This window comes from Vibrio sp. TBV020 (assembly GCF_046056895.1).
Classification (GTDB): Bacteria; Pseudomonadota; Gammaproteobacteria; order Enterobacterales; family Vibrionaceae; genus Vibrio.
Genome location: NZ_JBEEAQ010000004.1, coordinates 57,672 through 148,249, shown reverse-complemented (window position 1 = coordinate 148,249; position 90,578 = coordinate 57,672). Strand labels below are relative to the sequence as shown.

Genomic DNA, 90,578 nt, shown 5'->3' with positions numbered 1-90,578 from the left:
TTCAAAGGTCGCCACTTTTCTTGTCAAGCCATTCTTTGGGCTGTGCATTGGTACTGTAAGTACGGTATCAGTTATCGGGCACTCGCCGAAATGCTCAAAGAGGGGTCACACGACGATTCGGAAAATATTGTACGCTAAGAGCTTAATGCTTTGATTTATCGAGCTGTGGGATTTGGTTGGCCAAATGTAGTCTCCCGTTAAATTGATGTGTTCCATAGAATGATTGCAATGACAACCAAATTGAGCCCACTTGCACGGTAACGTTGATTCTCGAAGCTTCTGTCCCTCAGTTCTCCTAGTCTGTTGAATAATACAGCACGGGAAAGTGCATTCTTAGCCTCGCCCTTATTCAATCTAGCTTGGACTAGGCGTCGCAGATTAATATCCATCATCCACTCTAGGGTGAAAAGTGTTAGCTCTATACGTCCCAGCTCCCGGAGTGCCAACGCAAGTCCATTCTGACGTGGGTAACTGCGCACTGTGTTTTCATGAACTTTTTTTGACCAGAATCAATTACTATTTCTTTTAGTCTTTGATCAAATGCGTTCTCCATTTCACTTACTAACCTTGCTTTTCGAGATTAAAGATTTTCTAGAAGACTTGCTGACCTAAGAGAAGAGAACAAAGTCATTTATCCTTTTTCGTCATTGACATTCATTTTACCAAGAGGTTTCCGGTTCCAAAAATCGAGGGGGTATCATAAACACTTATAACTATGTATTGATGAAAGCAACTGTTAAGAGAGACTCAATAATGCTAAGTTGGTGAAGCTTACACCATACTAGCTTACAAGGTATACTTCAAACTCAGTATATTATATAAGAATCATTCAATTTAAGGCGGATTGGCTTTTTGTCCGAATTGCGCATCAAAGCCCAGTTAGCCCCCCTTCCTATTCCTTTCCATGACTATCCCAATCGCTATTTAAAATAGAGAATTTATAATAAAATTATAAATAATAGTTTTTTTACTGTTTAGATGTCATCGTTGAATATACCATGAGAGTTGAGAATAAGTAGTCTCAATGCATGAAATTATTCACATATTTCCAACATGAATTAAGAGGAAAAACTATGATAAATGGTTCAGAAAGTTCATGTGCTATTAAAGCAACCTTACATGACAGTTTGACTTTCAACAAGGATAATGCACACGAACCACAAAAAGAGAGATTAGAACTACATCAACATGTTGAATCAATAAGAAATAGTAGCAATAGTTTGAATAGCCCCTTTGTAAATTCGGTATATCACATAAATGAAAACTTAATATCTAATGGACATGTTGGTTTACCTGCAGAGAAATCTGAACAATACATAGATTTAACTACAAAAGTAAGTAACGGCGAAAGTTCAAATAGTTTGGCGTTTTTTTCCTCTTCTTGTGGTTGGTTAAAGGAAATACCAAAATCCAATACAATTAATGAAGGAGTGGAAAGAGCAGTTGGGGCTGGTATGAACTTTCTTGGAGCAATTTCTATTGGTCCTGGAAGTGATGCTGTAAACAGGACACTAGGAAAAAATTAAATCTATGTATGACAATCCATTATCATTTTTAAGTGACTCACATAAAAGCTTAGCTTATTTGGTAAAAGAAGCTCTAAGTTCATTAGGGTGTGAAGACTCCTACCTTAAGAAATTAGACAGTTTTTCAACTATAACATTAGACTTTACTAATGCTAATAGTATCAATCTGTCAATTGAGGAAGAAAGACTTTGTATTTGGTCACATTTCAATCAAGACTTATCGTCGTTAACGCTAAATTCTAAAAGAGTATTAGAGTTAATCTCTAACCCTATAGACGGAATAGAAATGAATCTTCCTGTTTTAGGAACGTCTGATAATAGAGTTTATATCAAAGCATTAATAAATGTTGACATTTTAGAAGATCGACATCGTTTTGCAAAAACAATTGATAACTTTTACACTTTAATTAAACATATATCTGAAATGATTAACTAATAATTATATATTTAAGTTGACATTTATTTGTTAAGAAGCAACTTTATAATAATGATACATTAAGTGTTTAACTGTAGACGACTTAAATAGAGACTATTTAAGTATAATTACATTTCTAGCCATTAACTTTAATTATATATATTAGATTGAAATTAAGATGATTAGATAAGTTATTTGTCACGTTAACCCTATAGTTTTTTATTTACTTCTAGTTGCTTCTTCCTTTCTCAACCAAAAGTCCAACTGAGCTTTACTAAGCAAAACATTCGAAATGACCCAAAACGTTGACATAGCCCATTGGTAGCTAGCAATTAGAACTTTTAAGATCCAAAGTTAATTGCTCGGCTTCAAGATGCGTTAGAACGATGGACTTAATAATATCAAAATCTAGACAGAGTACATATTTCTGAAGGAAAGTAAGAGTTGAATATCTTAATCACCTATCAGATTGAGTAAATAATTCAGAAAAGGAAATCAGACTAATAATGCACTGTTCGCTCAAGGGCAACAGAGTGACAACTTAAGCAAAACCAATAAAATTTTGCCCTTTAGAATAATAGCGTGTCAACAATACTGAGCGTTGCGTACAACAGATAGCCTGTCGAGATACATTTTTATAAGGAGCTCTTACTGGGTGAAACCTGTTCATTACCAACATTTTTATTGTATCTGTATACATCATAATGCCCTTGCCTGTTTATATGAATTTCTTTTAGTTAATAACACCACTTTTGCTTTTGATATAGTTGTTAAGGAACAAAGAGGGTTTGGAGTTTTCTTTGTACTTTCGGGCTTGAGCTTCCCAAAGTTGTTGTAATAATATTAAGAAATAATGACGTTATTTCTGTTTCAAAACCTGGAGCATCGCTTGCTCGAAAGTGTATTCGTGTCGGTTCACTTGATTACGAACCTCACGTGTGTCTCTTGGGCTTAATAAATAGATTTCTACCTCAATAATTTTTCTTGCTTCAGACTCGTTAAATCCCTGCTCCTTAAGTAGTTTAATGCTCATATGATGTAACATATTATTTGGAATTAACTGTGCTTCAATGGAGTTTTTAGGTAATTGCATCGTCAATTTCTCTCAATGTAGATAGTGAGAAGCAGTTCCTCTTCCTCAAGTACAGCCAATCGCCGCTCACACCTTAATACGGTGTGAGCTTTCGCAAGGAGTTACAAAAGGTGTTATGAAAAAGAGAAATTACGCAAACGAAATTCTGGAAAAGAAAAAGCATCTAAAATCATCCGTAGATGCTATAAACCGTGTATATGAAAGGGTTTATGACATTAGCTTACTTGAAAACTTTTACGAAGAAGCCCTACTTAGAGAGTTTTTGGATAATGAAGAATTAGCTTCTGAGTTAGATGTATATTCACCAGCATTTATGGAAGGGGTTAAGTATATACCAGTTAGCCTTGTTGCATGCATTGAAAGCTTTTTTTCGGCTAATCTATGCGAGACTAATCGATTCCGATTCATCATTCAAAGACAATGCATCTAAGTTTGATATCAAATTTAATCTAAAAACTGCAATAGATCTTGAAGCTAACAAGCTCACTTTAGGAGAATTTATATATCATCTACTGAGGGTAAATAATCTTGATGATATTAGTTCAAATATGACTCAGATATTGGGTGTTGACTTTTTAAAAGGTTTTAAGCAGTGGCGCAAAGATCTAGATGTTGAAGTTAATTTATTCCCTTTGAGTGATGATTAAAAAGAATCGCTATTATTTAATAAGCTGAGCAAACTCTTTGAGTTGAGGCATTGTATTTGTCATGAAGCTTACATTCCCGTAAGTGAAGAAGATGTGAAGGAATTAGTATCATATTCACGTTATGTTAGAGAGTTTCTCTCAGTCACGGAGAAATATGTTGAGAACCAGATAAAAACTAACAAACAATTTAAGAGTGATTCCTAACGCTTGGCATTTTTTCATTACATCGTTGAGTTAAGTGTTTACGATGGTAAGGTTAAGTTTCGCGGTCGCGTTGTTCACATCTTAATGCGGCGTTAAGTGAAATCTAAACCGTTACATCAACAAAGTAGGTAAGTATGACTATAAAAGTAAAATGGGACAGTGATTGTCGTTTTAAAGTGACGACTCAAGATGGTTTTACATTTGAGGTTGATGCGACAAGTAACCAGGCCCCTTGCCCAACAGAAATTCTTTTATCGGCTTTAGGTTCGTGTTGTGCGACGGATGTTGTTTTGTTGCTACAAGAGCGTGGCTTTGTAATTAAGAGTTTGGAGAACCGGATTAGTTTTACTTTGACTGAATCTGAGCCCCGTTTGTATAAGTCGGCTAATCTACACTTTGTAGTGAGTGGCATTGATTTTATTGAATCCGATATAGTGCAAGCAGCTGAAGATGCGGTGGAAAAACACTGTCATGTTTGTCTTATGTTAGCTCCGGCAATTAAAATTACTTGTTCAGCAGAAGTGGTCGAAAATTGCACTTAATATAGCATTTTAGAGTGACTCCCGACGTTTGGGAAGAAGATAAATTAGAAATGAAAGTCCTCGCTTGGAAACAATGTGCCTCTCTTGCGACTCTATTTATTATTGTAATGGTACTCGGTAAAGATACAACAGGATATGATTTCATGCCCTCCTTTTTATTCTAGGGGGCTAGCTTATCACAAAGCATCACCACCGAAGTTGTTCCAAACCTTTGTAAACCCTTTAGCGCTAATAGCGAATACTTCCCCAGTTGAAGCTTTTATTTTGATGGGTTCTTTTGCCACCTTAAAGGTATTCGTTACGTAATTATTGCCTTTGTCTGTATATGTTGTAGCGTTTATATACCAATAATGTTGACCGTTACCTCCGAATGGTAACTTCAATTCACTTTCTTCGCACCATTCAAGCATACGAACATTGACGCCATTGAACTTCCAAACGCTATCCAACGGCCCTGCATTTTTGTCATTTGTTGAATAGTCCGCCGGGTCACAGCGATCAATTCCGGTAATACTACTAAGATATTGCTTTAGCCTTGTTTCATTGGACTGACTAAAATTTATTATCGAAGTATTGGATTCGATCTGAAAGTACAAGCGTTGTTTACCAGTAACAGTTGACCCAATTTTTGCGCTATAGGTATCACGACGCCTGTCTGTATAGCCCTCTTTGTCATAGTTGTCACTAAATTTGTCTCGTGTTGTCATTGCATTCCCATACTTTTCATTCCAATCGTTTACTTTGTCCTCTGCTGTTGCTTGCGTACTCGACAAAGAGAGTAGAATTCCCGTTATTAGTATTGCTCTATTCATGTTTCATTTGTTCTCCACATCACTTCGATATAACTCAAAAACTTGGAGGGCATCAAACGGCTTATCAAATGGTGGTTGTGATGAAAGCTGTTTTAATTTCATAAAATCAAGCGTGTCAAAGTCTTGTTTTGTATCGGAAGCGCGATAGACTTTTTCCAGTGTGAGCCACTTGTCTAGATACGTTGTGTTTGCTGATTCCGCAGTATATTTTAACAAAGTTAAGGCGTAGTCAGCTCGCTCTTTCTCTGTACATTTATCTAAAGCCAGATTGGACAGTCGAAGTATCGCAAGCCCTCTCTTCTTCTCCGGAAGTTGTTCTAAATAGCTATCCTTGAACCTATCGGCGTCAATGACATTGTTGTTGCGAACATCAAGGCATTTTCCTAGTTGTATATCTAGGTTGTCATAGGCCAATAACATCTCTTTGCGTAAGTGTTGTTGCAAAGCAGTTTCAGCGTGAAGATGAAGCGATGTAACTGATAAAGTACATAATAAAATTGTTTTATAAAGCATTGTATATACACGTCCAAAATTCTTTTTCTTTACCCATCGACAATCCAGCAGTAGTCAGAGCTATGTTTTCTAGTCTCCTTCTTTGTATTGAATCGACGGACCTGATTGCTTCGGAAAATAGCTTCCATTCATACGTTGATGCGTTCCAACCAGCATTTGCGGTCGATACTCCTGTATACGATTTTCGCCCTGCAAAAATGTGATTGAAGGGGACTAGCCGTATGGCCTTATCAAGATAGCTACTCATTTCAACTACCTCATTCATTTCTTTTATCGCATCTTGCGTTCTTCTGGATGGTTTAAATCCAGATATATCGCAAAAATTTCCTTTGTTCTGAGCAATAGACATAATCCTCTCACCACATTTATTCAGTAAACTAACCGTACCACGGCACTGTAAGCGCGGGTTATGTGACTGTATGAATAATTGGCTGTAGATCACTCAGGGGCAATACCTTGCTCATATTATGCTTCATTGCCAACGCTTGGTATTTTGGGTTTGAATCAGCTTTGGTGTTTACAGCACAATTATCCAAGTAGGTGGTAGCGTTGCTCATCACTTAACGCGGCGTTTGCTGTCAACATCAGCTACAGTGAATAATGAAAAAATATGATAATTCTGAAAATTGAGAGACCAAACTTCCCTTTGTGGGCTCCTAAATCTGTTATTGCTGAATGGGAAGAGTAATATCGCGTATTGGCAGAGAAAGTTTCCAAGTTTAGAGCCTGACACTGATGAAGCCGATATGTTAGCGCGTTTGTTAACCTATAGTCGGTTTGGGAACGACTTCCAAAATATAAAATTAAGCCGACTCTCTTTGTCTCCATGGTTCAGTGCTCTCAGTCTTTTATCGATATTAAGCCGTACAACCTAACTCCCAAAGATCATGTAATGTGGCTTCAGGATGTAAAAGACACAGCTCTGAAGTTGAAGTCTTTAATCTTACGACCGAATCCTTGAAGAGAAGTGCCTCAAGAAACAACAATAATTTGTAATAGTAAATATAGCTGATCTACAAATACTTAAATCTTAGGTTAAACGGAAAAAAGGAACAATAATGGCATAACTATTATCGCTTCTCAGCCAAAAACAACCTTGAAAACAAAGAAATATCCTACATACCTTTATTGATAGCAGTCTTATTATTGCCCTACCTAACCTCCATGACATGCACCGTTCAGTATCAATAATAAGACGGGGTTTTAACCTAAAGTTAACATTGAGCCAAAAGGAGTACTATGCTCTGCATGGACAAAACATAATCACTATACGAGATTAACCATGATCCTATTAATCACTGACGTCATTAGTACCAGCACCCTCAATCAAACTGTCGATATTGTGCACTTTCAAATCATTGATGGCGACCCGACCATTGAAGACATCACTCAACTTCTCAGTAAGGAATTGGAGCACGCCTTTACTCCATCTTATGCAACAAAAGAGAAAACAGGCCGATTTCTAAGCTTATCGAATGAATGCATTAAAGGAATGCACTTCAACGCAGAGGAGCACAATGAACTTCATCACTGACACCGATTCCGAGCAAGCACACAACATTCTCACTCAACACAAATTCAGTCCACTTAAAATTCAAGCCTCAGACGGTCGCTACCTTGCTCGATTCTCTCCCCCACAGCAAGGTTGGACGGCCTACGATCTCTGGCAAGTACGCCAACAATTCCCCCCTCAATGGCAAGATACAACGGTCCTTGCTTACTTAAACGATACACACATAGGGGGAACTCACATTTAAGGAAAGTCCATGACACACATTCGAATACCCTCGATAGGGTTATTGGCCGTGCTTTTTAGTCACTTAACATCAGCAAGCATCGGTTATACCCAAGAGGAACTCAAAGCCCTCGCTAAGCTCGAGCAACAATCAAGACAACACCCCCTCTCCCCACAAACAAAGCAAACCATTCAAACGCAACAACAAGCCAGTACTCAATTTATCGAGCACGCCAGGCAGCAAGCAAAACAATGGCAAGAAAAACTTGATCCCAATGCGTTACAAGGCATCGTTGACATTCCCACATCCACAGAGAATCCCAATGTTGCACCAACTGGTATGATGGTCTTTGTCTCTCTGACAATGCCAGAAAGCAGCCTCAAAGCGTTATTAAAGCAAAGCGAGATTTGGCAAGTGCCTTTGGTGATTCGGGGAGTATTACCTGAGGGGTTTATGACCACAACGAACAAAATCCAATCCCTATTACAAACCAATCAAAAGCAGCCGATAAACAGTGGCTTCGTCATTAGTCCTGAATGGTTTCAAACCTTCAACATTCAAGAAGTACCGACGTTCGTTGCCGTTAAACCAGGGCGCTGTTTACCAAAACAACCTTGCAGCGAAAGTGATTACGACATCGTAAAGGGCAACGTGTCTATTCCTGATGCTCTGGAGCACCTCGCTCAAGGTGATAACCCCGACGTAATACGTCAAGTACTGCAAAGTAGAACACCATGAGAGTAATGACAGGGTTATGTTTGTATGAGTTACTCACCGGTTATACCATAGCATCCAGCCTGACCATTGCAGAGCAAGAGAAGCAATATAAGGACAATTTAAGTTGGGCGCAAAGCGCTCAACAAAGCATTACCAGTAAAGCCAATGGTCATCTTGATATTGCCGATTATTGCGATGACGTAGAGTGCGTGAACCAAGTCAACAACCCTTCACAAAAAGGGCTCAACGACAGCGCGATAAACAATCAAAAGACAACGGAGTTTTATACCAATGATACCGCTGATGCGATGCAAGAAAACTTCAACAAAGGCAGGCCCGATATTAAAACCGACCCTGCTTATCAGTTTGCATTGCTTGGTCAAGAGAATGCCTATGAAATCACTCATGGTATTTCCAATACCTACGTCGATTGTGATAATGGCCAACAATGCCTAATCAAAGATCAAATCAAGAAGTGTGAAACGCCAACTAACAACCCTGTTAGCTGCTTTGAAACCCCTTATGTAAAGAAGCAACACGAGACATCTGCTCAAGTGTCTTTTCGTTACAATGGTTTTACGCCTATGAGATACACCCTACCCGCAGGTGTGACTTTGATCACTGGTATACGCTTCCCTGCCGTACTCACCTGCCAGGGACTGAGGTGCTCTCCCGCTATCAATAATGGCGTCAGGTTTCGAATTAATAACATTGTCATCCATACCAAACCATACGTTACTGGCTCATACCCTCCCATCTCAGAGAGAGCCAAATGTTCCAGTGGAGGATACAAAAATTGGTGTATGAAACAGTATCCTAGTTTCTACCAAGCGACCGGTGTAGGTACGTCAAGAAACATCACTATTGATGTACAAAATGACTATGGCCTTTTTAACGGAACATTCACCATCTACTTCAAGAAAATAGTCAATGAAATGGCATGGCAATCGGATTGCTCTACATTGCTTCCTGAATGCACACAAACGAGCCGCACATGTATAGAACCGGGTGGAACTCGCACGATCAACGGTGTTTCCACCTATATGAGTTGTTGGAAGTACAAAGAGCAACATCAATGTACCATGCAAGACACGTGTACTGAGCTCTCCGAATGCCAAGAAAATAATAGGAAATGCAATCTCGAACTCGAAGGAGTGTGTATTAGTGAAGAAGTATTCAAAACATGCTCCGTTGAAGAATGTAGTACAACAAGTCTTCAATGTTTAGACACCACATTCTGCCTTGATGGTGATTGCTATGACGCGACCCCCTCTCAGTCTAATGACTTCGATAAATCCGCAGCAAGTCTCGCCGCACTAGCGAAAGCCGCTGAAGGATTAGGGAATCCGCCTTTAATCTTTACAGGTAAAGGGATGCAATGCACTGACAAAGCCTTTGGGTTTGCTGATTGTTGTAAAGATGGTGGCTGGGGAACCGGTATTGGCTTAGCCGAATGCAGTGAAGAAGAGGAAGCGCTTGGACAAGCCAAAGAGCAAGGTATCACCATTGCGTTAGGGGAATATTGCGCAGATAAAATCCTAGGTGCGTGTATTCGCAAAAAGAAAGGATACTGCGTCTATGACAGTAAGCTCGCTCGCATCATTCAAGAGCAAGGAGTAAGAGGCCAACTTGGTATCAGCTTAGGCTCTGCGCAGCAACCGCTTTGCGAGGCCATTACCCCCGAGCTGCTTCAGCAAATCAATTTTGACCACATCGACTTTTCTGAGTTCTACGACGATATGCACGAGAGCGCCAACGTACCTTCAGCAACCGAAATTCAAAACCGTCTGCAAAGTGCGTATGGGCAGTAATCCAATGAATCCTAGAGGGAAAATATGAAGTTTCTGAACAATAAAGAATTTGTAGGGATGTTTTGCTTTACGGTTACGTTGCTCGTTGGCCACGTTTTCATTGAGCCTTTAACGTACAAGACATTGCTCATTATCGGGTTGTCATTCCTTACTCTGGCAATCACTTTTTACGGACGCAAGCGCAATTACTCAAACTTTTTTAGTATGTGTGGTGCTGTCTATGTAGTGGTTGGTGGTATTGGCGTTATTACGGGATAACATCATGAAAGACTTATCCAAGAAAAAAGCTGTGTTGTCATTGACACTGTTTATCTGGACGTTAGGTAGTCTTTCTTTCGTCCACGCAAACTCAAACCCTAAAGGGTGGAAATGGTACAACGAACCAAAAGCTCGCCCTGTTACACCAAAGCCTGAGCCAACGCAATTACCGCAAAATACGACAACAACGGTCATGAGCGCCACGCAGCAAATGCAATGGTTTCATCAAATTTATGAAGAGGTGAAGGCCGATGCCACTATCAACCCTCAAGATGAAGAGAAATACCTCAAGCTCATGCAGCTCCATCACTTCATTGGAGAGAAAACCACTCAAACGGGCATGACGTTTAAAAAGCTCCTACTCAAATACCCTGAATACTCTTACGTCAAAGACCGTCCTGTCGAGCAAGCGGCCAGAAGCACGTACCACCAACTGGAACGTAACAAAAAAATCGACATGGTGAAAAAAATGAAAGAGGAAGGGTGGGGATTTTTCTTTGTCTATGAGGGCAATAACCCACTCAGCCAAACCCTCGCCCCCTCAATGCAACAATTTGCATACACTTACGACATTGAACTGCTTGGGGTGAGTAACGATGGCGTCTTTATCGACAACATCCGGCAAAACCGCCTCAACAATAACAAGGTGGTTGTGCCGTTTACCCCTGCATTGATATTGGTCAACCTAAACACGTCTGAGTTTAAGCCTCTCGCTTACGGTTTTATTTCACAAAACGACTTACTCGGTCGCTTCTACAACGTAGCGACGGACTACCAAACCCCTGACTTTTAACCTAACGACAAAGAGAGCGACGTCCCATGATAAAACGCCTATTTTTGTTCATCATTTTACTTGTATCGGCCTTGCCCATCGCTTATGCCAACGACCAATACGCCATGGTGCTCTTTTTCCGTAGCGATTGCCCTTACTGCCATCAGTTTGCCCCTAAGTTCAAAACGTTTACCCAACAAAAACGACTGCAAACTTACGTCTTCTCACTCGATAACCAACCGCTACCGGAGTACCCCGTTCCCATTCCAGCGACACCAGAAATCAGTCAACTGTTCTTTGAAAAACCAAGAAACATCACCGTTCCTGCCACGTTCTTAATCAACGTCAACAGCCGAAAGTTCGTCAGGGTATCAATTGGAGACGTGAGTTACCGCGAACTGGAGCAAAGCGTCAATGGCATATTGAGTGATGAAAGCCTACTCGAAGCCATGCAATAACCTTACTTTGGGTAGAAAGCACTCAGCAAAACCAGCGCAACAAGCAGCAGCCAACACCAAGGACAAACACCAAACGTCTCACACACGCTCTCTCGCAACTCAGTAACCCATCCCACTTTTACTCACCATTATTAACAAAAATAATGATATTCACTGTATTGCTTTACCTTATCTCTGACCGTGACGAATGCAGGATTATCCTTACGTCAGTTACAAAGGAAGTCTAACCATGAACACTTCTTTATCCACAAGAACTGTGGAAAAAACACCCAAGCTATTGAAATGTTTAGCCCTCTATCTGGCGTTAACTTGTCAAGCTCAGGGAGCAGGTGTCAGTGGCTCTCTTGATAGCTTTTTTAACGATTTGGGCTATCACACTAACGTCTCAAACCCGAGCAGTTACAAAGGGCAATCGGCCAACTACTACAATGGCGGCTCTTTGTATGTCCGCTCCCCGATCAGAAATGCTCAGCTCGTCTCTGCCACCGTTCCTTCCGTCAGCATGGGATGTGGTGGTATCGATGCCTTTATGGGCGGATTCAGCCATATAAACTCAGATCAGTTAGTACAATTTGGTAAAGCGGTAGTCGCGAATGCTCAGCCCTTTGCGGTCGATTTAGCCCTTCAAACCTGGGCGCCTCAAATCAAGCAAATCCGAGACAATCTACAAAACATTGCGGACAAGTGGCTCAATCAATCGATCAACTCATGTGAAACCGCGCAAGCGGCTGTCAGTGGACTGGCTGGCGCATTTGGTAACCCACAAACGAAAAAGCATATCTGTGCCACCATAGGCACACACAATAATGCGTTTTCAGACTGGGTAGCCGCGCAGCAAGAATGTGGTGTCGGCGGTCAAGCCAATGCACAACTGGCAAATGCTCGAAACAATGCGGCCTTAGAAGATCTCACGATGACCAATCACAATATTGTGTGGTCTGCGACATTAAAAAACAGCTTCCTTTCCAGTGACACGGCCCTTGCGGAATTTTTAATGAGCCTATCCGGTACGTATATTTATGATGCCAGTGGCAAACCTCGTTACTACTCTAGCTTGCTGGCCGATAACAATAATCTCGTCCAAGCTTTGCTTGAGGGGGGTGAAGTATCTTACTACAAGTGCGATAACACAGGCCAAAAGCAGTGCTTGAACCCAAGCCAAAGCAACTTAACGTTAGCCACATCCAAAGGGCTGCAAAACCGCATTCGAACCCTGTTAGAGCAGCTTTATACCGCGATTGCCAATGATACCGCATTAACCAATACCCAAAAGTCATTTTTGGAATACACCGAAACCCCGATACAAGCGATTTTCATCAGTGCGACACGGGCGAACCGTTATCCAAACTTTGCCGCCTATTCACGAGTCATCTCTATTGAATTACTCAATCGCTACCTCGCCAACATGCTGAACATTGTGCAGACCTCACTGGCAAACACGCAAGTCAACCATAAAGATATCGCCCTTATTACCGGTGATATCGACAAAGCGAAGCGATTCACCGATGGGTTAGCAGAAAAAGCGACCAAACAAATCCTTGAGCAAGAGCAGCTTATTCAAGCGCACAAGAACAATGATCAGGGTGCTTGGCAGAAACTCAACGAACAACTCCAACAAAACTTAACTTTCGGGGAATAATTCATGACTCTCGAATACTACGTTTACACGCAAGGCGGTACGCTTCTTCGAACATTAAACGCCATTGCAGCGTTCTTTCAGTCCGCCAGTTTTGCTTCCATGACGTCCATTGCCTTAATGATTGGGGCGATGATGACCATGGGGCTTTTCTTTGCCACTCGCAACACCAAACACATTTATGTTTGGGCGATTGTCTTTACGCTGGTTCCATCGATGCTGCTGCAACAAACCGCGCGCGTCCAAATCATCGATAAAACCGAACCAAGCGGCGTCTATTCGGTGGACAACGTGCCTTATCTTGTCGCCGTCCCCACTTGGTTTTTCAGCACCATGATGATGGGTGTAACCGAAGCCGTTGAAACCATCTTCATGACCACCGACGAGAAACGTTACGGCCGGACAGGCATGATGTTTGGCTCAGAGTTGTATCAATTATCCAGACAAGCGGATTTAAGAGACATTGAAGTGCGTCGAACCTGGAATGACTTTTTCAAAAACTGCATCATCGGTGACATCGAAATCAACCGTAAATACACCTGGAAAGCCCTACTGAGCACCCCTGATATTTGGGCTTTTCTGGATGGACAATCGATGAGCCCTCTTCGCGGCGTCATGATTAACGGCATGAGCCAAGACTTTAAAACCTGCCGTGAAATTTACCCGGACTTAAAAAGCCAGTTCGGCGTCGCGTCCGCAGACGAGCTTGACCTGATGGGCACATATCTTCATGGCGCAAAAGCGGCGACCTACACCCCTCACGTTCGCAATGCGCTGCAAAACAGTTATCAGGACTTTATTGGTATCAGCAATAACGCCGTGGACGTGCTTAGACAAAATATGACGATAAACGCGATGCGCCGCAGCATTCATGCGCTCAACCCGAATGCCAGTGCCATGAACTACGCCTATACCTCCAACAAAATGCAGCAAACCTCGATGTGGGCAACACTTGGCATGCAAGCGCGTGAGTTCATTCCCATGATGCATACCATGCTGTTTTTCCTGTTCAGTTGCTTAAGCTTTATGATCGCCGCCGCCGCGCTCATTCCTGCGCTCACAAAAATGGTCTTGGTGAACTACATTAAGACCTTTGCGTATTTAGCAACCTGGCCTCCGCTGTTTGCGATTTTAAATGTCCTGATGGTTTGGCCATTGGAAATGACTTCATCTGCCACCGCCGACCCCATGAATGGCCTCTCTCTGTCGAACGCCAATGCCCTTGATGAGCTCCACACGCGCTTTGGCTACATGGCTGGCTTTCTTATGATGACCATTCCAGTCTTGGCCGGAAAGGTGCTGCAAGGAGGCGTTGCAGCGGCGCAAGCCATGAACTACCAGTTAGCCGGAATGATTAACAGCACCAACGCCAGGGTCTCTGCGGCCAGCTCAACCGGTAATATGGACTTTGGTAATTTGCAGATGCAAAACCACAGTTTCAATAACACCAGTGCCAATAAGTTTGATGACAACCTATTGATGAGAACGGGCATGGCGACCATTCAGCAACAAGATGGCGCTTCCATCACCACGTTACAAAATGACAGTGGACGCCGACTCTATAACGCTCAGGAAGCCGAGTCTAAACCGATTTGGCAAGCGCAAGCCTCAACCATGTTGCAAAACAGCGTCAGTGACCAATACTCCAGTGCCCTGACCGCGCAAAAGCAGAGTATGAACACCTTCACGGATAACTACTCAAACAGCATGCAGCAAAGCGACCGCTGGAATGATAACTGGTCACGCAGTCTCTCGTATGGGGATGGCCACAGCACCTCTACCGAAGGTCAAATCAGTCAATCTTACTCGAAGATGGAGTCGGCCATCGATAACATCTCGCAGACGATGGGTTGGACACATGACCAAGCCAGAGCGTATGCCACTGCTGCCAGTACGGGAATTGAAGTGAGCACTCCAGGCAGTTGGATGGGATTTGGGGCTAAAGCGGGCGTCAACTGGAGTACCGACCAACGTGAGGCGTACAGCAACATGAACGCTGAGCAGAAACAAGCCCTTGAGCAAGCAACGCAGCAATACAGTGAAGGGGCAACCTCAATGGAGCGAACGGGTCGAACCATTGATACCAAAGAGAACCGCAGCGCGGTGGAGCAATACGCCCATGACTTTGCGCTTAACCATCAACGTCTGCAAAGCAGTGCGGCTTCTGTCAGTGAGTCCAATGCGGAAGTGGCCAGCTTACAAAACATTCAATCACGTCTTGATACCGATTCGGTGAACTTTAGCGCCAGTGCGGTAACGGGTTTCCAGAATTATTTAGAAGCTACCAACCCCGATAATCCAAATAATGTCGCTCGCCTCATGAACGCCACTAAGCCGGAAGATTTAAGAGATGTACGCAACCTATTTAATGAATACGCTCGCAGTGATGCGTTTCAGAACGCCTTTGGGGTCTCGACCTCAAAGAGTGACATTGAGGACTTAGGCAAGATGTATCAACCTAACAGCTTAAGCGAAACACCGACACTGTCTCCAGAGCAACGAACTGAGGCCAACAGTGGCGCGGCCAATGCCAAGAATAAAATCGACGAAGTGACTATCGATATGATCAACTACCATGGAAGTGACGGGCTTTATGATCATAATGTGTATCGCAATGTGAAAGGTAATGTATTGGTGGCCGGAGGACACATGCAAAACGAAGCGGATCAGCCTGTTACGGCCACGACTGACCCAAACTCGGATGTAGCCAAAACCGTCCAAGACCATCTTGTTACGCCACCACAGATGGATACGGACAGGCTCCCTCATACTGGCTATCAATTATATGATTCCAATTCCAAAAACAGCGAATAAATAATACTGTTCATTTATACAGCCATTTATTTGATGTTATTATACCCATCGAATGAAGGGCTATTTACGGAGAACACTGATGAATAAGATACTAACCGTCATTTTAAGCTTGCTGTTCATCGCTCCAACATGGGCACAGGACAACACTTGGCGCAAAAGCCCAGAGCTTGACGCTTTGATTGTTGAATTAAAGCAACACTATGCGTCCGATGATTTATCCGACTTTCGTCATGAGCAGATGACTCAAGTCGATAACCTGTCCTTTTTCATTCAGTACATCGATAAGCCTGATACACCTGAGCACAAGCTGCTTAAGGCTTACCTATGGGGAACTCAACAAGCTTATATGAACAGTATCAATCAGCAAATCGACACTAATGTCGTGCCATGGTTCTGCCCAGGAAGTGGACTAAAAACTGTCAGCCCTAACGCTAAGAATCCAACTCAATTTATAGAAAATATCATTTGGCAAGGGTTAGAGGGAGACTTAAAACGAACTCCGACAAGATTTAAAGACTACAATGGTGCTGCTGCCTTTATGTCTACGACTAGCCCCATCACATATGGACTAAAATTAAAATACCCATGTTACGAATAACAGCTTTCGTTAACATCATTTATTAAACCCTAATAACAAACCTACACTGCGTGATACTTCCTGTGTCACGCAGTTTTTTATTACCTCTCAGATCTACCAAACCTTATTACTCTTTTTGCCCTATAGGAGCATTTATGCACACACCTACCCGCAAGAAAAGCAACCACTTTACTCGTGGAGGGCAAGTCACCTTTCACGCCATTACCATGTTCTTCCAAGTAAATAATAAGCTTGTGAAATTCATCGGATGGGGAGTCGTTGCTCTAACTTTGTTACTCACTTACCTAAATTCCCCTCCTAATGCTTTCTGGGGCGAGTTCTATTACTTACGTAATGTTATGTACGCAAAGCTAGGTAAGCCGCTCGATAGTACCGTCACCACAATATGGGAAGGACAACGCTACACCGATACCCTTACCTCTCAACTGCAAAACTCTGTCCTTCTCGATATTCACGCCACTATTTGGCACAACCTTCAAATCTACTTTCTGATTGCTTTAGTGATAGGTATGGCCATCTTCATGATCGCCTTACGCTTTTTCAAAGAGCAAGGCGAAAAACAGAGTGAAGATTTTCATATCCGAGGCTTTCGCTTAGCCCCGCCAGAAGCCATCACCAAAGAGCTCAAAGCACGAGCAAAAGCCAAAAAGAAACGAGGGTATGGGGATGGCTCTATCTCCAGTTTTAAGATTGATGGTCATGCACTTTTGAAACAGTATTTCGAAGTTCAGCACTTGCTCATTGATGGCACTACAGGTGCGGGAAAGTCCATCATGATCCGTAAATTGGTGCGTTGGATACGCGCCCGAGGTGATAAAGCTATCATCTACGATAAGGGATGCACCTTTATTGGTAAATTCTACAACCCTACAACCGACATTCTGCTCAACCCCTTTGATAAACGCTGTGCTAACTGGGATGTATGGAGCGATGCGATCGAGGCATCGGATTTTGAAAACATGGCCGCCGCATTGATCCCTCAACATGGTGAAGGCGACCCATTCTGGGTCGATTCAGCGCGCACCATTTTTTCCTCTACCGCTTATCGCATGAGTCAAGATGACAAGCCTTGTACCACTGAGCGATTGCTCAGTTTGATCTTAACTTCTGAGCTAGAAACACTTGGCAACTTCTTAGAAGGTACTGAGTCCGCTTCCCTTGTCTCAAAGGACATTAAGAAAACCGCGATTTCCATTAAATCGGTATTGGCCACTTACATTAAAAGCCTGCGCTTTTTGGATGGCCTGAATAACGAAGAGCGCCCTGATAAGCTCAGACAAAAGTTCTCAATCACAAATTGGGTTCAAGACGATAACCAAAAAAGCTTTTTGTTTCTCTCCAGTAATGCGCAGCAACATGCTTCACTAAGACCACTGATATAGATGTGGTTAGCTATTGCTTCCAATGCCATATTAGGACTTAAAGAAGACGAAGATCGCCGTATCTGGGTCATTATGGATGAAATGCCAAGCTTGCATAAGTTGCCGGAACTTGGCTCTATCATTGCCGAGGTTCGTAAGTTCGGGGGATGCTATCTAATTGGTATTCAGTCGTATGCGCAGCTTGTCAAAACATACGGAAAAAATGCCGCTGAAGAAATGTTCGATTTACTTAACACGCGCTTCTTCTTTCGAGCTCCTTCTGAGCCTATGGCGCGTATCTCTGCTAAAGACTTAGGTGAACAAGAAGTCGATGTGTCAAAAGAAAATGTTTCTTACGGCGCAAATACCTTGCGTGACGGTGTCTCTCTCGGCCACCAAACCATTACACGCCCTGTCGTGTCTGCTAGCGAAATCCAAGCCCTAGATGACCTGCAATGTTATCTACGTTCGCCTGGCATTGATCTCATCACTAGGCTCGATCTGGAATTCGACAAAATGCGTGATATCTGTCCATCGTTTGATAAACGCTCTATTGTACTTTCACCCGCAATGAACAAAGTATATGAACAGGCAATTTACCATGAATGCGTGGCGCCTGGACTGTATTTGAATGAAGAAGATCGCCGTAAGCTAACGGACGCCCAAGAGGCGAACTTTGAAAACGAAGCGCAGATGAAAGCAGAAACCGATCAGATTCAGCAGGCGATAAAAAGCGAGACAGTGAGCGAGCTGACCAATCAAGACCCAAAACTTAAACAAGAGCAAGCCTATCAAGAGGAGGCTCAACGTAATATCGACGAAGCCGCAATTACTCAAGAGGTTGAGATGAGTGATATGTGCGATTGATGAAGTTCGTACCCAATCATGAGGATAAGACAATGAAAGACACTCAAAGCCGCCATCCCTTTCAAATCCCTATCAAAGATCAGTCTAACCATAACTACTCCACTGGAAAGCCCACAAAAGAACAAAGCGAATTGAAAAGAGTTCGAGATCGCATTGAAGCGATAGAAGAGAAACAAGAGTGGGATGCCCTTTGGGGAGAGTAACCCTTTAGCGCCCCAAAAACTGTGACTATTAAACTTTTAAGATAAAGGAAAACAACATGTTGATAGTTAATAAGCTGAGCATTGGGTTATTGGTACTCATATCCGGCTCGGTTATCGCGCAACCAACTGGAAATACCACCATAGCCTCGTTTAGTACTGCTAAGAAGATCATGCAAAAGCAAATCTATACCACAACAGAGCAGCGTAAAACACTCTACTGCGGCGCCACGTTTAACTCGAAAAAGCAGTTGATACTCCCTACTGGTTTCAAGACCAACAAATACAAAAATCGATTAAAGCGTTGGGAAGCCGAGCATGTCGTTCCGGCAGAAAACTTTGGGCGAACCTTTATTGAATGGCGCGAAGGACACCCGCAATGCATCGATAACAAAGGAAAAGCGTTTAAAGGCCGCAAATGCGCAGAAAAGGTCAACACCGAGTACCGCTTGATGCAATCCGATTTGTATAACCTTGTACCGGCTATCGGTAGTGTGAACGCCTCAAGGCAGAACTACAATTTCACGATGCTGCCTCATGCAGCGTCTGACTTTGGTCAGTGTGATGTGCGAATCGATAACCGAAAAGTGCAGCCCCCTGAACAAGCGCGAGGCCAGATTGCTCGCACTTACTTATATTTTGAAGCGGTCTATCCACGATATTCAATGAGCAAAGCACAAAGGCAATTAATGCAAGCTTGGGACAAGCAATACCCCGTGACTAAAGTAGAATGTCAGCGAGCTCAACGAATAGAAAAACAACAAGGCAATACCAACCCGATCCTTGCAACTCGTTGTAATTAGCCCGTTCCTATCGATGCTCTTTAGTCTTCCGGCATTAAAGAGCATTATCGACAAGTGTTACCGGAACTTTCCAGTATTTGAAGGTTCAAAGAATGCTTAGGTACACGCCAAGACAGTATAAAATCAGCAATCATAGGATAAGAAAAAGTGACGAAGTTGATATCACCACAAGAAGTCATTCAGTGTGTTAAACAGGAACTAGATCTGGCCGATACGAAGTACGCGAAACCTGATATTAGCCATTTAATTCCAGAGATTAAATACGCGATTGTTGAGACCATGTTACTACATACCCGAGGGAATCAAGCGCAAGCCGCCCGAATCCTCGGTATTAGCCGCTGTACCTTACGTAAAATCTATACCAACCGCTAAGATTCGTCATTATGGGAAAAAACGACCTGACATGACCTCATCGAAAAACACATCCTCTGAGATGCAATTTCACATTGAATCATGGTTAGAAAAACGCACAAACCACAATAGCTCGAAAGAAGCGATGCGACGCAGAACGAAAATGCAAGTGGATGAAATGAAGGTGCTTACAAAGCGCAAGAATACTGCAAAATTTTTAGCCAAAGGTTTTCAAGGCCACTCATCTCAGTAATTGCAGATACCAGCCGCTTGAGCATGATAAATTAAAACACATATCACAATTTATCACTCGAAAACCAACCATTTACTGACACCTTATATTCTAAGGTAGTCATATGGAAACGAAAGCCACACTTTTAACCTTAATCCACCGGGCAAAATTTGATTGTGAGCCTTGTCTACATGAGCTTTACTCGATGATGACCAATGCGGTTCTTGAAAAAGAATCCTGGGAATTTGAATGGTACTTAGTCAATGGTCTGTCTGAAGCTGACATCCTGTTGCTCATCGTCCTGACCGATATGGAATTATCAATCCACTTTCATGAGCTCATACTCAGAAAGGCGGCCCGTTATGTCATGAAGTTTTTAGTTCGGCAACAACACTAAACCCTGTCGGAAGACAATATAGTTTGTCACTTATTCTCTGCTAGTTCACTCGGCAGAGGTTATGTGAACCGACTATAGCAAACACGTCTTTGCCCCATTACTAGTTTCAGACATAAATGCTATCGCTCGCGAATTACCATAATTTGCCCAAATGGAGCTCATGTGACGACAATAGGACTGATGCAGTAAAAGTGATTTTTTATGTTACTAAGGCCGCTTCGGGTAGAAGTCACTTAATGCTAATAATCTAAACGTTTATTGCCAAAGCTTGGTTGTCTTCGGACAGGTTTATACTTTCAACCTTCAGTAACGCTTTTTGAAAATTTCGCCTAATGGGAACTTAGTCAACTAGAGTCAGATCTACTCTGCCTCATATTTCTTTCTTGCATACGCTGAAAAATTCCCAAAGCAATCCTGATAGAATAATCAAGAAAATTTTTGCTTTGAAATTGCGCAATTTTTCAAAGATATTACTTTAGAGTTTTAACTTGACAGTAAGGCTATGTGTTTCATTAAAATTTCTGATGCTAACGAGTTGTATGCATTGTTGGACGGGGGATTTAATAAAATTAGGCTATTCTAATTTAGTAGTGAGTTAAATTCTTAAAAGTGAGACACTAATTCCCTTTCTTGGTTTTGATTAAAAAACGCACTCTAAATCATCTGTTGCATATGTTAATAATGCCACCCAATTGTTGTGGTTATATTATTAAAAAGAATGATGTATGTGGTGGTTAGGGATAGTCGCAGGTGTTGCTCATGCAATGTCTTATCGCTTTGATTTGATAAGTTTAGGGATGGCACTGATTAGTTTTGCCGTTCTTTTCTATGTGCATATTCAGCTCAAAACAAAAGGCGCTCGATTCGCCTTATGGATGTTATTTGGACTTGGGTATTACATTACATCTCTGTTTTGGGTGAATGGTTATCTCGCTGATGAGTACGGTGACGCCAGTTGGATACGTTGGGGTCTTTGGCCACTACTTATCTTCATATTATCACTGAGTTTTTTGATTGTTCCTCTCTTGACCCTAACACTTTCGCGTAGCAGCACATTAGTGGCACTCCCTTTCGTTGTGGTTTCTATCGATATAGTACGCGAACTCACCAGCTTTTCTTTTTCATGGTTACACCCCGGCTTCCTATTCCTAGATGTCGGCTTGTCGGGTTGGCTCAGTGTTATCGGAGCTTTTGGAGGCAGCTTTTTAGTTTATGTCGTGGCGAGTTTGCTGGTTTACGTTTTGATTAATCGAACGCCACCGCTCCGTTCTTTAAGTTTATTAGCAGTAAGTATTTTAACTATCGTTGCTTTCGACAAAGGGATTGAAGCGGTCAATAACTTCTACCTCACATCTGAGCAGGCGAAGGTTCGACTCATTCATGGAAATTTCAGCGGTACACACAAGCTGTCAAAAAATGAGGTCATTGAACGCGTTCAGAGATATGCATCACTTTCGTTGCAAGCACCAAGGGCCGACATTGTCGTATGGCCTGAATCTTCGATGTCCATGCCGTATCGAGAAATTGCCCCTTTTGTTCAGGATAGTCTACAAAAGCTTGACGATAAACACGTGGTAGTGGTTTGGGGTGGACAAGCGAGAAATGGCCAACATTTGCAAAACGTGATTTACCGAAACGATGAGCTTGCCCCTATTTACTATAAGCAGCGTTTGGTGCCTTTTGGCGAGTATCGCCCCGCTTGGTTCATTGATTGGATGGAGCGCGTGACGTTGTCTAGAGGTGGCGATATTCAAGTCGTCCCCAATACGAGCAATGTCCATAATATTGGGCCGCTCAAAGCCGTGTTAGCCGTATGTTACGAGGCGCTCTATTCCGACGTGTTCGCCTCTAAATTACAGTCCGGTAATGTTGCTATTTTACTGAGTGATGTGGAATGGACACAAACTCCTTGGGTAAAACAGTTTCTACTCAAATTGACGCAGGTGAGAGCGGCTGAAGTTGGAAAGTCGATTATTTATCCGACCAATCAAGGTTTTACTTCGCTTATTGCACCTAATGGCGATGTGCTTTCTCAAGTTACGAATCAAAGAACGCAGGTGTTGGATGTCGTTGTACCACTTCAGGCGGGCCAAACCCTTTACACGCAGTACGGACACCAATGGCTATTGTGGCTATCAGTCGGTGTATTGCTGTCACTGCATGCACTTAATCAGATTGGGCAAACAAACGTTCGCTCTATCAATAATAAGCACCTCTTTAGCGCAAAATAACGAAACAAGGATACGTCATGGTTAAACGTTGGTTCACGATAGGGGCAGGTTTTGCTCTTGTTGTCGGCATTGGTATCGTTGCCCTTAACTACGATAAATCGGACCATACTCAGAGAATAGGCACGCCTGTCGCAAGCTCTTCTTCTCCAGATATGAGGAGTCCCTCAGACTCATCGACCATGGCGCTCACTGAGTCGAGCCATGAGTTTGAGTCTCAAAGCGAGCGCATTGAAGCTCAGATGCTGGCAGAGCTGGATACGTTTAACCAAGATATTGTTGATGCTAAACGTCAGTTAGATGAAGAGACGGTGATAGCTCAATCTGAAGAAGAGTCTCCTGAATTGGTACTAGCAAAAGCGAGCATGATTCTGTCAGAGCTTGAGCAAGAGGGCATTGTATTCACCTACGACCCCGTACTACTGACTCCTGATACGCCGTCGACTCAAGTTCAAGCAATTGAAAAGCAAGTGGTTGAGGTTGAAGACGATCTTATCGATATCGAACAACGATTTAACAATTTGGGTAACAACAAGGAGTCGTTATGATGAGAATTAAATCGAGATTATGTGTCGTTGCGCTCTCTTGTTTCTCCTTCCCTTCTCTTTCTGCTTCTGTGGGGGAACTCAGTGGAAGTGCGTTTGTTTCTCAAGGAAAATCAGGCTATCAAGTTGACTTACAGTTACCAAGTGGCGTCAATGAGCTTGTTCCTTCGTTGTCTGTCAGTTACCAACAGGGCTCAGGCAATGGGCCACTAGGCTTAGGGGTAAGCTTGGATGGCTTATCTAGCATCACTCGCTGTAGCCGAAACGAACAAGATGATGGTATCAATAGTGGGCTCCGTTTTGATGATACCGATGTTTACTGTTTAGATGGTAAAAGGCTTTTCCTAGTCTCGGGGCAGCTTGGCCAAAATGGCAGTGAATACCGCACTAAGGGGGGGTGGCAAACCAAGGTAGTCGCAAACGGTAGTCTGTCTTCAGGTCCTGATAGTTGGACGATTTACTCCGCGGATGGCTATGTGACCCGATATGGCTCAAGAGAGGACGCACAACTTACGGTTGATGGTCATGGGCTAGAATGGTTTATTTCTCAGCAATCTGACCGATTTGATAATGGTATCGACTATCGTTACCGCATTCACCAAGGTCAACATTATCTTGATGAAATCCAATACGCAGACGTAAGCCTTAACTTTAATTACGTCAACCGCCCTGATGTTCTTTCTTCCTATCGGTTTGGTCAGAAACAAACTTTGGCACAAAAGCTCGATAATATTCAAATTAACCGCAGTGGTAATGCGCTTCGCCGCGTTGAATTCACCTATGGTGAAGTGAACTCTCAAGGCATTGAACTGACGCGTTTAAATAGCGTGCGGGTGTGTGGCTCGGGTGGGGACTGTATGCCGGCTCATACCTTTGAATGGGAGAGTAACCCTTATGCCGGTAGTGAGCCAGAGCAAAAAACGCTCTACCGCCTCGGTGAGTTTAAAGGTTTTGTGGCTGGCGACATCAATCGAGATGGTTTGAGTGATATCTGTTACTTAACAGACGGTCTCTACTGTGGCCTTAATGAAGGTAATGGCCGTTATGGCCGTGCGGTGAAATGGAGTAATGATTTCCAAGGTAGTGCATGGGAAGAAGCAGAGAACTATGCTTCCATCAGTCTAATGGATATCAATGATGATAGTTTTCAGGATGTTTGTGCATTCAATGAAACGGGCTTTTTCTGCTCACTTAACCGCAATGGACGCTCGTTTGATTCTGGGCGTTATTGGAGCCGAAATTATACGATTGATAAAGCAGTGCGCTTACTGGATGCCAACAATGATGGATTGGTGGATGTTTGCCGCGTTGAATCTAACCGTGTGGTGTGTGCGAACAATACCGGAAGTGGCCTGTCATCAGACTATGTACTGCTTAATCATGGCTACCCATTGAAAAAAACGTACAAGTCCATTTCTTTAAGCTATACCGATATTGATTTTGACTCAGTTAAAATGCCTCAAAATCAATTTATTGACATTAACAAGGACGGCTTTGCTGACCTTTGTGGAGTAAGGCTGGATGGGCACTTTTATTGTTCATTAGGAAAGAAATCGGAAGGGAACCTGTCATTTGAAGCGCCAGAGCGCTGGGCAAGCAACTTACCCATTGGACTCAAAAATACGTCGACTCACTCCCCGACTAATGATACTCATGAACGAGATGTAAAAACGGTTGAACAGCTTCAGCGCACCATGAACTTGGTGGATATTAGTGGTGATGGTTTACCAGAGTTGTGTTATCGAAGCGGGAATAACTATGTCTGTCATCAAAATACAGGCAAAGGTTTTGAGACTGCCACAATACGCTTAGCCCTTGGACGAGACCACTTTGAAATCTCTAACGATAGAGAAAATAATGTCGCCCAAGTGGAAGGCTCTATCATGCTGTCTGATAGAAACAGCGATGGGTTAGCCGATTTATGTTACATCGCTGGAGAGCGTGTTTATTGTGCTTACGGAAATGGTAATAGTTTCAACGAGCCTGAACTTCTCGCCACCATCAATGCCGATTTAGAGAAGCTTGAAGACCAAATGACCTTTTCGGGTAACCGCATTAAAAAATTGTTTGGTATCAAGACAACCATCTATTCGCTTGGCGTGAATAACGTCTATGGTCCTTTCAAGAAAGGTGTGGATGGCGAATGGCGATGGACTACTTGGCGACTGTTACCGCTCTATCGATGGCTTAACGTGTTTGTCTTATGAGTTTGAGCCGTTAGCACTACTTAAATCTGTGACATCTGGCTTAGGGATAAAAAGTGAGTTCGAGTATGGCATGACGGGTGACGCTTCGGTGTTCGAAAAAGCAGCGCCGCCGCAAGGGCTCATCGGTTTAACGCCAAACTTCAAGGTAGTGAAAGCGCTTAAGCAAGACAATGGTATTGGAGGCATCAATCGAACCGAATACCTTTACAAAGGTTACCACGCACATAAGGATAAAGGGCTACTTGGGTTTGGTGAAATTCAGACTCATGATGTTGAGCGCAAAACGACATCGATTAGCACGACTGCCTACCACAGCGACTGGGTGCCTTATATCGCCAAAACTGAAACTCGTAGTAACCATCGCAAAGTAGCAGAGAGCAATTTTATCTATCAAGATGTCAATGCCCCTGTGTCTGGTCAGTCGTGGCCTCAATTGCTGGAAACCAACCAGAAGGCGTGGGATTTATCCTCGAACCTGTTAACCGATACGACGACGCAATATCGTGGTTATGATGCACTTAACTTCCCAGATACGATTACCAAAGTGATTGAAGATGGTAATGGAGGGCAATTCATTGAAGCCACGACAACACGCTATCAACACGACACTCAACGTTGGCTGATTGGTAAACCAACGGATGTCAGTGTCACTAAATCGAACAGTCACGATTCTCAAGTAAGGCGCACCTCTTTCTCTTATGATTTTGAAACGGGCGCCTTGGTAGAACAAACGTTAGAGCCTGGACACGCCCTGTCGTTAACCACGCTCTTTGGTTACAGTCCTAAAGGGTTTCGAACCTCAGAGCAAACAACGGGCAGTGGTGAAACCCGACAATCGAGTACAGCTTATGATGTGTATGGGCGAGTCACTCAGCACACCAATGCCCTCGGTCACGGCGTGACCACCACTTATGACAATCAATGTGGTTTGCCGCAAAGTGTCACGGATGCGAACGGATTGGTGACACGTTTTGAGTACGACGATTATTGTCGTGAAATCAAGAAAACCCTCCCAGACGGTAACTGGATTGCGCAAGTGTATGAGTGGAGTGATGGTGCTGACGCAGGACTTGACCAGCATGGACTCACCCTCGGTGACCGCAGTGTCTTTATGGTCACAACACAAACTTCGCAAGGAGGTTTGTCGACAACGTATTTTGATGGGCTTGGCCGTGAAGTTCGTACTACGCAACTTAATGGCGAGGGTAAAACGGTCATTGTCGATATCGCTTATGATGCCAAGGGGCAAAGAGTGGGCGAGACCGTGCCTTATTTTGAGGGCTACTTCGCTGGGGATGCGACCTTCTGGTTGCAAACCGCCTATGATGATTTAGGTCGCCCAATTAGGCGAACCCAGCCAACGGAAGACGTCGGTGACTTAGTTTCTACAACGTCTTACCAAGGTCTAACGGCGACGATAAGCGGTCCCGGTCAGTTTGAAAAGATAGAACAAACCAATGGCGTAGGTCAGACAGTTCAAATTACTGAAAATGGGCAATCGACGGTTCGCTATACCTACGACGCTGTAGGTAACTTAACAAAAACCGATACCAATGGTTTAGTGACGGAGCTGACTTATAACCAGCTAGGCTATAAAACTCAAATGAACGACCCTGCGATGGGTGTGTGGACCTACGGACACAATGCTTGGGGAGAGCTTGTTTGGCAACAAGATGCTAAAGGGCAACGTACCACCTTTACTTATGACGCTCTTGGCCGAAAAATAGGTGAGACAAGACCTGATGGAACAAACCAGTGGCAATATGACCAAGTCTTGAAAGGTGGCCTTGATGTGGCAACCAGTGATAGCAGCAACCGCAGTTACACATACGATGCACTCGGTCGAACAGAGTCAATGACATTAACGATTGATGGTTCTAGTTATACCACTCAGTATCAATACAATGAGCAAGGTCGCCTTAGCCGAGTGACATTCCCATCGGGCATGAATTTGGATAAAGACTATGATGTCAATGGTCTGCTCAAGCGAATGAGTATTCCCTACTCAGACATTTGGGATAGCCAATATTTGCAAATTGAAACCGCGCTGATGGAAACCTCAGAGCGTATCATGGAGCTTGAGGCCCAAGCGTATGAGTTAGAGCAAAGCGCTCAATTTTACATCGAAGAATCTGAACGTCTTCGCCAAGCCGCAGAGCAGTTGTTTGCTCAAAGCGCAAGCTATCAAAATACAGCAAATCAGCTGAGTGCGAGTGCGAGCTCATTGTTCAGAAGTGCCAACATTAATGCCAGTCGAGCGGCGAGTTACCGCAATACTGCCCAATATTACTGGCGCGTGTTTGGCAATCGAGTCTTCAGCCATTACAAAACGCAGAATGGCTATGCGTATTACAAGTATGACCGCTGTCTGAAAAAAGACTGGAAGGGCAACTGTAAGAGGAAGGAATACTTTACGGCCAGAGTGCCGGTATGGATGGTTAACACCAAGTTTTGTTGGCCTTCCGGTGGTAAGTTTAAAGCAGGCTGCTTTGTTGGACCATCGTCAACGATTAATTTGACTCAAGTCTACAACCAATGGGCCAATCACTATCAGGCCATTGCAAATCGCCAACGTGCGCAAGCAAACCAGAAACAAGGCCAAGCGAACCATTACCAAGCGTTATCTGATAACGCAGAAACTAGGGCGAATGAGCTGATAGCGCAAGCTCAGAATTATGCGTCTCTTGCAAGAACTCAAACGAACCTCTTGTCAGATATTACGGATGAATTGGATGATTTGGTTGTAGCAGAAGCCGAGCTTCAGGAAATCATGGATCAGCGTCTTGATGATGACACTGCTGAAATTGTTTGGGTCGCGACGAGTCGTGATAACTTCGGCCGAATTGGTGGTGAGCTGTTTGGTAATGGATTGTTGACAAGGCGTGATATAGACCGCTCTCGTGGCACTGTTCAGCGTATTACAACAGGCATGGGGGATACCTATCTGCGTGATATCAATTATACCTATGACGAGCGCAGCAATGTCTTAAGTAAGGTCAGTGCGATACGCAATCAATCTGAATACTACCAGTATGATGACTTTGACCGTCTAACGCAGTGGAACTACAGCGATAACAAGAGTGTCTCTTCTATTGAGCGCGACTATCGCTATGATGTCTATGGCAATTTGACGTATAAAACCGATCAAGGTGATTTTGAGGTTAATCCAAATGGTCAGCTAACGAACGGATATACCTATGATGCCAACGGCAACATGCTGACAGGTCGGGGTCGTACACTTGCGTGGAACTCGTTTAACAAAGCTAGATATATCAACGACAATGGCAACATCGTGCAATATGAGTATGGCAGTGAACGTGAACGTGTGAAACAAACCTCTGATGGCGTGACGACTTACTACATTAGCCCTGAGTATCAGCTTGAATTATCAACGGATAACAGCGGTAAAGCCGTGACAACCATGCGTCACCGCTTCCTCGCTGATAACCAAGCGGTTGCTGAGCATGTCAAAACGTTAATTGGTAGTGAAAAACAAATTGACCGCACAGCTTATTTCCATCGCGATGCGTTAGGCTCGGCTGATTTGGTGACAGACCCGAATGGGCAAGTGCAGATAGAGCGTGGCTATACGCCATTTGGTGAGCTACTGGCCTCTGCTGAGTTGCAAGCGACTCCAATGTTTACCAACGCAGAAATGCGCGGCTTTACGGGACATGAAAATGTCGGTAATAGCAGTGGCCTTATTAACATGAACGCACGCTTGTATGACCCTGTGATTGGTCGTTTTTTGAGTGCCGATACGTTTGTGCCAGAACCAAGCTTTAGCCAGAGTTACAACCGTTATGCTTACGTGCTTAATAACCCGGTGAAATTTAATGACCCTACTGGTCACGTCTGGGAGTGGTTTGTAGCTGGGCTTGTCATTTTTATTGGGTCTCAAACTTTTGAGAATCCGATGATTCAAAAGGTTGGCGCAATCGTCGGTACAGTCATGATGGCTTATGGTGCTGGAGGTTTTTATTCGAGCTTAGGAGAAACCGCCCAAATAGCGGCAAGTGGTGCCACTACCTCTTTTACAACTAACTATATAACCACGGGGGACTTTGGCAGCGCATTAGAGGCTGGTGTGATTGGCGGTGCATCAGCAGCTATAACCAATGGGCTTGCCCATGGTGAAGGCAGTCCATTCAATGCACAAACAGGAAGCTTAAGAGCGGCTCTACCCCTTGCTCATGGTTTAGCTCAAGGTGGTATCCATGAGTTACAAGGTGGTAGCTTCAAGCAAGGCTTTATCAGTGGTGTTATCGGTAAGCTTGGTGGGGGAATTGTTCATGCCAATGTTCAAACGGAGACTCTTCAAGCTGGAGGTATGATTATCGTGTCTGGTATTGCGGCCGCCGCAAGTGGTGCCAACAGCCGAGATGCGGTTATGCGTTCTGCTGTTAGTGTGATTACAGTGTATCTTTACAATGATATGGGGTGGGTAACGTACCGAGGGCAGCGCATGTATGTTGATAAAAATACTTTCCAAAAAAATGCAGCAAATGCTTACTTAGCCGAAGAAGCTGGACAGCCAATGTCTGATTATTTAGAAACTACAGCGGCAGAAACAGCAGACATCGGTGCGAATGTTGTGTCTACCATGTCTATTGGGGTTAGTGCTTTTAATCCAGTTGCCGGAGGGTTTATGGCGATGACTGCATGGGGGTTAGATTCTAGTTGGTCTAATTTTATTGGAATGATAACTGGCCCAATGGGTAAAGGTGCTGGGATAGTCGATGACGCTTTATATTATGGCTCTCCGGTTATTAAAGAAACGGTGGATAATGTTGGAACAGTGAATGATGCGGTATCGGTAGGTTGTAATACGGTGGTGAAATGTGACTAATCAAGATTCTAAGTGGGATACAGTATCTATATATTCTGTACTTTGGTGTGGTATTGGTATTCTGTTTTTTAAAGGGGATTACTTATTAGGTGTGTTGTGTAGTGCTACCTATATAATAGCCGTGTCTTTAGTTTCAGCTTTACAACCAGTGCGCGAAAAATACCCGTATTTCACTATATGTGTAATTGCCTCGTTTATATATGTTTGGGGGACTGTGTACTTATTTCAGTTGTTGGGGTTGAATAACTTATGGAGAACGCTTGCAGTTCTGCCATTAATGTGCCTTGCGTACTGGTTTGGAGCTCGAAAAGTACGCCCTATGCTGATGGAAAGAAAGGGAAGTTAATTAGATGAAACATTATTTTATATTAATTGTTGCTTTACTCACAGGCTGTGGCGGCGGAGATGGTGGTGGCTCTACCACCTCAACTCCAGACTCAAATGTCACTCGTTACAGCAGTGATTATGCTGTATCTGATTTACAAGTGCTCTTCACACTATCAGCGGTAAGTTCGTCGGATGCTGAAGTTACTGCGTATGTGCAAGATACCTCGTTCAACTTCGTTGCCATTAATGGTAGCGACCAACTTGTTGCGGAAGTAGATAGTGTGAACTTAACTCTTGCAGAAACGTCTGTAGAAGATGGTGTTTACTACTATGGCTCGGATGTGTCAGCAAATGTATCCGAATATATAGTTAAGTTATTAAGAAATGGTGTTGTTCAAAGCTCATTAACGGTGAATGAGCTTCCATTACCTTTCACACTAACGACGAGTTTTGCAGGGGAAGTGATAGATGCCTCATGGGCGCCAGAAGCTGACCATACATACTCTTACGTTGTTGAAACGCTAACCTGTACAAATAGTGTTGAGACCAATATCAGAACTGTATCGCCAGATATAAACTCGGGTGAGCATCTACTCAATGCTGGTTCTTATAATAAGAGCCTGAGTGAGATATTCGGTCAGACTCGAGCTCAGCTAACTCAAGGTTTCGACACTTGTACCTTTGAGATGGATATTATTGCTACTAAAGACTCCATACCAACTCAATCCAATGGGCAAATAACTCTGGATGTTCAACAGAAAAGAACGGTAAGAGTAGATATATAAAACCCTCTCCACAATAGCTCAAGCATTGTAGCTAAATGCTTGAGCTATAATTTTAGTTGTAAAACTTATAGGTGAAATGAAGTTTCGTATCGAGCTATGGTTAGAACACCGTAAACGCAAAGATCTTTCTCTGGAGGTATTGCGGCGACAGACTCAAGTACAGAAAAATGAAATACACCTCTTTCACAAGCGTAAGAACACGACGATATTCTTGAAACAAGGGCATATAGTTGAAGTAAGCTAAAATACGCGTGTCATAAGTAAACACCAGAATACCTACCCATATAACTTGCCATACTACTCAAAGTTGTTGTTCAGAGACGTGTTATGACGCCCAGTTGCAGGACAAAAGGTAGATTGAGTCTGCGCGGTACGTCCGTATAGGTAACCTTACTCGTCAGCTACTGCGATGTTGGAAGTATTAGTCAGGTTCTTTTTGAGAAGCTATCAAACTTGTAATTGAAGAATTGAAGTGTTGGCTAATTGGGGAGGATGTCGCTAAGTAGATTAAAGCAAGGTGTTAAAGCCTTGCTTTTGCGTGTTTAGTCATCACTGAATTTAACATGTAGTGCGGTATTGGTTGAGTCAGAATACGAAAAGTAATGGCTGGAAGATTATTTAGACCATCAGCTCTAAATGATTTTTGTCCAATAACGAGCTAGCTCATGTGACTACCTGTGTGTGACTAGTTGCGATAATTAACTTACGATCAAACTTTATTGTCTGCCGACAAACCCGAACAAAACATCTTATATCTCTTACCCCAAGAGTAGTCATCCCCCTGCATTTTGATACAATGCTCCCGGGCGCTTAGACATAACCATGTCGAAGCGTTAGCCAAAACATGGATATGAAAAAGCCCCGAATGAACTATAAATTCAAACGAGGCCTCAATCATGTTTCGCAACTTGATAATAGCCTCTTACTTCATAGGAGGCAAGTTATGCCTAAAAAAACGGCTCTCGCAGCCTTAGTCGTGGTCTGCATCACGGCGGTCATTCTCACTGCACTTTATACCGGTTCGCTCTGCGATATCCGTTACAAAGATCAGCAAAATGACTTAAGCATCAAACTTGCCTACGAAGTAAGATAAGGTCAAAGGGCAAGAGCTTGCTCTTGTCCTTTCCTTTATCTCTTTGTGAACTTGGTTTCTAAGCGCCCCCTACTCTTGGTGGCTCCCGTAAAGGAAACACCACTATGATCCCCATCAGCTCTTAAAAACACCGACGAAACAAGTGAACACCTGTTTCACAACACTCAGTCCGGCCAATCGTCATAAAACCCGTCGCATTTTGTAAATGATATAGAGACAAAAAACCGTCTTGGGTAGGCGGGTCGGTCAACAAAACTATTATAAAGTTCGATGCCCATACTTGCGCACCGAGCTTTCATTGCAACTCTCTCTATACCCCAAGAGTAGCCATCCCCCTGCATTTTGATACAATGCTCCCGGGCGCTTAGACATAACCATGTCGAAGCGTTAGCCAAAACATGGATATGAAAAAGCCCCGAATGAACTATAAATTCAAACGAGGCCTTTACCATGTATAGCAACTTGATAATAGCCTCTTACTTCCTAGGAGGCAAGTTATGCCTAAAAAAACGCCTCTCGCAGCCTTAGTCGTGGTCTGTATCACGGCGGTCATTCTCACTGCGCTTTATAAAGGTTCGCTCTGCGATGTCCGATATAAAGACAAAGAGAATGACCTTAGCATCACACTTGCCTACGAAGTAAGATAAGGTCAAAGGGCAAGAGCTTGCTCTTGTCCTTTCCTTTATCTCTTTGTGAACTTGGTTTCTAAGCGCCCCTACTCTTGGTGGTTCCCGTAAAGGAAGCACCACAATGATGTCCATCAGCCCTTTAAGATCTCCCTCTAACGCTGCTCAATACTACTTAAACGAAGAAAACACCCAAGACCTACCGGACACCTCTCTCGAAAAAGACGCTAGCGACAACTATTACCTCAAGGAAAAACAGCAAGGTGAAAACACCTTTTGGCATGGAAAATTAGCACAAGAAGCAGGATTGCTTGGTAAACCTGTAGAACAAAAAACCTTAGAGACTATCCTCTCTGGCACACTCAATGATGAAACCATTAAGGGCAAGCGAGAAGACCATAAAAGTGGATTCGACCTCACTTTTTCTGCTCCTAAAAACGCCAGCATACTCGCATTGGTCGGTGGGGATTCACGTCTGATTGAAGCGCACAACAACGCGGTGAAATTTGCCCTATCAGAGTTAGAGAAGGACGTAGCTCAGGCCACGCACACTAACGAAACTGGCGAGCGCGAGTTTCACAATACTCAGTCCATGATTTTTGCGGTCGTTCGTCATAAAACCAGTCGCAACAACGATCCACAAGTTCACTCCCATGCCCTCGCTGCCAATATGACCCGAGATCAGGAAGGCAACTTACGTACACTCGCGTCTAACTTAAAACAGAAAGGCGGCGTCATCAATGGCAGTGGCGAGCGCATCTATAACTTTCAGAAGTATTACACTGCCCTTTACCAAAGCCAGTTTGCCAGAGAATCCGAAGAATTGGGTTTCCAAACAAAAGGACTCGGTAACGCTCAATTTGATATCGATGGCGTCCCGGAGTCATTACATAAAGCGTTCTCAACACGCAAACAGCAAATTGACCAACAGGTAATGGAGTTTGGCCATGATACCCAAGCAAGTAGAGACACCGCAGCCCTTGATACCCGACAGAGAAAAACTTACCACAGCGATGCGACCTTAAACCACAAATGGCAACAAACCGTAAAAGGTGAAGGTTTTGACCCTGCCCTTTTGGTCAAACAAAGCCAAGCAATGCCTCAAAAAGGCGGCCATGCCATGCAGCAAGCCCATGAAGCGTTTTCACATGCAATGACGCACTTGGGGCAGTACTCAACCTCATTGAGCCTTGAGAAAGTGATTGAGGTCGCGGCCTCTGACTTTACTAAAGGAACACAGCAAGCCAATGCGATTGATTTAAAGAAAGTCGCCGACGAGTGGATAAAAAACGGCCAGCTTGTACCACTGGCTGAGAAAGGACACTACACCTCCCAAACGATGCTGAAAAACGAAAAAGCACTCATGGACATCACTAAGGGACGGACTCATAACATGCGCACTAATATCGATGAACCGACCCTAAACCGTCTCAATATTACCCAAGATAATCGCCAAAAAGTGGCCGACATTTATGGCTCAACCAAACAGTTTCACGTGGTCAACGTATTTGGTTCTTCCGAGCAAATCGCGCAAAACCTACTTAATGCAGGCAACCACAGTGGTAAGCGAGTACAGCTTGTCTCTCAAAACACCCAACACCACCGCCATAATCAACAAAACATCCCCCGAGAAAGCCACACCTTTGCCACTTGGGTTAAGCATTTATTTCAAGACGATCAGCGTCATACCTTACAAGGTCTACTTGATTCTAAGCACCCGCTGACCAATAAGGACATCATTTTAGTCGATAACGCAAACAAAATGAGTGCGAATGAACTGCTCTCACTCAGTGAAAAAGCCGGTAACAGCAACAGTAAAGTTATCTTACTTAACCGTGTCTCAAACCGCCAAGGCATGAAAGCGCACAGCGCTATCGACCTTTACAGTAAAGGAAATGTCACGACGCACACCTGGGTCAACAGCAAACAAGCGGATAGTGTCGTGCGACTGCATAATCGAGAGGATCACAACATCGCTCTCACTTACGCCGACTTGCCCGACAAAACCAATGCTCAAGTATTGGCAACCTCTGGAGTTGAACAACGGCGATTAACCAATGAGATACGCGCCGCTTTGAAGAACGATGGTCAACTCTCACGTACCAGTGTCACTGTCTTCACCCAGCAACTGCATTACCTTTCAAAGCCACAACAACAATTAGCAAAGCATTACCAATCCGGTATGACCCTCAGACAATGGGATAAGGGAAAACCTCACGACTTCGTGATCGCCAGTGTCGATAAAGCCTCTAACACCCTAGAGGTTTTGAGCAAAACGGACGGTAAAGCGAGCACTTTTGACCCTTCATCTAAAGCGTTTCAATCTATGAACATGCAATTGTACAAACCAGACGCCCTTGAGATCTCACAAGGTGAACGTATTCTGGCCACAAATAAGCACTTTCCTTCTCAGCTCGAAGCTGGACACCGTTACCTTGTCACGTCCTTCACTAAAAACTCATTAACGTTAACCAATCAACAAGGACAATCAAGTACGCTCCCTCTAGATAAATTGAAAGACGCGCCACTCACGTATGACTATGCTCACTCAGCTAATCACTTTGAGCCCAGAGAACATACCTTACTGTCGGGAAAAGCCTTTACGCTCTCAAAAGAGTTGCTTAATGACCTAACAGAAAACAGCCGTCGTTTAGATATCTTCACCGATCATCCAGAAAAAGCGCAGCAAGCGTTGGAGAAAGGCGAAATGAGGCCATCATCTATCGAGCGAGTTCTACATACTCAGAACATCAATGACCGCTATCTATCTGACGCAACGCAGCCAACCCTCAGACACGACATTGAACACGCTATCGGTGCTCTCGCGAAAGAGCAACAAGCGCTCGCGTCAGAGAAAGCGGTGAATTTCGCCCTAAACCACCTGTCAGAAAAAGAGGCCGGATTTACTCAAAAAGAGCTCGTGATTGAGGCGGTACGTTATGCCTTTGAGGAAACCAATAGTCCGATCACCAAAGCGCACATTGAAGCCGAGTTGGCGAAACGCAGTGACGCCCTTTCAGCCGAATACAGTGACGGTACACGTTGGACGACAGAGGCAGCAATCGAAACCGAGAAGCATATCCTCGGGAACATCGAGAAAGGAAAAGGACAGCATAAGCCGTTCAGCACCTCTAAACAGGTTCATCAGTACCTTGAAAACCACCCTCGCCTCACTCATGGCCAAGGTAATGCCATTCATTTGATTTCAACGACACCCGATAGTTTTGTCGGTATTCAAGGTTTAGCCGGTACGGGTAAGTCCACGATGCTCGAAACCAACATCGAACTCATCGAGCACGTCGCCCAAGCGGGGAAAAACCAACCTGATCGAATTATTGGTCTTGCCCCCACTCACTCAGCTGTCGGGGAATTGGAAAGTAAAGGTGTCAAAGCGCAAACGCTGGAGAGCTTACTCACCGATATTCGCCAGGGCCGAACCTCACCAGAAGACTATAAAAACACCTTATTCTTTCTGGATGAAAGTTCGATGGTCAGCAACAAGCAAGCGAAGGAGCTCACTGACTTGGTACTACAAAGCCAATCTAAAGCGGTGTTATTAGGTGATAAAGAGCAATTGCTATCTCTTAATGCGGGTAAGCCGTTCGAGCTGGCCATGACAAAAGGCATCATCGATACCGCGCAGATCATCGACTCAGAGCAAATGACCGACATCATTCGTCAGCGCAACAAAGCGACGTTAGGTGCAGTGCATAACATTCTCGATAAACAACCTGACAGTGCGCTCGACAAACTCAGTCAACAAGGCGCTGATAGACAAGGGAAAACGCAACATGTGATTTCAACACTTACCGATAACCCTCAAGACCCTCGAAAAGCGCAGCAAATCGCGACTGAGAAGCTTCCTTATGAAGTTGCACAAGATTACCTATCACGTACTCTAGAAACACGCGAAAATACGCTTATAATCGCTTACACGAACAATGAGCGAGATGCCATCACTGAACACATTCGCCACGGTTTAATAAAAAAGAACGAGTTAGGCAAAGAAAATGTCATTGTGCCAAGACTTCGTTCTATCGGCGCCAGTGGCGAAGAGCTCAAAACCATGATGCCGTACCAAAAAGGGCTTGTACTCAGTACCAAGCCAGGGCAATACGGAACCATCGCCAAAGTCGATTCTGAACATGGTGTGGTTATGGTAAAGAGCCACGAGACAGGACAAGAAAGCGCGTTTTTACCAAGGCATCGCGATCATAAGTTTACTGCCCTGTTTTCGGCCTCGCATAAACCGCTATCGACAGGCGATAAGATCATCACCCGCTTTACAGATAAAAGTCGCGGCATTAAGGCCAACGTCGTACACCACATTGTTCAAGCTGACAATAACGCCGTGATTGCCCAATCCAAAAATGGACAATCACTCACGATCGATCCCGAGAAACTTAAGGATGGCCATTGGGATTACGCCTATACCCGAACCGCAGATATGGCGCAAGGTGCCACGTACCAAAACGTTATTACCTCTATCAAAGGGAAAGGTGCTCTGACTAACCTAAGACGTGCTTACATCGATTTAACAAGGGCGAGTGAACACGTCAGACTCTACACCGATAACCCGAAACAGATGATGAAGAGCTGGTTATCCAAAGAGGTCAACAAAGCCAGTGCGATTGAAACCGTTAAGCAAATAGCCCCTCAATCGACCACGTATTTTAATGACAACGCCCTCCCTCATGAAGACGTTCGTTATCAAAACAAGAGTGGTGATTTTGATTACAACAAATTCAGAGAACACATTAACTCTGAGTTGCCAAAATACACAGAAAGCCTAACCACTCACCTATTAGGCGCACCTAACAAATCGAAATCTGATCGAGACTATTTAACGTTTGGTACGGGTAAGTCTGCCATTAAAGTCAGTTTAACGGGGGACTATCGCGGTTATTTCAAAGATTACACAACAGGAGAAAAAGGCTCGCTGATTAATCTAATGATGAGTCATAAAGACCTCAGCTATAAAGAGGCGATGAACGAGGCTCATAACCTATTAAATAATCCTGAACACTATCAAGTTGCGATTAACAAGGATCACGAAAAGCTTATGAATACGACACCAAAACATGTTGCTCAATTTGAACAGCGAGCGAAAGATTATTTACAAGAGAGCCAAGAGCTGAAGGGAACATTAGCCGAACAATACCTCAATAAGCTAGGCATTAAAGAAGCAGAGAACGACAACGTTCGTTTCCATCCCGCGGTTTACTCGTCAGAAGATCAAGCGTTTCACCCAGCTATGATCGCAAACATTCATAACCAGAAAGGAGAAACACGAGCGATTGAAATTACCTATCTTGATCATGATGCCAATAAAGATATTGATATGGACGTTAACCCAAGGGTATTAGGGACTAAATCGAAGCAAATGACCGTCTTTAATCAAGGACGGGATTTAAACACCACTATTATCAGTACAGGAATTGAGCAATCATTCATTATTAACGAACATACCCAAGGCCAATATGACATCATCAATGTTAATCAAAAAAATGATATACAGAACATATCCCCTGATGAGGTAAGACAAAATGTCATTATTGTATTGACGAACCAAAACTTAGAAATCAATTCAAATAACATGGAAAAGATCATTAAAAAGTTCTCCTCCCCTAACATTCACTTTGTTACAGAAGAAGATATGATCAAGCAAATAACAGATTGCGCGCAGTTATTTGAAGGGAAGGAAAAGGACGCTAACATTGATATAAGCAACCATGAGGAGTTACCGATAAAATCGGATAATCATCATAAAGAAATTATTTCTTCTAGTCACAAAGATCAAGAAAGTAAAGAACTAGAGCACTTTGACCATAAAGAGCATTCTCCACAGAGAGAACTTGACTTGAATAAAGAACCTAACATTAATAAAGGTTGGGATTTAGACCGAGAGTTAGAGCGATAAAAAAGGGTAGCCATTGGCTACCCTTTTTTTTTGCCTTCAAGATACTCATCGACTTTATTATTAACATCCGCGGTCACTGCATTACGCATTTCATTTGCTTCAGGCTTATTCCGATAAAACGCTTCACCATCGAAACCTTGCGTATAATCCAAATTTACTGTGCCTTGCATCTGCCTAATACGACGATACGTTTCTTCCAGTAACTCTCTATTCGAAGGACGATCATCATCGCTATCATTCAACTTGATCCGCAAAGCAAAGCTCAAAAGATCGCGCACCGCTTCCGCATCGCTAAGCTTTTCTCTTTGCTGGTAGGTATCAAAATCGGTCTCCAATTTTCCCTTAATGGAGGCTTGTAACACTCGACTTCTCGCCATGATCCACTCCCTTTGCCTGTTAGAAATAGATAATATATTACAATAACTTTCAAATAACATCTTAATACACAAAGGATCAGAATTATCCTTCAAGCCTTGGTAGATAAGGGTTAAATACACATTAAATACAATAGTAATGATTTTGTATTTAATTGGCCGATAGCCCTTACCAGTAAAGGGCTAAATAACAATGCAATACAGCTACATTATTTTCAATTAACATTCATTCCAAATTTTAGTGAAGAATTTGAAAATTTTTTCACCATTCCAGATTAAGTACTGGAGCGTACTATCTCATTGTTTTTTAAGTCTTTATCTTTTCCACAGACAACCATTCGGATTGAAAATCAATCCGCCGTGGGGTGTGGTCCTTAATCGAAGACCCTACGACGCTAACAATGATCGTCCATTGGCTCACAATTCTGTGCGGGGAATTTTCATCCAGAGCGAAGCAGAAGCCGAACGGTGGCGATTGAAACGGGATGAACAGGCAACGTGTGCCAGGACTGGAAAGGCGATCAGGAAGAAGCCATTTGCACCACCTTGGTGCAAATGCTTTTATTTAAAGTCTGGGGAGAAATAAAACCGTAGTCACGCTTCGGTCTCTCTCAGTAATGACCCAAATGCGCTCACCACATAATGAGTATTCAGATAACCTATTCGAGTGGCTTCATCATTCGTGATTTTATCCTCAACACAGATATTACCCCAGTCCCCACTTTTATGACGGACAAGTGCAATACCTAAGCTTCCCTCAGAGCTAATATTATTTTCAATTATATCAGCAACCCCTAGCGTCATTACTGCTTTACCAAGTTCGAACGGTATAGCCGTACAAACATACGCTGTTGCTTTGACATCTTCATTATTTACTGTAATATTTAAGGCGTTCATTTAATGAAACTCCAATGTTGTTAATTTGAACATGCCTTGATATTTGTGGCTGCAAATATCAAGGCGCTTTTTGGACTAATCAATGTTTTCTGTTTTTCTGATGTGGCTAAATACCTGATAAATATCGTCGTATGAATAGCCATACTCTTCGAGTTTCTCTACACAGTCACAAATATCATTGGTGTAGAAACATTCGTGGTTGAATAGCTCACGGCGAATAATCGCTTCTTTACCATTTTCGGCAATATCTTGCTTAATGCCCTCCTTTTGAATTTCATCTAAACGAACCACTAAACTTTTAGCGTTGCTTTTAGGTACAATCATTCCCATCCCAAGCGAGACATATTCAACGCCTTTTTTCTTGGCCTTGTCGAACTGCTGATTAGAAAAAGCGAAAAATGCGCCGAGTTCGTCAAATAAATCTGTTTGCGCTTGTTGGGTGTAATCTGATAAATATTTCATCGCTTAGACCTCATATTAAAATTAATGGTGGTATCTATAAGAGTTGCAGAAAGTGCCTTTGCAATTTCGTTACACTCTTTTTTTATCGCCTTTATCACAGAGACGGAGAACTGCGAAGGTAGAAAACTCTTAACGTGTTTTTCATTACCGTTAGACTCAATGGCCATCAATTGAAATCCAACTTTCCACTGCTCACGAGGTGTCTCCCATGAGCCAAAATGTTCAACACGTAGCTCCACCTTGACGATCTCTGACGGGTCATAGCCGATTAAGCACAGGACAAGAGATATCATTTTTTGGTGAGCTTTCGTGCTCCAACGGCGAGACGTTGGTCGCTGAATTCAATTTAGAGAGAGTTGGGGTTGAATGTTGTTGTGCCATAAGGGGTTTCCTTCTGTTTGAGTATCACTTTTATGGAGCCGCTTGGCTGTCCTATTCCTCAAACACGGTTCCGCTTTGCAAGGGCGCGAAGCGTTCATTTTACCCTTGCAAAGAGGGTTCTGGGTGAAGATAGTCAACAGCCTGCGAGCACCATCAAATGATGCGAGTCGAAAGGAAAACCGGCACATAAGACATCAAGCCCTTACTCGAACTTAATGGAAGTCAGTGAAAGGCTCTTACGAGAGGAGGCACGACGAACGGCAACGAGGAAGCATGACGAGGCGGTAGGCAGCTACGCAGTAGCGTAGGCGTTCAGGATTGCAGCGATATCCTTTTAGATAGGGACTGTAGAGCGACACGACTAGGGACGGCACTTGTGACGTTTCGGGGCGATGACGGTCTTAGTCCATAGATGAAAGATACAAGCGTAAAGCCCTGCCCGAAGGGTAACACCCGATAAAAACTCTCTTTAAACGGTTACTTTGACTCAAAACCATGATGAGAACGATTGAAAAACAAACTAATGACCTTATATAAACTCAGGAAATAACTATTTTTACTGAGATCAGATGTCAGACACTAAAGACTTACACTATTACCGAACCTTTCACGCACTTATTCTAAATGCCCTACTCCACCTGCTCTTGACGGTATCGATGAGCCCTCGCTTTGTACCAGTATCTAAACGTAATGACATACTCGCTAAATATTTAAAGCCGAAACTGAAAGACAAAGCTTTTTCGTGCCTTAAAAAAGACCTTCGCTTGATGCTCAATATTGCGAAATCAAAACAAGGCAATCTGGAAAAAAGACTGTACGAGCTCAATGGGCTTTCAAAAAGCCATAAGCCAACTGACTTAAGTAAACTGATTGAATTGCTTGTCTACCTGAACGACGAAGTGGGTATCGACTCTAAGGTGTACGAAGAAGGACAAGAGACCTTACCTGATGTTCTCTACATGCTGGAATCGCACATAGACCATTGTTTTGATGAACAAGAGATGCAGATAGCGCCAGTCTCGATGCTCATCCACTCTCCAACCCCTCAAGAGCTCATCAAGACGATCAATGAATTCAACAAGCTAACGTGTGAGCTGAAAGAGTGGGATAAAGAAACCAATCATGTTCATTTGCTGCTTCATCCATTAGGTGTGAAACGAAATGCAGCCTGATCATCGTGTTCAGGCATGTAAACGGCCGAAGCCGTTTACATCCATCCTCGCTCAGCAAATGACACGATCTCTTCGTGAGAGATAACGAAGTGGTCTAGGACTCAAACATCGACAAGTGCTAATGCATCGATAAGACGGCGAGTGATACTACGGTCACTCTGGCTAGGTTCAGCGACACCAGAGGGATGATTGTGGTAAAGGATAACCGCAGCTGCGTTATGCGACAGAGCTTCCTTTACGACTTCCCGCGGGTAGACACTCGCGGCATTGATGGTGCCTGTGAACATTTCTTCAGTGGTACGAACTCGATGTTGGTTATCTAGGAAGATGACACCAAACACTTCGTGTTCTTTCGCTGCTAGGGAAGTTTGGCAGTAAGCTTTGATGCAGTCATAACGATGTCCTTTTTGTCTATGTCGCTTTCGTCTGACTGTCCGGCCTACTGACACGGTTCTGGTTATCAAGGGCGCGTAGCGGCTTCGCCCTCCCTTGCAAAGCAGGTTCTGTGAGTAGACGGTTCAAAGGAAGATACGAAGAACGAAAGGACAAAAAAGGCGGCCTCTGACGGCCACCCTTACGACAATTCACATTATTCAGGCGATAACGCCCTCCCCATCAGTCGGGGATCATCTCAAGCTTATCCAAATCGACGTTCCTAACCGTCATAAACAGCCAGGCATACCAACGCTCATAAAACGGCCCGGGAAGGGGTGTTTCCGTCATATAAGACATAGAGACACGATCATAGTCAGTACTGGTAAAACTCTGGCCTAGCCACAACGGAGCTCGACGAGGTGCATCTTTTTCGCTCCAAAGCCTCGCAACATAAATAACGTCTTCATTGTGATTTAACACTAATTGAAAACTTACCACTTCACCCTGAAAATAGACGCCCATGGCTTTATATTGGCTATCTGGAGCATAGTCATAGTACGCCTTCCCACCTTGGTTCAAATCATGGCCAAATAACCCTGATAACCTCCAAAACGACAAGGTAAGAAGGAGTAGCACAATAACACCGAACGAAATGCATAAACATTTAAAGATCAATTCTAATAATTTCATCAACGTCCACCGTTATAATGTCAGAGAACAGCAGTAAGTCACCGCCTTTACCACAAGCTTCTCGGAACTCTCTAAATTCCTGATTCCCAAATGCTTCCACAACACCCAAGTCAGGGTTCCAAGCAGGCAGTCGCCACTTCCACTCCAGTTTATTAAATACACCTCCCATGATAGTAATAGCCATCCCTTCATGATCCCAGTGACCTAAGTATTGGACACCGATAAATTCAAACGTATCACGCATATAAATGGCAATTTCAGTCACTCGTAAGTAACACTGTCCACCCTCTTCGTAACGATAAGCTTTTTGAACGGCTGCGTATAAGGCAAAGTTACCCAATGAGCCATACAAATCATCCACTGCCCCTAGCTCATATCCGACTTTGGAATACTGAAACTGCCAGTTAGCATGAAGCTCTGTTATCTCTAGCGCACTATTATCGATAATGGGGTTCGCTAACTCATATTCTGCTGCTTTCGCAAGGCGTCGAATCTCTTTCTGAGCATTCTCTGACCACAGCACCTCACCAGATAACAAGACTTCTTTCGCCTTTTGAACCCGCTCAAACGATTCTAACCACGACCAACTAAACATAGTGGTATCCGTATGACTGGCTAAATAAAGCCTACGACCTTCCTTTTCATCTTTGGTCATGGCACGACCAGACAATGAAAACCATTTTCTCATCACTTCCGCAGACTTTGGCCAACAAAGTTTATGCTCCATTACATCGGGAATATCGATAACCGAAAAAGGACGCTCTTTCATCGAGGACTGAGCCTTATCGAACGCTTCATCATTGGCTTTTATGTTTTCTAACCTCTGAGCTTCAAGGCGTTCTTTTACGGACTTGATTGACGACTCGGGAGAGTCATTTTTCACGCTGATTACCCTAGAGTTTAAAGATAAGTACTTTAAATTGGGCTTTGCTGATTCTAATGTGGCTTTGCGCTTAAGACCGAATGATCTGGCATAAGCGTCAAATGCTTTCTTATCCATATGTAACCTCACGCATAACTGACATGTGCAAGTCTACCCTCAAAACTTCACAGGTAAAAATTTGCCCAATCAAGAGGTTAAGAGCGGCCAATGCCGCTCTTTCATCCCGCTATTCTTGCACCACTTTTTTGTAGTTCGCTCGAATAGTACTGAGTACTGTTGAGGGTTTCTTGGCCCGATTAATCACACATTGAATCGTTAGTTTCGCGCTTTCCAAGGTTTCACCAAACCCCATCACAACTGTCTCATACTGTTCACACAGATTCTCAACTTGCTCTTCACTCAACTCAGGCCACTTTTCGCGAGCCATACCTGCATAAAGATGTACGCATCGATACTCAACATCATCAAACATTTCATTCAATGATTCTTCTTCACTTAATGCGCTACACTCAGAAGCGGATGGAAACTCAGTGTCAGGGAAATATTGACGCTCTAGCGCTTGAAGCTCAGGTGGGACTGGACAGCCAACGTGACACAGCATTTTAATCGCGGTCAATTTGATGGCCGTAGCATTACTGATCATATTTCCTGTCACCTCATCGATGCATCGACCAATAAACTCAGGGCTATTACGACGGATGTTCAAGGAGCTTAAATCCCCTAACTTCACAACATGGCCATACTGTGCGAGTAAACATTGACCAACCAGACCCAATGCATTTAAGAAAACACCATGAGAAGAGATGTACCCCTCACGAAACTCCTCCGCGGACTCTTCCCAATTCCGAAAAGCTGACCATAAAAGAGGACGTGAACAAGCTTGCCAAAATGACTTCGCCATTTCTCGTTGTTCGTCACTCAAATTGGCAGACGCTTTCACACTCAGCAGTCGAGCGGTAGCGTCTTTTAAGATTTTAACGGGGAAAAGGTAAGGGCTGTTTTTACCAATCACATTACGTTCAAAGTCCACTAAGTTCGTGAACACCTCTAATTCTTTTGCCATTTCAACAACCAACTTTGGTAAGTCGTCTCGCTGGTTGTACGTATCACTGATACTGGCACTTGGCTTCACAGTATGGCCATTGATATCGGAGAATGCTTGCTGACGCTCTTCCAGTGTCATACCTGCAAACAACATCAATGGAATATTATGACCACGTAAATCGACGTCGCTCTTAATCGCATCGATGATGCCTGTCGTGCGGTGCTGGCCATCAAAGAGGAAAATATCGGAGTCCATATTAATTTTTAGCAGCCCTACGTTTGCATACTCTGACTCAATAAACTCTGGGTGCTCATCAATAGCTCCTGTCAACGAAGGCAGGATATAGCTATCCGAGTATGTTTGGATGTAAGTAGAAAGATTCTTCGCACGAGTTGGATTGACTTCACGTTGAGAGCGAGCCAATACATTACCGGTATCAAAAGCCACTAAGCGTTGTAATACGCTAAATGGCACATTGATATTGAAGAACGGTCGGCCCGCTTGGATGCCACGTACCGCAGGAATTTCAAAGCAAAATTCAGACATTTGATCACCTTATTCATTTTTGGTTTACTAGAGCTCTGGCTGTTTCTGTTCATTCAGCCAGTGGTGCGATAGCTTACGGTTGGGCTATCGCACCAATTCTTTCATCACTAATGGGTTGATGTGGATTCGCCATAAAGCTGCTCTAACCACTCTTTGGCCGATGCTCTATGTTTATCAGTCGTTAACACCTCACGCTCTTGTTTCTTCGCATAGGCATAGTCTTCACGCATCTGTTTCACGGTTGTTGTGTTATCACAAACGGTAATGCTTACGCCTTTACCTAAATGCCCCTCTTCGAGCATAGAGCCGTCGGTATAACCAAAGTCCTCAATCAAGATTTCATGGATTTTTGCGGCTCTAACGGTTGATTCGAAGTCCGTAGAGTTCACCCAAATAACGTGTTTAGAGATATCCGCAGATACACTAGATCGAGTCTCTTTCTTCATGCGGCTCCTCCGTTTTGACGCCGCATACGACGATGGGGTTTGACTTTGGCTGGCTTTGGCATAACACCAAGCTTTCGTAATTCCCAAGCTTTGGCCATAACCGTGTGGATAGTTCTGCCTAATGCGAAGCTCACTTGCTCAGGGCCATCCAGTTCGTAGCGCTCAATCAAGTACTTCTGCTCTGTCGTTTACCACGGTTTACCGTGATTTGGATGAAAGTCAGGGTGATACTGCATTCGACCATAAGTATCGTAGGTCACTGGAATCGTGCTGTTATTCATAAACCCACTCCAAAACATAACACCAACTGTTAAACCCTAACTTTCTCAGCTCATCGTTCACTTTGTTACGAACCAAACCTTGTCCCCAACACTCACAATTCAGTTGCGTTCTCGGGATAGTGGCCGTCACTTTCTGGCGATTATCAGTGTGTCGAGTTCTCGTTGATGTCACTGCACCAACAACAAAAATAGGCGTTTCATTCTTATTCATGTCGAACTCCTTAATACTCGAAATAGAACACATCAATATCGGGATAAGGCTGAAAGCAATCGACACTAAAATCGTTCAACGTTAATCGAGTTACCTTGTCCTCACGCTCTTCAACATGACCACCATTACTGCGTGTGAACTCAACGGCTTGAGCCAAGCCATCTTCATACGTCACCTTTTGTCTACGCAGCTCATTAACCAGAGCTTCTAAGCCTTTCATTTTGGCCGTAGCAATATGTAAGTTTGAAAAATCGACATTCAGTTTCATTGTCATGACTCCCTATGACGCTAGACGGATATTGAAGTTGAACCCAACACAACGGTACGTCTTATCCTGCTTTTTAAAGCGCAAGCCAGGGAAGACGGAATAAAAACAGGTGAACACAACCACTTCTTGCGTATTTTCTTTGAGATGCCACGCTCCCATCGAACAAACAGCGGTTAATTCAGTGAGCAAATCGTAGAGCTCGTGATGCTGAAAAGAACGCTGACCCAAATCAGGAAATAATTCTCTCAGAGTGTCATTTAGGCGCAGCCTTTTGAGCTTGGCGATGCCCTCTTTTTGCAAAGGGCTACTCCCACGACTGAACATTTTTAACTGTTCAAGACGCTGCAAAGACGCCACAGGTTTGACATCCACTTTCGCACTGTTCACCTCTTCGCCACACGACGTATGACCACGTAAGGCTTTCACATGACGACGAGTAGATAAGAGTGATGAAGCCCAAGAGTTATCATTTTTTGGTGAGCTTTCGTGCTCCAACGGCGAGACGTTGGTCGCTGAATTCAATTTAGAGAGAGTTGGGGTTGAGTGTTGTTGTGCCATATAGGGTTTCCTTCTGTTTGAGTATCACTTTTATGGAGCCGCTTGGCTGTCCTATTCCTCAAACACGGTTCCGCTTTGCAAGGGCGCGAAGCGTTCATTTCACCCTTGCAAAGAGGGTTCTAGGTGAGGATAGTCAACAGCCTGCGAGCACCATCAAATGATGCGAGTCGAAAGGAAAACCGGCACATAAGACATCAAACCTTTACTCGAACTTAATGAAAGTCAGTGAAAGGCTCTTACGAGAGGAGGCACGACGAACAGCAACGAGGAAGCATGACGAGGCGATAGGCCGCCCCGCGCAGCTACGCAGTAGCGTAGGCGTTCCGGATTGAAGTGGTATCCTTGCAGATAAGGCTTTTAGAGATTCACGCTCTGGGAAGGCACGTGTGGCTTTTTAGGGAGATGAAGCTCTCAAGCCATAGATGGAAGATACAAGCGGAAAGCCCTGCCCGTAGGGTAACGCCCAAGTAAACGGCATTTTGGAAATATTAAAGAGGTTTGATATTATAGGGATGTCACTGGCAAATAGAGGTAGTTTCTATGGATTCATTGACCGAAAGACTTGCTCGTATAAACGTGTTACGTAAACAGGCCCTTAAAGACCCTGATTTTATTGAAGCGGCAAAAGAGCATGAACAAGCGATAGTTCAATCTACACATACATCTCAATCAACGACCAAAAAGCGCAAGGCCAAAAAGAAACGTGAACGCTTATCTGACATATACTCTGAGGTACCAGAGCAACAACCCATCTACTATTAGTTAACAAGCCCTATTCTTAATGATAGGGCTTTTTTATTGGTATCAGCATCCACAGCCAACACATACCGCTCTGGTCGAATGTTATAAATGGAAAAACCTGTCATTCTTTTCTGTCGCTATCGCTTTAATTTAACCTTACCAGTGACAATTAATAGAGCAGCAAACCCAAAATAAGTACTGAGTATGCCGATCACAAACCCCATATCAGAATCATAATAGTGGCCTAACACACCACCTAGAACACTTAAAATAACCAATGTGGTTATTGTAATTAGTTGGATTTTAGAATACACGTTTCTCTTCCTGCTATCTTGACTTTTTTTATAACAGCCTGAGCGTATGCACCTTGGTGAGACATAGGGTTACCATACAGTTCCCAGCCATTACTCAATTTTATATTCACTTCTTTCTCTAACTCTTCTACTGTTACTTTTACAATTAATTTGTATTCCATTTTTATCCCCATATTTCATTGTATTTTTGCTGTGTGCATTATTCTTTCCCCTACTTAAGCAACTGGTATTCTTTCACTAAGCTATCCAATGGAATTTTAAGCCCATCATGTAGCTTGCGAATCATTGAAATAGATAAACGTCTTTGTCGGTTCAAAACAAGCATCTCTGATGTTTTGTAATTCTTTACCACGGCACTTAACCTAGCAGCACGTTTTGGAGCTTCCCACTTTGCTAAATCAAAATCACGAAACTCTGCCATATAGTCATCTCTAAGGTCGTCTTTTGTATACACAAACTCTGCGTAAAATCGTGAACTTAATTGTTCTATCCTTTCCATTATGTTTAATCACTATTAATTAATGGCATTAACATTTAAGTTCACGAGAATGGGGACACTCTCACCATACAAACCATTTAAAATAGCTCAGTATGATCAAAGTCACTATCAATCCTAACCAACCTAGAAACTTAGTAACAAGCTCTGGAGATTCACTATTGAAGTGAGGAAACAATATTGCCCCAAGGGATAGGAAAGGCAACAGGCCATAAAGCTGCCCCATATACTTAGATGTCGAGCCTGGGAAAGGTTCAAAATAGTGACGTTACAGAGTTAAAAAGCCGCACCTTTCAGCGCGGCAACCTAACCTACGTTGTTATAATTACGTCGCCTTACTCTTCTTGCACTCCCATTAATTCTTGAAATACATAACTGGTTCCAGTGTAAATCAGATTTTCAGTGCGATCGAAATACACCGGGTCTTCGTTTTGTAAGATGTTGACCACTGCATTAAATTCAGAGGCATTTTTAAAGGTCATTTCTAAAAACTCATCGCCATCGACAAACATAAGTCGGATCACCCCGTCACTATTTACAACATTCCACGTTAATCGGTAGGTATCGATTCTTGCGTCCATGCAAAACACTCCCTCGGTTTTAGTTATAGTTATAGCCATTATGAGGTAATTACCTCATAGCTACGTAAATTGCGGATTAACACATACCTTTAATTATAGATAAAACTCAAGGCGTGCAAGATTAACCTCAACAAAGAGGCATCAACAAAAGAAAGGATTAATAGGAAAGCGAAGACTTTGAATTTATTCTATCTCGTACAAGATAGTAGCGAACGGTATCAAAAGTGACTTCTGACATCTTAACCTTTAAACATTAAGATGTCAGAGTGTTGGTTAATCTTAACCTAGTAAACCAATAATCCCGTTATACAGATCCAAACAAATTTTGAGTACTACCATAATCTACATCACACCGTAACCACGCACTACTCCATTTACTATGCCATTTGTCAGCCAAAAAGTATCAGTGTGCGATACAGTGCTATATTGAAAGCATCACATCTCCACAGAAGGAATTAATATTATGCCGACCTATCAGGTAATTTACTTCAACGCGAAACACACCGTGATGGACAACGAAGCTATCTTTATGAAGAATCTAACGAACGCTAAACGTTCAGCAGAGCATCATGCGCCAGAGGGTGCTAAACAATTTGAAATCAAAGACTTAATGGAGCGGGTGCTGAGTCGATTTACGTTTGATGAAGGCTGGGTTGATAACACCAAAAACTGAGGTTGCTTTGCAAGCATGGTTCATTTGGAGTGTCAAGAATAAATACACAGACTTAATTAGTTTTTCGTATCAGCCTTTGACACAGTTTAATTTGCTTGTCTGACAAAGCTTGCTCACAGTTAAGCTGATTTAACAAGCCTGTCAGTGTGTCTCTATCCCAGTAACTTGTGAATAAAAAGCGTCGTATTAATGAGTTCAGAGAGGCATCTAGAGCTCATTAACCCCACTCCTTGTCCCACTCTCTCTGCTATACGTTTGCGGATATCCATTATGTTCAACTCTTCAGGTAACCGCTTAATGCCCTTCCCTTTCAGGTTGATAGTAAATTGTTTCTGCTTTTTTGTCGGTTTGGGTGATTTGCTCACATTTCATCCTGTTCTTTGAGAAAACTGAATTTCGTACGTATTTTTCTTGGCTATAAAAGTGACAAGGCTACTACACTAGCCACCTTAAAAATGAACAGAAGTAAGTTAGAACAATAGCACTAACTCAACCTTGAACGATCAGAAAAACACCTCATAACTTTTAACACTTTATACTAAGTTACTTTATATTAACTTAGAATCTAGAACTTAGTTTTGCTTGGTAGCCTGCTTCCTGGAACTCTTTGTATAAAGATGATAATTCCGACTTGCTGTAAACTTGACGAGGACAGCTATTGGGAATAAAAAATACAGGTTTATCCTTCGGGTCAAAACCCGGACTAAAAGGATTTCCAGACTCGTCATTGTGCCAAACCAACACACCACCTTTATAGCCAGAAGATATAAAGTTCTTATTGAGATCATCGATCACTATATCTTCAAAATACGACGTGTTACCTCTATCGGGGGTCTCTTGATTTCCACCTAGGGACTTAGGGATTGTGAAATAGTTTACAGCACTCTGAAAAGAAGTACTTTGATTCTTTAAGCCACTGTGAATATAACGAGGAGGTACTGTTAATGGACGATTTCCAGAGCATTGCTTTTGATTGAAAATTAAGTCAAATAAATCATAATCTGCTGTAATCGGGTTATCCAAATCAACTGTCCCATATGACCTGTATCCAAGTTCAGGCGGATTTGTCAACACTTGAACTTTCCTAACCCCATCGTAGACATACCCATTACCATCAATAGTAAATTCTACGACTTGATCATGGTAAACTGCGATATATTTTTCACCACGAAGTTTAAGCAATTCATTCTCAGATAAATAACTAATTTGATTTTTTGACAACTTTAGTGGCACGAGTTTAGCGCCCTTGTCACAAGCCTCTTTAATATATTGATCGTGTTTAAGCTGCTTCTTTGAATACAGTGCTTTCTCGGGAATAAACCCAGCTGTTGGCCCTGAATTACTTGATTTAGCTTTAACATGAAAATTCTTCGATGGATGCCCTTCTTTCAAGTGCACCTGACCTATCTCACTAGGGTAACGCAGTGCAATGATTACGTTGTATTTATCAGCACTTCTTTGAAAAGAGTGACTATATAAAAGAGATTCAGTATCGAACACTTTTCCGGACTTAAAATGTAGTGCTTTATCTCCCAAAGACGAATTAGATAGGATATGGGAGCCATTTGTAGCTTTTTCTACCCCTATTGAAACAGAACTTGAACCAACTATGACATTAGAGTTTGGTGGACATCCACAGTCAATATAATCCCCGACTCTTGCCGCTAGGCCAGCTGGTAAATGTACGCTCCTTGAACCAACAGCTACAATAGGACCTATCCCGCGGCACTCCTTACGACCTGATTTACAAGTTGCTTTATGGCCTATTGAACTAGGGACTAAGTCATCGAGTTTAATACCAGTGTTTCCTTCTACTACTTCACCACCTGTAGAGGTTTTTGTTCCTATACCAACACCATACATAATTTGAATTCTTCCGTGAGTTTAATGTGCTACCAGTATAATATATTGAAAGAGTTTTTTTCGCATAAGATCTCCTTTTTCAATTGACGGAATATTACTAACTGGATTCCACCATGCATTGTAAATTACTCATAAATTTCTTATTAGATGACTAACTGTCGCATTTCTAAAAATGCACGCCCTTTATATTAACCGATTGATCAATAAGCTCAATTACTCCGAGTGACATAACTTTTATTAGGGCAAACACAAGTCCTTTAAGTCCTAAAGAGTATTTTCTATAACGAATTGGGGGGCATTTTCGAGCTGCAAGTCATCAACTATCATAGCGTTCATCAGGCGAATCGATTGCTGAATAAAGAACACTTAATCAGCTTCGTATTACAGATTCATTTTTATTAAGCTTTGTAGAAAGCTTTACGGAAATTATCAGGATGTTGGTGAAACCTTATATGCTCTCGATGATTGACTCTTCTCCGTCCCTCAAAAGGTGGCGTTATATATCCCCAATTTGCACATCTTGAGAAGTAGATAACATAGTCTATCTTGGTACTCTGCCATTGAGCACTAATAAAAGTCTTTTCATCAAAGCACTCTACCGACTTCACTTGAATACGATAGAACTTATTCCCATCTGAAATCAGGACATCTGTCTTCATTCCATGATCGATCATGGGCACAAATACTTCCCACCCATCTTGTAACAGCCAACTTACCAGTAGGGTTTCGTATGAGATGCTTTTGTAATGTTTCTTTGTTTCAGATGGAATGTGGAGTGTTTTCACAGGCATAGTAATATCCTAATTACATGCTGAAGAGCTTTTTAGCATAAGACTCTCAGCGAAGCTTCCCGAGTGGGATCGCTTCAATTAGGATTCACAATGACTCATTTGAGATTTCATCAACTAGTAATAGGAACTACCCCTAACCTTCAACCGATAAGTTACCTCGATTATTAGTACTAGTGTTCACGTATTGTGAGTGAATCAGTTGGAGTTCATATTAAAATAAACGAAGATTTGTAATTCGTCAAAAAGACACATTCCTGCCCACACCTAATCAGAGTTCATAACGAAATGACTAAATCCATCGCTCTAACGCACCTTGAAACCGAGCTATCAGCTTAGGTTCTTGTTTATTTTTCGAGCGGTTTCGCTCAGTTTGGAACTGCCCCCAGACCATCTCCAAACATGAAGTTTCCAATTTGGAATGATGCCTTTCCACATTTTCATAAAGACACATCCTATTATATCAGCATACAAAATGTATCTAGGAAGGATTATTAACCAAATCTATTCAAAGAGGACATCCAATGAACTCAATCAAAGCACTTATCTTAGATAACCAGCCCATTGTTCGACATACTCTCATATCAATGGTCAATAGCATCAACATTCAAACTGATTCTGTCCAATCAGATTCGATAAAAGATGCACACCGTATTCTTCGTGAACAGAATATTGATATGATCATACTGGATGTCGATTTGAATGATGGGAATGGCTTAGATTTCATTCAACGTATTCGAAAAGGTGGCTACAAAGGTAAGGTTCTATTTGTTTCTTCAAACAATAACCCTCTCTTTAACCATACAGCCAAAAATGTCGGCGCTAATGGATACATACTTAAAACAGAAGACACTTCATTAATTAATGATGCCATTTTAGCGATATACCGAGGGTATTCGGTATTCAAACACTGTTCTGCTGCAATGCATAAGTTCCCTGACCTATCAGAGCGTGAATCTGTGGTACTTAGCTATTTGTCTAAAGGTTACTCAAACAAGAAAATCTCAGAATTATTATCTTTAAGCTCAAAGACGATTAGCACTTACAAATCTAGAATTCTAGAAAAATACAACGCTAATTCCATTATCGAGATAATGGAACTTCAACGAGCATAAGGCCTTTACTGACACCAAACAGGAAAGAATATTTTTCACTTTATCACAAGCATGGAATAACGGAGCACGGATTCTCACCACTTACATTGAAAGAGAAATCGATTATGCCATTACCTAAGAACACCATCGAAGCACAGTTAATTCCAGATAATATGTTACATCATATGTGCATGAAACTACTCAATGATCAGGGTTTTAACGAGTCTGAAGCAAAAAAAATTATTGAGGTAGAAATCTATTTATTAAGTCCAAGAGACACGCGTGAGATCCGCAATCAAGTGAACCGACATGAACACACCTTCGAGCAAGCGATGCTCCAGCTTCTGAAGCAAAAACAACGTCATTATTTCTTAATATTGTTACAACAATTTTGGGAAGCTCAAGCTCGAAAGTACAAAGAAAACGCCAAATCACCTTTGTCTCTTAACAAGGCTATCAAGAGCTAAAGCAAAAATGAGGTTATTGAGTAACAGAAATTCATATAAACAGGTAAGGACATTATGATGTGTACAGATACAGTAAAAATGTTGGTAATGAACCGGTTTCATCCAGTAAGAGCACCTTATAAAAATATATCTCGACAGGCGTTCTGTTGTGCGAAACGTTCAATAAGGCTGACACGCTATTACTCTAAAGGGCAACATTTTTACTGGTTTTGCTTAAGTTGTCACTCTGTTACCCTTGATCAGACAGTACATTATTAGTCGGATTTCTACTTCTGAATTATCCACTCAATCTGGTAGGTGATTGAGATACTCAATTTTTGTTTTCTTTAAGAATCTACCTTCCTACCAGTAACGAATTAAGAACATAGTCCCGCGGACTTGATTACATCGCCTATTCTTGGTCCACATTAACTGCGGATAAGCTGAAACCTAGGCTCTCAAGATATTCAATCAAGACTGGACCGTCAGCAATGTGATATTTAGTTCTGGTTTTAGTATTAACTCAGGCATTACTAATTCCGCTTAGCTACCTAGTTTTCCATAGACAGTAAGTCACCCCTAAAACCTTAAAGTCATAGTTTTGATACAAAGTAGACAAAGAGAGAAAATTCCTAATTATAATTAAGACCACTATCACATGCACTTTGTATGCTTCATTATCAACCTCACCTACAATAATACTGCCCTTCGTGACTTACATTCACCGCACTGAGTTGTTGTCATGCCTATCCCAAAAGACACAAATGAAACATTCATCAAAAGAGCACGCCTTAAATGGGCTGAGCGCTATGATTACTCTCGTGTACGATACGTGAATAGCCGTACACCAGTGACTATCATTTGCCGAAAACACCATCATGCCTTTAAGCAAACACCCAAGGCCCATTTCTCTGCTAAGCACCATTGTTGCCCGTTATGTTATCAAGAGGCCGCTGGATCCTATCAAAACAAATGGCGAGAGCAGCCTGGACATGCACCACTGGAGAGCCCTCTCCCACCCATTATCAACCAAGTCCTGCGAGAGATAGCGCCCCCTAAATTCTCAAGCATCAAAGAAAATCAATGACATCCCTGTAACGACTGACTCACCAGAAACTCTATACTCAAAGTTTGTTTAGGCAATGGGTAGATAAAACGTTAATACTGACTCATTTTTGAACGCCTAGTTTCACATCACGAGCCTGAGCCTGCCAGGTTTTTCCTTCAGCCTTTAACCCATAGAGCGCTCACTTGCCAACTTCTTAGCGACACGAATGACTGTCCGACCAGACACATTGGTCAGCTTAGCTGTATCACTGATACTTAACCCATTTATAACCCGTAACTGATAAATTTTTTCATGCCGCTCTGAGTCGGCCTGTCGCCCTTTATATTTGCCCTCCTCTTTGGCTTTCTTATTCCCCCGCAATACTCAAAACGCCCGTTTCAATTCATACCAAGTGAAGTTTTCTTCATCAAACTGTAAAGCGTTGAGTTCGTAATTAGGATGAGATTGCACGGATTGAAGTAAATACTCCTCTCTCTCTGAACTTAAACACAAACGTAGCGGGCGCTTTTGTTTTTGTTTGTCATCGAACCCTTCTTCAATCTCTTTTTGAGTCATGTAAGTGACATCTTGTTCGATTCATAAGTCGAAATAAAAAGGCTTGGTCACTCCAAGCCCTTTGATGGTTAATCCGTGATTTTAGAAGTAGTAGGTCGAGCCAATGTTGAATGATACTGTGTTAGCGAAACTATCAAATTGGTATTTGACATTCGCTCCAACCGTTAATTGTGAATACACTTCATATTCAGTTCCTACAGAAGCCAAACCACCAATTTCATTAGATGTATTTGAGTAACTACTTTTAGGTGTAATGGCCTCAACATCAGTTAGTTCATTTTCATGTTCAAGGTAATGAGATGCGCTTACACCATACTGAGTATAAGTTAAGCCTGCTTTAAATTTGGCTTGCCATTTTTCACTCAGTGTATACGTGTAAACAGGAGCTAGAGTGAATTTCTTTGCTTTTACTTTTGAATTCCATTCTTCTTCTGTTTTTATGTATGTTGCAGGGTCATCTTTCACAAATAGTGAACGATCATCATCCAATTCAAACTGACTGTAACCAAATTCAATCGCCCAAGATGGCGTTAATGAATAGCCTACAAATCCACTTAAAATGCCATCTTCATTAGATGGTTCAAGTGTAACTGGAGATGATGTGAAGTTACTTTGTGTATCGTGACTAGTTGAACCGAAACCGTATTCTAAACCAATATAAGGTGCTGAAACTGCACTGAAAGATGCGCCTGCTAATACTAATGAAAGTAATGTTTTATTCATATAAAAATTCTCTATGAGTTATCTTGCGTGATTATCAATCATTTAATGTGAAGCGCTTGTGGACATATAAAATACTTACAGGACTTTTATCGCATCCACATCAACCTTTACACCTGATATGTTTTTATCGATTTCACCCATGATTTGTACGTTTGTTGTTGGTGTGACGGACTGACCGAACCACTTGTCGTGGTCAATTTCTATAGTAACTTCACCTGTAGAATCAGCAAAAAGATACATTTCTCCACCAAGAGATGATTTGATATGACCTGTCAATGTTACAGGCATATCGTCACTGAATATCCCTGCCTCAAGAACTTGTGCTACTGTAGAAATACTTTGTGTTGGCCCTGAAAAGCCGGATTGTGTTTGAGCAGCATTACCAGTGAAACCTTGTGCAAAGATACTGCTTGAAGCAACAAGAGCAAAAGTTGTTATTAAAAGTTTTGTTTTCATTATTAAGTCTCTGTTTGTATGAGCGGAATTTATATTAACGTTATCAATATGAATGGGGAGGTTAATTATTGATTTCGTTTTTCTGCTTTAACTCAAAAACCATTTAGGTTGTACTGATTTAAACCTTCAAAACGAGTTTGTGCGTCAATCACAGCCGTGTTGTTCGAGATGGCTTGTAAGCGTAATTCTCACAGTGATTTATCGGAGTTCATCCCGCAAGGAGAAACTTCTAAATGCTTGCTAGAAATTTCTGAAAAAATATCAAATCAGCATTGGCGCAGGTTTAATTGAAAAGGATAAGGACGGAAGTCTTTACAATTCTTATGTAATAGCAATGCCAGATAGGCAAACACAGAAAGTTGCATACGTTTGTCAGCGAACACATGAGAAGTGGTAATGAATACACTGTATTTGATACACCACATGGATGCCGTGTAGGAATCCTGATTTGCTGGGATAATAACTTAGTCGAGAATGTTCGGATAACAGCATTAAGTGGTGAGCAACGCAGACCACTGCACTTAAAGTATTGTGCCGTAAACACTAAAGCCGAAGCAAACCAAAAATGCCAAGCGTGCTGAATCACTCTTAAATTGTTTGTTATGTACGTCTTAAGCTATTTTCTCTATTATGCTCTTTTCCTTGTGCAGGAAACCATATCATTTCATTGCGTACTAACTTGTAGCCAGAAATGACAGATAAAAGATTATGGATAAAATACCCAAAAGCCATATCTTCTAGCCTATACAAATGCCATCGCTCATAGTTATCAACATGTTCTAATGGGCATTGCTCCCAAAACTTAATGAATTTATGCTGCCCAAGGCACACATGGTCAATAGTTTTATGCCAATGTTCATCAGTAAGTTCTCTTAACACATCAAGGTCTATTCGTGGCTGTCTATTCCTCATTTCATATATAAAAACACCCACAAAAATATCCATGTCTGGCTCTGAATCACGAACTAACTTTGCTGTGGTAGAAATACTTTCACACGCATCACGATAGACTTGAGAACTATATGTCGATTTTACTTCAATGATTCCGCGACACGATGAGGGTTGAATAAAAACTAAGTCACCATCCTGATAAATAACAGGCTGTGTATTATCGTAAAGTAATACGTCTATTTGACCTGAGTTGCCGTTTTCAGTGATGATAAAACCACGACCAAGAGATATATTTTTAGGGCAACTTCTCTGAATAACTTGCCTTAGTATCGACTCTTTCCATTCCCCATCTGTAGGCCAATGTGCATCATCGATCAGATGACGGATGCGATTTTCTAGAGCTTTTAACTCCATTGATATAGATTTAAAGTATCGTTCAGTATCCATTTTTCCGCCTAAGTACATAACGCCCTGTTAAGGGGTGAGCAACGCAATACCGAAGCCACCGCATACCACCTTAGTCACTAAAATCAACGCATAGTAAAAATGCCACGCGTTGCGAATCCCTCTTGAACAGTTTGTTATAAGTTTATTTTACTAGCCCGTCACTTATATGCTTTGATATCTGCGTTAAGCCTTCACCAAGTGCATCGCTGAGTAAGCTAGCTGATTGATAATTGGGAGTAACTAGGTCTAGTTTCTTAAACTCTCGATGATGACTAATTATTTTCAAGTAGAACTCAAACTTGTCTTGTTTTGTTGTCGCACGCTGAAACTCTTTCTTAACTTGTTCCTCAAAATTCAAAATTTCCTTTGGGTTATCATTGTCATGTAACTCTACATAGACCTCACGAGCTAATCTCTTTTTTGACCAACCAAGTAACTTTAAAGTTTTTTCGAGATTTTCTTTTTCTGTCACTGTTTTGTCCCCAAATGTCCCTTTAGCAAGGTTTATTATGACCATGTCCTTGCGACAACTATAAAACATATTGGAGAGAATGACATGCAACTAAATACTATGGCTAATAACACACCACCAAATGGACCAAGTAAGACAGGTAACAAATCTGGAGGAGGTCGAGGTAATCAACCACCAAGACGATAACTTCTTTTAGCTACTGGCACTGATTTATAGCAGTTCGAAAACTGCTTAAGAATTTTGCTTCGTCGCCAGTAGCTTCCTTATAAGGCAAAGAATCCATTGTTAACTCCAGTGCACATAAACATAAGTTTTTCTTTTTAATATATTGGGTGCTTGCTAACGAGCGTTTGTCCGAGTTAACACAGTTATCTACAATCTCGTATTCAACGCGTATAGGGTAACGAGCTTCATCAAAGTACAGTTGATCTATTTTATATGTACCAATGATTCCAATAAACAAAGCCGAAGATGCTGATAATAAGGGCTTTTTATACTTCTTATACGTATACCCCGAGAAAGCTGAATTACATTCACTGCATAAGATATTTTCACTGCATTCAATTTTATTTTCTTTTGAGCATGATGGACATTCAATATTCATAATAACCCCAAAACTTATAACGCAGCATTAAGGTGTGAGCGACGATTGGCTATACTTGAGCGAAGCGAAACCGCCAAGCGTTGCGAATCACTCTTAAATGCTTTGTTAGCTGAATATGTTTCGCTTTGCAACAGCTAGCGCTTCCAGTGACTGATAGTAAGCTCCAAGAGCTTTTGACTGATTAGACGTACCAGGCAACAGCCAAGATACATTAGCTTTAAATGCTGATACCCAGCACAAAAACTCTACAGCGGCGAGGCACTTATAGAAATTCAGTGGTCTCCCATAGTCTTTGTCACTGAATGAACCATGTAAAATACCATGTCTATTAGTGTTGTCTTCTAGAAAGTATTTTTCTGAACTTTGATATAAGTGTTGTTTACAAAATAGTTTGAATGAATCCATCATTGAGCAAATTTCATTCACTGCACCTAACCGCTCCTCTTGCGCTTGCTGTTTGCAATCGTCACAGAGAGCTACGAATAATGTCCTCACACCTTTAAATCCGATTCCTCTCTGTTCAGCTAAAGAGCGTGCCGCCCCTTCAATCACGGGTAGTAGCCCTGAAACTGCTATATGATCTAACCCTAGATAATGAGCTTCTATAGACTCAGATATAATTTCTTTGTACATAGTAAGCACTGGGGTTTCAGGATAGCGGTGAAGAGACATTGAAGCTAAGCGCTCAGGCCTGTACATGTCTTTTAATGTCTGCTCTAGTATATTCTGGCGTTCACTACCTTCCACATTTTTCAGCCTTTCTGCCGCATTGATAATCTGAGCTAACGGTACATAAGGGGGAATGAACCACCCTGCACCAACTAGAACTTGTTCATACTCTTTTAGTTCTACACTCAATACCTTCTCCTAGATTTACTCCGCTGCCAATTTAGTCAGCTAACGCCAAATTAAGGTGTGAGTAACGCAATACAAAAGCTACCGCAAACCACCTTAAACACTAAAACCAACGCATAGTAAAAATGCCACGCGTTGCGAATCACTCTTAAACAGTTTGTTATATTTTATTTTCTACATAGCTTGGAACATCAACTTTTTGCCCACCTTGAGAAAAGTGATGATCAAATGCATAAGCTAATTTCTCCAGCGGAGCATCCTTATAGCCAACACTTTGAACCTCAGCTATGTAGCGTTGCAAAAAGCCAGGAGCGCCAAGAGTTTTCCATTGAGCAACATGCACCAACTCGTGAAAGTGCAATCGTAGATCCTGAGCGAAAGTCGGTAGAATATAATAAGTGTTCTTATATGTAATACCTTGAATTTCCATATCAAGAAAGTCACCTAAACCCGCTTCACGTAATTCTGGGAAATCTGGCTTTGGGATACTATCAACGATCACAAAATATGAGTCAGCTAGAAATTCTTCGGAGTAGAAGCCGGCGAACTGACGCGCAAACAACGCACAACTTTTTCGTTGGCTAGAAAACCTTTCGTTCGTTAAATCAATCCATTCTTCGATTCTGTTTAGCATGATGAACTCCAGTAAAATATAACGCTTATTAGACGACAAATTGTCGTCTTTCATCTTTCGGCAATGCCATCATTTTTATATTAACTCAACTTATAATCAATAAGTTATGACACATGACGGGAAGTTAGACTGCAAGATGTCACCTAATAACGGGAATGATAAGTTATCAACTCAACCGAATAAGTTTTAGTTGGGTAAACGCACGCCCTCTGAATTGTGTAGAGTATTTAATCTAAGTGATTTTGGGGCATTTCTGAGTTATAAAGTGCCCAGCCTGTAGGTTTTAGACCAATGAGGGGGAATAAATAACAAAAGAGGAGCCTATTGACTCCTCTTTTCGAAAGATTAGTTATGAGAATTATTTAACTCATAAAAGGTCACTTGGGCATAATCGTGATCATCACTACTATTATCTTGCAAGTAAATACCTGCTTTAAAATACATATAGTTATCTGGATCATCATACCCACTGTTTGACATATCAACTTCTTTTGCTGCAAGTTCATGACCATTTTGGCTAATGGTTACAACAAGTTGATCCCCGTTTACCACAATTGAATACGAAAACGGTTCATCTAACAATAAACCATCACTAGGGGAGGACGTATCATTTAAGCTCCCATCAGAAGTAACCATATTACCAAGTAGATTGTACCAGATTTCATCACCACCTGCTGATTTTGATGTTTCATGAGCAAAGTATAATGCCCCTTTTTCATTGTTTGGAAGCTTATGATAGTACAAGCGAATTGGCTCATTACTTTTTGCGTGAATTTGCCCGACAACCAATCGTCCAACTTGCTGTAAATTTGATGTTGTGGTTGTTACATGGTTCACCGCTAATGTGGCTTTCAGTGTTCCATCAATCCCACCAAAATACTCTTGTTCACTTAATGGTATTGATGAAAATGCCCAGTTATTTGCTTTACTTGATGTCGTGATTGAGGTATCTCCTCTACGCAACATCTCCCTTAATTCCGTTCTCACATATTTTGTATTACTTGACGTAACAACTCCACCTACAGGAGTATAGAAAACCAAACCACCATCACTTCCAATGTAAAAATAATCACTTTCATAACCAGAGATTAAGACTCTCTCTTTGACATCCGTTGCATAACCATCCCCCTCGTCAACTGGTATACTTAAATACCAATCCCCAACGTCAAAGTTACCTGAAGGGGGTAAAGTAGGATCTAAATCAAATCCAGGCTCGGGAGCACCATCTCCAGAAACTTTAACTTCTGTAATGTTCGTCCACTCACTACCCTCTGAATTCGAAAAAACTTTTACTCGAATCCAACGCGCTTCAATATCGTTAATGTCATATGCACTCCTTTGATTATCAAACAATCGAGTAACGGTTAAAAAACAGTCTATCAACCCAATGACATCAAATGCTTTGCAATCGATCACATCACATGTATTAAAATACTACAAATAATCAATTTTTGTGCACTCATTCTTGTGAACCCAAGAAAAGATTTATTCTCTCATTCATGTCTCTTTGTGCGGTTGCCCCTAGTGCTGATACACGGATTAGAAATACGAGTGTTTTAACTAATAAGTGGTAATTTGGTGCTACTTAGTTTAATAATTGGAGTGAGGAACAAAACAGCTAACAAGAAACTATGACGTCAATAGTTAATTCTTGGCACTATTGTAATCCCGCATAACACCGTCCTTTAGCTGTAGTGGACCGATTACATCCGGATTTTTCGGACCAGATTAAATGGGTATATTGCTATCGGATTACATGTAAGTACCGACTTCTTGCTATTTGAAGAACATGAACGTAACCCTAGTGACGATCTTGCCCTACAGCTAGAAGCGATCAGTCAGATATCTGAAGGTGAGCAGATGGTGATACGGGAAGTGCTGGAGAGTCTGATTATTAAATATCAGTCAAGGCGCTGGGATTCTGGAAGGAAGACAACTAAATGAGTAATGCAGATATTCAACCGCTAATTGAACAACTAAATAACAAAGCATCAGCTAAACGCCGCTCAGCAGCTAAAAAACTGAGAAAATTGCAAAGTAAAGATGCAGGCCGAGCATTACTCGAAGCTTTAAAAAAGGAACTTAAGGATAAACGAACGTGGGAAACACAATACCAGATGATTATGGCTTTGGGTGAATCAGGCCACACCGACAGCCTAAAATTTTTACAACAATTAGCTAAACAAGAATTGGAAGCCACAATACTCTACGTCGCAATCGGAGACTCTATAACACGGCTTATTTATTTAATGGAGAACAGCGTTCATAAAGCTATCACGCAGATGCTAAGCAATAATGAGAACCCTTTATTTTCTGATGGGATACTAAGAGCAATAGCTATGCAAAAAATTGTTCCAGATGAAGAGGATATAACTAAACTGATTAAGTTTGCAGACAACAACAATACGCCTGATAACAATATCACTTGGATTGCCTCCGCTTCTGCTGGCTGGCACAAAAATGAAAATACCATTTCGTTTCTACAGAAGCATGTTAACTCAAAAAAACCACAAACAAAAAAAGCAGCCGAAGCTGCTTTAAAGAAAAAATACATTAAGTGGTCAATTTTATAGGAAGCCTAGACAGGCTTCCTCATAATCCCACTTGCCACTAGACTCACCCTCATCTAGATAAGAACGTATATTCTCATAAGAAACAGTTGGCGGAATATCGACAGCGACTAACCTAGGTTGATCACTCACTTCCGAACTACAGCCCATAGATTTCAGAACTTCCCTTACAGGCTGCACTTCCTGCTCGCTAGAAAACCAGAGACGAACCGTACTATGCCCTGAAGATTCCAAAAGCTCCTTCATACATAGATAGCCTTCCACTCTTTCAGCACTCACGATATCTCCAAACGAAACACCTTTAACGTAAAACGGAATATTGTCTAGTTTAAAACCTTTCCCACTCGGTAAAGCCCATAAAGATTCAGTTTCACTTGAAGCGCCAACGGAATATTCGAAAAATAATTTTATGTGCTCTCTCATTATTAATTATTACTCTTATCTAGATTACATGTACGACAGAGAATTTGACCGTTATCAAGCGTTCCGTCACCACCTTTCGATTTGGGTATAATGTGATCCCTGTGCCGTTCGTTATCTGGCGGGGTCACTCCTCGCTGATGTTTTTTCCCAGGAACAACTTCGATGCCGCAATCAGTACAGCGGTTTACTCCACCATTTTGCGCTGCGTTTTCTTCGTCAATTTCTCTTTTGGTTTTTGGGGTGAAAGCCTTACCTGTTCGATCAACGCCCGCCGATCCTGCTTTCTTTGTAACACGACGACGCTTTGACAACCCTAACGGGTCAATCCAAGCTGTTGGATTATTGGCATACTGATAAAGATTATCCCCACCCAATAACCCAATCGGATCTTGAGTCACGAACCGCCCAATGTCCGGATCATAGTACCGAAATCGATTATAATGTAATCCCGTCTCTTCATCAAAATATTGACCTTGGAAACGAAGGTTTTGTCGGTAGTCAATTTCCAGCTCATGAATGCTGACCGTCACGCCCCGTTGTTTTTCCTGCTCCGCTTTTTGGGTCAGCTCTGGGTATTCAACTTTTAAAGTATTACCCCAGGCCTTGTATTGCGCCGCCCAAACATAGTGACCATCGCTGTCAGTGAGCTCTCTAGGCGTACCTAAATGGTCAACATGATAGTGTAAGATGTCATTGGTGATGGACGAAACCGGCTTGAGTGAATAAGGCCACGCCCCTTTTTCTTTATCTAAATGACTGACCACTTGAGCTATCGGCACAAAACCCTGCGGTTCATAAACATACGTTTTCGCTTTGCTACCACGCGTTTCTAAAAGCAGTCGATTGCCATCCCAAAGGAAAGTGGTGGTATTGAATCGGTCTTGTTTGGCTATCCTTCGACCAAACGGGTCATAAAAATATTGGGTGACCTGCTCGATGGCATGCTGTGTTTTCCGGCTTTGGATAAGCTGGTGCTCAGCATCATAGTTCAACGTCAATGTGGTATGGCTGCCGATTTTTTTCTCGGCTAGATTACCGTAAGCATCATATTGATAACGCTTGTCTTCAAACACCTTAAGTCGGTTATCTTGAATGAGCCCTTGCGTCCCAGAGTCGTTGATGGGTATCAGATTATGCGCCGGGTCAAAGGCGAACGTCTCTTCAATGTTCGGACCTTGGCTGCCAAGAATGCGCCCTAGCTTATCGTACCGATAATGGGTGATACCTGTGCGCGAGTCTTCAAGGGTGTTAAGCTCACCCGTGACACCGTAACGATAACGCCGGCTTAACTTAGCCGCCTGATTGGTTAGAGTTGGCGTTTCATCGTCCAGTAATGCCGATTGATAAACCTGTTGATGAGTGAGTCGACCTAACGCATCATAACGCTGTTGGGTATGCAGCACGCCTTGGCTTCGCTGGGTTTCTTGATGCAGCGCATTTCGGCTGAACTCACTGATGGTTTGGTTATCAATATTAATTTGCAGCAGATGACCGGAGCCATAATAGAGTGACTTTAACGTTTGTCCTGTCGGTAGAAGGGTCTGGGTTCGATTGCCTAACAGGTCATATTGATGACAAACCGATTGCTGACCAAAATCACTGGTGGTCACTTCTTGGGTGACATTGCCCATGGCATCATAGTCAAACTCTACCTTGGCGGTCGCATTACTCGCTTGGGTAAGTTGGCCGATGTCATCATAGGAATAGCGAGTACGCGCTTCTTGGCCGTTTTGACCGATGTATTTTTCCAGTAACCGGCCGGCTTTATCACGCACATATTGGGTTTCACGCTGGGCTTCACAGTTTGGGTTTTCGAGTTTGCTTTTCACATTCCCTAGTGGGTCATATCGGTATTGGGTAATGAGCCCATCTAGCCCTTGCTCTTGAATGAGCCTGTCGAGGGGGTCATAAGTGAACTGATAAGCTACGCCATTTTCATTGAGAAGGGTGCGCAGTCTGCCCACGCTGTCATAGTGATAGTCCAATGTGTGACCCAATGGGTTCACGCGTTGGGTCAGCCTGCCATGGCTATCTACTTGATAACGGGTAACGTTTTGTTCTGCATCACGATGTTCAATCAAATGCCCAAGCGCATCATAAGCAAAGCGCTCTGTACTGCCATCGGAGTAAACAATTTGGCTGAGGTTAAACTCATCATCATACTGATATTGAGTGCTTTGTCCCAAAGCATTGGTAAGGCGGGTCAGCTGGCTGTAGTCGTCATAATGATAGTGCGTCACTTGACCTGAGCAGTCCGTTTGTTGAACCAGGTTACCGCGCTTGTCGTAGTCAAATTGATACACATTGCCCAAGGCATCGGTCACATCCGTAAGCCAGCCTTGTTCACTGTATTGATAACGGGTGATACCACCATTGGACGCCGTTTCTTCAATAACGTTGCCATACTCATCATAGGCAAGAGTCGTGGTCTGCCCCAAATCATCGGTGATGCTCTCAGGCTTATCAATGCTCTCAGCATAGCGGATTTGAAGGCTTCGACCATCGGCGGATTTAATGAGAGTTGGGTTGCCTCTTGAATCGTATTTAAGCGCTTGCACTCCCCCTGCTGGGTCAAGGATTTGCTCAACCAACCCAGCATTGTTCAACTCATAGCGTTCAGTGTGGCCCAGCGCATCGGTTTTGGCCGTCAAGTATTCATGTTCATCAAACTGATACACCGTTTCTCGGCCTAAATGGTCGGTGACGGTGGTTTGGCCCAAGGCGTAGTCAAATTGCCAAGACTCGCCCGTTGAGAGGGCATTGCAGGTGACTTTACCTTTGGGAGAGTATTGGTCATAGCGATAACGGCTTTCAAAACCGCCAGGCTGGCTGTGCATCACCATCATATGGTTTTGATAATCAAAGGTTCGGGTAAGACGACCTTGATGGTTGCGTACTTCAATCAAATCGCCTTGGTCACTGTAACGATAACTCACCCACACTTGTTTGGGGTGAAAGTATCTCTGTCCTTGTGGGGAGTGTGTCACCCCCACTTCGGTGATGGCTTTAAGACGTTTACCCTGCCCAGTCTCTTGATAACTCAGTTCAAAACCCCGTTTATCCTGAGTGACAATATGGGTGAGTACATCGTCTTGCCCCGCTTGATTGAGGCCGTTATACCAATATGTTAAGGAATTACCGTGCGCATCTTCCACCTTGACCAATTGATAACGAAAACGGTCACGAATACTTGGCTGAAAGTGCAGTCGGCTCTTATCTGGGGTAATGAGATGATAAATTTGCTCATCAGCGCGGTATAAGGTGAGCTGCTCAACCACCCAAAGATCTTGCTCCCCTACTTCAAGGTGGTCAAACTTTAAGGTGCGGCCATGCGGCTCGACAAAAGCCATATGTTGAGCAGTGTGCAAGAGAAAGGCATCAGCCAGTGAACTCCAGCCTTGACCATAAAGCCCCACATGAGGGTTACTCGAGTTATAGTAACGCTGCCAAACCAAAGGCATCGGCGCTTGAATAGTAAAGTCGAGCTCTTGCTCGTATCGAAGTACTTTACTGCCGTTGGCCGGGTTGACTGGCTTGCCAACTGGGCAACCACATTCTGAGCCCTTAGGAGGATTACCTTTAGAATTGGCGGCACTGGCGCCTTTACCAGTAGGCTTGGGTTTGTTTTTGGGACAAACGGGCACCGCAGGCTCTCCGTCCATCGTCGCCATCATCATATCCAGTGGATCAAGTTGGCTGTAATCTAAATCGGCCGCCATCAACAGGTCCCGTAATTCAAAGATATCGTATCTTGATTTGTAGATATCCCATCCGGTCCAAATCAAATTGCCAACGGCGACCACCGCCGCTCCCGGGCCGGTAGCCAGTGACGCCATGGTGGTGGCAACGCGTTTACTCGCCGCCTTGCCCAATCGTTTCCCCAATTTTTTGGTGACTTTGTCCAGTTTCGTTGCCAGCTTCTCACTGACGCATTTCTTTTTGTAACCAAAGGGGTCAACATAATTGACGGGATCACCACCAGTATAACTGTAAAGGTTGGCTTGCCCTGAAAAAGACTCCATGGGATCTGGGGTTAGAAATCGGGCCAAGCTCGGATCATAATATCGCGCGCGATAAAAATAGAGATCTGGCGCATCAAGCTCTCGCCCCGTAAAGGCATAGGGGTTAAAGGTGTCTATGTGCTTATCATGAGCGATAAGGGTACCAAAAACATCATAATCTAAGGTTTCAACAATCTCTCCACGGGCGTCGCTTAAGGCAATAATGCTGCCTTGAGAGTTACGATGATAATAGAAGCAGCCCTGTTTGCTGTGTATGCTCAGTGGGGTATCCGTGGCGTCATCATGGGTCAGGTAGACCCAATGGCTTTCCTCTTCGCCGTTGGTGATGTGCATAGCGATAATGCGCTGCTCATCGTAGTAATACTGGATGCTCTTTTGTCCGTCCTGCTTTTGAATTCGCCGACCGAGGGCATCGTACTGAAAACGTAAATCACAGGCTTGCGGCGCTGTTTCCGGTTTGAGTACTCGCTCCCCATAAAGTCGGATCAGTTGGCTACTCTGATTGTACTGATAGTTCAGGGTGGCTTGGCTGGCTTTATGGGTTTTACTCACCAAACGACCCAGCACATCATAGGCAAACCGATAAACATCATTTTCTAATAGGCGATTGGTGGTAAAATCATAACGCCAATGGGTTTGATCACCCTTAGCGATAAGGTTATCTTGCCCGTCAAACTGATACGCCGTTTGTCCGTCATGGGTTAAATGGCCCTGATCATAACCAAAACGTTGACCATTGACTTCAATCAGCTGGCCGACGTTATCGTAGTGATAGTCAAAGCATTGTCCCGCGGTGCTCAACTGAGAGATAAAACCATCGGGCGTATAACGAAAGCACTCGGTTAACCCATTGGGATAACGGCGCTCGGTAACACGGCCACCGACATCAAACTGTTGATGAATAACGTGCTCTTCTGGCGTAATGAGCGTGATCAATTTGCCCTGTTTATCTCGCTGATAAACGGTTTCTTGGCCATGAATTTGACTGTGTAAGCAACAATCACTCAGCCATGCATGGCGAACATGTTCATCTTGTTGCCATTGGTCGGTCACTTGACCATAAACATCATAGTCAAAACGAATCGCTCGATGAGTATTATTGGCTTGCTCAAGTTGGCCTTGGCCATTGAAGATGAGTGTGCTTTGTTCGTCTTCGGTGGTCGTCACAATGCGCTGCACATCGCTAATGTGCTGAAAGTCTATCTCAATGATTCGGCCATCTTCTTGGGTGATGGTCTTTGGCAGTTGGGTATCGGGGTGATAATCTATCGAGCGGATGTGTTTGAGGCTATTTCCCTGCAGGAAACGGCAACCGTGTTCATCGTAGGCATAGCGCAGCTCGTGCTCGCCTTGTTTCACCCCTTTCAGCTGACCTTCTGAGTTAAGATCGAATTCAATGGCCGCCTTACCATCATCTATATTGGCCAATCGGTTTGGCCCCACATAGCGATAGTCTAACCGCTGACCCGCGGCATCAACCATGGCGCTTAGCTGCTGAGAGCCATTATATTCAAACTGGGTGAGCGCTTCATCTTGGTCGATGATGGCGATGATCTGACCATAACGATTATAACGATACGTCGTTTGGGCCCCCAGTGAGTTTTCTTGATAAACAGGTTTGCCATGAGCGTCATACTCTGTCTGGGTTTTTAAGCCATTCTCATCCACAACTAAAGTACAATTGCCTTGGACGTCATAAACATAACGTCGCTCGCCTTGCTTGGAGCGAACCAGATTAGGCTGCCTGTTTTCTTTGGCGTATTCATAACGAATACGCTGCTGAGCCGTCCGATGCTCAATAAGGCGATGTGTGGTATCAAAGGTTTTCACGTCCGCGGTTTGCCCATTTAGCGTGATTTTGGCTTCTCGCTTAGCCTCGTCCCACTCTAAAAAGCGGTGGCCATCAAGCGCTTCAATTCCGCAAATCCAGCCATGTTCATGTAGATGAACAATCTGCTGGTTGACCTGCACATAGTGCTCGGCATCGTGATAGTGATAACAGACGGTCTCTAAGTGTTTTTGCCAAGCTTTAGCGACTCTGGCATCGGGATGATACGTAGCCTTAAGCAGCACCTCTTGCGATGAATTGAATACTTGACTGAGCAGGGGCTCACTCGCCCCCGTTACACGCTGATAATGAAACTGACGATGGGCGCCCCAGGGCGCTCTGAGCTGAACAAGTTGGTTGTTTTCATAGCGCAGTTGCCACACCCGACCGCTGTGGTCTTCAATTTCACTCAGTTGGGCTTGCGAGTTGTAACGCAATTGAAATTGACTGCCAGAGCAATTTGTAATTTGAGTAATTTGCCCATGGGCATTACGTGAAATCGACAAGCAGTGACCATGCACATCGGTGACTTGGCTGAGCCTACCTTGCTGAAAACAGCGAACGGTGCCATCAGGATGAGTTAAGTGAAATTGAAATTTATCCTCGGCTTGATATGGGGCATCTGAGTCCACACGCCAACTGACAATATTTGCGGGCAAACTGATGTCTTGCAGTGCATTGGTGTCAGGCTGATAACGATACTCATAGCGGCTACCATCGGCTTGCCAATGTTGATACCCCTGCTGAGGGGTTAGCACGCGATGCCACTGCTCATCGACGTTGAGTCGCCAACCTGAATGAGATTTATCGGGCCCTGAGAGATAAATCAATGATAGAGAAATCGGCATATGACCCGCAAGGGTGATGATGGGCACGTCATAGTAAAGCTGCCCGGTAAGCAACTTGACTTGCGCATCCCGATAAGTGCCTAACTCGCCCGCCCTTTGTGCCTCACCTTCCATCCAAGGGTATCGGAGCATGGGTCGAATTAACGGTGGCTCAAGCTCTTTACGGGCATGGGGGTTCACGGGCTCTCCGGCCTCCATCCAGCGTTGCAGTTCGTCAAATGTGGGGTTGTCGTCTTGAAAACTAAGAGACGGCGCATCAGTGGATAACGTCATAGGATGTCCTTATCAGCTTGATTCAGATGGAGAGGATAGATCAAGCTCGCCGTTATCTTTGATTGGAGGTTGCATGGGTGGCGGAGCAAACACAATGACCCCCATAGTATTGTTGTTGTTCATCTTGACCTTATCACCGACTCGAACCATTGGGCTGTTTTCCACTTTCATGGATGAGCTATGGCCTTCCATTTCGACCTTATCACCCATCGAGCCCGATTTGAGTCCTTTATTCGTACCTGGTTGATCGCCGAGCACTGAGGGCAATTCACTTTTAAGCAGCACCATTTCCTTACCATTAAATTTATGTTTAGAATGTTTTTTTGCTGTATTGAGCTTTTGGGTAATGGGAAAAGGGACTGGGACGTTATTGGGTAACTTACACACATCAGGCATGGTACAAATCACCAAATATTGCCCGTCTTTTCGAGCGCCAAATGCTTTAGCCATCGGAATGCTCCTGTTGTCGCCACTGGGTGGGCAGATAGTGAAAATGACAGGCCGTCATGGTTTGTTTTTTCGCAATACGGCGTCGGTAGGACACATAAACGCGCCAGTCCGCCATATCGGGTGCATCGATATCAAATAAGATGGTGTCAATTTCTAGCTTGTAACGATGTCGCCGCTGCGTTGAGTCCATCAGCTCAGCAAAGGCGTATAAGCGCGGTAGGGTGACCGTCAATTCCGGGTAATTAGGCGCTAACGCCAACAATTTAAACTGGCAACCCGGCTGTAGATATCCCTTAGCGATGAGCTTAGGTTGAGCGGCTTGCTGATATTGGTCGTTAAAGTCTTCGGGTAAATAAGGGTGCTGCTCTTCTAACCACGCTTCATCATAGGTGCCAGCCAACTGATACCGAACCTTCCAGCAACGATCAATAAACCCTAAACCGGGCGGTACCCCCTGTAGACTATCCCTTAAGTGACGCCAATAGACCTGCGCCACAGGAAAGTCATTTGTGGGCATCTCATTGTGCTTAATGCCTGTCCCGACGGGATTCTGTTCATCAATAGTCCAATAGGACTCTTTGGCTTTGGGGTCGAGGTTAAGCACCTTCCCTCCTTCCGCTAACCCATAGGAAAGCCTCACTTGACTCACGGGCCGCAAAGAGGTTTTTCGCCAACCAAGAGGGCCTTGCGTCCAATCACGCTCACCTTTGACGGTCAAATGAAGGTCATTAAGCCGCTCCCCTTGCTCTGACAACACTTCAACGCCGCAATGCCACTGGTTTTCCGGTTGACCACTGGGTGCATAAGTATTGGCATTGAAGACCACATCGGTATGAGGTTTGTGGGTAATAAAATCTGACTCATATCGTAACACTTGATTAGGATCATCCTCCTGATAAGTATCGGCTGCAAATAAGCGGCCTTGCTCTGGCGATACTTGAAGTGTCCAACGCTGTGAAGGGCCGTGACCTTGCGGTAAAAGCCGATAGGTAATTCGCATCAGACAAGTATAAAACCACTCTTGGTTGGCATCGGCATTTTCCCAAGCCACGGAAGGTAAAAAGGTATGATTAAATTGCTGCATCAATTGACCTCAACCAGCTTGCCATTCACTTCTACATGCTTAGCTCCCGCCACTTTAACGTCTTTTCCTTGAAGAATAATCGTGCCATCGGCATTGAGAATGAGTGAGCTTGCCCCCACACTTAACTCAAAGCGTTTACCGACAATGATATGTTTGAGCAAACCGATCTGTTCGGTTGAACTGATGGCAACAGACTCATTTTTCGCGCCACCAACCGAAACCTGATAGCCCGCACCAATACTCAGCGCTTTGGCCGCGCCAATGTTTTCAGCCTTGGCTAACACCACCGTTTCAGCTTGAGCACCACCAATGGTCACCGTTTGATTGCCACCTATGTCAATCGCCTCATTGACGCCAACGCGCGCTTGACGATGATTCATCACCACAATGGTTTCGTTGTTTCCCACCGTTTCAGTTCTATCATGACCAATAGTGACGGTTTCGTCGTGACCAACGTTCTCAGCTCTGTCATTTCCTATCGCAATGGTTTCATCGTTTCCGATATTTTCACTGCGATCGTGCCCAACTTTGGTGGTCTCATCATGATTCACTACATTGTTTTGGTCTTTTTGGGCATGAATAAAGATTTCTTCTCGCGCAGCCTCGTCTTCAAAGCGGATTTCATTAAACCCTTCCCCTTTATGACTGTCAGTTCGAATCACCGTTTTGGTTTTGTTTGCAGGTAACGGATATGGCGGCGGATTGGTTGCGTGATAAGTGCGACCTGTAATAATAGGTTGGTCAGGATCACCATGTAAAAACGAGACAATCACCTCATGACCAATACGAGGTATTGCCATAAAGCCATACTGAGCCCCTGCCCACCCTTGACAAACTCGAACCCAACACGAACTGTGTTCATTTTGCTCACTCTCTCTGTCCCATGGGAAATGCACTTTCACGCGACCATGTTTATCACAATAGATTTCTTCACCTGGCGGCCCTACCACCTTCGCTATCATAGGGCCATCCACTTGCGGCTTGGGCTGAGGTTTCGAGCGCCAAGTCTTGTTCGCGGGAATAACAGTGAATTGGTTCGAGTACGTGGTTGCTCCGTGGCCTCCCTCTTCTTCTAAGGCTTGAGGTTGCGTGCCTTGATGCGTAGCCGCAACCACAACCCAATCACGGTTGGCACTCGCCTCTAGGTTTTCGCTTAAATCAAACTTCACCCCAGCTTGGAGCGCATAGTGGTTACTTTTACCATGCCCTAGATTTGACTCTCGACGTAAGTACTCCAAACGAAGCTGGCTAAATGCGATGCCTGAGCCATCCTCTTTGTATCGACCCGGGAAGTCGTAATGTTCGTAATGGCTTTGTTGAAAGCTAAGGTCTGCCCCTTGCTGCTCTTGCAAAAAACCATAGCTTGGCTTTTTAAAGCTATAGTCTTTAAACGCAAGGTGGCTTGGCTCACTTTGATGATCGATTTGAAATTGTGAAACAAAAGGGGCGTCCGTTTGCCCACCGGGTAAACTATTGTGTAACACCGAATCGACGTACTTCGTAATAAGGGCGCTATCATCAAAAAACACGACAGTGTGCTGACCATTGGCTTGCTCAATATAATAGGTCATCCCCTCTTCTGCCGCTAAACGGTGTATAAACGCCAAATCCGTTTCTCGGTATTGGACACAAAACTCACGCTGAGAAAGGGCTCTTGTCAGTGCAAAGCTAAAATTCATGACGCCCATTTCTTGCAGTATCTGCCGAATGATGTCTTCCGTCGTTTTCAATTGAAAGATACGACTATTTTGACGCAGTGATAAACGCTCCAGAGTAGGAACTAAGACCAGAGAGTAGGCAGTATGATGATGACCAATGTCACCTTGAGAAAATTGACGAACAATTCCATTCACAAATTGAACCGATTCGCCATTGCGCTGCATCGTGAGTTGAGCGGCGTTATCGACCACCTGTTGGGCAGTAATGCCAGATTGCCGACTTGCTAAGTCGATAGTATAACGAAAACCATAGCAAGTTTGAGAGCCATCAACATTGGACTCTGAAAGCGACTCTTCGCCGCTATAACTGGTGACAACAAAGGTTTCTTCTGGCAAACCATCAACGGTTAAGGTGAACGTTAACTTTACCATGACGACCTACTCCCTGAACCACACACCAATAAGAAATTAGCTTTTATACAACACATAGCATAAAAAGATAAACAAACAGGTGTATGGATAAAAGAGGCACATAACAAAGATGAAGAATGCTTTGCAAAACAAGGAATTAGAGAATTATCTGACTAAATAAAAGGATTCATCAACAATGACTTATACGAAGCGATATAAAATAAACAGACACAAAAAAACCGATGAAGCGCGCACAACATCGGTTTTAATGGCAATCCTTTGCAACATAAGCATGCGTCCACGCTTATGAATCCATTGTCTATTCGCTGTTGATTCTAAAACAGGGTTAGCATTCCCTTCCATCAGGCTTTTCCGAAAACCGCACTTCCATTCTGGTTACTCCCAAATACTTCACCAGATGGGTTAAATGATCCATTCGCCAGGCTCTAAGTGTATCAGTACGACCAGCTCGCACCACATATTGCACTTGCTGAGTAAAATTCACTCCGATAAGATGGAACTTGTTCTCTGTCTCCGATGATTCTTGAGCCAATACCGCCTCAAAACTTCCAAGCTGAGCCAGACGTTTAAACTCCCCTTCTTTGATATGCTCTAACCTCACACAAAACACCATAATGATAATGACATTTTGTCATTATGTACAATTCCTCTTTAAAGGAAAATAACAACGTGACTTCTGTCGATTTCCCATTGACCTAACTGTTTATTATTTATGCTTTTTCTTATTCTAAAATGAAAGCGGAGATCAGAATTTAAGGAGCATGGATGTCTAAGCTCAGTGAGTATCAAATCTATGAAAAAATCACCCACATATTAAAGCAAGAGCCAAAGGCTTCAACCCACTACATTAAACAACGATTGGTATGTTTAGGAGTGAAACCTGAGTGTATATATGCCCAACTAGTCCATTTTTATGAGCAAGGAGCCATCGATGATCAAGATAATATCGACCAACATATTCAAATCGCCATTCAAAAACGACAAGGGTTTAACCTGATCGCTCGAACCCTTTCACAAGGTCAGTACAACCACATTCAAGTGACAAAATCTCTCGTCTCGCTATCAAGAAACATCGATCATTATCGACAAGCCTCATTATGTAAAATGGAGCAATTTGGCAGATTAAAGCACACTACTCCAGACTCTCAATCAAAAATGATTCTATATCTTCAAAAACAAGGGCATCGTCTTCCTGATATCTGGAAAGCCCTTCGAAAGGAACAAAAAACAACCGAGTGTTACTGCCCACGTCGTGTAAGCTGATCGCGTAAGTTTGCCGGAGTGCCTTTCAAGGTAAGCGTATCGGTTTCTGGATCGTAAAAGATACGTTCACCTAATAACACTGCATCAAAGGTCATCGAGACACCACCGCCGCTCCCTACAAACTTAGTCAAGTGTTTGAGTGAGCTTCGCTCTACCGGAAAGTGGTCTTCCAACTCATAGCCTTGCTCTTGAGTATAAGTGGCAAAGTCCTGACCATCGAGACTAGGGGGTAACTCACCAGACAACTCTTTAACCGTGACCTCTTCTCCAGACTTGATCTGTGCACTGCAATGATCAAACACTTGCTGCCGGTATTGATGACGTTCTTGTTTCTCCAATTGATGGTCGGCACAAAAATCCTCCACCGCTTGCATCAGCACCTGGTTCTGAGCTTTGACATCCAGTCCCACTTCGGCCTCAAGAAAGTCTAAGAAAAAGTCAGAAACGCCACGTCCAACCCGGCCTTTGATGTACGCTAAGTAACGGTGGTTTTCAGGATCGGTTTCTTTGTCCGTTAAGTTAATGCTTGCCGCGATGGTAATGTGTTGCACATCCAAATAATCGGTGGCATTAATCTCTAGCGCCTCCGTCACTTTCAAGCTCTGGTGCACTGGCAACAGCCCAATAAAGAGTTGGTCCGTGGCCAGATAGCGATAGATGGCCATCACTAACACCCCTTCATCCGCAAACGGGTATTTAACGAGCTCTTGGTGAAGCTTATCCGCACACTGGCATGAGAATTCATAAAAAGAGAGGGAGTGGTCACGGTAGCTTATCAGTGCCTGATTAACCGCACTGTCGGGTTGAAAAAAGCCGTAACCTTTGCCGACTTTAGCGACAAATTGACGATGGAGTAATTCCGTTAATTGCAAAGAATTTGCATCGTTCTCCAGTGGAGCAGAGCGCACTTGAAGCTGCAGCTCTCCTATGTCATTTTTCATCAATTGGTGGAGTGCAATATGAGACAGTGCAATCGACATCTTTTCCCTCGTTTTAATAAAGGCTTTCTTTTCGCTCCCCATTTTGTAAGAAAGCAAACAAAAACACTATAAGGTAAACCTTAAAACAAACATATATTATTGATAGTTAGGTGATTTCTTATATTGTAGAAAAGTCACCCCATGACGTGACTATGCAATTTTTTAAACTTTATTTTGCAGACACAAGTTCTCCTACATGTGTCTGTTTTTTTTGCTGGTCTATTTCTCGTCTTTAAAATTAAGGCGTCTTTTCAACACTTTTCTTATTGACAAAGCGGCTTTAAAACCGAATTTAACTTTCTCCGGTAGCGTCACTTCTCTTCCCTTTCTTATAATTCTTCGAGACGGCTCCACTCGCAAAAAGAAACGGCCAAATTCAGGAAGCTCTCAGGCACTTCCTGCAAGGATTGAATGCTCACTGGAGAGTGAGCTCTGTTGACTTCCAAAAGCATAGCCACTGCCTCATCCATATTTGTAAAGACTTGCGCTTTCTCGATATCGTCGGCCCAATATTTTGCCTTACCAACCCCCACCGACGATTCAAAGTAGACGGTGTGAGTGTGTTTAAACGCCAACTCCCCTTTTTCATTCTCTTCCCACCGGCCATCGGGAGCAGAGAGAACAAATTGTCCTGAAACAGGCTGTACTCGTCTTTTCTTCACCATTATCTCCTTTGACGGAAAGCAGTGTCCATAACGACGAGAAATATGCTCTCGACGTAATCCCACTATTCTGGCCACCGCGGCCTTAGAAATCGGTTTTCCTGTTTGCTTTAACGTTTCAATGGCCGCTTCAATCGCCTTTTCCGAGCGATCGGAACGAACCTGATGAGTCAAATGCGCCGAGCGTGGTGTGTGGTAAAATATAGGAGGAAACAGGGCCAATTTGATAGGCCATTGTATAGTTCGAGCTTTCTCTAAGACTTTGTATTATTGGTTAAAGTCGCCCATATGAAAAGGGGTTGGGGTGAAAAATGGATCACACTACTAAAAAACCACCACCTCTTTTAGGGATTCAGGGCCATTCTTAAAACAAAACAACCAAGAAATATGTCTTAAAAATTCGATATCGTATCACTTCAGAAGTCTGACCAATTAAAAAGTAGTACATTAGTAACCCTTGAATAACTTAATACATTGCAATAATGAATTAGAGTTATAAGTGAAATTTAATATTGTATACGCATAAAGTTTTAAGAAAAATTAGAACGAAACACCGAGTCCTTTTTCAATAAAGGCTAGAAAAAAAACCATTATCCAACTCCACATTCCTAAAGCATTAAACCACATGAATACTTTAAATCTTATTGAGCTTGTTGTTACGCGTTTACGAATAAATGGATACTTAACCCAATAATCAAAGCAGCGACTCCCTACTTCCCAAGACAATTGATATTTAGGACGCATATAGCCGTTATCGTAATAGTATTTACTAATGTCTTTAGCTAATTGTTTATCCATAAAGATAATATGCTTAAAACTCCCTAATGAGATCACTGGCAATATAACTATCGCCGGAAAACACCAAAAAATTGCGTAAACGCCAAAAATGGTCACTAACAAATCCAACATAATTTTATCTCAAAGCTGATTCAACACTTTCATATATGAAGTCTACGCCCCATTTACCAACAAGAGTACCGGTCATCCCACCAACACCACCACCAACAACAGCCCCACCAATTGCAGCAATAGCCAGTACAGGGGCCGATGCAGTCACACCAATAACCAAAGCGATACCAGAAACGGCTGTAACAGCAAGCCCGACCCCAGCACCTCCACCTTTGACTCCACCATATATACCACCAATAAAACCAACAACTTCACGTGTCGCTGTTTTACCACACTCGCCCAAACCATCAACTTTACATGCCTCATAAATACTATCGACCCCACTTACGGCCCCCACTAGTAAACCAACATACCCCGCACCTCTGGCAGCTGAAATACCAAGAGCAATATTGCCAATCCGCTTCCCTAGTTCTTTTACAAAGCCTGTTTTGAGAATTTCATCCGCATTGTGAACTACAGATTTAGTGGAAAGGTTTAAATTGCGTTTAATTTGCTTGTAGATAGGTAGTTGAACACTACGCTTTGATAACATCGCAAATGAGCCATCAAGCTTTTTAAATAGTGCAGCACGCTGATCAAAAAATCGCTGATTATTGGCATATCCTACTTTTTGCTTTGTTTCGACGTGCTGAACATACAGCCAATTAATTTCTAACAGGACATTCTGGATATTTTTCAGGTTCTGCTCAACTATTGCAAAAGTAGCGCCAACTCCCACTGCCACCTGAGCATAAAAACCAAGAAGCAAACCATCCGATTCAATCCGCTCTTCCAGTTGATAGGAGAAAAGCTCAAAATGACGGTTAAGTGTCGCGACCTCTTCATCTAACAACTTGCCTAGCTCTTTACTGGCAATCTTCGCCTGCTCAGTCCACTCACTCAGCAAATCTCGTTCTTCTTGGGTTGTAGGCTCTATCGTTGGAAGAAGGACAATTTCTCCCTCTCGAACAGGCTCGTTTAGATGAAGATTACAACGCTTGATGTATTGCTTTTGTTCTTCTTTTGTCTGCGGTGTAAAGAGACTTCCCCACAACTCATCTTGCGATTGAGTAATTGGGGACTACATCCAACCAAGCTCGAATATCACTTTTTGTTGTGCTAAGGTCTCCACTCTTTGCTCAGCATATCGAGTTTGATTGCCCTGCACATACTCCCAAGACTCTTCGGACTCCTTAATACGCTCCCAACGCTGCCTTTCAATCTTTTCTCTCGGAGTTTCAAGTATTCCGCTTGCTTAGCTGGCACCAAAGAACCTGTTGGAGCAAAATCTTTTGCTACCGCCCTATCTAAAGCGACGCAACTTTTTACATACTCCCTTGCCATAGAACAACTGGAGCAAGGACACGTTTCAGGAGCAGGGTTCCCTATTGGGCATCGGTGAGGTTTAGAGCGATCAAAAAGGTCAGTAAACATAAACATAGCCATGGATTTTCATCGTTAAAGGAGCATAACAGTAAATGTTTAGAGGCAAAAACTTGCTCACATGAATCCCTTAAAATCTCTGGTTTACTTTTGGACATTTCCGTTTTAGTAAAATTTGCCTATGAGAGTGTTCGTCGATACTGAGGTTAAGTTTGAGTTCTCGGGTAAAACACACTGTTTGATATAGGCCTCCACGGTGCAAGATCTGCCGCGCGCGTCTCGTTTGATTGGTCCTGATACCGATATAATCATTCGCGAGAAATGGTGGAACCCTGCTTATATTGAGATAGACCATGAAGGTCAAAGGATGGTCATCGACCATCAGTTGAATATGAGATTGACCATTTCTCAAGTTTGGTGATATTAGGTAAAACCGAATCGGACATTCTTATTGTGGAGAAAACTGGGAAGGTGTCGTCTTTGATGGAGACGGGGTTCTTAGAGTCAGGGTATGGGTATTTGAGTCATCCAGCGAAATAGGTAGGTGTTCTTTTGAGTGCGGTTAAGCTGAAGTATGGTTTAAGGGATGGTGAGCTAGTACACGTGAGTCGTGAAGATGTGAAGAGCGGACTTGCGTGTGGTTGCCGCTGTCCTGCCTGTGATGCGGAACTTCTGGCTAAAAAAGGTCCAAAGCGTGATGACCATTATTCACATAAACCGGGTTCGGATTGTGGGGCGGCGGTGGAGACCGCATTGCATTACCAGGCTAAAGCATTACTGGATAAGTATCGTTATCTGAAAATACCGCCTGTTTCGATCACGTTTGATATGAACCGATCTCCTTTGAAGATTGCCGATGAGCGGTACCTTAACATCGAGAGTTTGCGTATCGAGAAGCGAGTGGGGGAAATTGTTCCGGATCTTATTGCAACGGTTAATGATCGAGATCTCTTTATCGAGGTCTTTGTAACGCATGCTGTAGATGCGGAGAAACTGTCAGTAATTAAGGGGATGGGTGTGTCATGTATTGAGATTGACTTGTCCTCTGTTGATAGGGACCTGTCGATGGAAAGTATGAAGTCGTTGGTCATTGATGGGGCGAGTAATAAGCAGTGGCTTTTTAATGCGCGGGCTGAGTACGAAAAGGAATGTATGCTTAATCAGTCTCTTGGTAAAGGGGTGATCTTTAGGGGGATGGCGATGCACGTTGATGGTTGTCCTTTAGCGGTGCGTGTTTGGTGTGGGAAGCCATACGCCAACGTAATTGACGATTGCATTTACTGCAAACGTTGTGTGTCATGCAGGGACTCTGAGGTGTTTTGTGATGGTCACCTTTCTGAAGATCAGCTTTACCGTCCGAGGGTATGTTAGTTTGTTGTCCTTTTGTTTGTACCTAATCAATCTCCCATCAGAACTAGCTCACATCAAATGTCGAGCCGCCGCTATGGGAACTCACAATTGGATTAGAAAAAGTATCTTGAAGCCTTAAATGCTTGTTAGGTGTTGGTTACTCTCCGACCTCTTGCTTGAGTTTTTTAATATTCAATCGAGTAATTTCATCTTGCATCGGCTGGATTTTAGTATGCCAAGTTTTGAAACCATACCAAAGCATACAAACACCACCGGCAATCATTCCACCGATTGCGATTAAGAATATAAACTTGTTACGAACTGCAACATCTAATTTTTTATCTAAAACTTGAAATGTAGCCTCTTGCACTAACGTCCGAGCTTCAACTGGTATGTTCTTAAGCGTGTGATATTCAATAATTACATCATAAACAAGGTTGTTCGTGGATTGGTTAACATAGATGATGGAACCTAAACCAAATATAACAAGCAATAAGCCGAACAAAGCATAAAATTTATAAATATTATCTGTTGGTAAAGGGATCCTACTTTCCATTTAATTATCCTAATTTCGCGAAAACACCTAACGCCAAATTAAGGTGTGAACAACAACACCTTACCTAAACCATTGTGCCATAAACACTAAACTGGCTTGAAGTGAAAGCGCCAAGCGTTGTGAATCACTCTTAAATGCTTGTTAAGTGCCTATTTGCGCCATATGCAACTGTGGTATTATACACGCCTTATATCGTTTAAGTCTTTGGGATTATGGCAAAAGTTAATTTAGGTAAACTAGGCGAAACCGATTTTGTTAGATGGTGTACCCAAACTGGATTGATTACTAACAGCTCAAATGAAGAAGATGTCACAGGTTGGGATTACTTCGTTGAGTTTCCAACTATGCATAGCTCTAACACCCCCAATGACCGAGCAACACTCCCATTCGAGTGCAAAGTTCAAGTAAAAGCGACACAGAGAAAAGACAAACGCCTTGGAATTAAATTGTCAGTTCTTCAGCGCTTGGTTAACTACAATTACCCTGCTTTTATTTTATTTCTTGAGTACACAAATCAAGCGCAACCTACTATTGAAAACGCATACTTAGTGCACATCGATAACAAGCTCATAGAGCGAACACTCAAGAAATTGAGAGAAAACGATTTACTAGCAAAGCCGAAAGAACTGAACAAAGAACTGAACAAAGTAAAACTCTCTGTCAGCTACAATGCAAGTCATCAACTACCAAACTTGAGTGGCGACGCTCTAAGACTGTCGATTGAAAGCTTCTCCGGCACTTGTGTTGACACATACATAAAACAAAAACAATCACTTCGAAACAACAAAAAAGCTGCTATATAACCAACAATTTTCAAACTTTCTCCGAATTAAAATAGAGTTAACGCCGCATTAAGGTGTGAGCCACGTTATCACAAAGACTTCCTCGATGTTGCTATTTATACAGCCCCCTTCTCGAAAGCCAAAATATTCTCGAACGCTATTTTAAAGTACAGCTCATAACTATTTTGCTCTACATACCCGAGATGAGGAGTTGCTGTGACATTCGGTAACGAAAGTAAAGGCTCACTATCCAGTGATGCTGGTTCAAAATCAAACACATCTAAAGCAGCTCGCTTGGTTGGGATAGATACAAGCTCATTATAAAGTGCTGATGGTTCTACCAGCTCCGAGCGACTGATATTTATAAATAGGGAGTTAGGCTTCATTAACGTTAAATCAGAGGCTGTTACACACGCTCTAGTCACATCATTTAAACGTAAGTGAAGAGAAACAACATCAGAGCTTGAGAAAAACGCCTCTTTTGAAGTTGCAGCGTCAAAACCATGCTCTTGAGCCAGATCCCTTGATGGCTCACTACCCCAAACAACAACCGACATCTCAAATGCCTTAGCATATTGAGCGATTCGTTGGCCAATTTTGCCGTAACCCCAGATACCAAGTTTTAAGCCCTTTAAAGTGCGACCTAAACCAAGCTCTCCTGAGTTTTGCCATTGGTTATTTTTGAGGTTCGCTGAGTACATTGGTATATGACGCGTCGCTGACATAATAAGTGCCCACCCCAACTCAGAAGGAGCAACAGGAGAACCACGCCCCTCTAGTACTTTAACCCCATATTTTTCACACAAACTAACATCAATGTGGTTACTAACTTTACCCGTTTGGCTAGTGACTTTAAGGTTGGGGAATTGAGATAGCAGAGATTCTGTAATGACGGTCCGCTCTCGGATTAGAACGAGAACATCTGTGTGCTTTAGTTTAACGACTAACTCAGACTCGGAGAGCGTTTCATTCAAGATTGACACATCATAATTTGATATTAGATCGAAACAATCTAAAGTTTTAACGACATCCTGATAGTCATCTAATACTGTAACTTTCACTGAACTCTCCTTGTTGCTATAACACCACGTTAAGTAGAGTTCAACACTACCACCTAACCTAAACCATTACACCGTAAACACAAAACCCAACGATGGAATCAACAATTCCAAACGTTGGGAGTCTGTCTTAAACGCTTTGTTGAGTGCAATTCTCGTCCACTTCGGCTGAACAAGTAATATTGAGCGCGAATCAAGTGAGGCAATTTGGTTCGGCAAATTTGAAAACGAACTAATGACTGGTGTCGCGTACTGCGAGCCAATGGAAATGACCAACGTCACATGGAACGTATTGATGTTGCTTGTTGATCCTGAACATCACCGCCGTGGAATCGGTAAAGATTTGATGCAACTAATGGAAAGTACTTTGACCAAACAAGAACAAAGACTCCTTATTGTTGAAACCTCAAGTACAGATGATTTTCAGACTGCAAGAACGTTTTATAGTGCAATTGGCTATGCTCAACAAGGAGCTGTCGAGCACTATTACGACGACAATGACCACAAAATTACATTCATCAAAAAACTGTAATTCATCAGGAGTTCTGATGGGAACTCCTATCACAGAACGCCCAATGAAGGTGTGAACAACGCTACCACAAAACCTAGCCTTACCACCATAAACTCAAAACCCAACGATGGAATGAAAAATGCCAAGGGTTGGGATTCACGCAAAAATACTTGTTATGGGGTTGGTTTTAGATGCTCTAAGTATGGCGTGCAAAGATCTAAAAACACAGTATTCCAGCACTCTGGTAATTCGTTGAATTCAGCGGCTCATCACCTTCTAATCGGCCCAGCCTCGGATCGTCAGCGTGTCGCGCAAGTGCTGTTTGTCACCTGATAGACGGCGCCATTACGGTGGTCGAGGAAATACACTTCCCCTGCAATCTCCACCAGTTGATAGGAGCCACTATTAAAAGCCGTGTTCATACAGCCGCTGAGGTTAAGGGTCGCTGCGGTTGAGGCACAGCCAATCGCTCAATTACGTCGACCCAAAATCTCAGTTCCCCAATTCGATCCATAAACTTGCTCCTCTATGTGGAAACCGGGTCAAGCTTTGCAAACGCGAAATCAATTTGGCGTGATGTCAGTCACATCTCATTCTTCAAGATGAATGGAGCGTATAAAATTTATAATAATCAGTACCTTAATAATATTCTTGCGCGTATTTTCACCCAACTCAGTGGCACTGAGACACGTGAGCAGCGCCCCAAGCCACAAAGGCCGTTAACACTCGATACTTTGATCGGAGCCTAGGGCGCTTCCGGCTCATTACGGGCACACTTCGCAGCTTATGGACCATGAAAAGGAGTCAATATGTACATTCTTATCGTCAATTCAAGCTTGGATCCCAATAACCGAAGTCGTTAACTGCCACGCTCTGTATCAACAAAATACGCACTCGGTCACGACGTGAATGGGGCGATTTGGCACAATTTGAGGTACTGAATTTCGATAACGATACCATCTATCAACCCGTACAATGTCTACGTTCACAACCGCCATGCTATTGGGTTGAAAAGCCCTTCTCAGAGGAGCGCCCTAAATCTGGCTCGAGGTGCAAAAAACTGGGTAGACAGCGGCATCAAAGGATCGACGCAGCTTGCCATGGCTCCACATCGACGGTAAGGCGACGTCAAAGCCAGTGTGGCAAGCGGGTTCAATCACCGAACCCTGCATTTGCTGATGGAACTGTACGGCAATTGCGCGGACGATGGTATAAGGCGACAGTCAGTAGAATGCCGCCAATACACACCAGATAAAACATTATTTACTCGTGCACTCGGTCTTGACATGGACACTGGCAACTTCAGTGGGGTTCGTTCCCAACGCTATGCCATGGTGATCGAAGATCGCATGGTCCGCCAACTCAATGTTGTATCTGGCCAATTGGTGCATGGTTATCCTTTATCGTGTTGTGAAACGGCTTTAGTTGTGATTGCCACGATGGATAAAATCAGATCATGACAGGTACCGTAACGATGATTGGTCTACAGTCGAGTGAGCTAAGTGAGAGGTGTAAATCTGAACAAACACCATTTAAAAATGGTTCTCGGCTCAAAGCGCAGCTGACGCCCCCTTTCCTTGAACATGTTGGTTACAAAGCAACTGCGACCATGGAATTGATTTCATCAACCAACGCTGTGGTGTTACTGCTTGCGCTGATCGTGTTTAAAGACACTGGGGCTTACGTTACCGTTGTGCAAGTCGGAGAGCCAAGCAAAAAATTAGTGCCAGTAACTCTTGGATTTTTCGATGGTGAAGAGGTTGAAATCTTACAGGGTCTATCCAGCCGTGATTCGGTAATCAATATACAGCAGTTGAGTTTGGGGCAGCGACCGAGGTTACGTCGTCACTGATTAATGATGTTAAGAGTCTCTTGTTCAAGGGATATTGTGAACCATCAGTCGAACTAAATTGTTCTTATCACATTTGATGTATGAAATGTTAATCTTAACAGAAAGTAAGTACTAACTTAGTATTGAGGTTCGTTGTGACTGATCAGGAAGGAAGTCGGATCCAGTGACAAAAAATGTGTGATATAGCTATATGATACAAAAAAGTTTGCTTTTAGTAACTATGTTGGTGAGAAGTGGATTGACATGGTAATTTTAAATCATTGAAAAATATTAGTAAACCAATCCGATGTGGCTGTTAGGCTTGGTGGTTGGGGATAAAACCATGTGTTGAAATCGATCATGTTTATGGTGTGTTACGTTTTCCACTTATCCACAGACACTATAAAGATCTATTTAAATCTATTAATAACTATTTAACTATAACTCTATTGATCTATTAAACTATAGGCCTCGTAAATTATTGTTTTAAAAAGAGAAATCGGAAAATGTAGATCAAAAAAATTTGCTTTAAGATCAAATAAGTTTGCTTTGTGATCATATAAGTTTGCTTTGTGATCATTTTTGTTTGCTTAGTTGACAAAAAAGTTTGCTTATAACGACAGAAAAGTTTGCTTAAGGATCATTTTTATGTCATTTACCACACAAAAAAGTTTGCTTATTTAAGATGTGCGACAGAAACTGTGACACAAGCAAACAATTTTGTTGTTTATACCAATTAATCACACATATTTGTTTGCTAACTGGTTAAAATGTGTCATCCTAAGCATCATGTAAAACAAAAAAGTTTGCTTAAGCAAACAAAACTGTCCGGTATGAGCACAAATCCTAAAAACTTGCCGAAGCATATTAAGAAAGGCCATGAGTTGGTCTTCTCGCAACAAGATCTGACGGCACGGGAAGCGAACCTGTTTGGTTTGATGGTCGCAAACATGAAGCCTGAAGATTGGGAGACTCAAAACCGGACCCCTGAATATCGCTTTACCGCGTCACAGTTGTCGGAGTGGTTGGGCTTGAATAACCGTGCGATTGGCTCACAGCTAAAGCAGGTTGTGAGTCGCCTCGCCTCGCGTAAGATTGGCATTATCATTGAAAAGCAAGGCGACACCGAGTTTGAGTTTACTCCGCTGTTTAAGAAGGCGACCTACAAAGACCGTGTGCTGACGCTGATCCCCAATGACGCCCTCTCCAAAGAGTACATTGAGTACAATCAGGGCTTTTCGTTGATCAACACCAAAAGCTTCTTAGGCCTCAAGCGTGAATACACCAAGCGATTGTACGAGATTTTGTCGCGGTTTAAGACCGATGGCACCAATTTAAAACCGATCGAGATTGACGATTTGCGGGCCTTTATGGGGTTATTGAATGAAGATGGCTCTTTAAAAGCCAACAAGACTTCGTTCAAGAACACTAGTGTGTTTTTATCGCGTTGTATCAAGGAAAGCATTGAAGAGCTCAGTGAAGATCCTAAGACCAGTAAGGAAATTTTATTTCTTGAATCAGAAGACGGCTTAGGGATCCGACTGCATAAGCACGGACGTAACATCCATGCGGTTGAGTTCTTGTATCGTTGGATCAATAGCGTGTCGCCGATCCAGAAGCTTAACTTTGAGGATGCCAAGCGGAACATCACCCGTCTAGAGACCAAGCGTCTTACCACTGATGAACCATTAGAAACCGAAGAACTGGAGCTATTGGCGTTTTCTTATCGTTCAATTGATGAGGATGACAAGGCTACGTATGTCGAACAAGCCTTGTTGAGCCGACAGAGTCGCGGTAAAGGCGATGTTCTACCGGATACGGTGGAGAGTGACGAAGACGACAAGTCGTTTTTGGACAAGTTGGCGGAGTTGGAGAAGATCAACGGCAGCAAAGGCTACTGAGATGGACTCAATATCACACAAAAAAGTTTGCTTTGCGAGGCTAAGCAAACTTTTTTGTCGTTTATAGAACTTCATTCCCGTTATTCTCAATATTAGACATTATTTTTAATTATTCCATCATTTTTTGTTGTGCGATTAGAAAAATAAAGGATATACTATTTCCAGAATCTTGGTGGAGGTAGAAATGGATACTCTGGAAACAACGGCAACCTTTCAAAACTTAAAAGAAGGGGCAGATCGCTACATTAAGCGTCGTAACCTTCGCTTACTGGCCAATCATCGTAAGGAGCTGCGCAACTTTACTCGCGCGGAAGCCTCAGCCTATCTGGGGATTGATGCGAAGACGTTGGACAAGTATGTGGCTAGTGCCGAGATTGATCCGCGTCGCCACGAAGAGTCGCAATGGTCAATTGATTTGTCTGAGATGTACCGAGTGCGTGATTTACTGCCAGAATCGTTGCGTAAAGAGCCAAAATTTGAGCGCAATGCAAAGCAGAAAATGCAGGTGCTGGTGATCCAGAATCAGAAGGGCGGCGTTGGCAAGACGGTGTCTGCTGCGACAATTGCGTCAGGGTTAGCGACCGAGTTTCATCAAGAATATCGTGTCGGCCTCATTGACATGGATGGCCAGGCTACGTTGTCCATGTATTACGCGCCGGAAGCGGAGCTGGAAGGTTGTCTGTCAATTGGCGATCTGATGATGCGTAATTTCGAGTTAGAGGACGGCGAGACCTTTGATCAAGCTGTATCGGGTGCTTTTTTAGAGACCACGATTCCCAACCTGCGTATTTTGCCAGCGTCACAGACGGACCGAGCGATTGAAGGTTGGTTCCATGAGCAAGTCTTCAGTCAGAAACTGACCTCCCCTTACTCGCTGTTGAGCGACATCATAGAGTCGGTCCAAGATGAGTTTGATATTTTGATCATCGACACTCCCCCATCGTTGGGTTATGCCACTTACAACGCGTACTTTGCAGCGACCAGCGTGGTGTTCCCGCTGTCGGTCACGGAAAACGACATCGACGCGACGTGCTCTTACTTTAGCTACATTCCTCAGGTGTGGGCGTTGTTAGCCAACGCGCAACACCAGGGGTATGACTTTATGAAGATACTGCTCACCAACCACCGAGACAGCTCGACCACCACTGAGTTGATGAACAGTTTGTATGATCATTTTTCACACTATTTGTATTCCAAAGAATTCAAGCACAGTGAAGCGGTACGCCAATCGTCTTCACTGTTGTCGACAGTGTTCGATATGTCAAAGAGTGAGTACCCTAAAAGTAAGGCGACGTTCCAGGGGGCCCAACAAAATGCCTATGAAGTGACCAGTCAGATATTGCGTGACATTATTAATGTGTGGCGTGAAGAGGAGCAAGAATAATGGCGAAAAAACGTGGAGCGATCAGCCCGTTAGGTAATGCTGTTGGTTCGGAAGAAGCTCAAAAAAACGCCGCTAAAGCGAATCTAGAGTCTTTAACGCGTCAATTGAGCAGTGAGCTAGAAAAAGCCGGAGAGAGCACTCAGGCGTTCCTAGCGAGCCATTTTGGCCTAGAATCGGTGGGTAACGCGGTAGAATGGCGTCTTTCTTCTGGAAAAACTGCGCTTTTTCATGAAGTGACGCTGTCCTATGTCCAAGTTAAAAACGACACAATGGTGACGTTTGACGTTAACGGTCGTGATCAGTCGTTATTGACAGCGGACTCTCTGCAGGATTTGAGCTCTCTCGCCTACCAACAATTTTACCCGGCGGTGGGGCGTGAAGTCGATGGTAAGATCGATATTCTGGATGGCTCGCGTCGACGTGCTTGGTTTTTATTGCAGGAAGGGCGTGTTGAACAGTTCCGAGTGTTGGTGACTAAGGAGATCATTTCGGTCACAGAGGCTAAGGCCTTGGCTAAACAGCTTCAGTCTGCGAAAGAGCACAATCAACGAGAAATCGGTTTGCAGTGTATCATGGTGATGCGCAGTGAGGGTTGTACTCAGGAAGAAGTGGCCAATCGTCTGGGTATGAGTCGTCAGGCGGTGGGGCGCGCGCTTAAAGCAGCCAGTATTGATGAACGCTTGGTCGCTTTGTTCCCGGTGGTCAATGACTTGTCGCATACCGACTATGCGGTGCTGGACAAAGCGATGAAACATTATGGCGAAGACACGCTAATGTTAACCGAGTTTATTGCGCAGACTGAACAAC

Annotated in this window: 79 protein-coding genes and 9 pseudogenes (1 of these 88 only partly in view); 45 read left to right on the top strand and 43 right to left on the bottom strand. The window is 43.1% G+C overall.

Features of this window, described 5'->3' with window-relative positions; genetic code table 11:
• Positions 1 to 102: pseudogene (locus tag AAFX28_RS23920) on the top strand (IS6 family transposase); the annotation flags it as partial.
• A 104-nt stretch (positions 103 to 206) separates the two neighbouring features.
• On the opposite strand, the pseudogene AAFX28_RS23915 reads toward AAFX28_RS23920, so the two are convergent.
• Positions 207 to 473, bottom strand: a pseudogene (locus AAFX28_RS23915) (Tn3 family transposase); the annotation flags it as partial.
• Positions 474 to 1,028: 555 nt separating this feature from the next.
• Here AAFX28_RS23915 and AAFX28_RS23910 point away from each other — a divergent pair.
• Both AAFX28_RS23910 and AAFX28_RS23905 read left to right on the top strand, forming a co-directional pair.
• Positions 1,029 to 1,526, top strand: coding sequence for a hypothetical protein (locus tag AAFX28_RS23910; protein ID WP_408691054.1), 498 nt, complete (start codon positions 1,029 to 1,031; stop codon positions 1,524 to 1,526).
• A gap of 4 nt (positions 1,527 to 1,530) precedes the next feature.
• A complete protein-coding gene (locus AAFX28_RS23905) occupies positions 1,531 to 1,962 on the top strand; it encodes a hypothetical protein (RefSeq protein ID WP_408691053.1) in 432 nt (143 codons plus the stop codon).
• 838 nt (positions 1,963 to 2,800) lie between these two features.
• Here AAFX28_RS23905 and AAFX28_RS23900 read toward each other — a convergent pair.
• The gene (locus tag AAFX28_RS23900) at positions 2,801 to 3,034 is read right to left on the bottom strand and encodes a hypothetical protein (protein ID WP_408691052.1); all 234 of its coding nucleotides are present in this window, start codon (positions 3,032 to 3,034) and stop codon (positions 2,801 to 2,803) included.
• A 115-nt stretch (positions 3,035 to 3,149) separates the two neighbouring features.
• Here AAFX28_RS23900 and AAFX28_RS23895 point away from each other — a divergent pair, with 115 nt between their 5' ends.
• On the top strand, positions 3,150 to 3,464 hold the full coding sequence (locus tag AAFX28_RS23895) for a hypothetical protein (RefSeq protein ID WP_408691051.1): 315 nt from the start codon (positions 3,150 to 3,152) through the stop codon (positions 3,462 to 3,464).
• A 555-nt stretch (positions 3,465 to 4,019) separates the two neighbouring features.
• Positions 4,020 to 4,427: an OsmC family protein gene (locus tag AAFX28_RS23890; protein ID WP_408691050.1), complete on the top strand. Its 408-nt coding sequence runs from the start codon at positions 4,020 to 4,022 to the stop codon at positions 4,425 to 4,427.
• A gap of 176 nt (positions 4,428 to 4,603) precedes the next feature.
• On the opposite strand, the gene AAFX28_RS23885 is transcribed toward AAFX28_RS23890, so the two are convergent.
• From AAFX28_RS23885 to AAFX28_RS23875, 3 genes are read right to left on the bottom strand one after another with little or no spacing between them, the layout of a single operon-like run.
• Complete coding sequence (locus tag AAFX28_RS23885) at positions 4,604 to 5,239, bottom strand: hypothetical protein (protein WP_408691049.1); 636 nt, start codon at positions 5,237 to 5,239, stop codon at positions 4,604 to 4,606.
• Positions 5,240 to 5,242: 3 nt separating this feature from the next.
• A complete protein-coding gene (locus AAFX28_RS23880; RefSeq protein ID WP_408691048.1) occupies positions 5,243 to 5,752 on the bottom strand; it encodes a hypothetical protein in 510 nt (169 codons plus the stop codon).
• Positions 5,742 to 6,101 carry a hypothetical protein gene (locus AAFX28_RS23875; RefSeq protein WP_408691047.1) on the bottom strand — a complete coding sequence of 120 codons (360 nt, stop codon included), beginning with the start codon at positions 6,099 to 6,101 and terminating at the stop codon, positions 5,742 to 5,744. Before AAFX28_RS23875 ends, AAFX28_RS23880 begins: the two co-directional genes overlap by 11 nt.
• A gap of 933 nt (positions 6,102 to 7,034) precedes the next feature.
• Between AAFX28_RS23875 and AAFX28_RS23870 the strand changes: the two genes are divergently transcribed.
• The 23 genes and pseudogenes from AAFX28_RS23870 to traI all read left to right on the top strand — a co-directional run bounded on the left by AAFX28_RS23870 (position 7,035) and on the right by traI (position 39,343).
• The gene (locus tag AAFX28_RS23870; RefSeq protein WP_408691046.1) at positions 7,035 to 7,286 is read left to right on the top strand and encodes a hypothetical protein; all 252 of its coding nucleotides are present in this window, start codon (positions 7,035 to 7,037) and stop codon (positions 7,284 to 7,286) included.
• Positions 7,270 to 7,509 (top strand): hypothetical protein, encoded by a 240-nt coding sequence (locus AAFX28_RS23865; protein WP_408691045.1) that lies wholly within the window; start codon positions 7,270 to 7,272, stop codon positions 7,507 to 7,509. The genes AAFX28_RS23870 and AAFX28_RS23865 overlap by 17 nt, the downstream gene beginning before the upstream one ends.
• Positions 7,510 to 7,518: 9 nt before the next feature.
• The gene (gene trbC, locus AAFX28_RS23860; RefSeq protein ID WP_408691044.1) at positions 7,519 to 8,226 is read left to right on the top strand and encodes a type-F conjugative transfer system pilin assembly protein TrbC; all 708 of its coding nucleotides are present in this window, start codon (positions 7,519 to 7,521) and stop codon (positions 8,224 to 8,226) included.
• Positions 8,223 to 10,016, top strand: a complete 1,794-nt coding sequence (gene traN / locus AAFX28_RS23855) for a type-F conjugative transfer system mating-pair stabilization protein TraN (protein ID WP_408691043.1) — start codon at positions 8,223 to 8,225, stop codon at positions 10,014 to 10,016. Before trbC ends, traN begins: the two co-directional genes overlap by 4 nt.
• Before the next feature lie 24 nt (positions 10,017 to 10,040).
• On the top strand, positions 10,041 to 10,274 hold the full coding sequence (locus tag AAFX28_RS23850) for a hypothetical protein (protein WP_408691042.1): 234 nt from the start codon (positions 10,041 to 10,043) through the stop codon (positions 10,272 to 10,274).
• Positions 10,275 to 10,278: 4 nt separating this feature from the next.
• Entirely contained in the window at positions 10,279 to 11,067 is a 789-nt protein-coding gene (traF, locus tag AAFX28_RS23845; protein ID WP_408691041.1) for a type-F conjugative transfer system pilin assembly protein TraF, read from the top strand.
• A gap of 26 nt (positions 11,068 to 11,093) precedes the next feature.
• On the top strand, positions 11,094 to 11,504 hold the full coding sequence (gene trbB / locus AAFX28_RS23840) for a type-F conjugative transfer system pilin assembly thiol-disulfide isomerase TrbB (protein WP_408691040.1): 411 nt from the start codon (positions 11,094 to 11,096) through the stop codon (positions 11,502 to 11,504).
• Positions 11,505 to 11,733: 229 nt separating this feature from the next.
• Positions 11,734 to 13,143: a conjugal transfer protein TraH gene (locus AAFX28_RS23835; RefSeq protein ID WP_408691039.1), complete on the top strand. Its 1,410-nt coding sequence runs from the start codon at positions 11,734 to 11,736 to the stop codon at positions 13,141 to 13,143.
• A gap of 3 nt (positions 13,144 to 13,146) precedes the next feature.
• On the top strand, positions 13,147 to 15,954 hold the full coding sequence (locus tag AAFX28_RS23830; protein WP_408691038.1) for a conjugal transfer protein TraG N-terminal domain-containing protein: 2,808 nt from the start codon (positions 13,147 to 13,149) through the stop codon (positions 15,952 to 15,954).
• A gap of 79 nt (positions 15,955 to 16,033) precedes the next feature.
• Positions 16,034 to 16,552, top strand: a complete 519-nt coding sequence (locus AAFX28_RS23825; RefSeq protein WP_408691037.1) for a hypothetical protein — start codon at positions 16,034 to 16,036, stop codon at positions 16,550 to 16,552.
• A 134-nt stretch (positions 16,553 to 16,686) separates the two neighbouring features.
• Positions 16,687 to 18,780, top strand: a pseudogene (gene traD, locus AAFX28_RS23820) (type IV conjugative transfer system coupling protein TraD).
• A gap of 32 nt (positions 18,781 to 18,812) precedes the next feature.
• Positions 18,813 to 18,983 (top strand): hypothetical protein, encoded by a 171-nt coding sequence (locus AAFX28_RS23815; protein ID WP_408691036.1) that lies wholly within the window; start codon positions 18,813 to 18,815, stop codon positions 18,981 to 18,983.
• A 56-nt stretch (positions 18,984 to 19,039) separates the two neighbouring features.
• Entirely contained in the window at positions 19,040 to 19,783 is a 744-nt protein-coding gene (locus tag AAFX28_RS23810; protein ID WP_408691035.1) for an endonuclease, read from the top strand.
• A gap of 147 nt (positions 19,784 to 19,930) precedes the next feature.
• The gene (locus AAFX28_RS23805) at positions 19,931 to 20,155 is read left to right on the top strand and encodes a helix-turn-helix domain-containing protein (protein WP_408691034.1); all 225 of its coding nucleotides are present in this window, start codon (positions 19,931 to 19,933) and stop codon (positions 20,153 to 20,155) included.
• A 335-nt stretch (positions 20,156 to 20,490) separates the two neighbouring features.
• A complete protein-coding gene (locus AAFX28_RS23800; protein WP_408691033.1) occupies positions 20,491 to 20,763 on the top strand; it encodes a hypothetical protein in 273 nt (90 codons plus the stop codon).
• 725 nt (positions 20,764 to 21,488) lie between these two features.
• Complete coding sequence (lnt, locus tag AAFX28_RS23795; protein ID WP_408691032.1) at positions 21,489 to 22,994, top strand: apolipoprotein N-acyltransferase; 1,506 nt, start codon at positions 21,489 to 21,491, stop codon at positions 22,992 to 22,994.
• A 17-nt stretch (positions 22,995 to 23,011) separates the two neighbouring features.
• Positions 23,012 to 23,539, top strand: coding sequence for a hypothetical protein (locus tag AAFX28_RS23790; protein WP_408691031.1), 528 nt, complete (start codon positions 23,012 to 23,014; stop codon positions 23,537 to 23,539).
• Positions 23,536 to 25,743, top strand: a complete 2,208-nt coding sequence (locus tag AAFX28_RS23785) for a SpvB/TcaC N-terminal domain-containing protein (RefSeq protein WP_408691030.1) — start codon at positions 23,536 to 23,538, stop codon at positions 25,741 to 25,743. The genes AAFX28_RS23790 and AAFX28_RS23785 overlap by 4 nt, the downstream gene beginning before the upstream one ends.
• The gene (locus tag AAFX28_RS23780; protein ID WP_408691029.1) at positions 25,673 to 30,592 is read left to right on the top strand and encodes an RHS repeat domain-containing protein; all 4,920 of its coding nucleotides are present in this window, start codon (positions 25,673 to 25,675) and stop codon (positions 30,590 to 30,592) included. Before AAFX28_RS23785 ends, AAFX28_RS23780 begins: the two co-directional genes overlap by 71 nt.
• 350 nt (positions 30,593 to 30,942) lie before the next feature.
• Positions 30,943 to 31,704, top strand: coding sequence for a hypothetical protein (locus AAFX28_RS23775; RefSeq protein ID WP_408691028.1), 762 nt, complete (start codon positions 30,943 to 30,945; stop codon positions 31,702 to 31,704).
• A gap of 943 nt (positions 31,705 to 32,647) precedes the next feature.
• Positions 32,648 to 32,797, top strand: coding sequence for a Hok/Gef family protein (locus AAFX28_RS23770; protein WP_118894345.1), 150 nt, complete (start codon positions 32,648 to 32,650; stop codon positions 32,795 to 32,797).
• 497 nt (positions 32,798 to 33,294) lie between these two features.
• The gene (locus tag AAFX28_RS23765; RefSeq protein WP_408691027.1) at positions 33,295 to 33,444 is read left to right on the top strand and encodes a Hok/Gef family protein; all 150 of its coding nucleotides are present in this window, start codon (positions 33,295 to 33,297) and stop codon (positions 33,442 to 33,444) included.
• A 103-nt stretch (positions 33,445 to 33,547) separates the two neighbouring features.
• Positions 33,548 to 39,343: a conjugative transfer relaxase/helicase TraI gene (traI, locus tag AAFX28_RS23760; protein ID WP_408691026.1), complete on the top strand. Its 5,796-nt coding sequence runs from the start codon at positions 33,548 to 33,550 to the stop codon at positions 39,341 to 39,343.
• A 17-nt stretch (positions 39,344 to 39,360) separates the two neighbouring features.
• Here the strand turns inward: traI and AAFX28_RS23755 are convergent, their stop codons facing one another.
• The 3 genes from AAFX28_RS23755 to AAFX28_RS23745 all read right to left on the bottom strand — a co-directional run bounded on the left by AAFX28_RS23755 (position 39,361) and on the right by AAFX28_RS23745 (position 41,076).
• Positions 39,361 to 39,720 carry a hypothetical protein gene (locus AAFX28_RS23755; protein WP_053441953.1) on the bottom strand — a complete coding sequence of 120 codons (360 nt, stop codon included), beginning with the start codon at positions 39,718 to 39,720 and terminating at the stop codon, positions 39,361 to 39,363.
• A 591-nt stretch (positions 39,721 to 40,311) separates the two neighbouring features.
• Positions 40,312 to 40,614 (bottom strand): type I restriction endonuclease subunit M, encoded by a 303-nt coding sequence (locus AAFX28_RS23750; RefSeq protein ID WP_408691025.1) that lies wholly within the window; start codon positions 40,612 to 40,614, stop codon positions 40,312 to 40,314.
• Between the two features lie 75 nt (positions 40,615 to 40,689).
• Positions 40,690 to 41,076 carry a hypothetical protein gene (locus AAFX28_RS23745; protein ID WP_408691024.1) on the bottom strand — a complete coding sequence of 129 codons (387 nt, stop codon included), beginning with the start codon at positions 41,074 to 41,076 and terminating at the stop codon, positions 40,690 to 40,692.
• 950 nt (positions 41,077 to 42,026) lie between these two features.
• On the opposite strand from AAFX28_RS23745, the gene AAFX28_RS23740 reads away from it, so the two are divergent.
• The gene (locus AAFX28_RS23740) at positions 42,027 to 42,629 is read left to right on the top strand and encodes a DUF2913 family protein (protein WP_408691023.1); all 603 of its coding nucleotides are present in this window, start codon (positions 42,027 to 42,029) and stop codon (positions 42,627 to 42,629) included.
• Positions 42,630 to 42,664: 35 nt separating this feature from the next.
• Here AAFX28_RS23740 and radC read toward each other — a convergent pair.
• The 8 genes and pseudogenes from radC to AAFX28_RS23700 all read right to left on the bottom strand — a co-directional run bounded on the left by radC (position 42,665) and on the right by AAFX28_RS23700 (position 47,932).
• A pseudogene (gene radC, locus AAFX28_RS23735) lies at positions 42,665 to 43,129 on the bottom strand (DNA repair protein RadC).
• Positions 43,130 to 43,244: 115 nt separating this feature from the next.
• Positions 43,245 to 43,694, bottom strand: a complete 450-nt coding sequence (locus AAFX28_RS23730; protein WP_408691022.1) for a hypothetical protein — start codon at positions 43,692 to 43,694, stop codon at positions 43,245 to 43,247.
• Entirely contained in the window at positions 43,669 to 44,694 is a 1,026-nt protein-coding gene (locus tag AAFX28_RS23725; protein ID WP_408691021.1) for a DUF6402 family protein, read from the bottom strand. The genes AAFX28_RS23730 and AAFX28_RS23725 overlap by 26 nt, the downstream gene beginning before the upstream one ends.
• Before the next feature lie 109 nt (positions 44,695 to 44,803).
• The gene (locus AAFX28_RS23720) at positions 44,804 to 46,168 is read right to left on the bottom strand and encodes a DNA sulfur modification protein DndB (protein WP_408691020.1); all 1,365 of its coding nucleotides are present in this window, start codon (positions 46,166 to 46,168) and stop codon (positions 44,804 to 44,806) included.
• Between the two features lie 107 nt (positions 46,169 to 46,275).
• Entirely contained in the window at positions 46,276 to 46,614 is a 339-nt protein-coding gene (locus AAFX28_RS23715; RefSeq protein WP_408691019.1) for a hypothetical protein, read from the bottom strand.
• Between the two features lie 273 nt (positions 46,615 to 46,887).
• Positions 46,888 to 47,106 (bottom strand): hypothetical protein, encoded by a 219-nt coding sequence (locus AAFX28_RS23710; protein WP_408691018.1) that lies wholly within the window; start codon positions 47,104 to 47,106, stop codon positions 46,888 to 46,890.
• Between the two features lie 10 nt (positions 47,107 to 47,116).
• Positions 47,117 to 47,374: a hypothetical protein gene (locus tag AAFX28_RS23705; protein ID WP_408691017.1), complete on the bottom strand. Its 258-nt coding sequence runs from the start codon at positions 47,372 to 47,374 to the stop codon at positions 47,117 to 47,119.
• Positions 47,375 to 47,386: 12 nt separating this feature from the next.
• Positions 47,387 to 47,932: a hypothetical protein gene (locus AAFX28_RS23700; protein WP_408691016.1), complete on the bottom strand. Its 546-nt coding sequence runs from the start codon at positions 47,930 to 47,932 to the stop codon at positions 47,387 to 47,389.
• A gap of 540 nt (positions 47,933 to 48,472) precedes the next feature.
• Between AAFX28_RS23700 and AAFX28_RS23695 the strand changes: the two genes are divergently transcribed.
• Positions 48,473 to 48,694, top strand: a complete 222-nt coding sequence (locus AAFX28_RS23695; RefSeq protein ID WP_408691015.1) for a hypothetical protein — start codon at positions 48,473 to 48,475, stop codon at positions 48,692 to 48,694.
• Positions 48,695 to 48,965: 271 nt separating this feature from the next.
• Here AAFX28_RS23695 and AAFX28_RS23690 read toward each other — a convergent pair whose 3' ends face one another.
• The 3 genes from AAFX28_RS23690 to AAFX28_RS23680 all read right to left on the bottom strand — a co-directional run bounded on the left by AAFX28_RS23690 (position 48,966) and on the right by AAFX28_RS23680 (position 50,064).
• Positions 48,966 to 49,148: a DUF1737 domain-containing protein gene (locus AAFX28_RS23690; RefSeq protein ID WP_408691014.1), complete on the bottom strand. Its 183-nt coding sequence runs from the start codon at positions 49,146 to 49,148 to the stop codon at positions 48,966 to 48,968.
• A gap of 50 nt (positions 49,149 to 49,198) precedes the next feature.
• On the bottom strand, positions 49,199 to 49,408 hold the full coding sequence (locus tag AAFX28_RS23685) for a hypothetical protein (protein WP_408691013.1): 210 nt from the start codon (positions 49,406 to 49,408) through the stop codon (positions 49,199 to 49,201).
• 410 nt (positions 49,409 to 49,818) lie between these two features.
• On the bottom strand, positions 49,819 to 50,064 hold the full coding sequence (locus AAFX28_RS23680) for a hypothetical protein (protein ID WP_408691012.1): 246 nt from the start codon (positions 50,062 to 50,064) through the stop codon (positions 49,819 to 49,821).
• A 463-nt stretch (positions 50,065 to 50,527) separates the two neighbouring features.
• Between AAFX28_RS23680 and AAFX28_RS23675 the strand changes: the two genes are divergently transcribed.
• Positions 50,528 to 50,737: a hypothetical protein gene (locus AAFX28_RS23675; RefSeq protein WP_408691011.1), complete on the top strand. Its 210-nt coding sequence runs from the start codon at positions 50,528 to 50,530 to the stop codon at positions 50,735 to 50,737.
• Positions 50,738 to 51,295: 558 nt separating this feature from the next.
• On the opposite strand, the gene AAFX28_RS23670 is transcribed toward AAFX28_RS23675, so the two are convergent.
• Positions 51,296 to 52,600, bottom strand: coding sequence for an anthrax toxin-like adenylyl cyclase domain-containing protein (locus AAFX28_RS23670; protein ID WP_408691010.1), 1,305 nt, complete (start codon positions 52,598 to 52,600; stop codon positions 51,296 to 51,298).
• Between the two features lie 398 nt (positions 52,601 to 52,998).
• Complete coding sequence (locus AAFX28_RS23665; protein WP_408691009.1) at positions 52,999 to 53,391, bottom strand: hypothetical protein; 393 nt, start codon at positions 53,389 to 53,391, stop codon at positions 52,999 to 53,001.
• Between the two features lie 521 nt (positions 53,392 to 53,912).
• Here AAFX28_RS23665 and AAFX28_RS23660 point away from each other — a divergent pair.
• Positions 53,913 to 54,503: a response regulator gene (locus AAFX28_RS23660; RefSeq protein ID WP_408691008.1), complete on the top strand. Its 591-nt coding sequence runs from the start codon at positions 53,913 to 53,915 to the stop codon at positions 54,501 to 54,503.
• 104 nt (positions 54,504 to 54,607) lie between these two features.
• Positions 54,608 to 54,949: a hypothetical protein gene (locus AAFX28_RS23655; protein ID WP_408691007.1), complete on the top strand. Its 342-nt coding sequence runs from the start codon at positions 54,608 to 54,610 to the stop codon at positions 54,947 to 54,949.
• Positions 54,950 to 56,159: 1,210 nt separating this feature from the next.
• On the opposite strand, the pseudogene AAFX28_RS23650 reads toward AAFX28_RS23655, so the two are convergent.
• The 4 genes and pseudogenes from AAFX28_RS23650 to AAFX28_RS23635 form a co-directional block, all read right to left on the bottom strand.
• Positions 56,160 to 56,351, bottom strand: a pseudogene (locus tag AAFX28_RS23650) (serine recombinase); the annotation flags it as partial.
• A gap of 9 nt (positions 56,352 to 56,360) precedes the next feature.
• Complete coding sequence (locus AAFX28_RS23645; RefSeq protein WP_408691006.1) at positions 56,361 to 56,552, bottom strand: hypothetical protein; 192 nt, start codon at positions 56,550 to 56,552, stop codon at positions 56,361 to 56,363.
• An 81-nt stretch (positions 56,553 to 56,633) separates the two neighbouring features.
• Positions 56,634 to 57,275, bottom strand: a complete 642-nt coding sequence (locus tag AAFX28_RS23640) for an AcfA family outer membrane beta-barrel protein (RefSeq protein WP_408691005.1) — start codon at positions 57,273 to 57,275, stop codon at positions 56,634 to 56,636.
• Positions 57,276 to 57,350: 75 nt separating this feature from the next.
• A complete protein-coding gene (locus tag AAFX28_RS23635; protein WP_408691004.1) occupies positions 57,351 to 57,731 on the bottom strand; it encodes a NirD/YgiW/YdeI family stress tolerance protein in 381 nt (126 codons plus the stop codon).
• Between the two features lie 192 nt (positions 57,732 to 57,923).
• On the opposite strand from AAFX28_RS23635, the pseudogene AAFX28_RS23630 reads away from it, so the two are divergent.
• Positions 57,924 to 58,231 (top strand): annotated as a pseudogene (locus AAFX28_RS23630) (nitrilase-related carbon-nitrogen hydrolase); the annotation flags it as partial.
• Between the two features lie 100 nt (positions 58,232 to 58,331).
• On the opposite strand, the gene AAFX28_RS23625 reads toward AAFX28_RS23630, so the two are convergent.
• The 6 genes from AAFX28_RS23625 to AAFX28_RS23600 all read right to left on the bottom strand — a co-directional run bounded on the left by AAFX28_RS23625 (position 58,332) and on the right by AAFX28_RS23600 (position 63,050).
• The gene (locus AAFX28_RS23625) at positions 58,332 to 59,069 is read right to left on the bottom strand and encodes a DUF6602 domain-containing protein (RefSeq protein ID WP_408691003.1); all 738 of its coding nucleotides are present in this window, start codon (positions 59,067 to 59,069) and stop codon (positions 58,332 to 58,334) included.
• A 142-nt stretch (positions 59,070 to 59,211) separates the two neighbouring features.
• Positions 59,212 to 59,541: a hypothetical protein gene (locus tag AAFX28_RS23620; protein ID WP_408691002.1), complete on the bottom strand. Its 330-nt coding sequence runs from the start codon at positions 59,539 to 59,541 to the stop codon at positions 59,212 to 59,214.
• Positions 59,542 to 59,737: 196 nt separating this feature from the next.
• Positions 59,738 to 60,145: a hypothetical protein gene (locus AAFX28_RS23615; RefSeq protein WP_408691001.1), complete on the bottom strand. Its 408-nt coding sequence runs from the start codon at positions 60,143 to 60,145 to the stop codon at positions 59,738 to 59,740.
• A gap of 105 nt (positions 60,146 to 60,250) precedes the next feature.
• Positions 60,251 to 61,003 carry a hypothetical protein gene (locus tag AAFX28_RS23610; RefSeq protein WP_408691000.1) on the bottom strand — a complete coding sequence of 251 codons (753 nt, stop codon included), beginning with the start codon at positions 61,001 to 61,003 and terminating at the stop codon, positions 60,251 to 60,253.
• Between the two features lie 157 nt (positions 61,004 to 61,160).
• Positions 61,161 to 61,634, bottom strand: a complete 474-nt coding sequence (locus AAFX28_RS23605; protein WP_029791008.1) for a hypothetical protein — start codon at positions 61,632 to 61,634, stop codon at positions 61,161 to 61,163.
• A 345-nt stretch (positions 61,635 to 61,979) separates the two neighbouring features.
• Positions 61,980 to 63,050, bottom strand: coding sequence for a polysaccharide lyase family 7 protein (locus AAFX28_RS23600; RefSeq protein ID WP_408690999.1), 1,071 nt, complete (start codon positions 63,048 to 63,050; stop codon positions 61,980 to 61,982).
• A 324-nt stretch (positions 63,051 to 63,374) separates the two neighbouring features.
• Here AAFX28_RS23600 and AAFX28_RS23595 point away from each other — a divergent pair.
• Together AAFX28_RS23595 and AAFX28_RS23590 are read left to right on the top strand one after the other, a co-directional pair.
• Positions 63,375 to 63,578 (top strand): annotated as a pseudogene (locus tag AAFX28_RS23595) (hypothetical protein); the annotation flags it as partial.
• Entirely contained in the window at positions 63,575 to 64,207 is a 633-nt protein-coding gene (locus AAFX28_RS23590; RefSeq protein ID WP_408690998.1) for a HEAT repeat domain-containing protein, read from the top strand. The pseudogene AAFX28_RS23595 and the gene AAFX28_RS23590, both read left to right, overlap by 4 nt.
• Here the strand turns inward: AAFX28_RS23590 and AAFX28_RS23585 are convergent.
• The 6 genes from AAFX28_RS23585 to AAFX28_RS23560 form a co-directional block, all read right to left on the bottom strand.
• Complete coding sequence (locus tag AAFX28_RS23585) at positions 64,202 to 64,627, bottom strand: DUF4265 domain-containing protein (RefSeq protein WP_408690997.1); 426 nt, start codon at positions 64,625 to 64,627, stop codon at positions 64,202 to 64,204. The two genes, AAFX28_RS23590 and AAFX28_RS23585, sit on opposite strands and share 6 nt — an antisense overlap.
• A gap of 2 nt (positions 64,628 to 64,629) precedes the next feature.
• Complete coding sequence (locus AAFX28_RS23580) at positions 64,630 to 71,598, bottom strand: RHS repeat-associated core domain-containing protein (RefSeq protein WP_408690996.1); 6,969 nt, start codon at positions 71,596 to 71,598, stop codon at positions 64,630 to 64,632.
• Positions 71,599 to 71,610: 12 nt separating this feature from the next.
• Positions 71,611 to 72,048 carry a DUF4150 domain-containing protein gene (locus AAFX28_RS23575; RefSeq protein WP_408690995.1) on the bottom strand — a complete coding sequence of 146 codons (438 nt, stop codon included), beginning with the start codon at positions 72,046 to 72,048 and terminating at the stop codon, positions 71,611 to 71,613.
• Complete coding sequence (locus tag AAFX28_RS23570; RefSeq protein ID WP_408690994.1) at positions 72,041 to 73,132, bottom strand: DUF2169 domain-containing protein; 1,092 nt, start codon at positions 73,130 to 73,132, stop codon at positions 72,041 to 72,043. The genes AAFX28_RS23575 and AAFX28_RS23570 overlap by 8 nt, the downstream gene beginning before the upstream one ends.
• The gene (locus AAFX28_RS23565) at positions 73,132 to 75,222 is read right to left on the bottom strand and encodes a type VI secretion system Vgr family protein (RefSeq protein ID WP_408690993.1); all 2,091 of its coding nucleotides are present in this window, start codon (positions 75,220 to 75,222) and stop codon (positions 73,132 to 73,134) included. The genes AAFX28_RS23570 and AAFX28_RS23565 overlap by 1 nt, the downstream gene beginning before the upstream one ends.
• Positions 75,223 to 75,547: 325 nt before the next feature.
• Positions 75,548 to 75,823, bottom strand: a complete 276-nt coding sequence (locus AAFX28_RS23560; RefSeq protein WP_408690992.1) for a hypothetical protein — start codon at positions 75,821 to 75,823, stop codon at positions 75,548 to 75,550.
• A gap of 164 nt (positions 75,824 to 75,987) precedes the next feature.
• Here AAFX28_RS23560 and AAFX28_RS23555 point away from each other — a divergent pair, with 164 nt between their 5' ends.
• Entirely contained in the window at positions 75,988 to 76,485 is a 498-nt protein-coding gene (locus AAFX28_RS23555) for a hypothetical protein (protein WP_408690991.1), read from the top strand.
• Here AAFX28_RS23555 and yejK read toward each other — a convergent pair.
• The 4 genes and pseudogenes from yejK to AAFX28_RS23535 all read right to left on the bottom strand — a co-directional run bounded on the left by yejK (position 76,461) and on the right by AAFX28_RS23535 (position 80,359).
• Positions 76,461 to 77,465, bottom strand: coding sequence for a nucleoid-associated protein YejK (gene yejK, locus AAFX28_RS23550; protein WP_408690990.1), 1,005 nt, complete (start codon positions 77,463 to 77,465; stop codon positions 76,461 to 76,463). The genes AAFX28_RS23555 and yejK overlap by 25 nt on opposite strands.
• A gap of 329 nt (positions 77,466 to 77,794) precedes the next feature.
• Positions 77,795 to 78,349 carry a hypothetical protein gene (locus AAFX28_RS23545; RefSeq protein ID WP_408690989.1) on the bottom strand — a complete coding sequence of 185 codons (555 nt, stop codon included), beginning with the start codon at positions 78,347 to 78,349 and terminating at the stop codon, positions 77,795 to 77,797.
• Between the two features lie 318 nt (positions 78,350 to 78,667).
• On the bottom strand, positions 78,668 to 79,036 hold the full coding sequence (locus AAFX28_RS23540) for a hypothetical protein (RefSeq protein ID WP_408690988.1): 369 nt from the start codon (positions 79,034 to 79,036) through the stop codon (positions 78,668 to 78,670).
• 4 nt (positions 79,037 to 79,040) lie between these two features.
• Positions 79,041 to 80,359, bottom strand: a pseudogene (locus tag AAFX28_RS23535) (hypothetical protein).
• A gap of 591 nt (positions 80,360 to 80,950) precedes the next feature.
• On the opposite strand from AAFX28_RS23535, the gene AAFX28_RS23530 reads away from it, so the two are divergent.
• The gene (locus AAFX28_RS23530) at positions 80,951 to 81,769 is read left to right on the top strand and encodes a competence protein CoiA family protein (protein WP_408690987.1); all 819 of its coding nucleotides are present in this window, start codon (positions 80,951 to 80,953) and stop codon (positions 81,767 to 81,769) included.
• Positions 81,770 to 81,905: 136 nt separating this feature from the next.
• On the opposite strand, the gene AAFX28_RS23525 is transcribed toward AAFX28_RS23530, so the two are convergent.
• Positions 81,906 to 82,304, bottom strand: coding sequence for a hypothetical protein (locus AAFX28_RS23525; RefSeq protein WP_408690986.1), 399 nt, complete (start codon positions 82,302 to 82,304; stop codon positions 81,906 to 81,908).
• A gap of 212 nt (positions 82,305 to 82,516) precedes the next feature.
• Here AAFX28_RS23525 and AAFX28_RS23520 point away from each other — a divergent pair, with 212 nt between their 5' ends.
• Positions 82,517 to 83,107 carry a hypothetical protein gene (locus tag AAFX28_RS23520; RefSeq protein WP_408690985.1) on the top strand — a complete coding sequence of 197 codons (591 nt, stop codon included), beginning with the start codon at positions 82,517 to 82,519 and terminating at the stop codon, positions 83,105 to 83,107.
• Positions 83,108 to 83,202: 95 nt separating this feature from the next.
• Here AAFX28_RS23520 and AAFX28_RS23515 read toward each other — a convergent pair whose 3' ends face one another.
• Positions 83,203 to 84,147 (bottom strand): D-2-hydroxyacid dehydrogenase family protein, encoded by a 945-nt coding sequence (locus AAFX28_RS23515; protein WP_408690984.1) that lies wholly within the window; start codon positions 84,145 to 84,147, stop codon positions 83,203 to 83,205.
• A 178-nt stretch (positions 84,148 to 84,325) separates the two neighbouring features.
• Between AAFX28_RS23515 and AAFX28_RS23510 the strand changes: the two genes are divergently transcribed.
• The 6 genes and pseudogenes from AAFX28_RS23510 to AAFX28_RS23485 form a co-directional block, all read left to right on the top strand.
• Complete coding sequence (locus AAFX28_RS23510) at positions 84,326 to 84,676, top strand: GNAT family N-acetyltransferase (protein WP_408691056.1); 351 nt, start codon at positions 84,326 to 84,328, stop codon at positions 84,674 to 84,676.
• A gap of 1,241 nt (positions 84,677 to 85,917) precedes the next feature.
• A pseudogene (locus tag AAFX28_RS23505) lies at positions 85,918 to 86,115 on the top strand (hypothetical protein); the annotation flags it as partial.
• Positions 86,112 to 86,507: a hypothetical protein gene (locus tag AAFX28_RS23500; protein WP_408690983.1), complete on the top strand. Its 396-nt coding sequence runs from the start codon at positions 86,112 to 86,114 to the stop codon at positions 86,505 to 86,507. The pseudogene AAFX28_RS23505 and the gene AAFX28_RS23500, both read left to right, overlap by 4 nt.
• An 812-nt stretch (positions 86,508 to 87,319) precedes the next feature.
• Positions 87,320 to 88,387, top strand: coding sequence for a replication initiation protein (locus AAFX28_RS23495; protein WP_408690982.1), 1,068 nt, complete (start codon positions 87,320 to 87,322; stop codon positions 88,385 to 88,387).
• Positions 88,388 to 88,571: 184 nt separating this feature from the next.
• Positions 88,572 to 89,771, top strand: coding sequence for a ParA family protein (locus AAFX28_RS23490; RefSeq protein ID WP_408690981.1), 1,200 nt, complete (start codon positions 88,572 to 88,574; stop codon positions 89,769 to 89,771).
• A protein-coding gene (locus AAFX28_RS23485; RefSeq protein WP_408690980.1) for a ParB family protein crosses the window boundary here: on the top strand, positions 89,771 to 90,578 show its 5' portion. 278 nt of this gene lie beyond the right edge of the window; the window shows 808 of its 1,086 coding nt (coding positions 1-808); its start codon is at positions 89,771 to 89,773; the stop codon falls past the right edge of the window. Before AAFX28_RS23490 ends, AAFX28_RS23485 begins: the two co-directional genes overlap by 1 nt.

Coding starts and splice junctions, on each gene's coding strand:
- AAFX28_RS23740 (WP_408691023.1), top strand. CDS start 42,027: ATGTCAGACACTAAAGACTTACACTATTACCGAACCTTTCACGCACTT.
- yejK (WP_408690990.1), bottom strand. CDS start 77,465: ATGTCGATTGCACTGTCTCATATTGCACTCCACCAATTGATGAAAAAT.
- AAFX28_RS23890 (WP_408691050.1), top strand. CDS start 4,020: ATGACTATAAAAGTAAAATGGGACAGTGATTGTCGTTTTAAAGTGACG.
- AAFX28_RS23635 (WP_408691004.1), bottom strand. CDS start 57,731: ATGAAAACAAAACTTTTAATAACAACTTTTGCTCTTGTTGCTTCAAGC.
- AAFX28_RS23810 (WP_408691035.1), top strand. CDS start 19,040: ATGTTGATAGTTAATAAGCTGAGCATTGGGTTATTGGTACTCATATCC.
- AAFX28_RS23765 (WP_408691027.1), top strand. CDS start 33,295: ATGCCTAAAAAAACGCCTCTCGCAGCCTTAGTCGTGGTCTGTATCACG.
- AAFX28_RS23895 (WP_408691051.1), top strand. CDS start 3,150: ATGAAAAAGAGAAATTACGCAAACGAAATTCTGGAAAAGAAAAAGCAT.
- AAFX28_RS23665 (WP_408691009.1), bottom strand. CDS start 53,391: ATGCCTGTGAAAACACTCCACATTCCATCTGAAACAAAGAAACATTAC.
- AAFX28_RS23715 (WP_408691019.1), bottom strand. CDS start 46,614: ATGAAGAAAGAGACTCGATCTAGTGTATCTGCGGATATCTCTAAACAC.
- traN (WP_408691043.1), top strand. CDS start 8,223: ATGAGAGTAATGACAGGGTTATGTTTGTATGAGTTACTCACCGGTTAT.
- AAFX28_RS23905 (WP_408691053.1), top strand. CDS start 1,531: ATGTATGACAATCCATTATCATTTTTAAGTGACTCACATAAAAGCTTA.
- AAFX28_RS23815 (WP_408691036.1), top strand. CDS start 18,813: ATGAAAGACACTCAAAGCCGCCATCCCTTTCAAATCCCTATCAAAGAT.
- AAFX28_RS23800 (WP_408691033.1), top strand. CDS start 20,491: ATGGAAACGAAAGCCACACTTTTAACCTTAATCCACCGGGCAAAATTT.
- traF (WP_408691041.1), top strand. CDS start 10,279: ATGAAAGACTTATCCAAGAAAAAAGCTGTGTTGTCATTGACACTGTTT.
- AAFX28_RS23625 (WP_408691003.1), bottom strand. CDS start 59,069: ATGGATACTGAACGATACTTTAAATCTATATCAATGGAGTTAAAAGCT.
- AAFX28_RS23615 (WP_408691001.1), bottom strand. CDS start 60,145: ATGAATATTGAATGTCCATCATGCTCAAAAGAAAATAAAATTGAATGC.
- AAFX28_RS23695 (WP_408691015.1), top strand. CDS start 48,473: ATGGATTCATTGACCGAAAGACTTGCTCGTATAAACGTGTTACGTAAA.
- AAFX28_RS23580 (WP_408690996.1), bottom strand. CDS start 71,598: ATGACGTTATCCACTGATGCGCCGTCTCTTAGTTTTCAAGACGACAAC.
- AAFX28_RS23700 (WP_408691016.1), bottom strand. CDS start 47,932: ATGGCACAACAACACTCAACCCCAACTCTCTCTAAATTGAATTCAGCG.
- AAFX28_RS23645 (WP_408691006.1), bottom strand. CDS start 56,552: ATGACTCAAAAAGAGATTGAAGAAGGGTTCGATGACAAACAAAAACAA.
- AAFX28_RS23540 (WP_408690988.1), bottom strand. CDS start 79,036: ATGTTGGATTTGTTAGTGACCATTTTTGGCGTTTACGCAATTTTTTGG.
- AAFX28_RS23750 (WP_408691025.1), bottom strand. CDS start 40,614: ATGAACGCCTTAAATATTACAGTAAATAATGAAGATGTCAAAGCAACA.
- AAFX28_RS23910 (WP_408691054.1), top strand. CDS start 1,029: ATGAAATTATTCACATATTTCCAACATGAATTAAGAGGAAAAACTATG.
- AAFX28_RS23755 (WP_053441953.1), bottom strand. CDS start 39,720: ATGGCGAGAAGTCGAGTGTTACAAGCCTCCATTAAGGGAAAATTGGAG.
- AAFX28_RS23495 (WP_408690982.1), top strand. CDS start 87,320: ATGAGCACAAATCCTAAAAACTTGCCGAAGCATATTAAGAAAGGCCAT.
- AAFX28_RS23900 (WP_408691052.1), bottom strand. CDS start 3,034: ATGCAATTACCTAAAAACTCCATTGAAGCACAGTTAATTCCAAATAAT.
- AAFX28_RS23555 (WP_408690991.1), top strand. CDS start 75,988: ATGTCTAAGCTCAGTGAGTATCAAATCTATGAAAAAATCACCCACATA.
- AAFX28_RS23785 (WP_408691030.1), top strand. CDS start 23,536: ATGATGAGAATTAAATCGAGATTATGTGTCGTTGCGCTCTCTTGTTTC.
- AAFX28_RS23730 (WP_408691022.1), bottom strand. CDS start 43,694: ATGAAATTATTAGAATTGATCTTTAAATGTTTATGCATTTCGTTCGGT.
- AAFX28_RS23490 (WP_408690981.1), top strand. CDS start 88,572: ATGGATACTCTGGAAACAACGGCAACCTTTCAAAACTTAAAAGAAGGG.
- AAFX28_RS23725 (WP_408691021.1), bottom strand. CDS start 44,694: ATGGATAAGAAAGCATTTGACGCTTATGCCAGATCATTCGGTCTTAAG.
- AAFX28_RS23775 (WP_408691028.1), top strand. CDS start 30,943: ATGAAACATTATTTTATATTAATTGTTGCTTTACTCACAGGCTGTGGC.
- AAFX28_RS23875 (WP_408691047.1), bottom strand. CDS start 6,101: ATGTCTATTGCTCAGAACAAAGGAAATTTTTGCGATATATCTGGATTT.
- AAFX28_RS23525 (WP_408690986.1), bottom strand. CDS start 82,304: ATGGAAAGTAGGATCCCTTTACCAACAGATAATATTTATAAATTTTAT.
- AAFX28_RS23870 (WP_408691046.1), top strand. CDS start 7,035: ATGATCCTATTAATCACTGACGTCATTAGTACCAGCACCCTCAATCAA.
- AAFX28_RS23710 (WP_408691018.1), bottom strand. CDS start 47,106: ATGAATAAGAATGAAACGCCTATTTTTGTTGTTGGTGCAGTGACATCA.
- trbB (WP_408691040.1), top strand. CDS start 11,094: ATGATAAAACGCCTATTTTTGTTCATCATTTTACTTGTATCGGCCTTG.
- AAFX28_RS23865 (WP_408691045.1), top strand. CDS start 7,270: ATGAACTTCATCACTGACACCGATTCCGAGCAAGCACACAACATTCTC.
- AAFX28_RS23520 (WP_408690985.1), top strand. CDS start 82,517: ATGGCAAAAGTTAATTTAGGTAAACTAGGCGAAACCGATTTTGTTAGA.
- AAFX28_RS23790 (WP_408691031.1), top strand. CDS start 23,012: ATGGTTAAACGTTGGTTCACGATAGGGGCAGGTTTTGCTCTTGTTGTC.
- AAFX28_RS23675 (WP_408691011.1), top strand. CDS start 50,528: ATGCCGACCTATCAGGTAATTTACTTCAACGCGAAACACACCGTGATG.
- AAFX28_RS23770 (WP_118894345.1), top strand. CDS start 32,648: ATGCCTAAAAAAACGGCTCTCGCAGCCTTAGTCGTGGTCTGCATCACG.
- AAFX28_RS23640 (WP_408691005.1), bottom strand. CDS start 57,275: ATGAATAAAACATTACTTTCATTAGTATTAGCAGGCGCATCTTTCAGT.
- AAFX28_RS23585 (WP_408690997.1), bottom strand. CDS start 64,627: ATGAGAGAGCACATAAAATTATTTTTCGAATATTCCGTTGGCGCTTCA.
- AAFX28_RS23720 (WP_408691020.1), bottom strand. CDS start 46,168: ATGTCTGAATTTTGCTTTGAAATTCCTGCGGTACGTGGCATCCAAGCG.
- AAFX28_RS23660 (WP_408691008.1), top strand. CDS start 53,913: ATGAACTCAATCAAAGCACTTATCTTAGATAACCAGCCCATTGTTCGA.
- AAFX28_RS23830 (WP_408691038.1), top strand. CDS start 13,147: ATGACTCTCGAATACTACGTTTACACGCAAGGCGGTACGCTTCTTCGA.
- AAFX28_RS23690 (WP_408691014.1), bottom strand. CDS start 49,148: ATGGAATACAAATTAATTGTAAAAGTAACAGTAGAAGAGTTAGAGAAA.
- AAFX28_RS23565 (WP_408690993.1), bottom strand. CDS start 75,222: ATGGTAAAGTTAACGTTCACCTTAACCGTTGATGGTTTGCCAGAAGAA.
- AAFX28_RS23605 (WP_029791008.1), bottom strand. CDS start 61,634: ATGCTAAACAGAATCGAAGAATGGATTGATTTAACGAACGAAAGGTTT.
- AAFX28_RS23670 (WP_408691010.1), bottom strand. CDS start 52,600: ATGTATGGTGTTGGTATAGGAACAAAAACCTCTACAGGTGGTGAAGTA.
- AAFX28_RS23835 (WP_408691039.1), top strand. CDS start 11,734: ATGAACACTTCTTTATCCACAAGAACTGTGGAAAAAACACCCAAGCTA.
- AAFX28_RS23500 (WP_408690983.1), top strand. CDS start 86,112: ATGACAGGTACCGTAACGATGATTGGTCTACAGTCGAGTGAGCTAAGT.
- AAFX28_RS23705 (WP_408691017.1), bottom strand. CDS start 47,374: ATGAAACTGAATGTCGATTTTTCAAACTTACATATTGCTACGGCCAAA.
- lnt (WP_408691032.1), top strand. CDS start 21,489: ATGTGGTGGTTAGGGATAGTCGCAGGTGTTGCTCATGCAATGTCTTAT.
- AAFX28_RS23590 (WP_408690998.1), top strand. CDS start 63,575: ATGAGTAATGCAGATATTCAACCGCTAATTGAACAACTAAATAACAAA.
- AAFX28_RS23745 (WP_408691024.1), bottom strand. CDS start 41,076: ATGAAATATTTATCAGATTACACCCAACAAGCGCAAACAGATTTATTT.
- trbC (WP_408691044.1), top strand. CDS start 7,519: ATGACACACATTCGAATACCCTCGATAGGGTTATTGGCCGTGCTTTTT.
- AAFX28_RS23850 (WP_408691042.1), top strand. CDS start 10,041: ATGAAGTTTCTGAACAATAAAGAATTTGTAGGGATGTTTTGCTTTACG.
- AAFX28_RS23885 (WP_408691049.1), bottom strand. CDS start 5,239: ATGAATAGAGCAATACTAATAACGGGAATTCTACTCTCTTTGTCGAGT.
- AAFX28_RS23780 (WP_408691029.1), top strand. CDS start 25,673: ATGGCGAATGGCGATGGACTACTTGGCGACTGTTACCGCTCTATCGAT.
- AAFX28_RS23570 (WP_408690994.1), bottom strand. CDS start 73,132: ATGCAGCAATTTAATCATACCTTTTTACCTTCCGTGGCTTGGGAAAAT.
- AAFX28_RS23680 (WP_408691012.1), bottom strand. CDS start 50,064: ATGGACGCAAGAATCGATACCTACCGATTAACGTGGAATGTTGTAAAT.
- traI (WP_408691026.1), top strand. CDS start 33,548: ATGATGTCCATCAGCCCTTTAAGATCTCCCTCTAACGCTGCTCAATAC.
- AAFX28_RS23825 (WP_408691037.1), top strand. CDS start 16,034: ATGAATAAGATACTAACCGTCATTTTAAGCTTGCTGTTCATCGCTCCA.
- AAFX28_RS23685 (WP_408691013.1), bottom strand. CDS start 49,408: ATGGCAGAGTTTCGTGATTTTGATTTAGCAAAGTGGGAAGCTCCAAAA.
- AAFX28_RS23655 (WP_408691007.1), top strand. CDS start 54,608: ATGCCATTACCTAAGAACACCATCGAAGCACAGTTAATTCCAGATAAT.
- AAFX28_RS23880 (WP_408691048.1), bottom strand. CDS start 5,752: ATGCTTTATAAAACAATTTTATTATGTACTTTATCAGTTACATCGCTT.
- AAFX28_RS23575 (WP_408690995.1), bottom strand. CDS start 72,048: ATGGCTAAAGCATTTGGCGCTCGAAAAGACGGGCAATATTTGGTGATT.